The organism is Celeribacter sp. PS-C1, from assembly GCF_019429625.1.
In the GTDB taxonomy this organism is placed as follows: Bacteria; Pseudomonadota; Alphaproteobacteria; order Rhodobacterales; family Rhodobacteraceae; genus Celeribacter.
In genome coordinates this window covers 165156-278126 of record NZ_JAHXRW010000002.1, presented here as the reverse complement: position 1 = coordinate 278126, position 112971 = coordinate 165156, and the positions used below count along the sequence as shown (strand labels likewise).

Below are 112971 nucleotides of genomic sequence, written 5' to 3'. Positions count from 1 at the left end.
TGGTGCTGATCCTTCTGACGATGGGTCGCTGAACCTAAACGACGATCCCGAGGGGCAGCGCAAAGACGCCTCTGCCCCTTGGACAATCCCCTCTTTTGCACCTATCTCTGAGGCAAAGCTCACGCAAAGGAGGCCCGGCCATGACATCCCCCAAAAATGACACGGTAGATGTATTGGTCTCTGGCGGCGGCATCGCTGGCCTGATTGCGGCGGCGGCATTTGGCGCCTCCGGTTTTAAAACCCTCATGATCGACCCGTCGCAGCCCGTCATCACTGGCGATGAGGCCAGTTCCGACCTGCGCTCCACCGCATTCCTGCGCCCTGCGCGCGACCTGTTCAAACGCATCGGCATCTGGGACACGCTGGCCCCCCATGCGACGCCGCTCGAGGCACTGCGCATCGTTGACACGCTTCCTGGTGAAGTCGGCACCCCTGCCGTGATCCGCACGGAACGGCAGTTCGAAGGCCGAGAAAGTGGCGACGAGCCCTTTGGCTGGAATTTTCTGAACTGGGTGATCCGCCGCGAGTTGGCCCGTGCGGTACCCGATATCCCGAACGTCGAGCTGCGCTACGGCGTGGGGTTCAAAAGCCTCTTCACCCGCACCAGCGAGGCCCGCGTCACCCTGACCGATGGCACAACCGTGCGCGCCAAACTGGTGGTCGCAGCCGATGGCCGCAATTCCCCTGTGCGTGAGGCGGCTGGGATCGGCGTCAAAACCACGCGCTACGGTCAGAAATCGCTGGCCTTCACCGCCACCCATGAGCTGCCGCATCACAATGTCTCGACAGAGATCTACCGCGAAGGCGGGCCGTTCACCATGGTGCCCTTGGCCGACATCGACGGCAAACATGCCTCCGCCATCGTCTGGATGAACAAAGGCCCCTATGCCACTGAGCTGTTGAACATGGACGTCGGCGCCTTCAACGACACGATGACGACGCGCTCCGCAGGGCTGTTTGGCAAGCTGGAACTGGCCTCTGGCCGGGGCATTTTCCCGATCATCACCCAGCTCGCCGATCGGCTGTCGAGCGAACGCGTCGCGGTGATCGCCGAGGCCGCGCATGTGCTGCCGCCGATTGGCGCGCAAGGGCTGAACACGTCATTGAACGATCTGGCGGAGCTGTTGGCGCTGGCTGAGAACGATCCGGTCGGCCTTGGCGGTCAGGTCATGCTGGATGCCTATGCCAAGACCCGGCGTCGCGACATCGCCGCGCGGGCCAAAGTGGTCGATCTGTTCAACCGCGTGGTGCGCTCCGAGGATGACATCCTGCGCGCGGTGCGGCTTTTGGGGCTGAAGGCGGTGCATGACCTGCGCCCGGTGCGGCGCAAGGTGATGGAAGCGGGGTTGGGGCCGATCTAAGGCGCCCCTGTTCCTGCCCCTCACCTCTGCTTCATGTTTCTCACGCGTTAAGGTTAATCAGATTAAGGTTAACGCGTGAGAAAGGGTCTAAACGTATCAGCTTGTGTTTCCTTTGCTGCTACAAATACTCAAAACCGATTGGCCGGATGAGTATTTGAGCCAAGAAGAAGACCCTCAGCCCTGCACCGCATCCAGCGCCGCCTCAAGTCGCGTGATCGTGGCATCGACGTCATAGAGTTTGTCCAACCCGAACAGCCCAAGACGGAAGGTCGAGAAGCTGTCGCCCTCATCGCATTGAAGCGGCACGCCCGCCGCGATTTGCACCCCGTGGGCGGCAAAGGCCGCGCCGGTTTTGATGGACGGATCGTCCGTGTAGCAAACCACGACACCCGGCGCCTCGACCCCCTCGGCGGCGACGGATTTGAACCCGCGCTCGGCCAGAAGATGTCGTACACGTCGGCCCAATTCCCATTGCGCCTCGGAGAGTTTGTGAAAGCCGTAGTCCTTGGTCTCCAGCATGGCGTCCCGGAAGGCACGGAGCGCATCCGTCGGCATGGTGGCGTGATAGGCGTGGCCTCCGCCCATATAGGCCTCCATGATCGTCAGCCATTTTCCGAGATCTATCGCGAAAGACGAGCTTTGGCGGGATTTCACGGCCTCGATACCGCGTTCAGAGAGCATCACCAGACCGGCGGAAGGCTGGGCAGACCAGCCCTTTTGCGGCGCGGAGATCAGCACATCGACGCCGGTCGCTTTCATATCAACCCAAGCACAGCCGGAAGCGATGCAATCGAGCACCATAAGCCCGCCATGAGCATGCACAGCCTCGGCGAGCGCGCGAATATAGGCGTCGGGCAGGATCATTCCGGAGGCGGTTTCGACATGCGGCGCGAAGACGGCGGCGGGTTTGAGCTCGTGGATTTTGGCGACAGCCTCTTCCAAAGGCGCAGGCAAAAAGGCGGAGGTCGGCTCATTGCCGACACGGCGCGCTTTCAACACGGTCTGTGAGGCCGGGATGTCGCCCGCTTCGAAGATTTGTGACCAGCGGAAAGAAAAGAAACCGTTGCGGATCACCATGACGTCTTCGCCACCGGCGATTTGGCGCGCGACCGCCTCCATCGCATAGGTGCCGCCGCCGGGGACAACCACGGCCGTGTCGGCGTGATAGACCTCGCAGAGCGTGTCGTGAATGTCAGTCATCACGGCCTGGAAGACTTTCGACATGTGGTTGAGCGAACGGTCGGTGAAAACGACCGAAAATTCGAGCAAGCCATCGGGGTCGATTTCGGGGCGCAAAGCGGTCATGGGGTCCTCCTCGGGGCAAAGCCAGATCTTCATCAAAGCATAGGTTGCGCGTGTTCGGTGGCACAAAGGCCACGGATACAGCACGCCGAATGAGACGGGGCTAGACACAAAGCCCTTCTGCCCGTCATAGTCCATTGCAAGACGCTATGCCGTGTATCGGGCCAAAAGAGCACCGGACAGGCAAAAGAACAAGGCGTTATCCTAAGGCATAAATAAAAGACCACATCCGCAAAAAAACGAGATGCGGCACACAGAGGCAGAGTGTTCGGCAAAGACCGGACAGAACATACAGGCAGAGAGCAGTCATGCCGACCGAAGAATGCATCGTGATGGGCCTGCCCATCCTGCGTAGGACCTATGGCCCGCCCCGTGAGACTCGCGGCGGCCTGTCTCTGCGCGCGTGTATCTTCCGCACCTCTCGCCCCTTCAGAGGGAGCGCGTGCGATGCCGACTGAAGAAATCCTCGTGATGGGGGGCTCGCTTCTCGATGATGTCTCCGTTGGCACGAACCACGGCGGCGGCAACGGCGGGCATGTGATGATCCACAACGGCTCTATGCCCTTTGAAGAGGACGACGTCATCGTCATCACGGTGGAGAATGTCACCGATGGCGAGGTGTCCGGGTCGAGCCAGATTATCTCAATCGTCGTCTATGACAGCCCCGCAGATTACCTGAACGGCAATGTGCTCTACACCTATGAACCGATATCCTCCGGCCTGACCGCGACGATCCAGAGCGATCTGTCGGGTCTTGGCGACACCTATCTTCGGTTCGATGCCAGCGTGCTTGTATCCTCGGACGGCGGGCCAAGCCTCAGCAACGTGTTGATCGCGCCGGGGCAAGACTTGAGCGAATTGCGCCCGATCCTCCAGATCGACCACGAGACCGATATGGATTATGACGGCGACGGTGAGATCGACAATGAAGGCGATGGCAATTTCAACATCGACAACAACATCTTCGCCGAAGAGATTATCAATAACGCCATCGATGATGAGGTGATTTGCCTCGCCCGAGGCACATTGATCGACACGCCCGAAGGCCCCCGGTTTATCGAGACACTTCAAGAGGGCGACCTGGTCAACACGTTGGATCAGGGACCACAACCCATTCGTTGGATAGGCTCGCGCAAGGTGCCCGCCAAGGGGGCACTTGCGCCTGTGCTGATCCGCATGGGCGCGCTTGGCAACCTGCGCGACATGTGGGTGAGCCAAAACCACCGCATGTTGGTGCGTGGCCCACAGGCCGAGGTGTTGTTTGGCGAACGCGACGTCTTGGTCGCGGCCAAGCATCTGGTCAACGATCACAGCATCCGCATCGTCGAAGACGGCAGAGGCACGGGCATGGTCGAGTATTTCCACATGCTTTTTGACGCACATCAGATCATTTTTGCCGAAGCCTGCCCAACCGAAAGCCTCTACCCCGGGAAAGAAGCGCTCAAAGCCGTCTCGGATGAAGCGCGTTCAGAAATCCTGACCCTCTTCCCGCAATTCGAAGACCACGCGGCCCACCACGAACTGTCTCGCTATGAGCTGAAATCCTGGGAAGCCAAAGCCCTCAAAACGCTTAAACCTTTGCCCATCAGAAGATTGCCAGTCAGAAAGGCGAGCTGAGCGCAGCTTTCACATCCTCGGCCAAATCGCCATCTACAGACACCGGTCGCGGCAAAGGCACCGGCGAGCTTTTCAACATCGGGCGACAAAACGGCTGCGCGGAGAGCCAGCGGCGCATGTCCTCGCGTTTGTTGCTGGAGTGAAACGGCCCCCAATCGGCGGCGACACCGCGCATACCTTGACTAACCACCCGGTCACGCGCCACGGTTTTGTTCATGATCCTGACCGCACAGGCCAAATTCATCTCGCCATCCTTGAGCGCCTCGCCCGTGCCGGCCCGACAATTGTAGTGCCGTGCGGTGGGCGGTGCGATCTGCACCAGACCGAACCACTGCCCGCCACCTCCGACCGCCGTCTCGCGCCAGGTGCTTTCGTGATAGGAGAGCGTCGAGAGAAGCCCGGCCCAGAACGCCGCACGCCCGCTTTCGTCTTGGGTGGCATAGCCCGGGCACCAATTGTGAATGTCCCCCGGCACGGTTTTGATCAGCCCCTGCCCATGACTGGCCACCGCCCGCATCGCCGCACGGGTCCAGGCGGGCCCTCGCGCTTGGTTTTTCCAACGCAGCTTGGGCATGCGGATTTCATAGGGACGCGGGATGGGCACAGGGCTGGCCGACATGGGCAAAACCGGCGCCGACATGGTTGAAGTGGTGTCAGAGGCCCAAACGGGAGTGACCGCAGTCACTAAAAGTGCGCAGGCAGCCCCAACGATCCTTTTCGACACCCCTGTCACACCACATCACCTTTTATCAGCAAGTCCTCTATATATGCCCGGGAACACCCTCTTTGCAAAGCCTGAGCTCCCGCCCCCTCTTGCCCATGGGCTTGAGACCGCCTAGAACGCCAGAAAAGCTCGATCAGATCAGGGACACGCCCATGCTTGACCATCTCGAATATGCCGCACCGAAAGTGAAAACCATCGCAGGTGCGAAAGAGGATTGGGAACTCGTCATCGGGATGGAGATTCACGCGCAGGTGGCCTCAGAGGCCAAGCTGTTCTCCGGCGCCTCCACGCAATTCGGCAATGAGCCGAACTCGAACGTGTCATTCGTGGACGCGGCGATGCCGGGCATGTTGCCGGTGATCAACGAATATTGCGTCGAGCAAGCCGTGCGTACGGGGTTGGGTCTCAAGGCCGACATCAACCTGTTCTCGGCCTTTGACCGTAAGAACTATTTCTACCCTGACCTTCCGCAGGGTTACCAGATTTCCCAGCTTTACCATCCGATTGTTGGCGAAGGCGAAGTGATCGTCGATATGGAGCCGGGTGTCGCCCGCAAGGTGCGGATCGAACGTATTCACCTCGAACAAGACGCCGGCAAGTCGATCCACGACATGGACCCGACCATGTCTTTTGTAGACCTGAACCGGACCGGCGTGGCGCTGATGGAAATCGTTTCGCGCCCCGACATTCGTGGTCCCGAAGAGGCCGCCGCTTACGTGCTGAAACTGCGTCAGATTCTGCGCTACCTGGGCACCTGCGATGGCAACATGCAGAACGGAAACCTGCGCGCCGACGTGAACGTGTCGGTCTGTCGTCCTGGTCAGTATGAGAAATACCAAGAGACGCAGGATTTCTCGCATCTGGGCACCCGTTGCGAGATCAAGAACATGAACTCCACGCGCTTCATTCAGGCCGCCATTGACTATGAGGCCCGTCGCCAGATCGCCATTCTCGAAGACGGCGGCACGGTCGATCAGGAAACCCGTCTTTACGACGCGGCCAAGAACGAAACCCGCTCGATGCGCTCGAAAGAGGAAGCACACGATTATCGCTACTTCCCCTGCCCTGACCTCCTGCCCTTGGAGATCGAACAAGCGTGGGTGGACGACATCGCGAAAAGCCTGCCGGAACTGCCGGACGAGAAAAAGGCGCGTTTCGTCAAGGACTTCGGCCTGTCTGAATATGACGCTGGCGTCTTGACCGCCGACACGGTGAACGCCGATTTCTTTGAGAAAGTCGTCGCCGTCGGCGAAGATGGCAAGCTGTCGGCCAACTGGGTGATCAACGAGCTGTTCGGCCGTCTGAAAAAGGACGACACCGACATCGCGGAAAGCCCGGTTAGCCCGGAGCAACTCGGCGAAATCGTCAAGCTGATCAAAGTGGACACGATCTCCGGCAAGATCGCCAAAGACCTCTTCGAGATCGTCTACACCGAGGGCGGCAACCCCGCCGAAATCGTCGAAGCGCGCGGCATGAAACAAGTGACCGACACCGGCGCCATCGAGGCCGCCGTGGATGAGATCATCGCCGCCAACCCGGCGCAGGTCGAAAAGGCCCAAGCCAACCCGAAACTCGCGGGCTGGTTCGTCGGTCAGGTGATGAAAGCCACCGGCGGCAAGGCCAACCCGAAAGCGGTGGACGAGTTGGTCAAGACCAAACTCGGTCTCTGAGCCGATCCCAAACTGAGAAAGCCGTCCTTTTGGGGCGGCTTTCTCATGTAAGGAGCCCCAATGACGCTGCCCACTCCGCATATCTCCACGCTGATCGACGTCCGCCCCGAATGGGTCGATTACAACGGTCACATCAACATGGCCTATTACGCAGTGATCATGGATTTGGGCGGCGATCAGATGTACCCGCTGATCGGGCTTGGGGAGACCTACGCCAAGACCAAGGGCCACACGAGCTACACCGCCGAAGTGCATATCTGTTACAAACGCGAACTGAAACTCGGCGACCGGGTGCGGGTGCAGACGCAGCTTTTGGACTTCGATGCAAAACGCATGGTGTTGTTCCATGAGATTCACCACGAAGATGACTGGATCGCAGCGACCGCCGAAGAGTTGCTGCTGCATATCGACATGTCTGGCCCGCGCGTCGTGCCCTTCCCGCCGCAGATCGCGAAAAATCTCGCGGCGCTGAAGCAGGCTCATAGCACCCTGCCACGTCCGGCACAGGCGGGGCGTGCGATTTCTCTGGCGAACAAGGCCGCCTGACCGGGACTGCCGCGTCTATCCTCCGTTAAATCCTCTCGCGCAAGGCTATCTCTGAAGGGAGATCGCCATGTCGCATTACGAATATATCGCCATTCCCGCGCCCCATGAGGGCGAAGCCAGCTCTGCTGCGCAGACGCCGCAGGCGCGGCTTGCCGATGACGTTACCGTGCGGCTGAACGCCATGGCCGGCGGCGGCTGGACCTATCTGCGCTCAGATGAATTCACCCTGAGCGGCGTGGAGGGCAAACAAGCCGTGCCGATTTTCCGCCGCGAAAGCGACTTCGGCATCTTTGCTACCGACAAACCGGAATTCGGCACCTTCCCCAAACCCTGATCGGGGCAAAAGCGGTTCAACGCGCATGTGATATGCGCGCACTTGACCCCTTCCGGGGATCGGCTACACCGGGGGCAACAAGGAGACGCCCGATGCCCCGTTACGAATACCTGACCCTGCCCGCCCCGCGCAAAGGCGAGAAATCCAAAGCGGCAAAAACGCCCGAAGCGCGGATCGCGCAAGCGATGCAGAGCCTGCTGAACGAAAAAGGCCGCGACGGCTGGGAGTATCTGCGTGCAGATCTGGTGCCGATGGAAGAGCGCGCGGGGATCACGTCCAAAACCGTGAACTATCACACTGTCTTGGTGTTTCGCCGCGCGTTGAGTGAAGCGGCAAGTCTGGGTGCCACGCTGAGCTCGGAAGAGACGCTGCAACAAGACGAGACGATGAAACCGCGCAAATCTCTCGCCGCAGATCGCGACACGCCGCCGCCCTCCGTGCCCTTCCCCGCGAAAGCCGAGAAAGGCGCCGGAGCCGAGGCACGCAAAGTCGCCCCCGATGTGGCCGACGAGATCGCCGAAGACCGCGAGTCCTGATCTCAGCGGTTAAACATCAAGATCAAGCGCCAGCGCATGAATGCGCGGCACCAAATCCCCCAGCGCTTTGTGCACCATACGGTGACGGGCCACGCGGGACTGGCCCTCAAAGGCGCTTGATCTGATCCGCACGTTGAAATGGGTCTCCCCGTCTCCGCCCGGATTTCCGGCATGGCCCGCATGAGACGCGCTGTCATCCACGACCAGCAACTCACTGGGCGCAAAAGCATTTTGCAAACGTTCACGCATTTGATCGGCAATTGTCATCATCGGCCCCTTTTCCATTTTCCCGTTCTCATCTAAAGTCTTGCGTCCGAGTCGAAAAGGTTGAGGCAGATGGATAAAAAAGATCCCTTCGGTTTTGATATGTCGGTATCTTCCGCGAAAAAGAACAAACGCGGTGGCCGCAGAGGTATGTCCGGCGCATTCGAGACCTCCAAACGCAAATGCGAATGGGAGGGCTGCGAGGAAGCGGGCCAATACCGTGCACCGCGGTCCCCGGACCACCTCGACGAGTACAAATGGTTCTGCAAGGAACACGTGCGCGAATACAATCTGCAGTGGAATTTCTTCACCAATGCGACCGAGGCCGAGATGGATGCGGCCTATAAATCGTCCCAAACCGGCGACCGCCCGACCAAGCCCTTTGGCAAGAAATCGGTCGAGCAACGCGCTTGGGAACGCCTTGGCATCGACGATGCTCATGAGGTGCTGGGCGACAACGCCACGCGCAACCCCGGAAAGTCGGACCCTTCCGCGCCGACTCGCAAATTGCCGCCGGTGGAGCGTCAGGCGATCGAGATTTTGGAAGCCAAGGACCATTGGACCAAGGCCGAGATCAAGAAACAGTATCGCGCCCTGATCAAGGTGCTGCACCCCGACGTGAACGGCGGCGACCGCTCGCAAGAGGAGCAGTTGCAACAGGTGGTCTGGGCCTGGGACCAGCTCAAGGAAAGCCGCTGGTTCAAGTAAATCATTAAAGCATCAAAAAAGCCCCGCAAGTTTGCGGGGCTTTTTCGTAGGACGAGAATGACTTTAATGAGCGGCGCTTTTTTTGCCCGTGACCGCGCGGATCAGCGGGTTGATGATCTTGGCCACGATGGGGATCAGGATCAGCCCGTAGATCAGGCCGAAAATGCCATCAAAAAACGCTGTGACAAACCAGTTGACGAAATCCGCCGCGCCTTCGACCGCATGGGCGGCCACCTCGGCGATATGGTGGATGTCTTCATAGGGGCGATGAAGGCCCAGTTCGTGCATCCCATGGATCACGATTGAGCCGCCGACCCAGATCATCGCCGCCGTGCCGACGATCATCAGAAGCTTCATCAACAGCGGCATGAATTTCACGATGCCACGCCCCAGAGCGCGGGTGGCGGAGAGCCGCCCGACACGCGCGAGCCAGAGCCCGAAATCATCGGCTTTGACGATCAACGCCACGCTGCCGTAGACCACCACAGTGATCAAAATGCCCGCCAGCGCCAGAGCGCCCGCCTCGAACCAGACGGACAGGCCCGGATCCAATGCAGACAGAATGATCGTCATGATCTCGGCGGAGAGAATGAAATCGGTCTTCACCGCGCCCGCGACCTTTTGCTCTTCGAGATGGGCGGGATCGCCCTTGGCGGGCTGGCCATCAGCATGGGGCGCGTGGGGTTTGAACAGGTGATAGACCTTCTCGGCGCCCTCAAAACACAGATAGGACCCGCCAAGCATCAGCAGTGGCATGATCAGCCACGGCGCGAAACTCGACAGCAAAAGCGCAAGAGGCAGAAGGATCAGCAATTTGTTGCGGATCGAGCCCAGAGCAATCTTGCCGACGATGGGCAATTCGCGGGCGGGGGCGAACCCGTGGACATATTTCGGCGTCACAGCGGCGTCGTCGATCACGGCACCGGCGGCCTTGGCGGAGGCTTTCGCCGCCTGCGTTGCGACATCGTCCACATTGGCCGCCGCCACTTTCGCGATCCCCGCGACATCGTCCAAAAGCGCCAGAAGGCCACTCATCTTATTGTCCCCACAGAAAAACTACACTGGCCCGTATGTAGGCATGAAGCGCCCGAAAGGCCAACCCGCAGCTCATAAAAAAGCGGGATGCGCATAATACGCACCCCGCTCCCGCATGAACCCCGAAGGGATTACATGGCCGGCAAAAGCACCTTGTCGACCACATGGATGACGCCGTTCGATTGATCCACATCGGCGATGGTCACGGTGGCAGCACCGCCTTGCTCATCCTCGATCATCACCATGCCGTCCGTCACCATGGCCTTGAGCGTACAGCCTCCTACTGTGGCGATCTCATAGGTGCCGCCCGCGTCATTGATCATGCCGACAAGCGCCTCGGACATCACGTCAGCGGCAACCACGTGGCAGGTCAGGATTTTGGTGAGTTGATCTTTGTTTTCCGGCTGAAGCAAGGTCTCGACCGTGCCCTCGGGAAGCGCCGCAAAGGCGTCATTGGTCGGTGCGAAGACAGTGAACGGGCCTTCGCCTGACAGCGTCTCGACAAAACCCGCGGTCTGAACGGCAGCGACAAGCGTGGAGTGGTCGGCGGAATTCACGGCATTCTCAACGATCGTCTTGTCGGAGAACATCTCCGCGCCGCCTACCATCGGGTTCTTGGCCATGTGGTTGTCCGCAAATGCGGTGGTGGCCAAAAGCGTCGCGGTGGCGGCGGCAATGAATGTGCGTTTCATGTAATCTCTCCCTATTCTCCCTCAACCCAATGTCAAGGTTATGGGGGCTACGGGGCGGATCTCTTCGCGGATCACCGGTACCTTTTCACGGTGGATCACACCGCCGTGAGGCTTTGCACAGGGCCATGGCGGAGAATGCGTGCATCTGCGGCGCACTGCCCCTTGCACCTGACGCCTCGACAGGGCAAGAAGTCAGGTGAGTGAAAAAGCAAAACGGGCAAGATCATGGACGCGAGCGCAAAACCGACCGAAACCATTTCCGTGCGCGATGTTTTCGGCATCGACACCGACATGACGGTGAAAGGCTTTGCTGAGGCCACAGACCGCGTGCCCGCACTGGACCCGACCTATAAATTCGACCCCGACACCACAATGGCGATCCTTGCGGGCTTTAGCCACAATCGCCGCGTGATGGTTCAGGGCTATCACGGCACCGGCAAATCCACCCACATCGAACAGGTGGCGGCGCGCCTCAACTGGCCGTCGGTGCGTGTGAACCTCGACAGCCACATCAGCCGGATCGACCTGATCGGGAAAGACGCGATCAAACTCGTGGACGGCAAGCAGATCACCGTGTTTCAGGAAGGCATCCTGCCCTGGGCGCTGCGCAACCCCTGCGCCATCGTCTTCGACGAATATGATGCGGGCCGCGCCGATGTGATGTTCGTGATCCAGCGCGTGTTGGAGGCGGACGGCAAGCTGACGCTTCTCGACCAGAACGAAGTTATCACGCCGAACCCGTATTTCCGCCTCTTTGCCACGGCAAACACCGTGGGGCTGGGCGACACGACAGGCCTGTACCACGGCACGCAGCAGATCAACCAAGCGCAAATGGACCGCTGGAGCCTTGTGGCAACGCTCAACTATCTGAGCCATGATGCGGAAGCGAACATCGTTTTGTCGAAAGCCCCGCATTACAATACGGAAAAAGGCCGCAAGACGATCAGCCAGATGGTGACCGTCGCCGATCTCACCCGCACCGCGTTTATGAACGGCGATTTGTCGACCGTGATGAGCCCGCGGACTGTGATCACATGGGCGCAGAACGCAGAGATTTTCCGCGATGTGGGCTATGCCTTCCGCCTGACCTTCCTCAACAAATGCGACGAGCTTGAGCGCCAGACTGTGGCCGAGTTCTATCAGCGCTGCTTTGACGAGGAACTGCCCGAGTCGGCGGCCTCAGTGGCCGGCTAACCCCCGCAAAATGCGAGATCAAAAGCGGGCCTTCGGGTCCGCTTTTTCTTTTAGATCAACGACTTCACAGAGCGCGCATCGCTATTAAGGCAAGCGAAAGCAATTTCTGCTATACTGATTGAATGCGATGGCTATCCAGCATAACCGCCGCAATGATCAATTGGTTCATCGCGGCCCTGCCCGCCCCGGCCCTTCCGGTTGGGGACAGCATCACCTCGGCCCCTCTGTTGCGCGAATTTGCCTATTGCGCGGGGCGGTTTTCGGCGGAGCTGGAATTCAGCTGGATGTTTTCAGGAATCGACAGCGACCAGATCGCGCGCGAGCGCCTGGCGATGATTTCTCTTCTTGAGGCCGTCACCCCACCCGAAAAGGGGCCCGAGGTGCTGCACCTGCGGCTGGTCGCCAAAGTCGCTCATGCCGAACTTTTGACGCGGATGTGGTTTGGGACAGGCCCTGACGAGGCGGCAATCGCACAGCAAAGGGCGGAGGTCGAAATCGCGCACTGTCGCGCCATGATTTTGAGCTAAGAAAAAAGGTATAGCAAAAGTATATACAAAATACTTGCCAGAATAGCGAATCCCGCCTAGCCTCATTGTAACATTTCCACGACAGACAAAGGCCATGGCACGACACGCACGCACAGACTCCCTCTCTCTCTCCCGGCCCCGCACAAGGGACTGGATCGGAAAATCTGCTGCCGTCTTTTGTCTCACACTTTCAATCATTTCGCCGCTGCGAGCAGCGCCCTTGCCTGCAGACGATCCTCTGGCGCGTGAATTTGCCTATTGTGCAGGGCGCCTGTCGGCGGAAGCGCAACATCACGAGGATCGCGAACTTCACGCCTTAAAGAAGGCGATGCAGGAGCTTTTGGCGGCCCTCATCACTCCGGAGGCCGAACCCGCCTATGAGGAATTGCGCATCGCTGGCCATGTAGCGCAGAGCGAATTGCTGGCGGTCTCGCGATTTTCCTTTGATCCACGCGAAGCGGAACGCGCCAAGGTATTGGCGGCGGAGAACATGCGGCAGTGTCGCGGAATGTTGCTCGGCGGCTGAGCACAAGAGCTGCACTGTTGGAAAAAAGGCCCGCCGAGACGACGGGCCTTTTCCCTAATTTTTCTAGAGATCAAAGAAACTCAGAATTTACGCAGCTTTTTCCATGCTTCCTTCTGCACGGGCCGCTTTCGTCGCATGCGTCCACCAGGTCAGATCGCCCAGCATGGCTTCGACGGAGGGCAGAATGCCTGCTTCGATTTCCGACATCTCGGCATTGGCGCCCAGCGGGGACACTTTGAAGAAGTCGGAGCCGGAGATGTAAACAGCGGAGCGCACCGGCACCATCTGAAGGTTGATCGCGACCGCACGCAGGTGCTCGACCGCACGCGCGCCACCGACGGCACCGTAACCGAAGACGGCGGCGGGTTTGCGTACCCACTCCTTACCAGCCTGATCCAGCGCGTTTTTCAACGAAGCCGGGATCGAGGAGTTATACTCCGGGGTCACGAAGATATAGCCGTCATATTCGGCCATTTTTTCCTGCCATGCGATGGCTTTCGCGTCGGTGGACGGCATCCATAGGTTCGACGCCATTTCGTTGAACATCGGCAGGTCGTAGTCTTTCAGATCGACGAGATCAAAATCCAGATCAGAGCTGAGGTCTTTAACTTTCGCGAACAGCCAATTCGCCGGTTTGTCGGCGAAACGTGCATCACGGGTGGAGCCAATAACGATGGCAATTTTCGGGTTGGACATAGGGATTTCCTTTTGCATCTGCACATCAAGGGAGAGGAGGAGGAGGTGATGTGTCTTGCCACCTAAATAAATGCGCACAAACAAAGGCTTCAACCCACCATTGTGTGCGTAAGAACTACAAAGCATGTGCACCCCTGCGAATGCCGCCTTTTTCGTCGCATCCCCAGCCGCATCCCTACACGTCTCTTTCGCTTGCCCGGCCTCAAAACGCGTGATTTAACGAGCCTATGACCAAGCCCTCTGACAACCCGGCCGATCCGTTCAAAAAAGCCCTCGCGGAAGCGACGAAAGTCCTCGCCGACGATAGCGATTTGACTGTCACCTATTCGATGGACCCCTCGGGGATTTCAGGCGACACCGTGCGCCTGCCGCAAGTCTCGCGCCGGATGTCGAAAGACGAGGTGCTGATCGCGCGCGGCACGGCAGACGCCTTGGCGCTGCGCCACAAGTTCCACGATCAGGCGACATTCCAACGCTACGCGCCTCCGGGCCAGATGGCCTATGACATCTATAACGCATTGGAAACCGCGCGTTGTGAGGCAGCTGGCGCGCGCTTCATGCCCGGCACCGGCAAGAACATCGACGCCAAGATCGGCCACGATGCGATGCGCCGGGGCTATGACGGCATCACCAAACGCGAAGACGCGCCGCTGGCACAGGCGATGGGCTATTACCTGCGCGAAAAAGCCACCGGACGGACGATGCCCGCAGGTGCTGACAATGTGCTCGGTCTCTGGCGCGACTTCATCGACGGCCAGACCACGGACACCTTCGAGGATCTCGACAGCTTGCTCGAAGATCAAAAGGGCTTTGCCCGCCTCGCCCGCCGCGTGATCGAAGAGCTGGGCTACGGCGATCAGTTGGGAGAAGACCCGGATCAGACCGACCCGGAAGAAGAGCAAAGCGCCGAGACCGAGGAACAGCAAGAAGAGCCGGACAGCCAGGGCGAAGAGCAGGAACAGGACGACGAGAACGAAGCCAGCTCCGAAGACACGCAAGAGCAACAACAGGACATGCAGGAGGCCTCCGTATCCTCCGATGACATGGCCGATGATGAGTTCTCCGAGGAAGTCGAGCTGCCGCAAGACGAGAGCGACGTCGAGCCGCCGCAGCCCGCGCCCATCTCTGACGCCGACCCGAATTATCAGGTCTTCACCTCTGAGCATGACGAAGAAATCATGGCCGAAGAGCTTGCAGAACCCGCCGAGCTTGACCGCCTGCGCGCCTATCTCGACCAGCAGCTTGAGCCTTTGAAAGGCGCCGTGTCCCGTCTGGCAAACAAATTGCAGCGCCGTCTTCAGGCGCAACAGAACCGCTCGTGGGAGTTCGATCTCGAAGAGGGGATTCTCGACGCCGGACGTCTGGCGCGTGTGGTGGCGAACCCGACGACGCCCTTGTCGTTCAAGGTCGAAAAAGACACCGAATTCCGCGACACGGTGGTGACGCTTTTGCTGGATAACTCCGGCTCGATGCGCGGGCGTCCGATCTCGATTGCCGCGATCTGTGCCGATGTTCTGGCCCGCACGCTGGAGCGGTGCAACGTCAAGGTCGAGGTACTGGGCTTTACCACGCGGGCGTGGAAAGGTGGGCTGTCGCGCGAGGAATGGCTGAGCCAAGGCCGTCCGCAACAGCCGGGCCGCCTCAATGATCTGCGCCACATCATCTACAAATCCGCCGATGCGCCAATGCGCCGGACGCGGGCCAATCTGGGCCTGATGATGAAAGAGGGTTTGCTAAAGGAAAACATCGACGGCGAGGCGCTGGAATGGGCGCATCGTCGGATCAGTGCGCGGCCCGAGGCGCGCAAGATCCTTATGGTGATCTCCGATGGTGCCCCGGTCGACGACAGCACGCTGTCCGTGAACCCAGCGAATTATTTGGAAAAACACCTGCGCGATGTGATCGCCATGGTCGAAAAGCGCCGTCAGGTAGAGCTTTTGGCCATCGGCATTGGTCACGACGTGACCCGCTATTACGACCGCGCCGTGACCATCACCGACGCCGAACAACTGGCGGGTGCGATGACGGAGCAACTTGCCTCGCTGTTCGACAGCGACCCGCGTGCCCGCGCGCGTGTGATGGGCATGCGCCGCGCCTCCTGAGCGCTACATGAGTATTTTAACTGCAATGAAGGACCATTGAAAAATGTTCCAAAGCTTTGACGTGACCTCCCGCCCCGAACAGGCCGCCCCGCGCGTGACCGCGCTGCGCCAAGAGATGCAGGACAAGGGCTTGGACGCCTTTCTCGTGCCGCGCGCCGATGCGCATCAGGGCGAATATGTCGCCCCTTGTGATGAACGGCTCGCGTGGCTCACGGGCTTTACCGGATCGGCAGGCTTCGCCGTAGTGCTGAAGGGACGCGCTGCCGTGTTCACCGATGGGCGCTACACGGTGCAGGTCCGCGCGCAATGCGATCCGAAGATCTTCGATTACGTGGGTTGGCCGGGCACGTCTTTGGGCGGCTGGCTTTTGGGGGAGTCGTCGGAAAAGATCGGCTTTGACCCGTGGCTGCACACAATCCGCGAGGTGGAAGGTCTGCGCCAGATGCTTGCAACCCGCGACAAGGAGCTGATCGCGACGAGCAATCTTGTGAACAAGATTTGGACCGACCGCCCGGCGCGGCCCTCTGAGCCAGTTACAGCACAGCCGTTTGAATTGACGGGCAAAACCTCCGAAGAAAAATTCGCCGAAATCGGCGAGGCGGTGGCGGCACAGGGCGCCGAGGCGGTGGTGCTCACCCTGCCCGATAGCCTGTCGTGGCTGCTGAACATTCGCGGCTCTGATATCGCGCACAACCCCGTAGTGCAGGCCTTTGGCATCCTGACCGTGACCGGGCGGCTGATGCTGTTTGACGATGCCTCGAAATACGCCCATCTCGGGCCAGACCCGCGCATTTCCATTCTGCCGCGTGCCGCGTTCGGCGCCGCTTTGGAAGAACTGACGGGCCGCGTTCTAGTCGACCCCGGCAGCGCGCCTTTCGCCGTCAAAACCATGCTGAAGAACGCCGAAATCGTCGAAGGCGTTGATCCTTGTATCCTGCCGAAAGCCTGCAAGACACCGGAAGAAATAGCAGGGTCGCGCGAGGCGCATCTCAGAGACGGGGCAGCGATGGTCGAGTTCCTGAGCTGGCTGTCCGAACAAATGCCCGAAGATCTGACCGAGATCGAAGTGGTCAAACAGCTCGAGTCCTTCCGCGCGGACACCGGGCAGCTCAAGGAAATATCCTTTGACACGATCTGCGGCTCAGGTCCCAACGGCGCCATCGTGCATTACCGCGTGACCGACGACACGAACCGTGCGCTCAGAGAAGGCGAACTTTTGCTGATCGACAGCGGCGCACAATATCAGGACGGCACCACCGACATTACGCGCACCATTGCCTTAGGCGATCCCGGTGCCGAAGAACGCGCCGCTTTCACCGCCGTGTTGCAGGGCATGATCGCAATCTCAACCGCGCGCTTTCCGCGTGGTTTGGCTGGCGGTCACCTAGATGCTCTGGCGCGCGCGCCCTTATGGCGGATGGGCCGCGATTACGATCATGGCACGGGGCATGGCGTTGGCGCCTTTCTGTCGGTCCATGAAGGCCCGCAACGGATTTCGCGCCTCTCGATGTTGCCGCTCGAAGAGGGCATGATCCTGTCCAATGAGCCGGGATATTACCGCGAGGGCGCTTACGGTATCCGCATCGAAAACCTGATCGTGGCGCAAGAGGCGCCTGAACTCAAAGGCGCAGATCCCCGCGACATGCTCAGTTTCGAGACGCTCACTTGGGTGCCGATCGACCGCACGCTGATCCTCGCGGATGAACTGGCGCCTTGGGAGCAGGATTGGATCAACACCTATCACGAAGAGGTCTGGGACAAGCTCAAGGATCGAGTGTCTGAACCCGCCAAAGCCTGGCTGCGGCAAGCGGTTGCACCCGTCTGACATATACCTGACACGCAAAGCCTGTTAGAACCTTTTCGAAACCGAAAAAGGCGCGTTTTAACGACCCCGCATGAGACGTTTTGACGGGACGCTTTAGGCTCTGTTTGGCTTCCTGTGGGGGGCAAAAGGGTCTAAGGTTCGCGCAATACATATAAAAAGGACGACGACATGGGAGATCACATCAAAATTCGCCCGGCAGCAGGCAAATGGGTGGTGCGCGCGGGCGGGGCCGTTTTGGGCGAAACCGCCAATGCTTTGGAGTTGACCGAGGGCGACTACCCGCCGGTGATCTACTTCCCGCGAGAAGACCTTGCCATGGCGTTTTTGGAAGAGACCGATACGGTCGCGGCCTGCCCGTTCAAAGGCACGGCCAAGCATTTCGACATCCACACCAAATCCGTGGTGATCGAAAACGCCGCCTGGAGCTATGAAGAGCCCAACGACGTGGCCGCCGAGGTCAAAGGTTACATCGCCTTTTACCCGCAGAAGGCCGCAGTCGAGCAGCTCTGAGCTTTTTCTGTTCCTACACACTGATGAGAACGCGGACCAAAAGGTCCGCGTTTTTTGCATTCAAGAATGCTCTTCCGCCGCGGTTTCGGCCAGCTTGCGCGAGAACACCCGCAGCGCATCGACCTGAAACAGTGCGCCATGCAGTTCCGGTCCGGTTTCCTCGTGCAGCGTCACGACAGGAATGAAGATCAGATTGTTCTTCTCGAACATCGGCATGGCTTTTTCCAGCGTCGCATTGGGCGAAAGGTAAATCCCCTGCCCGATCAACTCGCGACAGGCCTCCTCAGACGCCGCGCGCGGCGCATCGGGCTTACGGTAGCATTGATGCACCCGGACGGTGGCCAAGAGATAGGCCTGCGGGCCCGCCGCCAGATGCACGTTGCGGCGCTCGAGAAGCGTGAGGAAGAAAGAGCGATCCACCAGACGCGAGGCCAACGCGGTGGACAAGGACACTGTGACCATAACGGCCAACCCCGTCTGCCAGTCGCCCGTGAGTTCGAAGACGATCAAGGTGGTGGAAATCGGCGCGCCCAAAACAGCGGCAGCCACCGCGCCCATCCCGGCCAGCGCGTAGAGCGTTGCGGTGCCGGACACGGTCGGAAAAATCGCCGTCGCCACGAGGCCAAAGGAAAGCCCTGTCAAAGCCCCAACCATCAACGCAGGGGAAAACACGCCCCCGCCCATACGCCCCGCCATGGTGATGGACACGGCGATGACCTTGATCACCGTGTAGATCACCGCCTGCCACAACAGCAATTGTCCGGTGAGCGCATAAGAGGTCGTCTCATAGCCGACCCCGATGATATGCGGAAACTGTATGGCGATGAGGCCCAGCAAAAGCCCGGCAAATGCAGGCCGCAGAACCGGCGGCAGGTGCAGCTTTTCCTGCACCCAGGAGCCGAAATCATCCGCCATGAAAATCGTGCGCATCATCAGGACGGCGACCAGACCGCAGAGGAGCCCGAGCAGCAAAAAGGCCGGCAATTCGACGTAGAATGTCAGTGCGCCCTCGGCGGCCAGCGTGAACTCCGTGACATCGCCGAATTCCATACGGTTGATCACGGTCCCCGCGGCAGAGGCAATGACGATGGGGGCAAAGGCGTGGACGGCGAAATGACGTAGCACCACTTCGAGCGCGAACAAAGCGCCTGCGATGGGCGCGTTGAACGAGGCCGAAACAGCGGCGGCCACCGCACAGCCCAAGAGATCCCGCCCGGTGATCCCATCGGCATGGAGCCGGTTCGACACCCAAGTGGAAATCACGCCCGCCATGTGCACCACGGGGCCTTCGCGCCCCGAGGACCCACCCGTGGAAAGCGTTATGAGTGAGGCCACAGCGGAGGCAATCCCCGCACGTTTCTCCACCCGCCCCTCGTTCATCGCCGCGCCTTCGATCACGTCAGCGACCGAGCGCACCCGCCCATCCGGCGTGAACCAGTTCAACACAATGCCCACCAAGAGCCCGCCAAACACAGGCAGAAGCATCACCCAGTACCAAGGCAGATCGCTTGCAAAAGTATGAAGATGACGGAGGTCATGGGTGCCATAGAACAGGCCCTGAAGATAATCGATCGCCTTGCGAAACGACAGCGCGGCAAAGCCCGAGGCGATCCCGATCAGAAGCGCGATGAACCAAAACTGAATCTGGCTCGGGCCGCGACGACGCATCAGATCGAGCGCCTCGATCAGACCCTCGCGAATATCCCGAAACGCCTTCGCCGGATACGCCGTTTTGTCTTCGGCCATCTGCCCGCTGCCCCCTCGTCTCTCTCGTCTGTCGCGTCTCTCTGGCGCCTCTGTGGCGTTCGTCGCAGAGACAGTCGCACAGAGCAAATCCCCATGCGCATCCGCTTTCCCTGCCTGCCCGCCTCCTTTATGGTCGCCGGGCCTAAACAGACAAGTGAGTCCCCATGATTGACACAGCCTATGCCGCGCTTTCCAATGTTCTAGAGGGTCGGCTCACACGATCCAAGTCCGAACTCGACCAGCACGGCCTGTCTGAGACCTGGTTCCCGCTGACACCGCCCGATGCTGTGGCCTATCCGGAAACCACCACTGAAGTCTCCGAGATCATGAAAATCTGCCACGCCCATGGTGTGCCCGTCACCGCCTTCGGCGCTGGCACCTCTTTGGAGGGCCAGACGCTGGCGATTTCCGGCGGTCTGGTGGTTGATTTCAGCCGCATGAACCGCGTGCTGCGGGTCAATGACGCCGATATGGACGCCGTGGTTCAGCCCGGCATCACACGCGAGGCGCTGAATGTCGAGTTGCGGAGCACCGGGTTGATGTTCCCGGTCGATCCCGGCGCCAATGCCTCTCTCGGTGGCATGGCGATGACGCGGGCATCGGGCACGACCGCCGTGCGATACGGCACGATGAAAGAGAATGTCATCGGGCTTGAAGTCGTTCTGGCCGACGGGACCATCATTCACACCGGAAGCCGCGCGCGGAAATCCTCGGCAGGCTATGACCTGACCTCACTTTTCGTGGGTTCCGAGGGCACGCTTGGGTTGATCACCGAAATGACCGTGCGGCTCCATGGTCAACCGGAGGCGATCTCCGCCGCCGTCTGCGCCTTTGACGAGATCACACCCGCCGTCGAGGCCGTGATCGCGACGATCCAAATGGGCCTGCCGATGGCTCGGATCGAGTTTCTCGATGCCGAAAGTGTCGATGCTGTGAACAAATACTCCGGCGCGGATTTCCCGTTGAAACCGCATCTTTTCGTAGAATTCCACGGCTCTGACGCGACAGTTGCCGAACAGGTCGAAACCTTTGGCGAGATCGTTCATGATTTCGGCGGATCGGATTTCGAATGGGCCGCCAAACCCGAAGATCGCACAGCGCTCTGGACCATGCGCCATCACGCCTATTGGGCCTGTCTGGCGCTTCGCAAAGGCGCAAAGGCCGTGGTCACCGACATCTGTGTGCCAATCTCGAAACTGGCCGAAGCGGTCGAACAGACCCGTGCCGACATCGCCGCCTCACCGCTTCAGGGGCCCATTTTGGGCCATGTCGGCGACGGCAATTTCCACGCGATCCTGCTGGTCAACCCCAACGACGAGGCGGAGATCAAAGAGGGCAAACGTCTGGCGCATCTAATGGCCGAACGCGCGCTGAAACTGGGCGGGACCATCACCGGCGAGCACGGCATCGGCATAGGAAAAAAGGGCCTGATGCCCGAGGAACACGGCGCGGCTTGGGGAATCATGGGGCAGCTTAAAGCCGCCATGGACCCGACCAACATCCTGAACCCCGGCAAGATGGTGCCCTAAAAAGCAAACGGGCGCGGAGCACTCCGCGCCCAAAACTCGCTACCCTTCACGGGCAGAGTATAAAAGAGATCTGCTACAGATTGATTAAAGCACTTAAGTCGCTGATTTAGCCCGCCAAAAGCGACCTTGCCGCCTCTCGCGCCGCGTCAGAGATGGTATCACCGGACAGCATCCGCGCCAGCTCATCGACTCGCGCGCCTGCGTCCAGCGGCGTCACCTCAGAGAGCGTCACACCGTCCTCGACCCGTTTAGACACGCGCCAATGATGGCCGCCAAGCGCCGCCACCTGAGGGCTATGGGTCACAACAAGCACCTGTCCTTCGTCAGAGAGTGCCTTCAGCCGTCGCCCCACTGCATCCGCGGTGGCGCCGCCGACACCGCGGTCGATCTCGTCGAAAATCATCGTCACGCCGGTCTGGTCGCGGGTCAGACAGACCTTGAGCGCGAGGAGAAACCGCGACAGCTCGCCGCCGGAGGCGATCTTGCCCAAAGGCCCCGCCGGAGCGCCCGGGTTGGTGGCAACAGTGAAGGACACCTCGTCACGGCCCTCAGCCCCCGCCTCACCGTGGGTGATCTCGGTCGCAAACACCGCGCGTTCCATTTTCAGGGGCGCCAATTCTCGTGCCATGAGCGTGTCGAGTTCTGACGCCGCTTTATGGCGCGCCTCTGTCAGAGCCGAAGCTGCGGCGTCATAGGCGGCCTCCGCCTGTGTCACCGACTTGGCCAGCGCCGCCAGATCGCCCGCACCGCTGTCGAGGGCGGAAAGCTTGCTGCGGAATTCCTCGCCCAAAGCCGGAAGGTCATCAGCCAGAACATTGTGTTTGCGTGCCAAACCCCGGATCGCGAAAAGGCGTTCTTCGAGGGTCTCAAGCTCATGCGGATTGAAGCGCAAGGACTCGATGCACTCTTCGACATCGGATTGTGCCTCTGCCAGTTCATTGAGCGCCCGGCCAAGCGCCTCGATGGCGCTATCAAGCCGCCCATCGGCCTTTTCCGCCGCCCCTTCGAGCCATTTGAGAGCATCCGAGAGCATCCCCTCCCCGCCATCGTAGGAGATTGCCTGATGCGCCTTCGCGACATCTGCGGCGATCTTTTCCGCCGATTGCATGAGGCGCCGCTCGGCGTCCAATTTGGCCTCTTCGCCCGGCTCTGGCGCCAGCACGTCGAACTCGCCCACGGCGTGGCGCAGGAAGTCCTCTTCCTCTTTCAACGCCGCCTGTTCAGCCTCTGCCGCTGCCAGCGCCTTACGCGCAGATGCCAGCGTTTTCCACGCACTCCGGGTCGCAGCCAACAGCGAATCCACACCGCCGAAAGTGTCGAGCAGCACGCGATGCCCGCGCGGGTTCAACAGGCCGCGGTCGTCATGCTGGCCATGCAGCTCAACCAGAACCTCCGACAGACGCCGCAGCACTTCACCCGACACGCGCCGGTCGTTGACCCAGGCGGTCTTGCGCCCGTCGGCCGTATTCACCCGCCGCAGGATCAATTCGCCATCGTCAGTGTCCATGCCCAGCTCGGTCAGCACCTCTTCGGCATCGTGACCTTTGGGTAGGTCAAAGACGGCCGTCACCTCGCCCTGCGCCGCGCCCGCGCGCACCAGATCGGCCCGCCCGCGCCAGCCCAGAACAAAGCCAAGACTGTCTAGAAGGATGGATTTGCCTGCTCCTGTCTCACCGGTCAAAACGTTGAGACCCGGCTGGAAATCAAGCTCCAGCCGGTCGATGATCAACATGTCCCGGATGTCGAGACTTCTTAGCATTTTGGTGTGAGCCTCAGAGCCATTCGCCGCGGATCATCTGACGATAGATCGCGCCAAGCCAGTTGTTTTCAAAGGCTTTCGGCTCAAGCCCCTGCCCCGTCAGCAATTTGTAGCTGTCCTGATACCATTCGGTCGACTGGTAGTTGTGACCGAGGATCGCACCAGCGGTCTGTGCCTCTTCCACAAGCCCCAGTGCCAGATAGCTTTCCACCAGACGATGCAGAGCCTCTGGCGTGTGCTGCGTGGTCTGGAATTGCTCCACCACGACGCGGAAGCGGTTGGAGGCGGCCGCGTAATGCTTGCGCTTCAGGTAATAGCGCCCGATCTCCATCTCCTTGCCAGCAAGGTGATCGAAGGCGAGATCAAATTTCAGAATCGCCGAGCGCGCGTATTGGGTGTCGGGATAGCGCTCGATCACAGCGCGAAGCGCCTGCAACGCCTGGAATGTCAGGCCCTGATCGCGGCCCACATCATCGATCTGGTCGTAATAGGACAGCGCAAGAAGATACTGCGCATAGGCGGCATCTTCGTCAGCTGGGTAGAAATCGAGGAAGCGCTGCGCGGAGACGCGGGCGCTCTCGTAATCCTTATCGCGGTGATAGGAGAAGGCCTGCATGATCAGCGCGCGTTTGGCCCAGTCGGAATAGGGGTAGAGGCGCTCGACCTCGCCGAAATATTGCGCGGCGTCACCGTAATCCTTTTGCGTGATCTCATATTCCGCACGCGCATAAATCTCTTCGGCTGGGTAGCCTTCCAAATCGCGCGTCGGAGCGTTGTCTCCACAAGCTGTCAAAAAAGCCATGGAAAATCCGAGCACTATTGCAAAATGACCTGTTTTTCGTGCCGTCATGAAAGGCCCTACCCTCACCGTTCCACACGCCTCTTACTGGGGCGTGCCCACACTCCTAGCACAGAAAAATCCGAGGCAAAACGCCTTTAGACGGGAAAAGTCGTCACGTGATCGTCACGCCCGGAATTCCGAAGGAAAGTGGAGTTATATCGCCGCTCTTGAACGCCGGAAATCAGGCGCAAAAGGCCAGATCGGCCCGGCTGACACCGGCGCCCGGCAAACGGCTTGCGGTTTTCGCATCCACCGTGACAAAGGCCCAAGCGCCCGGCGTGGCGAAAAGTTTGCGCAACAGAGCATTGGTTACCGCATGGCCGGATTTCTCACCGACGTAGCGACCCAGAATCGGCGCACCGGCCAGATAAAGATCCCCGAGCGCATCAAGCATCTTGTGACGCACCGGCTCGTCCGCATGACGCAGACCGGAGGGGCCACCATTCACCTTGTCATCATCGAAGACGACGGCATTCTCACCGGCCACACCACCCAGAGCCAAACCATTGGCCTGCATCATATCGACCTCGGCCTGACGGCAAAACGTCCGACAGTTCGAAAGTTCGCGCACAAAGGCCCCATTGGCCATGACCAGATGCTTGTCCTGCACACCAATCGCGCGATCCGCGAAGTCGATGTGAAATTCGATCTCCATCGTGTCGGACGGCTCAAGACGGGCGATTGCCGTTTCGGTTTCAACCTGAACAGGTTTCAGAATTTTCAGAGCGCGTGCTGGACCGTCCTGACGCACCAGACCCGCGGCGAGGATGCCATCAACAAAAGGCGCGGCAGAGCCATCAAGGATCGGTACTTCTGGCCCGTCGACGGAGACGATGACGTTGGTCACGCCACAGCCCGCAAGTGCAGCCATGATGTGTTCGATGGTCGAAAGTTCGACCCCGTCTTCGTTGCGGATGAGGGTGCAAAGTTGAGACGGCACGACGGCGTCCCAACGGGCGGGAATACGTGCGGCACGCGTCTCTGTCTTGTCACCCGCGATGTCGGAGCGGACGAAAACAATGCCATGACCAGACGGCGCAGGCGACAGTTCAAGGCAAACAGGCGCACCAGAGTGGAGCCCCACCCCGTCAAACCGAATTTCTTTTGCGACTGTGCTCTGCACGTTGTGCCTCATTCTTTTCTCATAGCACCGAAGACAATTCGGGCTTGGTTTACAGAGACATAACCAGTCAGCCTGCCCGACCTCAACTCAATCTTTGTAACGGATTGAAACATCTCTCTCATGAGGAAAGCAAAAAACCGCGCAGTATTTTGCCGCATCGCGGCAAGGCACTGTTTCCTAAAAGAAAAGACCGCCCAAGGGCGGCCTTTTAGGGTCTGTGATTTCCGTGATTGTGACCTAGGGTCACTTAGGGTCAAAAGCCCTCGTTCACGGGTTTATGTCAGTTTGCCTGACGGCGCAGGAAGGCCGGAATTTCGATCTTATCGTTCTCCGGGTTCGGATCCTGATCTTCGTCATAAGCCTGATGCACCTGCGGACGCACCTGCGGCTGGGCACCGAAACGGGCCTGCTGCGGTTGCGGGGCGGGCGCCGCCGGACGGGCTTCTTCTTCTGCGCCATGTCCGGTCATACGACCGATCAGAGAATTGATGCCGAAACGCGCCGGTTTGGCTTCCGCGGCGGGCTGGGCCGCCGGTTGTGCGTAGCGCGGTTGCTGTTGCTCGTGACGCACGTCAGCACGCGGCTGTTTGGAGACAGCGGCCTGAAGACGAGCCATGGCTTCCGGCGACGGCGTGCCCGGAGCGGGTGCGCGCGGCGCGACAAAGGCGTCAGCCTGCGGTTCATGCATGGCCGGTTGCTGTGCTGGCTGCGGACGCGGCTGATAGGCCGGCGGCGGCAGATCGTCATCCAGCGCGCGGAAGGTGTCTTCCGGTGCAGAAGCGCGAGCCTGAGTGGCCTGCGGATCGAACACGTCAAGGGTCGGTTGGGCCGGCTCTTCGATCGCCGCAGCTTCGACAGCGGCAGCAGCAGCCACAGCAGCAGGGGCAGCTTGCTCAAGCTTTTCCTCGACAACAGTCGGCTCTTGCAGCGGCTCTGCTAGACGGCGACGCGGCACCGGCACTTCGGCGACCACGGTGGCGTCGATGCCGGTGGCGACGACGGAGACACGCATTGCGCCGTCCATGTCGTTGTCCAACGTGGAACCGACGATGATGTTGGCTTCCGGGTCGACTTCTTCGCGAATGCGGTTGGCAGCTTCGTCCAGTTCGAACAGCGTCAGGTCGTGCCCGCCGGTGATGTTGATCAGAACGCCTTTCGCACCTTTCAGAGAGATCTCATCCAGAAGCGGGTTGGCAATGGCTTTCTCAGCGGCCTGCACGGCGCGGTCTTCGCCGGTTGCTTCGCCGGTGCCCATCATGGCCTTGCCCATTTCGTCCATCACGGAACGCACGTCGGCAAAGTCGAGGTTGATGAGGCCCGGACGGACCATCAGGTCAGAGATACCTTTAACGCCCTGATACAGAACGTCATCGGCCATGGAGAAGGCCTCGGTAAAGGTGGTTTTCTCGTTGGCGAGACGGAACAGGTTCTGGTTCGGGATCACGATGAGCGTGTCCACCATTTTCTGAAGCTGCTCGACGCCCTCGTCCGCCTGACGCATACGTTTCGCGCCTTCGAACTGAAAGGGTTTGGTCACAACGCCGACGGTCAAAACGCCCAGCTCACGCGCGGCCTGCGCGATGATCGGCGCGGCCCCCGTACCGGTGCCGCCGCCCATACCAGCGGTGATGAAGCACATATGCGCGCCAGCCAGTTGATCGACGATGGCCTCGATGCTTTCCTCGGCGGCGGCTGCGCCCACGGAGGGACGCGCGCCTGCGCCGAGACCCTCGGTCACTTTGAGCCCCATCTGGATACGGGCCTGTGCCTTGGCGTGTTGAAGCGCCTGTGCGTCGGTGTTCGCCACGACGAATTCGACGCCCTCAAGCGCCTTTTCGATCATGTTGTTGACAGCATTGCCGCCCGCGCCGCCAACGCCGAAGACCGTGATCTTGGGTTTCAACTCGTCCCGCTCGGGCATCGTCAGATTCAAAGCCATGAGTGTACCGCCTGCTTTCTCTCGTGCCGGGGCGATTGCACATTCTGCCCAAACCGCCCGATGTCCCCGCCCCTGAATCGGGGCAAACTTTACCTATTCACCCTAAATATTATGGGGTTTCGTCTACGGCGTCATCCCAAAAACACGGGAATGCCACAAAATATAGGGTATGAAGCCGCTATTTTCGGCGGGATTTTGCGCATAGCGCCAGATTTAGCGGTTAAGCAAGATGACATGCGAAGAGACGCGACCCGCGCCACCCTCACCTGAGGGGACGTAAAACGCCGCGCAGCGTCTTTGCATGTCTGGGGCACTGCTCTCGTGCCTTATGTCTGTTTTATATATGCGACCCGTTTGCCGAGCCTTCTGCCTATATCTTGTGTTTATCACAGCCCCCGCAGGGGCTGCAACCGCTTACCAATTGTCTTTAAACCAGCGCACGGCGCGTTTCAGCGAGCGCGCAGGATAGCGTTCCGCCGGGATCTCGAAGTCCCACCACTCGTCTTGCGGATTGGCCGCAAAGAGGCAAAGGCCAACCGCCGAAGCAAAGGCCGCCCCTGTTGCGGCCTGCGGCAGCCCCTGCACGCGCAAAGGCCGTCCGATGCGGACATTCTGGCCGAGGATTTTCGGCGCAAGGCTATCGAGCCCCGGAATTTGCGAGGCCCCGCCCGTCAGGACGATCTGCTGGCTGGGCATATGTTCAAACCCTGCGGCATCCAGGCGCTCGCGCACGCCTTCGAGAATTTCCTCGACACGCGGCCGGATGATGCCGATCAATTCGGCGCGCGACACCGTGCGACGGTCTTTCTCCCAATCGCCACAATCGCTGCCGACCTCGATCATCTCGCGGTCGTCCATGCCGGTGGCAACGATGCCGCCGTAAAAGGTCTTGATCCGCTCGGCGGTGGCGAGCGGGATTTGCAGCCCCATGGCGATGTCAGAGGTCACGTGATCGCCACCCATACGCACGCTATCGGCATAGATCATGTGTTTCTTCATGAAGATCGACACATCGGTCGCGCCGCCGCCCATGTCGATACAGGCCGCACCCAGCTCTTGTTCATCTTCCACGAGAGCCGAAATGCCGGACACATAAGCCCCAGAGGCCAGCCCCGCGACTTCGAGGTCACAGCGCTTGATACAATAGAGAAGGTTCTGGATCGACGCGGTGTCGACGGTGAGCATATGCATATCAACGGCGAGGTTCTGACCGATCTGACCGCGCGGGTCCTTGAGCCCAGAGCGGTGATCGAGCTGGAAGTTCACCGGCTGGGCGTGCAGCACATCGCGATGATTGCCGTAGTCCGGCACATCTGAGGAAGCGAGCACGCGGGCAACGTCCTGTTCCGACACGGTGTCATATTCAACCTCGACCTGCCCAGCGATGCCGTAAGAGCGCGGGCTACCACCAGAGAAACAGGCGATGACGTGATCCACGCGGGTCTGGGCCATTTTCTGCGCGGCCTGCACGGCGGTGCGAATGGCACGTTCGGTTTCGGCCATGGCTTCGATCTCGCCGAAACGCACACCCCGCGAACGGGTGGTGGCGGCACCAATGACGCGGAAAGACGATTGACCAGCCAGCGCGCCGACCCCATCGCCCCCCATGAAACGCTCGCCATCAAAGCGCAGCACGAGACAGGCAATCTTCGAGCTGCCCACGTCGAGAATGGCAATCACACCGCGTTGCAGGGCGGCTTTGCGCATGTTCCGCATCGCCCGTTGGGCTTCGTACAAATCGGTCATCGATAAGACACTCCAAGTTCGACGCCCCGCAGGCGTTTCAATTCGTCTTGTGCAGCTTCGGTCAGTCGCACGGTCGGTCGGGTCGGACGGCGCATGTCAACAGTGGCCACATCACGTCCCAAAAGGTCTTTGGCCTGATCCAACGCCACCACCTGCGCCAGCGCGCCCAGCGGTTTAATTTCAGGCAGGAGGATTTCCTGATCGCGGTCCAGAACGATGTTCCAGCGCCGCTCGCCCACACGCACCAGCCCGCGCAGACGCGGGGTCAGAGGGCCAGCGTTTGCGAGGATCGCCAGAGCTTCCTCGACGGCACGATCCGCGCCCTCGCCCGCAATCAGCGGCAGGTCGGGACGATCAAGACGGCTTTCAAGCGCGGCGACGCGGTGCCCCTCGGCATCAAGCATCTCAAGCCCAAGATCGGAGCGCCAAACCACTGCGGGCGTGCGTTCGACGATATCGACCTGCAAAATCCCGCCCGCGCGCACATGAATGCCCGCGCTTTCAACTGCATCAAGGCTTTCAACCTGCGCCAACAACCCCGGCAAATCGAGATCGAAGGAGGAGACCGGGAAATCCTGAGCCATGACTTCGCGAATGTCTTCGGACAACTCGCCCGAGGCGCCGTCAATGGCCATCAGCTTGACCATGAACTCAGGCCGGTTTTGCACCTCGGCTTTGATCGCCATCACCTGCCCCATAAAGGCCTCTCGGTTGTCTTGCGGCGCGAACCACAACCCGATGCAGGCCGCCACGGCGGCGACCGGCGCGATGCGGCGCAGGAAAAAGCGGAACGATGGCGTCAACCAAAGGCGGTTCATCCGGTAGGCCGCGCGAGATGGTGCCGGGTCCCGCGGACGCTGCGGCGCGCTCTCGGCATCTCCGCGACGGGCGCGAAGGGCGCGGGCCACGGCCTCCGACACGCGGGCGGAGCCCCCTGCGGTCGGACCCTTGGCAAATTCGGTCGGATCTATCGGTCGCATGACGCGTCCTCCACCATCCATTTGCAGAACTGACCAAACGTGATGCCGCATTTCTGCGCCTGTTCAGGCGACAGCGACGTCGGCGTCATCCCCGGCTGGGTGTTGGTTTCCAACAGCACAAGCCCGTCGAGCCCTTTCGCCTCATCCCAACGGAAATCCGTCCGCGACACACCGCGACAGCCCAGCACCTGATGCGCCTTGAGCGCATAGTCCTGACAGGCTTGGGCGATCTCTTCGGGGATTTCGGCAGGACAGACATGGCGCGAGCCGCCCGTGGCGTATTTCGCCTCGTAGTCATACCAGCCGTCGGTGAGAATATCGGTGACGCAGAGCGCTTTGTCGCCCATCACCGAACAGGTCAACTCGCGGCCCGGCGCATATTGTTCAACCATGACCACCGGCGGCATCTCTTCCGACAAACGCGGCGCGTTGGAGCCCTCGCGCACGATGTAGACGCCTACCGAGGAGCCTTCGTTATAGGGCTTCACCACATAGGGAGGGTCCATCACATGACCGGCTTCGACCTCAAGGCGCGACGCCAGTTTTGAGGGTACGATGGGAAGTCCAGCGGCGCGGTAGACCTCCTTGGTCTTCTCCTTGTCCATAGCGAGCGCAGAGGACAGGACACCGGAGTGGGTGTAGGGAATGCGCATCCATTCGAGCAAACCTTGGACACAGCCGTCTTCGCCGAACCGACCATGCAGCGCGTTGAACACAACATCGGGCGCGACCGCCGTCAGCTGCGCGCACAGGTCTTCGCCTGCGTCGATCTCAACCACTTCGAATCCTTCACCCCGAAGCGCCTCAGCGCATTCGCGACCTGAAGACAGTGACACCTCGCGCTCAGCCGAGGGACCGCCTTTGAGAACCGCAACTTTCGGGGACTGCCTGCTCGACATGTCCACTCGCCTCACTCTGGGATCGTCTTTGTGCGATCCTTTAAAAAAATCGCCCCGTTTCGGGGTCTGATTTACTCCCTTTCGGGAAAAATACGCCCTGCTCAGAGCGTTAAGGCACTTATGCCTCGGAAATTTGTGCTTCGGCAAGGCCATCCGGGATCGGATTGCCAGAAAATTCGCCGATGCGCTTAATTTCCCACTCTAACGCGAGACCGGCGTTTTGAAATACTTTTTTTCGCACCGTCTCACCCAAAAGTTCGAGAGCATGCGCGGTGGCCTCACCGGTGTTGATCATAAAGTTGGAATGCATCTCGCTCATCTGCGCGCCGCCGATGGAAAAGCCCCGAAGCCCTGCGTCATCAATGACTTTCCAGGCCTTCAGATCATGGACATCGTCGGCCTTGCCCGTCGAACTGAACCCAGCCGGATTACGGAATGTCGACCCCGCACTGCGCTCTTTCGTCGGCTGCGAGGCATCGCGGCGGGCAAGTTGATCGACCATTCTGGCCTCAAGGTCTGCGGGATCGCCCCGCTCGGCCTCAAACGTCGCCTCGACGATCACATAGCCCTCTGTCAGATCGGTCTGGCGGTATTGGAAATTCAGGTCTTCGGCGGTGAGCGTCACCAACTCGCCGGACCGCGTCACGGCCTTTGCAGAAACGAAATGATCGGCCACATAAGAGCCATAGCATCCTGCATTCATCCGCACCGCGCCCCCGATAGCGCCCGGAATGGTGCGCAGGAATGTCAGGTCCAAGCCCGCCTCTGCCGCTTTGCGCGCCACATGCGCGTCCAACATGGCGACACCGGCGGTCACCCGGTTGCCCTCGATCTCGATGCCGTTAAAGCCCCGCCCCATGCGGATCACCACGGCACGAATGCCCCCATCGCGCACGATCAGGTTGGAGCCGACGCCCATCGGGAAGACGTCGACGGTCGGGTCGAGATCCGCAAGAAAGCTCTGCAAATCCTCAAGGTCCGCCGGCTGAAACAACGCATCCGCAGGGCCGCCCACACGCAGCCACGTGAGATCGGCGAGCGCACGGTTCTCGGTCAGTTTGCCACGGGGCGTGGGATAGGTCATTCTGCGGGGCCTCGCGCCAAGGTTCTTCTGATCCACCGACCCAAATACACCACAGGCCAGCGCAGGATCGACACGCCTGCCGCCAAGACGACCAGCCCGATCCATGGGCCGTTCTCATAGGTGACAAATCCCAAAAGAGGAACCCCCAGCGCGATCAACACGTAGGCCGCAGGCCAATGGTGGCGGCGCGAAGGGAACATCGCGATCACATTGGCGAGCACGGCCCAGAAACAGGCCAGAGTGAGGGACAGGGTCATGGCGGCCACTTCCTATTTGATCCCGCGCACAAGACGCCTCCACAGCACCTTGAGCGGCTTTCGAAACAAAGACACGGCAGCAGCTAAACCGATGAGCACCGGCCAGACCCCATAGGTCAATCCGGTCCAGATGAGCAACACGGGCAGCACGAGCAACAGCACTGATCCGGGGAGAATCTGGTAGCGCAAAGGTAACGGAGCAAGCGCCATAGTGGCAAGCGCCCATAATGCGAGCGCTATCAGCGGATTGTCGACGAAGGAAACAAGGTCGCTCATGACGCAGCTCCGAAGGCAAAGGCCATCAGCGCCAGAAGCGCGAAGATCAGACCAACGACGGGCACCCAATTTGCAACACGGAACGGCGCTTTGGGGCTTTGGCGTTTGAGCAAGATGAGCGCGCCGTTGACCAGCGTGAAAACCACCAGCAGGATCGTCGACGTCACCCCCGCCAGATCAGAGACCGGCAGCACAAGTGCCGCGCCAATCACCACCGCGCCGATGAGAACGGTGGCGAGAACCGGTGTGCCGAAGCGCGGATGGGCGTGACGAAAGAGCCCCAAGAGGCCGCCGCGCTTGCCAAGACCATAGAGCACCCGCGCGGCCATCACGACCTGCGCCAGCACCCCATTTAAAGCGGCGGTCACAGCAATGGCGGAGAGCACGACGACCGCTCCGCCTCCCGCCTCATAGACCAGTGCCAATGGGCGCTCGGAGGCGGCGAGGTCTTCGAGCGGGACGGCGCGCACGGCGGAAAGGGTGACGATGACATAGAGCAACGTGGTGATGAGTAGCGATGCGATAATGGCGATCGGCAGGCTGCGCTCGGGGCGTTTGACCTCTTCGGCCATATTGACGATGTCCTCGAAGCCGATGAAGGCGAAGAACGCGAGCGTTGCAGCGACACCGATGCCGGAAAAATACGGTGCTGCCGGGGCGGTGAAATCCGGCGACACGGGCGCCTGCCACCCGGCCCAGACGACGAGCATTAGGCCTATGACTTCGATCACGGTAAAGGCGGCGGCCATGGCGAGGCTTTCCAAGACGCCGACGATGGCGACGGCCAGAAGCATGAGGCCCAGCCCAATGACAGAAATATTAAAAGGAATATCAACAAATCCGGTGAGATAGCCTGCGCCGCCTCTGAGTACGGCGGCGGCGGACACCGTTCCGCCGGCAACGATGGCAAGGCCCACGATGAGGCCCAGAGCCCGCGACCCCGTGCCCGCCTCGACATAGGCCGCCTCGCCCGCCGCTTCGGGGATGCGGGTGGACAATTCGGCGTAGGAGAGTGCTGAGGGCGCGGCGATCAGGCCCGCGAGCAAAAAGGCCAGAGGCGCGTAAATTCCGGCCTGTGCGGCCACCGTGCCGACAAGAACATAAATCCCCGCACCGACCATGACGCCCACGCCATATGCGGTGAGCAGTCCAGGGCCGATGCGGCGTTTGAGATGACCAGTTTTGCCTTGTGCAGACATGAGTTCTCCACAGATCGTCCGCCTCTGAGCCTATCTCAGACCCGCGCCCCTGTCTCTGCGTTAGAACAAAGCTGCGATCAGCCTTTTGAAAGCCGCTCCGGCAGGTTATGCGCCCAAGCGGAAATCGTTCCTGCCCCGAGGCACACAACCATATCACCCTCGCGCGTCTGTTCACGCACCAGACGGACCAGATCGTCCTCAGACGTCACAGCGCGCGCATGGCGGTGGCCGTGGCGAATGAGACCGGCGACGAGATCATCGCGCGACGCGCCTTCGATCGGCTCCTCGCCTGCGGCGTAGACCTCTGCGATGCCGACCACATCGGCCTCGTTGAAACAGGTGCAGAAATCGTCGAACAGGCTATGCAGACGCGAATAGCGGTGCGGCTGATGCACGGCGATGACACGCCCCTCGGAGGCCTGACGCGCGGCTTTAAGCACGGCAGCGATTTCGACCGGGTGGTGGCCGTAGTCGTCAATGATCGTGACCCCATTGATCTCGCCAACCTTGGTGAAGCGACGGTTGACGCCCCCAAACGCGGCCAAGGCCTGTTTGATCTCTTCGGCCTTCATGCCGAGATGGCGCGAGACGGCGACGGCCGCCAGCGCATTGGACACGTTGTGATCGCCCGGCATCGGCAGCGTACAGCCCTCGATCACCATATCCTCGGCTGCCAGCACGATGTCGAAATGCGCCACGCCTTTTTTGTAGGTCAGATTGACGGCGCGGACATCGGCCTGCGCATTGAAGCCATAGGTCACAACGCGGCGGTCGGTGATCTTGCCGACGAGGCTCTGGACCTCCGGGTGATCGGTGCAACAGACGGCGAGGCCGTAAAACGGAATACCGGAGACGAAATCGTAGAAGCCCTGACGCAGGTTTTCGATCGAGCCCCAATGCTCCATATGCTCCGGGTCGATATTGGTGACGATGGCGATGGTGGCGGGCAGACGGTTGAATGTCCCGTCACTCTCATCGGCCTCGACAACCATCCAGTCGCCCTGCCCCATCCGGGCGTTCGAACCATAGGCGTGGATGATGCCGCCATTGATCACGGTCGGATCGATACCACCCGCAACCAAAAGCTCGGCCACAAGCGTGGTGGTCGTGGTCTTGCCGTGCGTGCCCGCGACGGCAACGTTGGATTTCAGACGCATGAGCTCGGCAAGCATCTCCGCGCGGCGCACCACCGGCAGACCTTTGAGACGGGCGGCGTCCAGTTCCGGATTGCCGGGTTTGATGGCGCTAGAGATCACCACAACCTCGGCGTCTTCGAGATTTTCTTCGCGCTGGCCTTCGTAGATCACAGCGCCCAATTCTTTCAGACGATCCGTGATTTTCGAGGCTTTCAAATCCGACCCCTGCACCCGATAGCCATGGTTCAACAGCACCTCGGCAATGCCGGACATGCCAATGCCGCCGATGCCGACAAAGTGGATCGGGCCCATTTCGGTGGGGAGTTTGGTTACGCTCGCGTTCATCTTATCGTCTCACTCGTCTGTCGCGCCTTAAATCGGCACCGTTATTTTGCTTGAAAGGCCAGATCTTCGACCAGTGACGCCAATTCCTCGGCCGCCTGCGGTTTCGACACCGACAGCGCCGCCTGCGACATCATCAAAGCGCCCTCAGGATGGCTCAGTACGTTTTCGATCTGCTCGGCGAGGCTCTCGGGCGTCAGCTTACTTTCGGGGATCATGATCGCCGCGTTCGCCTCTACGAGCCCGCGGGCATTCGCGGTCTGATGATCGGCGGTGGCCGCCGCAAAAGGGATAAAAATCGCAGGCCGCCCGATCACCGACACATCCGCCGCCGACGAGGCCCCCGAGCGGGTGATCACCAACTGGCTTTCACTCATGCGCTTCGGCACGTCATGGATGAAGGTCTGAACATCGGCCTTGATGCCATGCAGCTGGTAGAACTCGGTCACGCGGTCAAGGTCCTCGGCGCGGGCCTGTTGGCTGATGCGCAGGTTGGAAAGCATCCGCTCCGGTAGGCGCGCAATGGCCTCGGGCACGACGTCGGAGAGAATGCGCGCGCCCTGAGAGCCGCCCATCACCAGAATTTCCATCGGATAATCGCCGGGCGCAATGTAAGGTGCTGCGTATTTTTCCAAAATGGCGCCCCGCACCGGATTGCCGGTATAGACGCCCTCGACACCCTCGGGCAGCGTGGTCGGCCAAGTGCCGCAAGCGACTTTGTCGACGCGTTTGGCAAAGACCTGATTGACCCGACCCAGAATGCCGTTCTGTTCGTGGATCATTCGGGGCAATTTCATCAGAGTCGCTGCCGCCACCGCCGGGATCGCCGGATAGCCGCCAAAGCCCACCACCACGGCGGGTTTATCGCGCATGAAATTCGACATGGCCTTGAACACGCCGCCCATGATGCGTGGCAGCACCATCGCTTTGGCGGCAATGCCACCGCGCGCGAAGGTGGCCGAGGGCATAACCTCGATCTCCACCGCTTGCGGGAAAGCGCCGGTGTAGCGCGCGCCACGGGCATCGGTCGAAAGCTTGACCCGCCAGCCCCGCGCCAGCATCACCTCGGCCAGAGACTGCGCCGGGAACATATGTCCGCCGGTGCCGCCGGCGGCGATGACAAGAAGGGGGGCTTGGGTCATTTGGAACCTCTTTTATTTATCTGCGAAAGCTCAGCGGCCGCGACGGATCAGGATGTCACCGATCTCGCCCTGCGGACGGGTGCGGGTAAAGGCCAGCAGTGCACCAAGCGCAATGCCAGACGCGATCAAGGACGAGCCGCCATAGGACACAAACGGCAAGGTCATGCCTTTGGCGGGCAAAAGCCGCACAGCAACACCCATGTTGATAAAGGCCTGAATGCCGAAAGCGCAGGCGAGCCCCGTGCCCGCAAGGCGGATGAAGGGATCGCGTTCTTTCAGCAAACGCCACAAAGAGCGCACGGTGATGGTCGCGTAAAGCGCGATGATCACGAGCACAAGGATCAGCCCGTATTCTTCGGCAGCCACTGCAATGATGAAATCGGTATGCGCGTCGGGCAGCGACCATTTCACGGTCCCCTCACCCACCCCGACACCAAAGAATCCGCCCTCGCGGATGGCGTTGGTGGCGTAGCCGATCTGGGTCGTGGGGTCGATCGTCGGGTTCAGGAACCCGTCGATACGGCGCGCGAAGTGTTCGGAGTTGTTGTAGGCGAAGGTGCCGCCCAGAACGACGAGACCTGCGATGCCGACAAGCAATGTGAGCGGCGCACCCGCAACGAAATACATCACCCCCCAAGCGAAGAGGATCAACGAAGCTTGCCCGAAATCCGGTTGCAGCGCCAAGAGGATCACGACGAGCGAGGTGATCAGGAAAGAATACATCCGCCCCGGAGGTCCACCGATTTCAAGCCCTGCTGCCATGAGCCAGGCGGAAGTGATGACGAAGGCGGGCTTCAGGAATTCGGACGGCTGGACAGAGGCGAACCCAAGCGAGAACCACCGCGTCGCGCCCTTGCCGAAATCCGTGCCAAAAGCGGGCAGAAGAAATAGCGAAAAGAGCGCCAAAACAAAGCCCACAACAGCAAAACGGCGCACCCGCGCCGGGTCCATCATAGTGATGCCGATCATCACCATCAGCCCGACAGAGCCAAAAAACGCCTGACGTTTGACGTAGTGGAACAGATCCGTGAAGCCGTTCTTTTCGGCCAGAGGCGGCGATGCCGCGAGCCCGAGCAAGAGCCCAATACCAAAAAGGATAAAGACGCAGGACAGCGTCCATTTGTCGATTGTCCGCCACCAACGCGGCAAGATCGGCTCTCCCACGCGCATCGGCGCCGAGCCATACACCATCTCTGTCATGATACCGCCTACTGCCTCGTTATCATCATACGCCCGGTTTTCCGGGTCTGATTTGGAGAGGATAGCGGGTTTTCCGAATTTGCGCCACTACAGATTGTGGTCTCAACACCCCCAAACGCCACAAAGGCAGGGTTTTGCCGACATATCGCCCGAGATATGCCAAAACACGAATTGATCCCCTTCATTGTTCGTTGTCATTGATCGGTAAGGGGAATCCCCGCAGTCTGGCGCTAACTCACCCTCCCCCTCCTCCAACCACGGAGTTTGCCTATGAAAATCGGGATCGTCGGTGCGGGCATGGTCGGCTCAGCCGCAGGCTATGCCATCGCCTTGAAAGGCACCGCGAGCAAAATCGTTTTCGTCGATTACAACGCAAACCTCGCCCATGCGCAGGCCGAGGACATTGCGCATGCCGTGCCCTTTGCCTCTTCCACCGTGGTGACATCTGGGGACTACGCGGATCTCAAGGGCGCGGGCGTGGTGATCCTCGCCGCCGGTGTGGGGCAAAAACCGGGCGAAAGCCGGTTGGAGCTTTTGACCCGCAACGCCGAAGTGTTTCGCCAGATCATCGGCAAGGTACTGGACGCCGCCCCAGACGCGATCCTCTTGGTCGCCACCAACCCCGTCGACATCATGACACAAATCGCCACGCGGCTCTCCGGCCTGCCGCCGTCGCGGGTGATCGGCTCGGGCACCATCCTCGACACCGCACGGTTTCGGCATCTGATCGGCGAACATCTGGGCGTGGCGCCGCGCTCTGTGCATGCCTATGTGCTGGGCGAACATGGCGACAGCGAAGTGCTGTGTTGGTCGTCGGCGCGCGCAGGCGCGCTGTCGGTGAAAGACTTCGCCGCCCAGATGCGTGTGCCCCTGACCGAAGGTGTGAAAGCGCGCATTGATGATGGGGTGCGCAACGCCGCCTATACGATCATCAATGGCAAGGGCGCGACATGGTACGGCATTGGCGCAGGGCTTGAGCGCCTCGTGCGGGCGATTGCGCAGGACGAACAAACCGTACTGTCGGTCTCGATCGTGACGCCTAAGGTCGAGGGGGTGCAGGACGTTGCGCTCTCAATCCCTCGCATCGTTGGCGCGCAGGGCGTGGTGTCCGATCTGTTCCCGGAACTGGATGACGCGGAACATGAGGCGCTTGGGGCTTCTGCGCGATTGTTGAAAGAGACGCTGGATGCGTTGGAGTATTGAAGAGTAAGCTCTGACGCCAAAGGCCATTCAACCAAGGATATTTAAGTGATCAGAACGTTTAAACAAAATATTCAGTGGGCACTGCGCGAAAGACCTAAGCAAGTCCGATCTTTCACCGCATTATGTTTGAGTTTGGAAGCGTTTGCGCTCTATTTGCTAATTTTTCGCCCCGACTGGTGGGTCGAGTCGCGGCGCTATTCAGCTCTTTCAACTTGGCTCCCTTGTTTCATGTTTCCGGTCGGCTACGTCTGGGGTCTGGCTTCTATGAAAAACCATCAAAAGTAACCGCTTCACCGAAACGCCGAGGGCGGCGCGCCCAAATCGCGTTTGAAAGCGGCGATAAAGGCCGAGGGGCTGGAATAGCCCAGATGCGCCGCCAGATCGGTGCTGCTTTCGCCCTGCTCCAGCCGCTCGAGTGCGAACAAAATCCGACGCCGCGCGCGCCAGTCGCGAAAGGTCTTGCCGGTTTCCGTCACAAAAAGCCGAGCCAAGGTCCGTTCCGAGGTCCCCACCTCATGGGCAATCTCTGAAAGCCCCCGTCGCTCTTCCGGATGGCGCAAGAATATCCCCATCGCTGCCACCAGACGTGGATCGCGCCCACCCGGCAGGTGCATCGCTGCGGGCCTCAACCTACCAATCTCGTCCAGAGCCACCCAGGCCAGTCGCCGCACCTCCGCCCGCGTCAATCCGCCCTCAACCATCCGCTCCACCACGCCCCGCAACAGAGGCGAGGTGCGCAGCACAGTCATCTCTTGCGGCAGCCCGGCGCGGGTCACATAAGACGGCGCGACGTAGAGGTGATGGGTCAGAACGGCAGATTGCGTGCTGAGCTGATGTTCGACATCGGGCGGAATCCAGATCGCGTGTTTATGCGGGATGATCCAGACATCTTCGCCCGCCTGCAACCGCATTACGCCGTTGTAACACATGGCCAATTGCGCGCGCGGATGGCTGTGCGGCTCCACGGCATAGCCACCGTGAAACTCTTCACGCCGAGCGATCACCGGACGCCCCGGCGTGAGGTCAAACCCAATCCCTGTGGGCGGCGCGTCTGGATTTGGCAGATATTCGACATGTTTTGGCATAATGTCGATCTACCGCCTATCCGACATTTTTTCTACATTTTTTCAATAACCGCGCCCGCCGACGCCAGCGCGCCATTCATAAGCGCAGGAATGCCCATGACCTATTTCAGAGAAGCCGTCCTTGCGGTCATCACTCTCATCGCGCTGGCGATCGCCATTTTTATTCCCGCCATCTTCGCCGCGAACCAAGCCCTGATCTTCGCCATCGTGCTGGTCACTTTAGGCCTTTGGGCGACGGGCCTCGTGCCCGGCTACCTCGCCTCCTTGTTCTTTTTCACAACACTCCTGCTGCCCGGTCTGGCCGCCCCCGATGTGGTGTTTTCCGGCTTCACCTCCACCGCGATGTGGTTGATCATCGCGGGCTTTGTCATCGGGGCCGCGATCACGCATTCTGGCCTTGGCGCCAAGATCGGGGAAATCGCCCGCCCGCATTTGTCGAAAAGCTACCCAATGCTCATTGGTGGGTTGATGGTGATTGGCATGGCCTTGGGCTTTGTCATGCCCTCATCCTTGGGCCGCTCCGCCGTTCTGGTGCCGGTAGGCATGGCGCTGTCGGATATGCTGGGGCTTGAGAAAGGCTCTAAAGGCCGGATAGGTGTCGCGGTCATCATCGCCTTTGGCACCAATATGCCCAGCTTCGCGATCTTGCCGTCGAACATTCCGAACATCATTCTCTCGGGCATGGCCGACAAGGTCTTCGGTCTGGAGTTTTCCTATGCCGATTACCTCTTGCTGCACTACCCGGTGCTGGGTGTGGTCAAATCCATCGCTCTGGTGCTGTTGACGCTCTATTTCTTCCCGGCCAGGGTCGCACCCGTTCAAATCGAAGTTGCCAAAGACACTCCGCACGCGTCGCGTAAGCAGCTCCTGTTGATGGCGATCCTTCTGGTCACCGTGGGGTTCTGGGCCACCGACCAGTTGCACCACATCAACGCCGCATGGATCGGCCTCGCGACAACACTCGTCTTGTTGGTGCCACGTCTGGGCCTCGTGCCGCCGCACGTGTTCAAAGGTGCGGTCGATTTCGGCATGCTGCTCTTTGTCTCCGGTGCCTTGGCTCTTGGCGCGGTGGTCAACAGTTCGGGCCTCGGGACGATCATTGCCCATCAGGTGGTCGGCCTCCTGCCTCTCTCAGAGGGCCGTGATTTCCTGAACTTCGTTTCGCTCTCCACCTTGGGCGCGCTGACCTCCGTCTTCACCACCATGCCGGGCGTCCCCGCCGTTTTGACTCCTCTGGCCGAGGAGCTGTCACAAGCCACAGGGTTCTCTCTGGAAGCCGTCTTGATGACACAGGTCATTGGGTTTTCGACCGTGATCTTCCCCTACCAAGTCGGACCTCTGATTGTCGCCATGGGGCTTGCGGGCGAAAGCAGCCGCCACCTGATGAAGATGACACTCTCGATGGCAGCGCTCACGTTCCTCGTCTTCATCCCGCTCGACTACCTGTGGTGGCTGGCTTTGGGCTGGATCTAACCCAGCTTTTCGACCTCTGCCGCAAAGGACTCGCCGCGTTTCTCGAAATTCGGGAACTGGTCAAAGGACGCGGCGGCAGGGGCCAAAAGCACGGTCTCGCCCTCCTCGGCCTCAGCCGCGGCTTTGGCGACGGCGAGTTCCATGGTTTCGCAAATCTCATAGGGCGTGTCACCGATCTGAAGCGCGAAATCGCGGGCCGAAAAGCCGATGAGATATGCTTTCGACACCGCGCCGAGGAAGGGTTTCAAATCCTCAATCCCACCATCCTTGCCAAGCCCGCCTGCGATCCAACGGATGCGGGGAAAGGCCTGAAGCGCCTTCGCGGCGGCGTCCACATTGGTGGCTTTCGAGTCATTCACATAGCGCACACCGTTCAACTCACGCACGAGCTGAGAACGGTGCGGGAGGCCTTTGAAGCTGCGCAAAGCGGCTTCGATGCTCTTCGGCGAGAGGTTCAGCGCGCGGGCGGCGGCATAGGCGGCGCAGGCATTTTGGTGGTTGTGTGCACCAGGCAGCCCATCCATCTCGCGCAAGTCGATCGAAGCGGTCTGCTTGCCCTTGCGATACTCCGACAGGAAACCTTTGCGCGCGAAGATGTTCCACCCCGGTCCAGCGAGTTTCTGTCCCGAGGACACGCGGATAAGCCGCAGATCCTCAGGGCATTCGACCAATTGGTTCGCCAGATAGCGTCCCTCTTTCTCGTCCACACCGATCACGGCACGGTCCGGCCCGCCCTCGGCAAACAGCCGCCGCTTGGCCGCGAAATAGCCGCCCATGCCGCCGTGACGGTCCAGATGATCGGGCGAGAGATTGGTGAACACCGCCACATCGGGCGTCAAAGCGCGGGCCAGATCGGTCTGATAGGAGGACAGCTCCAGCACGATCACCTCGCCCTCCTCAGGTGGCTCGATGTCCAACACCCCACGCCCGATATTGCCCGCCAACTGACACGGCGTGCCGTTCTCTTCAAAGATGTGATGGATCAGCGCCGAAGTGGTGGATTTGCCGTTCGACCCGGTCACTGTGATCACGCGCGGCGGCGTGTCATGCTCCATCCAATCGCCTTGACCCAAAGAGCGAAAGAACAGCCCGATGTCATTGTCGACCGGCACGCCTGCGTCCCAAGCGAGCGCGATCACCTTGTTCGGCTCAGGGTAGAGATGCGGAATGCCGGGCGAGACGACGAGACAGGCCACGCCCTCGAAGGCGCCCGCTTTGTGCAGATCGTGAATGGTGAACCCCTCAGCCGCAGCCCGGTCCCGCGCCTCGACAGAGTCGTCCCAGCACAAAGCCTCGGCCCCACCGGCCTCCAAGGCTTTCGCCGTTGCGAGACCGGAGCGCCCAAGGCCCAGAACCGCCACTTTTTGACCTTCGTATCCGAGCACAGGGATCATCGCGCTCGCTCCTTTGCTGTCCAAATACTCAAAAAAGGGGGCCATGGCCCCCTCTCATTTTAGCGCAGTTTCAGCGTCGCCAGACCAATCAAAGCCAGTACCAGAGAGATGATCCAGAACCGGATCACGATGGTCGGCTCGGACCAGCCTTTTTTCTCGTAATGGTGATGGATCGGCGCCATGAGGAAGACGCGTTTGCCGGTGCGTTTGAAGTACAGCACCTGAATGATGACGGACAGGGCCTCGACGACAAACAAACCGCCCACGATGGCCAGAACGATCTCGTGTTTCGTCGCCACTGCAATCGCCCCCAAGGAGCCGCCCAAGGCCAAAGACCCGGTGTCGCCCATAAAGACGGCCGCGGGCGGCGCGTTGAACCACAGGAACCCGAGGCCACCGCCGATCAAAGCAGCCGTAAAGACAAGGATTTCGCCGGTGCCGGGCACATAGTGCAGGCCCAGATAGTCGGTGAAGTCGACACGGCCGACGACATAGGCAATCGCGCCCAAAGTTCCGGCGGCGATCATCACCGGCATGATCGCCAAACCATCGAGACCATCGGTAAGGTTCACTGCATTGGCGGCCCCCACGATGACGATCATCGCGAAGGGAATGAAGAACCACCAGAGATTGATGAGCAAATCCTTGAACACCGGCAGGGCCAGTTGGAATTGCAGCTCTTCCGGGTGCACCATGGTGGACCAGACGGAGGCGATCAAAGCGATCACAAAACCCAGCAAAAGCCGCACCTTGCTCGACACGCCTTTGGTGTTGGATTTCGACACTTTGGCGTAGTCGTCGGCAAAGCCGATCAGCCCGTAGCCAAAGGTCACGAACATCACGATCCAGACGTAAGGGTTATCAAGCCGCGCCCAGAGCAGCGTCGAGACCAGCAAAGCGGTCAGGATCAGCAAGCCGCCCATCGTGGGCGTGCCAGCTTTCGCGAAATGGGTTTCGGGGCCGTCATCGCGGATCGGCTGGCCCTTGCCCTGACGACGGCGCAACAGGTCGATCAGCGGGCGGCCAAAGAACATCGCGAAGATCAAAGCCGTGAAAAACGCCCCGCCCGAACGCATGGTGATGTAGCGAAACAGGTTGAAAAAGTCCCCACCGTCGGAGAGGCCCGAAATCCAATACAACATGCGCTCAATTTACCTTTCATCCGTGTGCTGCGGCACTTATTCGTCAGAGTGCTGTGGCACTTGTCCCAATTCCCGCAGCGCGTCAACCAGAAGGCTGACTTTCGATCCTTTGGAGCCTTTCACAAGCACGACATCGCCCGGCCCGATCAGCGCCGACAGTGCCGGAACCGCTTCTTTGGCCGTGTCGAACCACTCCCCGCGGCGTCCCTCGGGCAAGACGTCGTAAAGCGACCGCATCAAGGGTCCGACACAATGCACCGCATCGACGGTGGCGAACCACGGCAGGGCCGCAAGCCCCTCATGGATCGCGTTTTCCTTTTCGCCCAGCTCCAACATATCGCCGAGAATAGCGATCCGGCGACCGGTGTCATGGGGTTGTGCCTTGGCCAACACCTCAAGAGCGGCGGCCATGGAGGTCGGGTTTGCGTTAAAGGCATCGTCAATCAACTCGACCGGCGCGCCAACGGGCAAAGATACGGTTTCGCGCGCGCCACGCCCCTCGGGCGGCGCCCAGAGCGTGAGATCTCGGGCGGCCTTCGCGACATCCGCACCCAGAGCATAGGCGACCGCGAGACAGCCCACTGCATTGGCCGCGAAATGCCGCCCGGCGGTGGAAAGCGTGAAATCGACATGATCCGTGTCGATCACCGCCACGCCCCGCGTCGAGCCGTCTTCCAGCTCTACGGACATGAGCCGCGCGGCACAGGTTTCGTCTTCGCCAAATCGGATGGTGTCCCCGTCCCAACCCCCAGCCAGAATATCATTCACATCGAGATCACCGTTGAAGACCGCCACCCCCCCCGGCACAAGTCCTTTGAAAATATCGGCTTTTTCACGCGCAATGCCTTCGAGGCTTTCAAAGGCCGCCATATGCGCGGGCGCGACCGTGGTGATCATCGCCACATCCGGGCGCGCAAGTTCGGCCAAAGGCGCGATCTCGCCGGGGTGGTTCATGCCGATCTCGATCACGGCGAAATCTGTGTCTTTGGGCATGCGGGCGAGCGTCAAAGGCACGCCCCAATGGTTGTTGTAGCTGGCCTCTGCGGCATGGGTCTTGCCCTGCTCGGAAAGGATCGCGCGCAGCATTTCCTTGGTCGAGGTTTTGCCGACCGATCCGGTAACGCCGATGACCTTGCCCTCAACGCGCGCCCGCGCGGCGGCGCCGAGGCGTTCCAAAGCGGGCAGCACATCGTCCACAATCAACAGCGGCGCATCTTCTGCCACGCCCTCGGGAATGCGCGACACCAAAGCCGCCGCCGCACCTTTTTCCAAAGCCTGCCCGACGAAGTCGTGACCGTCGCGGATGTCTTTCAACGCAACGAACAAATCACCCGGCTGGATCGTGCGCGTGTCAATGGACACGCCCGTGATCTCAAACGCTTGCGTCACACGTCCACCGGTCGCCTGCGCGGCTTCATCAGATGTCCAAAGCCTCATAGCGCGCCATCCAATGCGGAAACCGCCATCGAGGCCTGTTCCACATCGTCGAACGGGAACACATCGTCGCCGATCACCTGTCCGCTCTCATGCCCCTTGCCGCAGATCAGCAAAGCATCGCCCGGTTGCAGCGCATCGACGCCGCGCAAGATGGCTTCGGCCCGATCACCCACTTCGATCGCCTCGGGGGCACCCGCCAGAACCTCGGCCCGGATCGAGGCCGGGTCTTCAGAACGCGGATTGTCATCTGTCACGATCACCAGATCGGCGTTTTCCGCCGCGGCCTGCCCCATCAGCGGGCGCTTCGTCTTGTCACGATCCCCACCCGCGCCGACAATGGCGATGATGCGGCCCATGACATGCGGACGCAGCGCCTTGATCGCGGTGGCAACGGCATCAGGCGTGTGGGCATAGTCAACAAACACAGCCGCGCCATTGTCGCGCGTCGCGGCATGCTCCATCCGCCCGCGCACGCCGGTCAGTTCCGGCAGACAGGAAAACACCTCTTCGGGATCGGCGCCTGAAGCCATGACAAGACCCGCGGCGGCCATGACGTTTTCGGCCTGAAACCCGCCAATGAGATCGAGGCGGATCTGGTAGATATTGCCGACGAAATCAATGCGCAGGTCTTGGCCAGTCGCGTCGAACCGCTGGCCGACGATCCGCAGATCTGACGCCTCCGAACGCCCCACGCGCATCACGTCGATGCCACGTTCGGCGCAAAGCCCCTCGAGCTCCATTCCCTTGGCGTCGTCGATGTTGATGACGGCCACGCCATCTTCGGGCAACACGCGAGTGAAAAGCCCAGCCTTGGCGGCAAAATAGGCTTCGAAGGTGGCGTGATAGTCGAGGTGGTCTTGGGTGAAATTGGTAAAGGCGGCAGCGGTCAGTTCGACCCCGTCTAGACGCCGTTGTGCCAACCCATGTGAGCTGGCCTCCATAGCGCCGTGAGACACGCCCGCGCGCGCGGCCTCGGACAACATGCCATGCAACGTGATCGGTTCCGGCGTGGTGTGCGGGCTTGGCGCCTGCCAATCGCCCTCGACGCCGGTGGTGCCGATGTTGATCGCCTGAACGCCCAGAAGTTGCCAAATCTGGCGGGTGAAGGTCGCAACCGAGGTTTTGCCATTGGTGCCGGTGACGGCGACCATGACATCAGGTTGCGCGCCGTAAAACAGCGCGGCGGCATAGGCCAAAGCCTGACGCGGGTCTTCGACCACCACAACGGACGGGCGATGTTCGGCAATTGCCTCGGCGGCCATGCGCGCACCTTCGGGGTCGGTCAGGATGGCTTTCGCCCCCATAGTGAGCGCCATCGGCACGAAGGAGGCGCCGTGGGCATGCGCACCGGGGAGGGCTGCAAACAAATGGCCGGGCTCAACCCGGCGGCTGTCGACGGAGAGCCCAGTGATCTGGGTCTCACCGCCGCTTTGCGCGGTCAATCCCAGCTCCGATAGAGATTTCATCATGACCGCGCCTCTTTCGTATGTCCGTTCACTGTGTCGCGGTCAGTGTTACCGCAGCTTGGGAGGGGGATTCAATCTCGGGCCGCAATCCCAAGAGCGGTGCTGTGCGGCGGATCACCTCGCCAGCCACCGGAACGGCGGTCCAACCGGCCGTGCGGCGCGGTTTCGGCCCGGAGGTCTCGACCGCCTCATCCATGGTCAGGATCAGCACATATTTCGGGTTGTCCGCCGGAAAGACCGAGGCAAAGGTGTTGATCGTCTTGTCCGGATAATAGCCGCCTTGAGGGCGCGGTTTGTCTGCCGTGCCGGTTTTGCCGCCAACCTGATAGCCGGGCACCTCGGCGAAAGACGCAGTGCCTTCGGGGCTCGACACCACCTCACGCAGCATGGCGCGGGACGCTCTCGAGACCTCTTCGCGCACGACACGCGGGCCTTTCGGCACAAAACCATCGCGTTTGATCAGCGTCGGCGTGACCTGCGTGCCGCCATTCAACAGCGAGGCGTAAGCGGTCGCCAGATGCAGCGGCGAGGCCGAAAGTCCGTGACCATAGCCGATGGTCAAAGTCGACAGCTCAGACCATTTCGGCGGCAAAAGCGGTTTGCCGGAAGGCGCCTCGGACAGCTCCACCGGCACGGGCTCAAAAAAGCCCAAGGATTTCAAGAAGGCCTGCTGGCGCTCGACGCCGATTTGCTGGGCAATATGAGCGGTGGCGACGTTGGAGGATTTAACGATCATCCCCGTCAGGCTGAGGTTCGGGCCGTAGTTGTGACCTTCGAATTCGCCAATAGAGAACTTTCCCCAACGAAACGGCGGCGTGGCAGGGATCAGGGTGTCGGGACCGGCCAGACCCAACTCCATCGCCTGAGCAGCGGCGAAAATCTTGAAGGTCGAGCCAAGTTCATAGACGCCCTGCACCGCGCGGTTGAAACGCGGGTTGTTGCTCGGGTCCTTGCCCTCGAAAAACTCGGGGCGCGAGTTCGGGTCGAAATCCGGCAGCGACACGAGAGAGATGATCTCACCCGTGTTCACATCCATCATGACGGCGGCGGCGCCTTTGGCGTTCAACATCCGCATCCCGCCCCACAGGACTTCGCGAATGGTGGTCTGAACCGTCATGTCGATCGACAGTTGCAGCGGTTTGTCGCCATTGGCCGGGTCGCGCAGATAGGTGTCCATCTGTTTCTCAATGCCGGACTGGCCGACAATCTCGGCGCTCATCACACCTTCGCGACCAAACTTGGTCCCGCCCAAAACATGGGCAGCCAGCATACCGTTCGGATAGAGACGCTCTTCGCGCGGGCCAAACAACAGGCCCGGCTCACCGATGTCATGCACGGCCTGCTGCTGCTCAGGGGCGATCTTTTTCTTGATCCAGAGGAATTTACGCTTGCCGGTGAAGTCGCGGATCAGGCGTTCGCGGTCGAGATCGGGGAAAATCCTCACCAATTCTTCGGCGGCGTGGATCGGATCGATCATTTCCTGCGGCTGTGCGTAGAGCGAATTGGTCACGCGGTTGGTCGCCAGAATGCGCCCGTTGCGGTCCACGATGTCGGCGCGTTGTGCAAGGATCGGCGTGCCAGAAGCGGCGGCCTGCGGCTCCTCGGGGACGGTGGCAGAGACCTGCCCCATGCGGGCGCCGACGACAACAAAGGCCGAGACAAAACACAGCCCCAAGACCAAAAGCCGCCCCTCGGCCCGAAGGCGGGAGCGGTCGCGCATTTCCTCGTGACGCAGGCGCAGGTTTTCGCGCTCGATGGCGTCCGGGTTTTCGCCCTTTTGCCGGGCTTGCAACACGCGGGCGAGCGGGCGGAGTGGTGTGCGGATCGTCATTCTTCACCTTCTCCGGCGTCAATCGCCTCCAGCGAGCCAACCACATCATAGGTCTCGGACAACTCGAGGATCAGATCTTCCTCTTGCGGGAAGGCCACCTGATCGACGCGTCCGAATTGTTCGGGCTGAAACGGCAAAAGACCCAGACGGTCAAAGTTGATCTCCGCCAGATCGCGCAGACGATCCGGGCGGTTGAGATAGGCCCATTCGGCCTTCAAAACAGCCAGTTCTTCGCGCTGATGACCGATCTCGCGCTGAAGTTGGCTGACTTTTTTCAGCACGCGCTGGGTGGCGTAGTTTTCCTGGTAGGCCCAAAAGCCCAACCCCATAACCACCAGACTTGCCACAATAATATAGAACCCACGCATCGTTAATCTCGCCTCAGGACTGGTTTCGGCAACCCCATCGCCGCCCGGTCCACCGCCTCAAAAGGAGCAGCGGTCCGCCGACCGACCCGCAAACGCGCAGACCGCGCGCGCGGGTTCAATTCTAGCTCGTCCGCATCGGGACCGATGGCTTTGGAGAGCTGCTCGAAACCGGGTGTTTTCACCTCTTGTTCAGGAGCATAGCGCGACCCGCCACCTCCCGTCGAGGCCCTTGCTTGGAAAAAGCGTTTGACCACGCGGTCTTCAAGCGAATGAAAGCTCACCACCGCCAGTTGCCCGCCCGGTTTGAGCGCGCGTTCAGCCGCCTCGAGCCCTTCGATAAGTTGCCCGAATTCGTCGTTCACAGCGATGCGGATGGCCTGAAAAGTGCGGGTCGCCGGGTGGCTTTGACCCGGCTTTTTACGCGGCAACAGGCGTTCGATCAGATTGGCGAGCTGCAAGGTCGTGGTGAACGGCGCCTTTTCGACGCGATCCTTGACGATGGCGCGCGCGATTTTGCGCGATTGTTTTTCCTCACCGTAGTGAAATAGCACCTCGGCGATCTCCGCCTCATCCGCCGTATTGACGAAATCCGCCGCCGACAGGCCGTCCTGCGACATGCGCATATCCAGAGGCCCGTCTTTCATAAAGGAAAAGCCACGCTCAGCCTGATCGAGCTGCATCGAAGACACGCCAAGGTCAAGCACTACGCCGTCGAGACCGGAAGCATATTGATCCATCTCACCGAAGGTGCCGAGCACGAGGTCGATCTTGCCTTTATAAGGGGGCTCGTTGATCCAAGTGGCGGCCATGTCATGTGCAAGAGGATCGCGATCGACGCCAGTGACGTGATCGGCCCCCTCTGCAATCAGACCCTTGGTATAACCGCCAGCCCCGAAAGTGCCATCGAGCCAGCGGCCCGTGATCGGCGCACATTCCCGCAACAACGGGTTCAGCAGGACCGGAATGTGGGGTTTTGTATCATCTGAGGCCATCTCAGACCTCCAAATCATCCAGCAGGCTCAAAGGATCGAAATCCTCGCCCTGCTCTTCCAGCCATTTGCCGGAAATCGCGGCATCCACCGCCTCGTGGGTCTCCGGCTTCCAAATCTCGAAAGTTTCACCCATGCCGGCAAAATAGGCCACGCCGTCCAGATTGATCTTGTCACGCAGCGGTTGCGGCAAAACCAGACGACCATCATTGTCCACTTCGGTCGGACGCGCGCGGTTGAGGATCATGCGCTCCATGATCTTGCGCTTTTCCGAGCCACGCGGCAGGCGCGCGATGTCGGCGGCCAAGGCCCGGTAGCCCTCGTAAGTGTGGACGATCAGCTGTTTCTGTTTGTCGTGGCCATAAACGATGACCATGCGGGGACGGCCGGTCTCAGCGGCCAGAGGATCACCCAGTTCGAGTTCACGACGAAAATCGGCGGGGATCGACACGCGCCCCTTTCCGTCCACCTTGAAGGTGTGTTCGCCGATAAACATCCCGACCACCGGGGCGCTCCTTTACCTGTCCCTGCCCCGCGAAGTTGCGCAGGGCCTTTTAAGCGAAACGGCGGATGAGCTGCTGCCACTGCTCAATCCGCCGCCCTCGTCCCGATATACGGGTTGTCCGGACTGCACGCGCCACCTGGGGGGATGTCTGCTCGCTCGCGCGCCGGATCTCATTGTTCTGGTGAGAGAGGATGCCTGTATGAACCTGACTTATGGTCTTTTTTTCGCGGTCTTGAATGCGCCGCTCATATCCAACTCACCGGATGAACCCACTATGCTATGGGAATTCATGGTAATCAATGGATTTTTTCTACACAGCCCCAACATCTTGTTCCACAGGGATGTCCAACTCAAGGTGTAGAAGCTCCACCTCACGAAAATGAGAGCACATATAGTAAAAATTTTACACCAATAAACCACATATAGCGCCAATAATTCCCACCCGACATTCCCGAAATTATTCACCGCACAGCCAAAACTCAAAGCAATCCACGGAGTTATCCACAGGCTTATGCGCAGAAGTGATTCGCAACAGACCAGATAGCGCAGAGGAGACCATAAAATCCCAGAATTCCCGTGAAGTTCCATGACACCCTCCCCACTCGGTACCATGGCATCCCGTGACGCAAGTGTCGGGCGCAAAAAAGGGGCCCGAAGGCCCCTTTAACTTAGGATTGCACGAGGACCTCAGCGGGGCTCAGACCGCAGCCCGCGCCATGTGGCATAGCACGCCAGCAAAAGCACGATGGTGAATGGAAAGCCAGTCGAGACCGCCATCGCCTGAAGCGCGCCGAGGCCACCGCCCAGCAGAAGCGCAATGGCAACGAGACCTTCGAAGCTGGCCCAGAACACACGTTGCGGCACAGGCGCGTCGACCTTGCCCCCTGCCGTGATCGTATCAATCACCAGTGAGCCGGAGTCCGAGGAGGTGACAAAGAAAACGATGACCAGAATGATCGCGATGAAGGAGGTGATTTCCTTCAACGGCAACGCTTCGAGCATGGCAAAGAGTTTCAACTCCAGCGCCGCTTCGGTCACTGCCGTGTAGCCATCGTTGACGATCTGGCTGATCGCGGTGCCACCAAAAGCCGTCATCCACAGGACAGAGACCAGCATGGGAACGATCAGCACGGCAATCAGGAACTCGCGCACGGTCCGGCCACGCGACACGCGTGCGATGAACATGCCCACGAACGGGGACCAGGAAATCCACCACGCCCAATAGAAGGCGGTCCAACCTTGGCGGAAGTTATCGTCTGACCGGCCGAACGGGTTGGAGAGCGCTGGAAGATCGACAACATAAGCTTTCAGATTGGCGAAGAACCCGGTGAGGATCGCCATCGTCGGCCCAACAATGATCACAAAGAGCAACAGCAAGGCCGCCAGCCCCATGTTGATCTCGGAGAGACGTTTCACACCGGCATCAAGCCCGGCCACAACGGACAGGAGCGCAAAACAGGTGATGATACCGATCAGGATCACCTTCGATACATCGTTGACGGGAATGCCAAAGAGGTGATTGAGGCCCGCATTGGCCTGTTCCGCACCGAAGCCCAGCGAAGTCGCCAGTCCGAAGAGCGTCGCGAAGACCGCCAGAATGTCGATGATATGACCCGGCCAGCCCCAGATGCGTTCGCCAAAGATCGGGTAGAACACAGAGCGCACTGTCAGGGGCAGCCCCTTATTAAAGGAGAACAGCGCCAAAGAGAGCGCCACCACGGCGTAAATCGCCCAAGGGTGCAACGCCCAGTGGAAAATCGTCGCCGCCATGCCGAGACGGCGCGCAGCCTCCGCATCCCCCGGCGCACCGGCCAGCGGCGCCCAGCTTTCGGGCGTTCCTGCCGTGTCAGCAAAGGAAGAGGAATAATGAGAGATCGGTTCAGAGACGCCATAGAACATCAGCCCGATGCCCATCCCGGCGGCAAAAAGCATCGCGAACCAACCGCGATAACTATAGTCGGGCGTGGCCTCCATGCCCCCGATGCGCACCTTGCCGTAGGGCGAGACGATCAGGAACAGACAGAACAACACGAAAATATTGCCTGCCAAAAGGAAAAACCAGTCAAAGGTCGAGGTCAGCCAATCGCGCAACTGGGTAAAAATCGCGCCCGCCTGTTCCTGCAACGCAAGCGTCAGCAAGACGAAGACCACGATGGACAGACCGGAGATCAGAAAGACCGGATTGTGAACATCAAGCCCAAAGGGCCCGACGGTTGTTGTGATATTGTCCTGACCGATTTCATAATCGGTCTCAATCAAAGCGGCGTCGCCCTCTGGGGCAGGAATGCCGTCATCGCTCATGGAAATACTCCTTGGAATTTGGTGTCACCTTGCGCCACATGCCATGCCTCACCCGCGCGATGCGGAGGCGCGATCAATGATGTGACGTCAGTGCGGCTCAGCCCCGCACGAGAAACACGGAAGCGTCAGTATGGGACGCAAGTTTGCCGCCATGGGACGGCCAGAAATGATCGGCGACATTGGGAACATGGGTGGCCATGACCACCAGATCAGCCCCCGCCTCTTTGACCGCCCTGGCCAGAGATTTGTCGAGATCGACCGCGGGATCGTGACTGACCACCGCACGAGTTTCGACCTCGAAGCCGTGGCGTTTGCCCTGCTCCTGCGCGAATTGCGCCAATCGTTCCGCATATTCTTTTGGATTATGCCCCAGCGAGCCAGGGGTCTCCGCCGTCACACCGACATAGGTGACAGCAGCTTTATAATGCAGTGCAAAATCCGCCGCCGCGTCCAGCGCGCGGCTCAGCTTGTCTGCATGTGCAAGGTCCACAGGGACCAGGATTTTGGTAAACATATCGTCCTTTCCGGATGATTTAGCGGGCTTGCCGGCCCGTCGAGATCCTTTCGGCAAGACGCATCGCGACTGCGACGCGGAGCGTTCTGAAATGCAGTGGCAAAAAACCACTTAGCACCCTCACGATACCGAGAGCGGCCCGGATTTGCAAACAACAGCCCCGAAAACAAAAACGCGCCCCCGACATGCGAGGGCGCGAAAGAGATTGTCTTCACTGTCTTTTTCAAGCTGGGCGTCAGGCGACACCACTCTCCACGAGCCGCTGGGCAAGCGCCATGTAGGGCGCCGCTAGGGGACTGTCGCCTGCTGCCACGGGCGTTCCGTTGTCGCCCGCCAAACGCGCCTCGATCGCAAGCGGCAACTCCGCCAAAAGCGGCACGCCGAGCTTGTCTGCCTCCTGCGCGACACCGCCATGACCGAAGATATGGTCCTCATGGCCGCAATTCGGACAAACATAAGTGGACATGTTCTCAATGAGCCCCAGCACCGGCACTTTCAGCTTTTCGAACATCGAAATGCCACGCCGCGCGTCGATCAGCGCCACGTCTTGCGGCGTTGACACGACGAGAGCGCCGGTGAGCTCGGTCTTCTGGCCCAGAGTGAGCTGAACATCGCCCGTGCCCGGCGGCATGTCGATCAGAAGGACATCCAACTCTCCCCAGGCCACCTGCCCCAGCATCTGCTGCATCGCGCCCATCAGCATCGGCCCGCGCCATACAACCGCCTCGCCATCGGGAATCATGAAGCCGATGGACATGAGCGTGACGCCGTGAGCGTGCAGCGGCTCAATGGTTTGGCCATCCGGTGAAGCCGGGCGCTTGTTCACCCCCATCATGCGCGGCTGCGACGGGCCGTAGATGTCGGCATCCAAAAGACCGACCTTGCGCCCCTGACGGGCCAGCGCCACGGCGAGGTTGGCAGACACGGTGGATTTGCCCACCCCGCCCTTGCCCGAAGCGATGGCGATGATGTGTTTGACGCCCGGCACGCCTTGCTTGCCCTGTTGCGGGGTCGGATGACGCCCAATCTTGAGACTCGGCGGTTCACTTCCGGCGGCAGGCGCCGGTTTCGGCGCCGAAGGACCATGAGCCGTCATGACGATGGAGACTTTCTCGACCCCATCGAGCGCCTCGAGCACCGCTTTCGCCTGCGATTCGACCTGCCCCCAGGCCTGAGCAGTGGCGGCATCCGGCGCTTCGATCACGAAACTGACCGCCCCCTGACGTAGCGTCAATGCACGCACAAGGTCTGCCTCCACCAGATTCGAGCCCCCGGGCAAGGCCACTTTGCGCAGCTCAGCCATGATTTGATCTTGCGTGACGGACATAGGGTCCCCCCTTTCAGTTTTTCGACGATTTCATCGGCTTTGCCCACGAAATAGGGGGTTTACTGACCTATTTCCAGCATTCAATCCAGCACACCCCCTGCCATTTCAGGCCGTTTTTGGGAGCCATGCAAAATAGGTCAGGACTACTCATGCATATTCTGCATAGCGGCAATGCCGATTGGACGGATTGTGCAATCGCAGCAATTCCACAATATTAGGTTCAACAGCAGCCAAGGCATGCACCTTCGACCGCAGCAAGCGGTTCGCTTCGAAAAGACCTCGCTAAAACGACGCGGAGTTGGACCGAAGACCGGCAGAAGCCCGAAGGGAGTAAGCGGCGGCGCATCAAGCGGACCAACGTCCGAACGCATATCTAAGGTTAGAGTCACATGGCTTACGCAAACGACATCAACAGTGCCGCAACGGCTTCCTCCGCTTCTTTCGGCGGTCTGTTCAAAGCACTCGGCGAACGCTTCGCACGTTACCGCGTCTATCGTGAAACGGTGCTTGAGCTGTCCGGCCTGAGCGACCGCGACCTCAACGATCTCGGCATGTCCCGTGCCTCGATCAACGCCGTGGCCTACGAAGCCGCTTACGGCAAATAAGAATACTCATCACGGCCTCCTCCTCCTCCCTGAGGCCCTGATACCTGCGGCGGCGCCTCTCCTCCTCCCTGGCGCTGCCGCACCAGATACCGGAATTCGGGGTCCCTCTCCTCCTCCCTGGGACCTTGAAGACCAGAGCGACGATGCTTCCTCCTCCCTTGCATCGTCGCACCAATACGGGGCCTAGCCCTAGAGATCCGATCTCTCTTCCTCCTCCCTGAGGGATCGTGACTGAAGGCGGCGGTGTCTTCCTCCTCCCTGACACCGCCGCATTTCTTTCTGATACGGACCCACTCCTCCTCCCTCGTGGTCCGATGCAAGAGCACCCGCGTCCTCTCCTCCTCCCTGGACGCGGGTGTTTTTTTGTTCAGGCATGAGGAAACGCGCTGACGATGCAACGTCGCGACCAGAGTTTATCAGTTCGAAAATCAGGGTCGGCGCGTTAGGCCGCAAGCTCCAGAATGCGCTCGAAGGCCGGCAGGCCGCGCAATCCGGGCGCACCGGGATATTTCATCGCGTCCAGATGATAGGGCTGCTGACCTTGCCGCCCCCGCTTCATGAGCATTGCAGGTTTGCGCTCCGGCAGACCGGCCAGACGATGCAGCAACGCCTGCCCTTCGCGCGGCGACAGAAGCGGCCGCGCTGGTTGTTGCGCCTTATGCCCCGCAAAGAGATCCAGAAAACTCTCGATCGACCCGGCCGCGATCCCTCCCGGCGCATAGCCAGCAACGCCCCCCAACACATCACGCGCCACTTGCCCGAGATAAAGACTTTCACAGGCGATCCCGTGACAAGAGACCAACCCGTGATCCTCAAGCAAGAGATGCACATAGGTGATCTCATCGCGTGGCCGCACCCGGACATATTTGCCATCAACAAAGGAAACCGCCGGGACCAAAAGCTGTCGCCCTGCCGGATGCATCCCCTTGGTCGGCAAATCGAGCAAGATGCGGTGTTGCTGGCTCAGGACCACTGGCTCCGGATTGTCAAAACTGCCGGGCGCAAAAATCACCGGCGCATGACGCCCCCATCCGCGCACCTGCCGCGCCGCCACCCAAAGGATCGGCTGCACCCCGTGATCTAGCGTGACCACCGTATCACCCGGCCTCAACTCCCCGACGGCGCGCGGCCCCGAGGGCGTGTCAATCGGCATCGAGGCCTCAAAACACACTGCCTGATAGGTGGTCGCGGCAGATTGATCGGTATTGTAGAACCCCGGCGATTGCCCCGCATCGAAGTTGTCCCAATACCAACTTTCGAGATCGAATTCCGGCGTCCACACGACCTGAACCAGTTCGCCATTGCTGTTGTACCCCTCGAAGACAACGGCGTAGCCTGTGTCGCCATTGACATCGATATAGTCGGAGCGCACCACGGTGGCGTTTTCAATCGTATCACCGCCCTGTCCAGCAAAAGTCAGCGTGTAGGTGTCACCTGGCGAAAAGATATAGGGGCTGTCATCTCCCGGTTGGGATTCGATGATCAACCCACTGGTCGAGGTCGGCGGATAATCGAATTGCGAGGTCCCCGGCCCCGAATTCACATTCGAACCGGTCGCGGTCGCAAACTGGCTGTCGAGGGCTTCGATTGTGATGGGCATCGGGCACATATCTCAGGATTTCAAACTGACCTGAGCCTACCCGAAACTTCTTAATTGCCCGTAAAATGCCACATAACCGACGTCAGAATGGAACGTCGCCCGCTTGATCTGCGGGCATCACAAAGCCTGCTTTGAGCTTTTTCGTGCCCGAGTGATCAAACTCCACCGTCAGGTTTTCACCCTCGATTTCCATGACTTCGCCATAGCCGAACTTCTTGTGGAACACTCGGTCGCCCAGCGTGAAAGAGGCGCTAGCTTTCAGATCGAGGGTGACAGGCGCGCGCGGCGTGCCAGCCCGCATGGTGCGCTCCTGCATCCGTTTCCAGCCCGGAGAATTGTAGACATCGGCTTTGGAGGCACGTTCGTTGAAACGCGTGGCTGAGGTCTGCGCATAATCGTCCAGCGACCGATCTCTGGCCATGCCACCGCCCATATTGCCCTGCGCACCATAAAGGCCGTTGGGCGTCAAAATATCGACATGCTCAGGCGGCAATTCATCAATGAACCGCGAGGCCAACTGCGATTGCCATTGTCCATAGACCCGACGGTTTGCTGCGAAGGAAATCGTGCAAAGCTCCTCGGCGCGGGTGATGCCGACGTAGGCCAGACGGCGCTCTTCCTCGAGGCCCTTGGTGCCGTTTTCATCCATAGAGCGCTGCGACGGGAACAACCCCTCTTCCCAGCCGGGCAGGAATACGACCGGGAACTCAAGCCCCTTGGCGCCGTGCAGTGTCATGATCGTGACCTTCTCGCCGTCTTCACCGCTGTCATTGTCCATGATCAGTGCGACGTGTTCGAGGAACCCGGCGAGGTTGTCGAATTGCTCCAGGGCCTTGACGAGTTCCTTAAGGTTCTCAAGCCGCCCCGGCGCCTCCGGCGTCTTGTCGTTCTGCCACATGGTGGTGTAGCCGCTCTCGTCGAGAATTTTCTCCGCCAATTCGATATGGCCGATCTCGGCGGGGTCATAAGCGACGTCTTCCACCAGTGCGTCTTCGTCCTCGACGCCATAGCGAATCTGTTGGACGTTGAGCGACGACCACCGCGCGATGTCAGCGACCAGTTGCGCGACACCCGACTTGGCCTTGCCCTTCAAAAGCCCCTCTTCCACGGCAATCCCCGCCGCCTCCAAAAGCGGCACGCCATGGCGGCGGGCGCACATTTGGATCTCTTGCAGCGCCTTGTCGCCCACCCCGCGTTTCGGTGTGTTGATGATGCGTTCAAAGGCCAGATCGTCCTCCGGCTGGGTGACGATGCGGAAATAGGCCATGGCATCGCGGATCTCCATCCGCTCGTAAAATCGAGGCCCGCCGATCACGCGATACGGCAGTCCGATGGAGAGGAACCGATCCTCGAAAGCGCGCATTTGATGCGAGGCGCGGACCAGTATGGCCATGTCATCGAGGGAGTACTTGCGCAGGCGCGACCGTGTGCCGCCATGCAGCGCCTCGATCTCTTCGCCGACCCAACGCGCCTCTTCCTCGCCATCCCAATGGCCGATGAGACGCACCAATTCGCCCTCGGTCTCCGAGGTCCAAAGCTCCTTGCCGAGACGATCCCGGTTGCCCGCAATCACCGACGAGGCGGCGGCGAGGATGTGGGGCGTGGAGCGGTAATTCTGTTCAAGGCGCACGACTTTGGCGCCGGGAAAATCCTTTTCGAACCGCAGGATGTTGCCCACTTCAGCGCCGCGCCAGCCGTAGATCGACTGGTCATCATCGCCAACGCAACAGATGTTCTTATGCCCGCCGGCCAAGAGCCTGAGCCAGAGATATTGCGCGACGTTCGTGTCCTGATACTCGTCCACGAGGATGTATTTGAACCAGCGCTGATACTGCTCCAAGAGGTCCGGGTGTTTCTGAAAAATCACCACCATATGCAGCAGAAGATCACCGAAATCGACGGCGTTCAGCGTTGTCAGGCGCTCTTGATATTGTGCATAAAGTTTGACGCCCATACCATTGAATTCACTGCCTTCTCCGCCAGACACGGCAGAGGGTGTGAGGGCGCGATTCTTCCAATTGTCGATCATGCCGGAGAGCTGGCGCGCGGGCCAGCGCTTCTCATCAATGCCCGCCGCTGAGATCAGCTGTTTGAGCAATCGGATCGAGTCATCCGTGTCCAGAATGGTGAAGTTCGACTTGAGCCCGACAAGCTCGGCGTGGCGACGCAAAAGCTTGACGCAGACCGAGTGGAAGGTGCCGAGCCAGGGCATGCCCTCAAGCTCCATCCCCATCAGCCCGGCGACACGGCTCTTCATCTCCCGCGCGGCCTTGTTGGTGAAGGTCACGGCGAGGATTTCGCGCGGCTGCGCGCGGCCAGTGTTCAAGAGATGCGCGATACGGGCCGTCAGCGCCTTGGTCTTCCCCGTCCCCGCCCCCGCGAGCATCAGGACAGGCCCATCGAGGGTCTCCACCGCCTCGCGCTGCGCGTCGTTCAGCGTGTCGAGATACGACGTGTCGGGCGCGCCAAAGGCGGCCTCGCGCGCGCCTTGCATCGCGAGCTGGGAGAGGGAAGGACGTTGGGGCTGTACCGCCGCCTCGAAGGCGTCGTCTTCATTGAAACTGCTCATGAGGGCAGGATACATAAGAGCCGCGCCGAGGAAAAGTGCGTTCTTCTATTGTTCTCACACGCATTGCGCAGAAAAATGCCAAATCAAGGTTTCTCAGAAGGCTCAGAGACAGCCTCAACCAGCCCCGACACATAGCGCGCGAAGAGCCGCGAGAAGTCGGAGATGTCGTCACCCGACCAGCCCGCGAAGACCTGCGCCATGATGCGCCATTTCGACAGGGTGAATTCGCCCAAAAGGGTTTTCGATTTCGGCGTCATGACCAGAACCGATTTGCGCGCGTCTTCCTGCACTGCTTGTCGAGCCAGATAGCCGCGCGAGACCAGTTCGGAGACGATGCGCGAGGCACGCGACGGATCGACGGCCATGACCTCGGCCACCATGCCGATGGTCGGCGGCTCTGGGCGGTCGCGCCCGAGACCAGCGGAGATTTGCGCGACGGACAAGAGCCCCTGCAACAGCGCGGGTTCCAGCGCCTCGGACATGCCCGCGATCACCTTGCCCTTGAATTCGCCCTTTTCCGCCATGCGCCGCCATTGAAACAGCGACAGGTCGAGATCGAGAAGCGCCATGACGGCGGGATCGGAAAAACCTTCCCCACTCAAGAACTCTGGCACACCGGCGTGCACGCGCGGGTCAGCAGGGCGTTTTGCCGGGGCATCGTCAGGGTGGGGCATCGTATCTGGAGCGTGATCTTGGGTCATGGCGATGGGGTCGCATGAATGTGTGCCAATGTCAATTATGTGACAGTAACATTTATGTGCCGTTGACACATATATGTATTTAGCGCTATCTGTCCGCCAAAACGCCCAGCCCGAGGCGCGCCCGACGTACCGGAGTACGGACGGGCAAAAAGGAGTTCTTATGACACAAACGCACACATCCCCCCGGCCCGATGAGGCCACATCCGAACGCCCCAAAGAGCATACCTCCGTCGGGCTGGTGATCGGCTCCGTCGCCGTCCTCATGTTGTTGGCCGCGCTCGATCAGACCATCGTCTCCACGGCACTGCCGACCATCGTCGCCGATCTCGGCGGTTTGGAGCATCTGTCTTGGGTGGTCACCGCCTATATCCTCGCCTCCACCGTTGTCGCGCCGCTTTATGGCAAGCTCGGCGACCTTTACGGGCGGCGAAATGTGGTGATCTTTTCCGTGACACTGTTCCTGTCCGGCTCTGTTCTGTGTGGTCTGGCGAACTCAATGGGCTTTCTCATCGCCGCCCGCGCGCTTCAGGGCCTCGGCGGTGGCGGCCTATTCGTTCTGGCGCTATCGATCATCGGTGACGTGATCCCGCCCAAGGAACGGGGCCGCATCCAAGGCGTCTTTGCTGGCGTCTTCGGCGTCTCCTCTGTCGCTGGGCCTCTTTTGGGCGGCTGGTTCGTCGACACCCTGTCTTGGCACTGGATTTTCTACATCAACCTGCCCTTCGGCGCGCTGGCTCTCGCAGGCTTTGTCTTTGGCTTCAAGCCTTTGGGTTGTCGGGTGCAGCACAAGGTCGATTACGCAGGCGCCCTGGCACTCACACTGTCGCTCTCGTCCATCGTGCTGTTGACCGCTCTGGGCGGCAAGGAATTCGGCCTCACTTCCCCCATTGGCCTGTCGCTGATGGCGCTGTTTCTCATCTCAACCCTTGGCTTCATCGCAATCGAGCAAAAGGCGTCGGAGCCGATCCTCCCGATCAGCCTGTTCAAGATGAATGTCTTCACCATCACCTCGGCGATCTCTTTTGTCTCCGGTGCGCTGATGTTCGGGGCGCTGACCTTTATCCCCGTGTTCCTGCAAATGGCGAAGGGCGCGAGTGCCACGCAATCGGGATTGCAGCTGATCCCGATGACCTTTGGCATTCTCACCGCCTCGACCATCTCAGGCCAATATATGAGCCGCACCGGGCGCTATCGCCTCCTGCCGGTGATCGGACTCAGCATCGCCGTGGTGGCGCTAGTCTCGCTGACGCGGTTGTCGCCGGAGATGCACTCCTGGTCGCTCTGGCTGTCGCTGGCGGGGCTTGGCATGGGCATGGGCTGTATCTTCCCGGTGGTGACCACCGCCGTGCAAAACGCCGTGCCGCGTGAACAGATTGGCACCGCCACCGCTGCGGGGCTGATGTTCCGCCAGGTCGGCGGATCCATCGCCGTCGCGCTATTCGGTGCGCTTTTTGCCAGCCGCATGGCGACCATGATGGCCGAGGCGAATGTCGAAGCCACGGTCGATGGCCCCGCAGGCGGCCTCGCAAATGTCGCAGAGCTTGGTCCGCAGATATTGGCGCAGCTGCCGGAGGCCACCCGCGATCTGATCGGCCAGACGATTTCCGCGGCCCTTCATCCGATCTACTGGATCGCCGCCGCCCTCGCATTGGTCGGGTTGATCATGGCGGTGTTCTTGCGGGAAATCCCGCTTCGGTCGCGGGAAGGCTGACGAGCCAGACGCATGATTCCTCTCGAAATGCTTTGCAAAGGCCCGATCCTCACAGGTCGGGCCTTTGCTAATCCCCCATTTTTTTCTGCAAAAATTGCAAACCCGGCCATTTCCCGCCCCTCGCACATCAAAAATCGCGGCTAGGCGTCGCAAATCTTCTGCCATGCTCAAATCCGGCAGGGTAAGGGGATTTACTGCAGTGCAGAAATCACTAACCTGATGTGAAAAACAGCAAGAGGGGAAGCTTGCCATGGCCGATTTCAAAAAAGTGCTCATCGCGAACCGGGGAGAAATTGCGATCCGCGTGATGCGTGCTGCGAATGAAATGGGGAAACGCACCGTCGCCATTTACGCCGAAGAGGACAAGCTCTCTTTGCACCGCTTCAAAGCGGACGAAGCCTATAAGATCGGCGAAGGCATGGGGCCCGTCGCGGCCTATCTGTCGATCGAAGAGATCATTCGCGTCGCCAAACTCTCGGGCGCCGATGCGATCCACCCGGGCTACGGCCTTTTGTCCGAGAACCCCGATTTCGTCGACGCCTGCACCGCGGCCGGCATCACCTTTATCGGCCCGAAGGCCAAGACCATGCGCCAGCTGGGTGACAAGGCCTCGGCGCGCAAAGTGGCGATTGAGGCCGACGTGCCGGTGATCCCGGCCACAGAGGTCTTGGGGGACGACTTCGACGCGATCCGCAAGGAAGCCACCGAGATCGGCTTTCCGCTGATGCTCAAGGCCTCTTGGGGCGGCGGCGGGCGCGGCATGCGTCCGATCAACAATGTCGAAGAGCTTGAAGAAAAGGTCAAAGAAGGCCGCCGCGAAGCCGAAGCCGCCTTTGGCAATGGCGAGGGCTACCTCGAGAAGATGATCATCAAGGCGCGTCACGTCGAGGTGCAAATCCTTGGTGACCAGCATGGCAACATCTACCACCTCTACGAACGCGATTGCTCGGTGCAGCGCCGCAACCAGAAAGTCGTGGAACGCGCCCCTGCCCCCTTCCTCTCACCCGCGCAGCGCGAAGAGCTCTGCACGCTCGGCAAGCGCATCTGTGAGCATGTGAATTACGAATGCGCCGGCACCGTCGAATTCCTGATGGATATGGAAAGCGGCAAATTCTATTTCATTGAGGTAAACCCCCGCGTGCAGGTGGAGCACACCGTCACCGAGGAGGTCACCGGCATCGACATCGTGCGCGCTCAGATCCTGATCGCCGAAGGCAAGAGCCTGACCGAGGCCACCGGAGTGGCCAGCCAATATGACGTGAAACTCGACGGCCATGCGCTTCAAACCCGTGTGACGACCGAGGACCCGACGAACAACTTCATTCCCGACTATGGCCGCATCACCACCTATCGTTCGGCGACCGGCATGGGCATCCGTCTCGATGGTGGCACCGCCTATTCGGGCGCGGTGATTACGCGCTACTATGACAGCTTGCTGACGAAAGTGACCGCTTGGGCCCGCACGCCCGAGGCCGCGATTGCACGGATGGACCGGGCGCTGCGCGAATTCCGCATCCGCGGCGTTCAAACCAACATCGCCTTTGTCGAAAACCTGCTGAAACACCCGACCTTCCTGTCGAATGAATACACCACGAAGTTCATCGACACGACGCCGGAGCTGTTCGATTTCAAACCGCGCCGCGACCGTGCGACGAAAATCCTGACCTATTTGGCCGACATCACGGTGAACGGCCACCCGGAGACAATCGGACGCGCGAAACCCGCCGCCGATGCGCGCAAACCTGTGGTGCCGAAGCTCAAGGTGGAAACCGCACCCGCTGGCACGCGCCAGTTGCTTGAGAACGAAGGCGCGCAGGCGGTGGCCGATTGGATGCTGGCACAGAAACAGCTTTTGATCACCGACACCACGATGCGCGACGGTCACCAGTCCCTGCTTGCGACGCGCATGCGGTCCATCGACATGATCAACGCGGCGCCGGCCTATGCGGCCAACCTGTCGAGCCTGTTCTCGGTGGAATGCTGGGGTGGCGCGACCTTTGACGTGGCTTACCGCTTCTTGCAGGAATGCCCGTGGCAGCGACTGCGCGACATTCGCGAGCGCATGCCCAACATCATGACGCAGATGCTTCTGCGCGCCTCGAACGGCGTCGGCTACACCAACTACCCGGACAACGTGGTGCAGGAATTCGTGCGTCAGGCCGCCGAGACCGGTGTCGATGTGTTCCGTGTCTTCGACAGCCTCAACTGGGTCGAGAACATGCGCGTTGCGATGGACGCGGTGATCGAGAGCGGCAAGGTCTGTGAAGGCACGATCTGCTACACTGGTGACCTGTTCGATCCGGCACGCTCGAAATACGACCTGAAGTACTACGTCAAAATGGGTCAGGACCTGAAAGCCGCCGGCGCGCATGTGCTTGGGCTCAAGGACATGGCGGGCCTGTTGAAACCTGCGCAGGCGCGTCAGTTGGTCAAGGCGCTGAAAGAAGAGGTCGGCTTGCCGATCCACTTCCACACCCATGACACCTCTGGCGCCGCTGCCGCCACCATCCTCGCCGCCGCTGACGCGGGCGTGGATGCGGTGGATGCGGCAATGGACGCTTTCTCTGGCGGCACGTCTCAGGCGTGCTTGGGCTCCATTGTTGAGGCCACGCGTTTCACCGAGCGCGATACCGGCCTCGACATCGCGGCGATCCGCGAGATGTCGAACTACTGGGAAGCCGTGCGCGGTCAGTACAAAGCCTTCGAGAGCGGCCTCGCGGCCCCTGCTTCCGAGGTTTACCTGCACGAGATGCCCGGCGGTCAGTTCACCAACCTCAAGGCGCAGGCCCGCTCTCTGGGCCTCGAAGAGCGCTGGCATGAGGTGGCGCAGTCTTATGCCGATGTGAACATGATGTTCGGCGACATCGTAAAAGTGACGCCCTCCTCGAAAGTGGTCGGCGACATGGCTCTGATGATGGTCTCCCAAGGCCTCACCCGCGATCAGGTCGAGGACCCGAAACACGATGTGGCCTTCCCGGACAGCGTTGTCGATATGATGCGCGGCAACCTCGGCCAGCCGCCGGGAGGTTTCCCCGATGCGATCATCAAAAAGGTGCTGGGCAAGGAAAAACCCAACACCGAACGCCCCGGCAAACACCTGCCGCCCGCTGATTTTGCGGCGCTGCGCGCTGAGCTTGCTGAGAAATTCCCGGATGAAGAGTTCGACGACGAGGATTTCAACGGCTACCTGATGTATCCGAAGGTCTTCACCGATTACGTCACCCGCCACGAGCAATACGGGCCGGTGCGCACACTTCCGACCCGGAACTTCTTCTACGGGATGGAAACCGGTGAGGAAATCTCTGCATCGATCGATCCGGGTGTGACGCTTGAAATCCGCTGTCAGGCGGTGTCGGAGCCCAACGAGATGGGCGAGGTCAAAGTCTTCTTCGAGCTGAACGGTCAGCCGCGCACCGTGCGCGTCAAAGACCGCTCCGCCGCCTCTTCGGTGGTGGCGAACGCCAAGGCCGAGCTGGGCAATCCAAAACACGTCGGTGCGCCGATGCCGGGCGTCGTCGCCACGGTCGCCGTGGTCGCGGGCCAGTCGGTTAAAAAGGGCGATGTGCTTTTGACCATTGAGGCGATGAAGATGGAAACTTCGATCACCGCCGATCAAGACGGCACGATCAAAGCGGCACACGTCACCCCCGGCGCTCAGATCGACGCCAAGGATTTGCTGGTCGAATTCGAATAACCCAAACTGAGAAAGGCGCCCCACCCGGGCGCCTTTCGACTTAAGGCCGATGCCCGTAGCTGTGCTGCCCCCGACACAGATCGCGCGCCCTCCATGCATCGGAACACGATGCACACTCTGTACGGTTCAGCGTGCACGATCACTTTGGAGGTTTTCTTAGGACCCGTTAGCGGGGCGCCCGGCGACGCCCTTTTTCACTGGTGTTACCCAAAAGACTCATCACCAGCGCTACCCGGAACACCACTCACAAATTCTTGATGACTGATCTGCGAGCAAAGATTAACGTAACGTTAATCAACATGGGGATGGTGATACAATGACTCTCAAACTTAAATCCAATGCACTTCTGATCGCAGCTGGCCTGCTCTCGGCTCAAACGGCTTTTGCTGGCTCCTTGGCACCGGCCATCGAGGACTCCGCCGTCGAAGTCGTGACGCCCAGCGCGGTCGACTGGTCCGGTTTCTATGCCGGCGCAACGGCAGGCTATCTGTCCGGATCTTCGCTGTTCTGCCAAGAGGGCGCATCCGAAACCTGCGAAGGAAATCCACAGGACTTTGACCTGCCCGAGCCGGAGCCCGAGGGAAATGTCTTCGGTCTGACTGGCGGCTACAACTGGCAAAACGGGCCTCTGGTATACGGTGTGGAGGCAGATATTTCGAAAGCGAACGCGGATGGCTCCGCTCCTGATTCCTCGGGGTATGGCTGTGGCGGCAACTGTCAGACCGACATTCTAGCCATAGCAACGCTTCGGGGACGCGTCGGCTACGCGTTGGACAAATGGCTTCCCTACGCCACCGCAGGCGTCGGCGCGATGCAGGTCGAGGTCGGTTTCCCGGATTACGACCCGGCAACGTTGAACAAAGACATCATCGTCACCCCGGTGATTGGTCTAGGTGTGGAATATATGGCATCAGAGAAAATTTCTCTCAAACTCGAAGCCCTGCATTTCTTTGAGAAAGAGGAACTTGTCCCGGCCGACAACGACCCCTGTGGCGCACCCTGCGGCCCGACCGATATCGAGGCCAGCGTTCTGCGTTTCGGCGTGAACTATCACTTCTGAGCCGTCACTCAGGTCTTTGAGAGGGGCGCCTTCTGGCGCCCTTTTTCATGCTTTGCGTGTGAGTGCCAAAGAGGTCAGCCCGCCAAACACCAGCGCCCAAAGCGGCGCACCAATGCCAAAGAAGCTGATCCCCGACACTGTGGTCATAAAGGTCACAAGCCCCGCCTCACGCTGCGCCGGATCCTTGAGCGCGCCTGTAAGGCTCGCCGCGATGGTGTTCAAAAGCGCCAGCCCCGCAACCGTCACCACCAGAGCTTTTGGCGCGATCACGAAGAGACTGATCACCGCAGCACCCAAAAGTCCGACGATGGAATAGAGCACAGCCGCGACGACGACCGCCTTGTAGCGAGTCGCAGGATTTTCGTCGGCCTCTGGCCCCGCACAGATCGCCGCCGTGATCGCGGCAAGGTTAAAGGCGTAGCCTCCGAAGGGCGCGAGGATCAGCGAGGTGAGGCCCGTGACGGTGATCGCAGAGGAGACGGGCGGCTCATATCCCGCAGCCTTGAGGGTGACGACACCGGGGACGTTTTGAGAGGTCATGGTGACAATATAAAGCGGCAGACCGATGCCGATCAGCGTGGCAAGAGTGAATTCGGGCATGACAAAGACTGGCTTAGCGATCTCGAAATTCACATGCTGGGTGGTGTCAAAGGCGCCTGTGAGGGCGCAAAACACGATACCGACGAGCAGGACCATGGGGATTGAGAAGCGGGCAAAGAACCGACGCCCGGCCAGATAGGTCGCACACATCAGAGCCACGAGGACGAGATTGTCCTCCATCGAGGTGAAAATCTCCAAGCCGAAGCGAAACAGAATCCCCGCCAGCATCGCATTTCCCAGCGCGTCAGGGATCAGATGCGACAGCTTCTCGAACCAGCCGGTGAGGCCGGTGAGGGTCAAAAGCACGGCACAGAAGACAAAGGCCCCGATTGCCTGCCCCATCGGCACGCCGTCGAGACTGATGACCAAAAGCGCCGCGCCGGGTGTCGACCAAGCGGTGAGGATCGGCATTTTGTAGCGCAGCGACAGGATGAGCCCGCTGAGCCCCATACCGAGGCCCAGCGCCAGCATCCAACTGTTCGCCTGCGCCTGTGTCGCGCCCAGGACGTCGATGGCCTGAAAGATGATCGCAACGCTGCTGGTGTAGCCCAGAAGAACGGCGACGGCGCCCGCAACGAGATGGGAGAGTTTCAGACCGAACATTATGGGGCCTCTCTGAAAGGAAAGATTTGAACCGGTCGAAATGTGCGCTATAACGGCCATGACCGCTATAACGCACGGGCGCTATAGCGCACAAGAGTGGAATTGAGGACAGGTGATGCAAACCGAGACGGCGCAGATGCCCAAGATCGCCCTCAAGGCTATTCGCACCGAGGCCGGTCTAAGTCTGGCCCAAGCTGCCGAGATCACTGGCGTCAGCAAAGCCATGCTGGGCCAGATCGAACGCGGTGAATCCTCCCCCACCTTGGTGACGCTTTGGAAGCTGGCGAAGGGCTTTCACCTGCCGCTGACCGCCTTTCTCGAGGGGGCTGCGACAACACCCCCGGCGGTCAACTTCCCCGAAAGCATCCGCTTTCGCACGCTCTTTGCCTTTGATGCCACATTGGGCTCAGAGAGCTTCCTGATCACACTCTCCCCCGGTCAAACCCATATCTCGCATCCCCATGACGCGGGCGTGGTCGAGGATATTTTCGTCACCGAAGGCTCACTTGAACTGCAACTGGGCGACACACAGAACAGCACATGGACGCGCTATAGCGCGGGTGCCGCGGTGCGTTTTGCGGCAGATCAGCCGCACAGCTACCGCAATCCGACCGATACGCCGACTCGGTTCCACAACACGATGCATTATCCGCGCGTCTGAAGCGTGTCAGGCATCCCGACGCGGCGTCAGGTCGCATCGGATCAAATGCGCATGGTGTGTGCGGCATCAAACAATGATTTTTGAATATGTTTCTTTTAGAACCGGTGCGCGATCCGCACGCCTTCCCCAACAAAAGACTCACATCATGACCCTGACATTGACTGCCTTTTACGCGGGCCTTGCTGGCCTCCTATACCTTTACCTCTCGATCTATGTGATCAAACAACGCCTTCACATCGGCCAAGGCCTCGGCGACGGCGGCGACGACACACTCAACCGCCGGATTCGCGCGCATGGCAATTTCAACGAATACGCGCCGCTGACCCTCGTGCTGATCGCGGGGTTCGAGGCCCAAGGCGCGCCAACGCTCTTGGTGCACCTCGCCGGAATCACGCTGATCGTCTCACGCGGGCTGCACGCCTACGGCATGCAGGGCGGCGACAAAGAATGGGGCCGTAAATATGGCATCCTCTCCACTTTCGCTTTGCTGCTGGTCCTGTCTCTCGCCGATATCGGCATGGCGCTCTTTTAAACTTAGGGGAGGAGCACCCCCTCCCCCTCACCTTTGGCGTCAGCTTTTGGCCTCTGGCCAGCGCCTTCGAAGAAAAAATTGCGACAAATCCATTTTTCCTCTTGCAGCCCGGAGCGGGATTTCATATCTCACGCCTCACCCAAGGAAGCGGGCGTAGCTCAGGGGTAGAGCATAACCTTGCCAAGGTTAGGGTCGGGCGTTCGAATCGCCTCGCCCGCTCCAAATATCCTCCCGGTCACGCGAGACATCGCATGGCCATCCCCAAGGAGGATTTAGGGTTGAGACGGCACACCCAGCCGCCTCACGTAACCGAGCCGACGCACAGGCTGGACGCGAGCGGGCGTAGCTCAGGGGTAGAGCATAACCTTGCCAAGGTTAGGGTCGGGCGTTCGAATCGCCTCGCCCGCTCCAATTTCTCTCAGGAAATGTTCTGAATGACTTGTTTCCGCCGCATCATGCGGCCGAAACCAGTCGTTGCCCCCGGGATCGCACAAACTGCGCAGCCCCTATTGGTCAGAACGTTTCGAGACAAAGACAGGACCTGTCTCTCCAAAAGACGCAACACGTCTGTCCGCAAAGGATGGCTCCTGCGCAATCTGCTCCACATCAGCCCTCGCACGCGCTTCGGACTCGACCTGGGCGCAATCCGTCAGAAAATCGCACCCGATACAGACCTCCTTCGTCTTGCGTGCCAATTCATAGCAATTCTTGCCGCTCTCAGTGATGAAGGCCTCGGCAATTGCGACCATATCATCTGCGGGCGTCTCACTTCCCATCACATAGCGCAGCGTCGAGAGGCGAGAGAATAGCGTTTCGGCATGAAAACTCTTGTCCATCGCGGACCCGCTTGGACCAGCCACGAGGATCGAAGTGATCTCCGGCTGATGGAATTCCGCAGTCAACGCAACGGCGAGGCCGCTGCCCCCATCCACGAGCAGATCGAAAATCAGCAGTTCAAAGCGCAGGTCCCGCAGGTAAGTCATCGCTACCTCAGCTTTGAAGGCGCGATGCACCTCATGCCCGCGCGCCGCGAAAGCCTCAGTCCAACGCGCGACGGCCTTCCGATCATCATGGAACATGAGCATCCGCAAGGCCGATCTCCTCTTCAGGGTATGGTAAACAGAGTCTCAAAAAATCCTTAACAAAGCCTAAACGCGCCTCTGAAAGCTCCAAGCCTGCTTGATTTTCGCGCACGCCGCGCCTTCCAACCCTGCAATTTTGTTAATAACTTTTCGCATTACCTTGACCACGCGCTTGACCCTCGGGCACCCATGCAGAAAACTGCGCCGCATAACGATGCCCCGCATTTTAAACACCAACAGTTTCACCACTTTAGAGAACAGGTTTCCCCAGAATGGCCATCAAAACCGTTATGTCGCCGAATGCGGCACAGCTCTATCCTATTCGCGTCAAGGAGGTACTGACCACGATCGGCGCGATGGTCGAGGCGGAGACACGGGTCCTTGTGGCGGAAACAGCCACAGGCAAGCGCATCGGCATCAAAGCGGGCGAAACCGGGCGCGTGATCCAGATCCCGCCGGTCGATACCATTCTCGAACGACGCCAGATGCTTTTGGTAATTGAGACCTTCGAGGACGCAAAGGCCACCGCGAGCGCCGCAGGCGCGGCTTCAGGTGCGGACGCGGCCTCCGGTTCGAAAGCCGATGAAGGCGCAGCCAAACCGAAAGCAAAGGCAAACCCGAAGCCCAAACCTCAGCAGCAGGCAGAGCCGCAGACCGAGCCGGAAACGAAGCAAAAGCGGAAACGCAAAAAGACCGCACCGGCCACAGACGCAGCCCCCCAAACAACCTCAAAGACAAACGGCTGGACCATGAAGGACCGCTTCCTCGCGCTGAGCATGATCGGCATGATCGCCACCGGCGCCTATGTCTGGATCGCGGATTTCGACCCTAGAGGCCGCAATTTCCCTGCCTCCTCCGATCTGGCCTGGCTCAACACGCCCGAACGGCGCGCCGAGACCGCCATCACCTTCACCCCCTTCGAGGGTGTCCGCTTCACCAGCCTCGACACCACAGGGCACGGCAATGTGTTCTTCGCAGGGATCGATGACGAGAACCATGGCTTTGTCACCCGTTTTGACACCACCGCCAACAGCTACAGCACGCCTGCGCGCACGGAGACCACGGTCAAAAGTGCCCATGTGCTGATGGATGCGATGGGGAGCGGCGTATCATACGCTGCTTTCGCCGCCGTTGAGGAGATGGGCCTTTTTCCCTATGTCTACTACGTCAATAAAGACGGTGAAATGAAGGACCGTGTCGACATCAATGAGGACCGATTCATCCTCGCCACAGCCCGCTCAGGCGCCGCCGTCGCATGGCTCGCGTCGGGCGAAATGACATATTTCGGCACCACGGAAGAGAAAGAAGTCGTGATGTTCGACGGGATTTCCGGGTATTGGAGCGGCTACACGTTTGACGACACCCCCGAGGGCCAGCCGAGGCGCGAGCTTTCGACCCTCTCGCTGCGCCTCGACCCCGACTGGAGCCTGACTATGATGGCCGGAGGGATGCAGGACGGCGGCGGCACGATCACGGATCCCGTCAGCCACTGGGTCAAAGAGACCTATGACCGCGCAGACGGCGGCTATGACTACCGTGAGGGCTGGACGGAATGGCGTGACGCGCTATCACTCATGGATGACGCCTCGGCGGAAGACTACGATCAGGCAGACCGAGAGAAACGCGGCATGATCACCTCCGCCTTCGCACTTGGCGAGGACGACACCCATCTGGTGGCGGGCTCTCTGGCGGGCCTCAAGGGCCAGCGTCAGACCGACGGCAGCTATTCCGGCGATGCCTTTTACACCTGGACCCGCGGCAGGGCAGACGACAGTCAGCAACGCGAACGCACGGTCTTTCTGGCACGCGACGACATCGACGCCTCTGATGGTGCCCAAGTCACGGAGGCCGTCCTGACCACAGGCGACCGCTTTGCGCTTTTGATCCGGAACTGGGGCAACTCCAGCCGCTATAGCGCCATCGCCTTTGTCGATTCGGAAGGGCTGCCCTACGCCCATGTCACCTTCGACGGTGTGGAAATTAGCGACATCGTCTTTGCCGATGACGAAAAGCTCCATGTGGCCGGCACGAAACGCAACACATCAGGGGCGCTCTATCCCGTCTATTACAACTTCCTGCCGTGAGGCTGCGTGATATGGGGCGCGACTGCTTTCTCGACAAATCCCCGCCCCCGCGCCTATAAGGGCGCAGCACCCAGAACCAAGAGGCCTCCATGCGCAAGGCGAGCATCACCCGCGTGACCGCGGAAACCGAGATCACGGTCGAGATCAACCTCGACGGGACCGGCAAATACGACAACCAGACGGGCGTGGGCTTTTTCGACCACATGCTCGACCAACTGTCGCGCCATTCCCTCATCGACATGACGATCCGCGCCAAGGGGGATTATCACATCGACGACCACCACACGGTCGAGGACACCGGCATCGCCATCGGTCAGGCTCTGGTCAAGGCGGTGGGCGACAAGAAAGGCATCTACCGCTACGGCCACTTCGCACTCGCCATGGACGACACGCAGGTGGCCTGCGCGCTCGATCTCTCGGCGCGGCCGTTTCTCGTGTGGAATGTCGACTTCCCGACCGACAAGATCGGCGCGTTTGACACTGAGTTGGTGCGCGAATTCTTTCAGGCGCTTTCGACGCACGGCGGCATCACGCTGCACATCGACAAGGTGCATGGGATAAATTCCCACCACATCGCCGAGGCCGCGTTCAAATCCGTCGCCCGCGCGCTGCGTATGGCGCTTGAGATCGACCCGCGCATGGCCGACAGCCTGCCGTCGACCAAGGGCGCGCTTTAAAGGCTTTGAAGAGAGACTGACATGCTGACAGCACTCGTCGATTACGACAGCGGAAACCTGCACTCCGCCCATAAAGCGTTTGAGCGTATGGCGCGCGAGAACGGCTCCGGCACCATCGTGGTGACCTCGGAACCCGATGTCGTGGCCAAAGCCGACCGCATCGTATTGCCGGGCGACGGCGCCTTTCCAGCCTGCAAGAAGCAGCTGTTCGACTACACTGGCCTGTTCGAGGCGATCTCTGAGGCCGTCACGGAAAAGGGCCGTCCGTTCATGGGCATTTGCATCGGCATGCAGATGCTGGCGACCCGTGGCCTTGAGTATGAAGAAACTGAGGGCTTCGACTGGATCGGCGGTGAAGTCGTAAAGATCGCACCCTCGGATCCGGCCCTGAAAGTGCCTCACATGGGTTGGAACGACTTGCACATATCGAACACACACCCGGTTTTGGATGGCATTTCGAGTGGCGATCATGCCTATTTCGTACATTCCTACCATTTCAAGGTCGCAAACCCGGCGCACCGTCTCGCGCATGTGGATTACGGCGAGGACGTCACCGCCATCGTTGCGCGCGACAATATGATCGGTATGCAATTCCACCCGGAGAAAAGCCAGCGCGCGGGGCTGCGCATCGTGTCGAACTTCCTCGGCTGGGCACCGTAGGATTTGAGTATTTTTGCCACGAAGAAGACGTGAAAAAGGGGCCCGTTTGAGGCCCCTTTTATTTTGATGGAAACGGAAAGTGCTTACTGCACCCGGCTCCATGTCTGACCTTTGCAGATCGGACCGACGCAGCCGGAGACCTTGAGCGTGTTGCCGGAGAGCGCCATTTTCGAGTTGTAAACCTTTCCCGTTGAGGGCTGCCAGATCTTGCCGCTCTTATAGCCGCCGCCGCCCTGCGCGACCATGTCCCAGACGATTGGCTTGCCCTTGTTGGCGGAGTTATACTCGCCGCTGTCGTTGAAGGTCCGGCTGATCGTGCCGCAAATCTTGTCGCCACAGGGGGCGATGGTGATATGCGCATAGGCGCCGTCATCGACCTGAGTCTGCCAGATGCCTTCGACCGGGTCAGCAAACGCGGGCGCGGCGAGACCCAGCGCGGCAATCGCCGCGAACATCACATGTTTCATTCTATATCCTCCCAAAATATGGCCCTACCCTGAGCGGGATCGGCGCTTTGAGGCAAGATTAACGCAGCGGCACATCCTCCTCAAAGCGGGTTTTGCAATTCCCGCGCAATCATGCCAAAGGGATCGCAACGATTTCACGACAGGAGCCCCGCGCCATGATCCTCTATCCCGCCATCGACCTCAAAGACGGCAACGCCGTGCGGCTTTACAAAGGCGAGATGGAGAAAGCGACCGTGTTCAACGAGAACCCGGCCGCGCAGGCTTTGGAGTTTGTCGAAGCGGGCTGCGAGTGGCTGCATCTTGTTGATCTGAACGGCGCTTTTGCCGGCGAACCGGTGAACGCAGCGCCTGTGGAAGAGATTCTCAAGCAATGCAAAGTGCCCGCGCAGTTGGGTGGCGGCATTCGCGACATGGCGACGATCGAGATGTGGCTGTCCAAAGGCCTAGAACGTGTGATTCTCGGCACCGTGGCCGTCGAAAACCCCGATCTGGTGCGTGAAGCGGCGCGTGCCTTCCCCGGTCACGTCGCCGTCGGCATCGACGCGCGCAAAGGCATGGTGGCAACCAAGGGCTGGGCCGAAGAAACCAACGTGAACGCCACGGACCTCGCCAAATCTTTCGAGGACGCAGGCGTCTCAGCGATCATCTACACCGACATCAACCGCGACGGCGCCATGCAAGGCCCGAACATCGAGGAAACCGCAGCGCTGGCCAATGCCGTGTCGATCCCCGTGATTGCGAGCGGCGGCGTGTCCTCAATTGCCGATCTCGAAAACCTCAAGGCTTGTGGCGCTCCGCTCAATGGAGCCATCTCCGGCCGTGCGCTCTACGATGGGGCGATTGATTTGAAAGAGGCGCTTAAGGTGATGAAGGCCTGAGGCCCCCTCCCCCTGCGTCAAGCTGTCCCTTTCCTAACGCCATGGTTCGCCGTTAAGTGAACACGTTTAACATGGCGTAAAGGGTTCCAATGTCACAGGTTCAGCATGCTCCCCTCCCCTCCACTTCGCGGCTCTGGGCGAAGGTCCGAAGCGGCGACTTCATCGACGGCTACGCGGTCAACAGTGCGCTGTCCCCAAGAGATGCGGCGAACATCGGCCTAACCATGCCCGGCTGGGCCGACGCACTTCTGAACCTGCGCAACCGGATCGTGAAACCCCTCGGCCTGAAAACGGAAACCGCCGCCAGCGGTGACGGCGCGATTTTTCCGGTGGAATACGAAGGCGCGGATGAGTTGATCATCGGCACCGACGACACCCATCTGAATTTCCGCATTTGCATCCGTCAGGACGCAGGCCGCATCCATATGGCGACATGGGTGCATCGCAACAACGCTCTGGGGCGAGCGTATCTGATGATCGTCAAACCCTTTCACGTGCTGATCGTGAGGGACGCCATGCGCCGGATCGCTCGTGGAAATGCGCATGGAAATCACGGCGCCTGACGTTGCATCCGGCCCCCTCGCACTTTAAAGACTCGGGCGAGAGACAAAAAGGCGCGCCCCATGCTCAAGACCCGCATCATCCCCTGCCTCGACGTGGCCGATGGCCGTGTGGTGAAAGGCGTGAACTTCGTGGACCTCATTGACGCGGGCGATCCGGTCGAGAGCGCACGGGCCTATGATGCGGCGGGTGCGGATGAGCTGTGTTTCTTGGATATCCACGCAACCCATGAGAACCGCGGCACAATGTACGATCTCGCTACCCGCACTGCCGAGCAATGCTTCATGCCATTGACCATCGGTGGTGGCGTGCGCACCACCGAAGATGTGCGCAACCTGTTGCTGGCGGGCGCCGACAAAGTGTCCTTCAACTCCGCCGCCGTGGCCGACCCGGATGTCATCGCACGCGCCGCAGATCGATTTGGCAGCCAATGCATCGTCTGCGCCATCGACGCCAAGACCATCGAATGGGATGCCGAGGGCAACCCGATCAAATGGGCGATTTTCACCCATGGCGGGCGCAAAGCCGCGCTTGATGCGGACGGCCACCCGATTGATGCGGTGGAATTCGCCAAGCTGATTGAGAGCAAAGGCGCGGGCGAGATCCTCTTGACCTCGATGGACCGCGACGGCACCCGTGCAGGCTTTAACATCGGCATGACCCGCACCATCGCCGATGCCGTGAACATCCCGGTCATCGCCTCTGGCGGGGTTGGCAATCTTGACCACCTCGTCGAAGGTGTAACCGAAGGCCATGCCAGCGCCGTTCTGGCCGCCTCCATCTTCCATTTCGGGGATTACACGATCCAGGAAGCCAAAGAGTACATGGCCGCCAAGGGCATCCCCATGCGTTTGAATTAAGGAGCTGGTCATGTCTGTTTTGCACGAGCTTGAAACCGTCATCGCCTCCCGCAAAGGGGCTGACCCCGAGACCTCTTGGACCGCGAAACTCCTCACCAAAGGCCCGGAGAAATGCGCCGAGAAATTCGGCGAAGAGGCGGTCGAGGCGATCATTGCCGCGGTGAAGAACGACCGTGAGAACCTCACCTATGAAGCCGCCGATGTGCTCTATCACATGCTGGTCATGCTGGCCGCGCGCGATGTGGCGCTGGACGATGTATTGAAGGAGCTGGCCCGCCGTCAGGGGCTGTCTGGGATCGCGGAGAAAGCCAGCCGGTGACGGCTTAGAGAACCGCGACCTCAGCTGTTTGGCGCGTTCTCAAGGGCATCGATCCCGCAGCTGACAAGATCCGAAAACTCTCTGGCCTGTTCCTTCTTGAAATAGTCCATAAGATTGTCGCCCGCCCAAAAGACGATCTGCTTGCCGTCCGACATACGCCCTTTTCCACGCCCTGTGCCGGTCTTCTTGTCGTAGTAGAAAAACGTCGCGCGACCGCTACGGCCATCGGTGCAAGTGGTGCGAACCTTAGCAGTCCCAATTTGGGTGCGCCGGAACGTGCCGGAACAGGTGGCGCCGGCGCTGGATACGGCTTCAAACAGGCCCGTCTCCACACCGTAAACCTCGCCGATAAAAAGTTCATTCTGCGCGCCGAGAATACAGCCGACCACGCGCGTGCATTGATTGTTGCGATCAGAACAATCTGCGGCCTCCGCCGTCATCGGCCAGAACGCCATCACTGCGCCCACAGCCATCGAAAATCGTTTCATCAAATAAATCCGTCACAAGACTTCGCGAATTCCGGTTTTATATCGGCAGAATCGTCCCGCGGCTAGCGCGAGCCAGTGGGCTCTCCCGACCTCACAACCCCAGTCGCGGAATCTCAATCGCCGGACAGCGATCCATCACCACCTCGGCGCCTTGCGCACGGGCAAGCGCAGCCGCTTTCTCGTTGACGATGTCGAGCTGCATCCAGATGTATTTCAATCCCTGAAGTTCGTGCAGCGCGTCATCGACCACTTGTCCGGTCACTTCGGGTTTGCGAAAAATATCGACCATATCGACCGGCTCAGAGATGTCGGCCAGTGTCGCGACACAGGTCTGGCCAAACAATTCCTTACCTGCTTGCCCTGGATTGACTGGGATGACTTTGTAGCCTCGCGCCGCCAGAAACTTTCCAACTTGATGCGAGGGGCGTTCTGGTTTGGGAGAGGCTCCCACAAGGGCGATCACTTTCGTGTCTCCGAGAATGCGGGCGATGTCGGCGTCGGTCAGTTGGTCAACATGTTGCATGTGCAAAATGATAGCGCATTTTCAGAAAGAAAAAAGCCCGGGCTCTGAAGAACAGAAGGCCCGGGACAAAGTGTGGAACGAGGGACAGTGAGAGCTACGCGCGTGTTCCAGTGTGCGCGTCTCACCTAAAGAGATAGGGAGTGAATCTCGATATGGAAGAGATTGTAAGAAAAACGTGAACACAGCGTGAATCACGCGCGCCTTGCCCTCTTCCCCATTACCCCTCTTTACCGCTGTGAGGCCGCATAAAGCCCGACGGCGGCGGCGTTCGAGACGTTGAGCGAACCAAAGCCGCGCGCGAAGGGGATTTTCACCAATTTATCGACGGTTTCTTTGGTCTTCTCCCGAAGCCCCGGCCCCTCGGCGCCCATCACAAGTGCGACGGGTCGATCCGAAAGCACCGCCAGAGCTTCGTCGATGGTCTCGTCGGCTTCGCCATCAAGACCCAGACAGGTGAAGCCCAGTTCTTGTAGCTTCACGATAGTCTCCGAGAGGTTGCGCACCCGCAGATAGGGTTGGCGTTCCAATGCACCTGAGGCTGTTTTCGCCAAAGCGCCGGTCTCGGGCGCAGCATGACGCGCGGTCGCGATCACGGCTTCGGCCCCGAACACCTCGGCGGAGCGCAGAATCGCGCCAACGTTGTGCGGGTCCGTTACCTGATCGAGCAGTACGACCAGCGGCAGCCCTTCGCCTTTCGCCAAACAGACCTCCTCAACCGACCCCCAGCTTAGTGGTTTCACCTCCAACAACGCCCCTTGGTGCACCGAGGTCGGGTCCACAGGAATGTCGAACTTGCGCGGATCGTGGAATTTGCGCGGGTCGATCTCTTCGGGAACGATCCCACAGGCGGCGATTTCCGCCTCAAGTTTGGCCATCGCGTTTTTGGTCACCAAAAGCCGCAATTTCTCGCGCGCCGGATTCGCCAGCGCATCGCGCACCGCATGCAGGCCGAACAGCCAGACGGTTTCTTGCGCGGCCTTGCGCTTGGCTTGCTCTTTTTCGACGACCCATTTGGGTTTTTTCATGGCTTTGGTGTCCCGATTTTTGTGGCTGGCCCTTCTTGGCGCAGGCAATCTCTAAGAACAAGCAATTTTCCTGTTGACGCCCCCCGCCCCCAAATGTATCCACCGCCCACACAGACGCAAACGGTCAGTGAGAGATCACAGATCAGCGTGAAAGTGGGCGACGGGCTGCAAGGTGCGGCAGCGGACTGTAACTCCGCCGAGGAGACTCATGCCTGGTTCGATTCCAGGGTCGCCCACCACTTCTCCCCCTCCGGATATGACAAGCTTATCGCGGTGACGCTTAGTCACTGATCGCCCTTTCTGCCCTTGCAACTCCTGTCTGATCCACCGAATTTGAGGCGATCATAAAAGGAGAGTGACATGACCCTGCAACGCGTTGAGATCACTTACGGCGGACCCGAAATCGGCGGGCCCTTCATCGGTGCGCTCTATTGGGATGACGCCCTCACCGGCCCCCGCCCCGGCGTCATGGTCGCCCCCGCTTTTCGTGGTCGCTCGGAGTTTGAAGAAGCCCGCGCGCAGGAGCTGGCCGCTTTGGGGTATGTCGGATTCGCCATCGACTATTACGGGCAAGGCTGGACCACCACGGATGCCGCCGAGGCCCATGCCGCCAAGGATAAACTGGACGCGGACCGCGCCACATTGGCCGCGCGCATGGTGGCCGCGTTCGAGGCGCTGAAAGCACAGGAGCTGGTGGATGCGGAACGCACCGCCGCCATGGGCTATTGCTTTGGCGGCAAGGCCGTGCTCGATCTGGCCCGCGAGGGTGTCGAGATCGGCGGCGTCGCGACCTTTCATGGCATTCTTGACCGAGCCGCAAGCGCGCCGGACATGAAAATCGTCTCTGAGGTTTTGGTGATGCACGGTTGGGACGACCCGCTCGCGCATCCCGAAAGCGTTCTGGCATTCGGTCGCGAAATGACAGAACGCGGTGCGAAATGGCAGCTCCACGCCTATGGCAACACCGGACACGCCTTTACCAATCCCGCCGCCAAACCGGGCGCGCAGCCGGGGTTTGGATTCGACGTCAAAGCGACCGCGCGAAGCTGGCGCGCGCTGGTGGATTTCTTGGCGGAGGTGTTGCGGTGAAGCGGAAGGTTTACTGAATCTCGACCGCCTTGCGCTCGTAATGCGCCTGCTCCGCCGTGCCGTCATCAAAGGTCACGTTGAGATCGACCGTCTCGATGGAGCCCGACGGAAAACTGACGAGGATCGCGTCCAAGCTTTCGGCCTTGAGCGCATTGGGTTGCGCTGTGTCGAGATAGCAGGGCTCCATCACGAAAGGCACCATCTCACCACCGTTCACGCCATAGAAAATCTCGGTCAACCCGCAGCGCCAGCTCAGGAGATTGGTGAAATACAACAGGTCCTTACCGTCATAATTGCGCACCGCAATCCATTGCGGCTTCGTCGCCTGTAAGATGGGTTTGACCTCTGCCGCGGTGGTGAAATTCTCTGCCGAAGCGCCCGAGGCCGTGAGGCAGAAAAGTGACGCTAGAGCTGCGCGTGTCATTCCGGATACCATGGAAACAATCCTTTTAACTACAAGGGAATTAACGGCTTTTTATAAACGATGATCCGCCCTATAGTCTGCCGAACCACCCTGCGGTCTCCCGCCTTCCCTATCGAGTTGCCCTTTAGAGTTCTCATGCCCAGTAAGCCTCAAAAAAACGCCCCGTTCAACATTGTCATCATCGGACAGGACGGGCGGTTGATGTATGAGGCGCTGTTGTTCGCTGCCTCGCTGCGCGCGATGGACCCTGATTTCCAAGGCCGGCTGTTCGTCGCCGAACCGCAGCCCGGCGCGCTATGGCCGCACGATCCGCGGATGAAACAGGCCGATGTGTTGAGCGCTCTCAAACGCTTGAATGCGGAGATTTTGCCGTTTGAGAGTCAGCATTTCGGTGAGAGCTATCCCTATGGCAACAAAATCGAAGCACTTCTGGCGCTCCCAGAAGGCGAGCCCTTCGTGTTTTTCGACAGTGACACGCTGATCACCGGACCGCTATCCTCCGTGCCTTTCGATTTCTCCCGGCCCTGTGCCTCTCAGAAAGTCGAGGGAACATGGCCGCAGATCGAGCTTTACGGGCCGGGCTACACCGAGATTTGGAAGTCGCTCTACGACCATTTCGGGCTGGAGTTCGAAAGCACGCTCGATCTTGATCAGCCGGACGAATACTGGAAACGCTATCTCTATTTCAACGCGGGCTTCTTTTTCTATGATTGCCCGCGCAAATTTGGCGAGCGCTTCCTCGAATACGCCCTCGAAATTCGCGACAACCCGCCTGAGGCCGCGAGCCTTCAGGTCTTTGATCCCTGGCTTGACCAGGTCGCACTGCCCTTGGTGATCCACTCCTTCGGAGGCGCGCGGCGGACCATTCCCGAAGACACGCTCGATGGCACAATCTCGTGCCATTACCGCACCTTCCCCTTGTTGTTTGCACGAGAAAGCGACCGCGTCGTCGAGGTGCTGCGCGAGGTCTCAAGCCCCAATTGGATCAAAAAGGCGCTCAAGGACTACGAGCCAATCAAACGCCTCATCTATCAGCCGAAGGGTGACAAAATCCGGGCAATGTTCGACCGCGAACACCTGCCGCGCCGCGAAAAGATGATCCGCAATCAGATTAAGAAGGCCGGTCTCTGGATGCGATAAGCGCATGTTCCGCGCGACGAAAGCGATAGAGCGCAAAGTAAGGACGGCCTCACCGCCTCCCCCTCCGGCAAGGTTCCGCCATAGCGGCTCACATCTGCGGCAAGGCGCTCGGGTTTCCCTTTGCAGGCTCGAAAAGCTGCGTTAGGGTGCTGCGACGACAAGAATTCAGACCAAATAATCGAGCCAGCCTGCGGAAATGAAACCGAATTTTGCCCTCAACCTAAGCCATGACGGCATCGTTCTATTGCACCGCGCTTCGAGCGGCTGGCATCAGATGGGCGAGGTTGCGCTGGACGCGCCCGATATGGCCGCGGAACTCGCCGAGCTGCGTCAACTTGCGACCTCCGTCTCAACCTCGGGACTGGCCACCAAACTGGTGATCCCGAATAGCCAGATCCTCTACCGCAGCCTGCCCGATCCGGGCGAGGCGACGCGCGATGCCGCGATCCGCGCGGCCCTCGATGGCGCCACACCCTATGCATTGGACGATCTCGTCTGGGCTAGCACGGTTGTGGACGGTCAAGTGCAGGTCGCGGTGATCGCCCGTGAAACCCTTGAAGAGGCAGAGAGTTTCGCCACGGAGCACCGTTTCAACCCGATCTCTTTTGTCGCCCTTCCCGACGCAAACACCTACACAGGCGAGCCGTTTTTCGGCCGCGCCAAATCCGCCGACGCGCTGATCGGCGCGGGCACGAAGGTCGAGCCGGACGAGACCGCGATCCAAATTTTACCCACCCGCAAACTGCCTCCGCCACCCGTCGATCCCGTGATCTCGGAGGCAGTTGAAGCCCCTAGTGAGACGATTCAGGAAGACCCCGCCGATTTGCGGGATGAGACCCAAAGCGAAGATCCTGTTTTGGTGCTTGGCCGCGACGAGGACAGGTCTGCCGTAGATGATCCTGAAGCCGAGACCGAAGCCGATGCCGCGGAGGCGCCGGCTGAAGATTTGGAAGACACCTCGGCCTCAAAGGTAGACACGCCTGAAGCTCTGGACGATGCCGCTGAGGCGGAGACAGACGCGGACAATTCAGGAGAGGATAGTGACGAAGCGCCTTTCGAGGACGTCCCTTACGATGAGGACACAGGCGCCGAGGAAGCCAAAGTTGAGCCCCCACAACCTGTCCCCCCCTTGTCCGACATACCCTTGTCAGATGACACTGAGAGCGACGATGTGGAGATCACAGATGTGGAGGAGACGCCAACCGCCTCCGCCTTCCACAGCCGCCGCCTGACAGCAGCCAGCCCGACGACAAGCGAGACACCCGCAGAGACGACGGCCACACCTCGCCTCTCGGCGCGCCCGGCCCGGTTCTCTGCGCTGCCCGAAAGCGGCACGCCTGCGCACAAACCGCTTGGACCCGCCACGCAGGAGGAGAGGACCGAGGACGCGCCAGACATCTCAACACCGGAGATCAATGCCCCCGCGGCGTCGAGACCACAGCAAGAGCACCCGCATGTGGCCGTGACCTCCGGCGATCTGCCGGTTGAGGACCCGGAAGAGACCACGAAACCCAAGGCGCCACGTCCCGGCAAATCCGCGCCCCTGCCAGAACCGCCGCCGATGCCCGCGAGTCCGCGCGCACCAGAGCCGCGCCCCGTAGGCAGCTCGGACAAGAAAGCGCCGAAGGCTGCGGCCAAAGAGGCTGCCAAGGGCGCGCTCAAATCCCTGTCGGGTCTTTCATCAGCGGCCAAAAGCCGCATGGATAAGGCCAAGGACGACAGAGCGAAAAAGGGCGAGGCGCAAAAGGAAGCGGCGAAAACAGAAACCCTCGCACTGCGCACTCAAAGCGCGACGACCACAGGGATCGCCACTGAAATTGCCCCGATGTCAGATCGAGCCGCCGGTCTCGACCGCGCGGAAAACACGATCGACGAGGCCGAGGCCCTGACCGTCTTTGGCGCGCGCCGCAGCAGTCGCACGAGCCGCAAATCTCCGCGCCTCGGTTTGATCCTGACCGGCGTTCTGGTGCTATTGCTGCTGATCGTGGGGCTGATCGCCGGATTTTTACCAGACGACGAAGCCGCGACAGATGCCCCGGCGCAACAAACCAGCGCTCTGGAGCAAAATAGCGATGTGACCGTCGATGATGCGACGGCGGTTCTTTCGCCGGATGAGGCAATGGCACCCGAGACGGTGATCGCAGAGGCCTCGGCTTCGGATGACGTGACCGAAGATGCCGCGCTTGAAGATGAACCAGAGCTGACGCCAGAGCTGCTGGAGCAAGCCGCGTTGCCCGAGCCGCCGGGGGCGCAAAACGAGATGCCGGAACCAGATTTGGAGGCCCTGAACGCGCAATATGCCGCGACAGGCATTTGGCCTCTGGCGCCGGAAAACGGCACGGGCGAGACCGGCGAAGACGATCTGAACGCAGTTTACACTGCCTCGATCGACCCGCGCATTTCCTCACAAGATGCGGGCGCCCTGTCCGATCCGACTCGCAATGCCGCTGAAACCGCCCCGCGCGCAGCGCTGCAACCAGCGCCTCCGGGCACGCGCTACGATTACGACGAGGACGGGTTCATCCGCGCCACGCCGGAAGGCACGGTGACGCCTGAAGGTGCGGTTGTCTATGCCGGACGCCCCGACATCATTACCAAACCCCGCCCCGGCAGCGCGGTGGATGAATCGGTCGAAGCCGCTCTCGATCCGGCCCCTGTCGATGAAAACGATCCGGTGCGCCTCGCTCTTGCAGCGTTTCAACCGAAATTGCGCCCCGAAAGCCTTGTTGAGAATACCGAAAAGGCCAATCTCGGCGGCATGACCCGTGCCGAATTGGGCGGCTTTGCCCCGAAACTGCGCCCGGCGTCTGCACAGGAGTTGGCCGAAGAGGACGCTCGCACCGAGACCCCGGATGAACAGCCCCGCACCGCCCCCGTGGTGACGGTCTCTCTCGTCCCGAAAGCGCGCCCGCAAGATTTGGAAAAACTCGCCGCCGCCGCCCGCGCCGCAGAAGCCGCCGCAGCGGCCGCCGCCGAAGCGGGTACCACGCAGACCTCCGCCGCAGCGCAGGTCACAGCGCGCGTGCCAGCCTCGCCGCTGCCGCAATCCGACCCGGCCAATGTGGCACGTGCCGCGACCGTCAAGAATGCGATCAACCTGCGTCGCCTCAACCTGATGGGCGTCTATGGCTCTAGCTCGGATCGCCGCGCGCTTGTGCGTCTGCCATCTGGCCGGTTCGCGAAAGTGAAAATCGGTGACCGACTGGATGGAGGACGGGTGCAATCCATCGGGTCCGACAACCTGACCTACGTCAAGAACGGGCGCGCCGTCACGCTAGAGATCCAAGGCTAAGGCGGTCGCGTCCACGCCGCTCATGTTTTGGCATTGCTTGCTAAAAATCTCACATGCCCCTTGTCGCCCCGCTTCTTAGGTGTGTCGGGGCTTTACCTCTCTGTAATGACGCGTGAATATGATTGTCACGCCCGTCTCATCCGGACGGCTCACATTCCGAATAAGGACAGCGCCCATGCAAGGCCTTCTGGCCCAAGCCGTTATCTACCTCGCCGCCATTGTCATCGCCGTTCCTCTGGCGCGTCGATTGGGGCTTGGCTCCGTTTTGGGCTATCTTTTGGCCGGTATGATCGTCGGCCCTCTTCTGGGGTTGGTTCAGCATAATGAAAGCGAGGATTTGCTTCATTACGCCGAGTTTGGCGTGGTGATGATGCTCTTCCTGATCGGGCTCGAACTGGACCCGCGCGGCCTATGGGAGATGCGCAACAAGCTTTTGGGCATGGGCGGATTGCAGATCGTTCTGACTGGCGCGGCCATCATGGGCGCCGCAATCTGGGCGGGGCAGACATGGCAGACAGGCCTCGCGCTTGGCATGATCCTGTCACTGTCCTCGACCGCGGTGGTGCTTCAAACGCTGTCAGAGAAGAACCTGATGCACACTGGCGGCGGACGCGCGGCATTTTCCGTTCTGTTGACGCAAGACATCGCGGTGATCCCGATGCTCGCGCTCATGCCGCTTTTGGCCACGGGGACGCTAATGTCGATCAACCCCGATGGCTCGATCAGTCGCGCGAGTGATTTGGAAAAAGCCGCTTCTCACAGCGCCACACTGGTCGAGGGGCTGCCCGGTTGGGGCGTCACACTGGTGACACTTGGCGCCGTGGGCGCAATCATTCTCGCAGGCGTGTTCCTGACCCGTCCGGTGTTTCGCTACATCCATTCCGCCAACCTGCGCGAGATTTACACCGCCGTCGCTCTGTTGATCGTGATCGGCATCGCCTGGCTCATGACTGCGGTGGGCCTTTCGCCGGCTCTGGGCACCTTCCTCGCCGGTGTGGTTCTGGCAAACTCCGAGTTTCGCCACGAATTGGAAAGCTCCATCGAACCTTTCAAAGGTTTGTTGTTGGGGCTGTTTTTCATCGCCGTGGGCGCGGGCATCAATTTCACAATTCTGTTCCATGATCCCTTCACGTTGATCGGGCTGACCTTTGCCCTGATGATCACCAAGGGGGTGATCCTCTATATCATCGGGCGGATTTTCAAACTCCGCCAACGCGGACAATGGCTGTTCACCCTGTCACTGGCACAGGCCGGGGAATTCGGCATGGTGCTCACCACTTTCTCGCTGCAACAGGGGGTGTTGTCGTCCTTCATGGGCGAGCGGGTTCTGTTGATCATCGCGCTGTCGCTCTTGTTCACGCCTTTGTTCTTCATGCTCCAGGACTATCTGCGCGCGAAGCTCGCCGACCGCGCGGAGGAGACGCCTGCGGATGACATCGACGACCAGCAAAAGATCATCATCGCGGGGATCGGGCGTTTTGGGCAGGTGGTGAACCGGCTCGTGCAGGCCTCCGGGTTTCAGACCACCGTGTTGGATCACGATCTGAAAACCATCCAGCTGATGCGCAAATTCGGCTTCAAGGGCTTCTTCGGCGACCCGACCCGACCGGAGCTTCTGCATGCCGCAGGGATCGAGACAGCGCGTATTCTCGTGATCACCTTGGACGACCCGAAAGCCGCCACGCAGCTTGTGAAATATGCCCGCAACCTGCGGCCCGATCTTTTTATCATCGTGCGCGCCCGCGACCGCATCCATGTCTATGAGCTCTACAAGGCTGGCGCCGACAAAATCGTGCGCGAAATGTTCGACAGTTCGCTGCGTGCAGGCCGCTACGTCTTGGAAGAGATGGGCTTTTCCGAATATGACGCCGCCGTCACGGAACAGGCCTATTACCAACACGACCGCGAGGCGATGCGGGCCTTGGCCGAGCTTTGGGATCCGAGCAAACCTGTGTCGGAAAATTCCGCCTATGTCGCGCGATCTCAGGCGCTCGACAAAGAATTTGAGGCCGCTTTGGTCACCGAACTGGAGCGTAAAAGAGAGAAAGGCGATGCAGCCTAAGCGGCATCGCCTCCTCATTTCTCTGTCCGCTTATTTGTCCGACACGCCGGCCTCGGCGAATGTCGCCATGCCTGACAGGCATTCCACTGCGCCCTTGACCAGCGGGATCACAAGCCCCGCGCCCGACCCCTCGCCCAAACGCAGGCCCAAGGCGACCAAAGGCTCTTTGCTGATAGAACTGAGCACAGCCGGATGCGCGGCCTCTGCCGAGACATGGCCTGCGATGCAGTGATCCAAAGCCCCCGGCACCGCGCGCTCAAGCGTTGCCGCCGCCGCACAGCAGATAAATCCATCAAGCACCACAGGAATGCGCAGGTGACGCGCGCGGGCAATCGCTCCCGCCATCGCCGCCACTTCCCGCCCGCCCAATGCGGCCAAAATCGCCAACGGAGATTTCCCGCCATGAAGGGCAACACCGGCGGCGCAGACCTCTTCCTTGATCTTCAGACCGTCGTCATCGACGCCCGTGCCACGCCCGACCCAGTCGGCCGCCTCGCCCCCGAACAAAGCGTTCGCAATCGCCGCCGCAGAGGTGGTGTTGCCGATGCCCATTTCGCCGACGACCAGCAAATCCGACTGCGGATTGACCGCATTCCAGCCGATCAAAAGCGCCTCAACGCATTCGACCTCGGTCATGGCAACGGTTTCAGTAAAATCACCGGTCGGACGGTCCAGCGCAATAGGATGCACTGACATGGCCGCGCCCGCGTTGCGCGCCAGTTGGTTGATCGCCGCCCCGCCGTGCTCGAAATTCGCAACCATCTGCACGGTCACTTCCGCCGGGAAGGCCGAAACCCCGCGCGCTGTCACGCCATGGTTGCCCGCAAAGATCGCGACCTGCGGCTGAGTGATCTTGGGACGGCCCTCACCCCGCCAAGTGGCATACCAGATGCCAATTTCTTCGAGCCGCCCCAGAGAGCCCGCCGGTTTCGTCAGCTGCGCATTGCGCGCCTCAGCTGCCTCTTTTGCCGCCAAATCCGGGCCGGGGGCCTGTTTCAGCAGAAGTTCAAAGCCAGCGAGATCGGAAAAAGCACCGGTGAAAACCATGGGTCGTCCTCATTGTATTTGTCTTGCCGGGGTTTTATCCCGAGAGCACCCACATGGACAGGAGCGATTTCACATGTTCCCCCGTTTCAAACCGCGTTTCCAACCCGCGCCCGGCGACATTGCCACAGCACTGGCCCTTTTGACCCGTATTCCGGTGCGGGCCGGGTTCGGCCGCACGGCGGAGGCGACATGGGCCTTTCCGCTCGCGGGGCTGGCCGTGGGACTGATCGCGGGCGCTATCGCCACAATTGCGGGCTGGCTGACGCTTGGGGCCGGACTGATCGCCGGGTTCACCCTCGCCGCCTCCATCATTGTCACCGGCGCAATGCACGAAGACGGCCTAGCGGATTGCTCCGATGGCTTTTGGGGCGGATTCACGCGCGTGCGGCGTCTTGAGATCATGCGCGACAGTCGCATCGGGGCTTACGGCGTCCTCGCGCTGATCCTGTCGCTGTTGCTGCGCTTCACGGCACTCTCGATGCTTGCGCATCAGGATGTGATCGTCACCACAGTGATCGCCAGCGCCATGCTATCGCGCGCACCCCTGCCCTATCTCATGGCCTTGATGCCACCCGCACGCGAGGACGGGCTTTCGGTCCAAACCGGCCGCCCGCCGCGTGACGCCGCGAGCCTTGGTGCCGTGGTGGCCTTTGTGCTCTGCTGGATCGTCGTTGGTTTTGTGCCCACTGTGCTCGCCGCCTCCGCTGTCACCGCAACCGCCTTTGTCACCGCACGGATCGCCAAGCGTAAAATCGGCGGCCAGACCGGCGATGTGCTCGGCGCGACGCAGAATGTGGCAGAGATCATGGCTCTGACGGTCTTTGCCACGCTCGCCTGACGCGCGCCTCACCCAAACCTTTTCGTCATTGCCCCCCTCATCTGCATACGATTGAGGCACGCCCCGCAGTGAAACCTGCGGTTTCCCCTACCTTTTCAGGGGGAAAAGTCATCTGCTTTTCCCATGCGGTCAAAAAACGCTTTGCCTCCCCAAGACAGCGAGCGATCCTACCAGCACACAGTCAATCGCACCCCTCGGCTCGTCATGAACCAAACTCGCATCCCCCCTCCGGACGATATCCTGTCCGCGATCTATGACGTGGCACTCGCGCCCGAATGTTATGCTCGACTCTTGCCGCATATGGATCGCGAAACAGTGCCGGCCGGTCTGTCGGAAAGCACTCTGCTCAAACATTTTCATCGCGCCGAAGAAATCCTCGCGCGCAGCACTCTACCCTCGAAAGCTGATGAGATCGCCACTCTCATGGAGCGGTTTTCGCAATCCACCGCCATTCTGGTGGATGCCCGATTCTCCGTTCTGGCGGCCAACGGCTCGACTAGGTCGCTTTTCGGGGTCGACGTTGGCGCATCTCTCGGTTGCGCCGCGATGCCCGAGGACACGCGTGCGACCTTGCTGGCGCTGGTCAGAAAGCATCTGAACCAGCGCACTGCAGACAATGAGACCGCAGACACGCTTTTGGAATTGCACAGGGACAACCACGCGCGCCCGACCCTCTTGAAACTGCATGTGGAGATCTTACCACAGGTCGGGCCGGTGGTCCTGATCCTCTCGTCTGAACTGATCTGGCCAGAGGGTTTCGACGCGGTGCTGGCCTCGGCCTTTGCTTTGACGCCCGCCGAGATTGCCGTGATCCAGAGGTTGATCAAATCCGAAAATATTCAGGAAATCGCCGCCGCACGCGGGCGCTCTGTCGATACGATCCGCACGCAGGTCAAGACCATCCTGAGCAAGACCGACACACGTTCGCAAGCCGAATTGATCCGCATCGTTTTGATGATGATGCACATGGCGACGGCACCGGGTGCAACTCGTGCGCAAGCCGTTATGGACGTGGCCAGACCGGCGGTTCAATGGATGAGCATGCGTCTCAGCGACGGACGGCGGATGGACTATCGCGAATTTGGTGCAACTACGGGCAAACCGATCCTTGTCTGGCCAATGGATTATGGGTTCACCCATTGGCCACAGGCGGCAGAGGAACAGGCCCGCGCTTTGGGGCTTCGCGTGATCTTGCCACTACGGGGAGGCTACGGCCCCTCGGACACGCCCCCCGCGACAGGCAGCCTGTCCGAACACTACGCGCGTGACATGGCCGAACTGGTGGCACATCTGAACCTCGGCCCCTGCCCGCATCTGGCGCTTGGGGTCGATGTGATGTTCGTCGCCAAATTCGCAGCCCTTTTCCCGCATCTCATAACCGGCGTTTTCGGGTGCGGCGCGGTCTTCCCGGTAACCGAACCCAATCAGATCGCCTGCATGGACAAATGGCACCGCATGATCCTCGCCACAGCCCGCCATACGCCGCGGCTTTTGCCGTTTTTGATCAAGGCGGGGTTCGCGCTGGCGCAAAAGGCCGGGAAAGACGCCTTCATCCGCAATATCTTCGCCGATGCGCCGGGGGATCTCGCGTTGCTGGACGATCCTGACACCCGCGAGGCCCTGTTAGAGGGCAGCCACTTCACCCTGTCGAAGGACTATAACGCGGCGGATATTTTCACCCGGACCACGATTGAACAGATGACGATGGATTGGTCGCAGGATCTCCGCGCCCTTGCCCGACATGTGCCGGTGCACTTCCTGCATGGCACGGAAGACACAGAAATCCCGCCCGAAATGTTGGCCCAACATGCCGCGCGCTATCCGGAGATCAAGATCGAGACCTGTGACAACGCAGGCCGCTTCGTGTTCTTTCGCGCCTGGGACAAAGCGCTCGCGCATTTGACCCGAATGGCCTGACGGTTTCTACATTCTTACCGTTTTTTTGACGCGCTTACCCCATCTGGGGAATGTGGCTTGCCCCCTATCGGCATAGAAAAAACAGGCCGATTGCACGGCGCAGGAGAAGCATAATGAGTTTTCATGAGTTGGATGTCACCCTCCTGTGCCGTGCCATCAGTGTCGTCGGCCAGCCTCTCGAAATGAAGAGGAGCGGCTTGGCGCACATCTCATTTCGCAGACCTCTCGAACAGTGGCCCTGACCGTTTGAGGGGGTTGCGATCTGACTGGGCTCCTTCGCCGTAAAGTCAGGAGAAGCGCTGTCACCTCGTGGGACAGCGTTTTCTTTTGCGCCATCCACACAGAAAACCGTCATAAAAAAAACCGCCGGAGAGGTCTCCCTCTCGGCGGTTTCCTTTGTGCTTGATACACTCAGAAGATCAGGCGGCGCGGCTCACGAGCACGTCGCTGACTTTCTTCTGCGCATCCGCCTCGTCGGAACCGGACACAGCAGCGACTTCGCGGGTCAGTCGATCCAGAGCCGCTTCATAAAGCTGACGCTCGGAGTAGCTCTGCTCGCGCTGGTCGTCGGTGCGGTGCAGGTCGCGCACCACTTCGGCGATGGCGATCAAATCGCCGGAGTTGATCTTTTGCTCATATTCCTGCGCGCGGCGGGACCACATGGCGCGTTTGACCTTGGCTTTGCCTTTGAGGGTCTTCATCGCGTCCTGAATCAGTTCCGGCGACGACAGCGACCGCAGGCCGGATTCGACGGCTTTGTTGGTCGGAACGCGCAGCGTCATCTTATCTTTCTCAAAGGCGATGACGAAAAGTTCAAGGGACATGCCCGCGATTTCCTGTTCTTCGATCGACATGATCTGACCGACGCCATGGGCCGGATAAACAACGTAATCGTTGGGGCGGAATTCGGATTTCTTGGTCTTGCTCATTTGCAGGTGTTTTCCTCAGACGGGACCGTTGGCACCACCGTCTCGGTCGCATCGCACTTTCGCGTTTTCCGAAACCGCAAAAAGCCGGGCACACACAAAAGCCCGAAATCAATCTGCAGCGTTCCCGCCAAAAGGCTTTGGAACAAGGAATTAGGCGCGAAAAACTCAATCCCCGTAAAAGCGTGGCTCAGGGGGTTGAGGTCGATATGTCCTAACGTGGTTGAGTTACCATAGCACAAAAAACGCCCCAAAGAAAGCACAGCTCAGCGAGGCGGCAGCAAGAGCCCCCCGTTTTCAGGGGGGTTATCCATGAATCAAGGACTTATAGAGAGCTCTGCATATAAAAAGGGCCCACGCGTCGGGGCCCTTGAAATGCGAATCATCCACATGATTCGAAAAGTCGGATCGACTCAGGAGCCCTCGCCGGGCGCTTCGGAGAAATACTTCTCCAGCTTGCCCTCTTCGCCGTCCTTGTCCTCATAGCCCGGCATCGGGTCTTTCTTCTCAAGGATCACCGGCCAAGCTTCGGCATATTTGCGGTTGAGCTCGACCCATTTCTCCATGTCCGGCTCGGTGTCCGGACGGATCGCATCGGCCGGGCATTCCGGTTCACAGACGCCACAGTCGATACATTCATCGGGATGAATCACCAGCATGTTCTCACCCTCGTAGAAACAATCCACGGGGCAGACTTCGACACAGTCGGTGTATTTACAGGCGATGCAGTTATCAATCACGACATAGGTCATTGCGGCTCATCCAAATCTGATCATTTGCGCCTTAGCTAGCCCCAAGTGCCGGATCAATCAAGCATGTCAGGGCGCGAAAGGTCCGTCATGCGACGATCTTTCTTTGTAGGACGACCTTTTCCCTCGAACCGTGGCACAGACGGAACAGGGTCCTTCGGTGGCGCGGGCGGGCTGAGGTCTTCGTAAAGGGTTTGCGCTTCGGGCGCCGGACCGCGCCGCGTGCCACAGGCGGCAATCTTGATCACCCGGATGTGGCGCGCCTGCGGGAAGGTCAGAACATCGCCTTCGCCCACAGAGGTCGAAGCCTTCGCCACCTTGTTGGAATTCACCCGCACGTGCCCGCCGGTGACGGTCTTGGCCGCCAACCCGCGGGTTTTGAAAAAGCGGGCATACCACAGCCACTTGTCGAGACGAATGGTCTCCCGCTTTTCCATTTACTTCTTGTCCTTAAGCCCCATGAGCGCGGCAGCGAACGGGTTGTCCGGGTCGATCTGCTTTTCCTTGCGCGGCGGTTTGGCGGAGAAGGACTGCGGCTGGTTGCCGCCCTTGCCGCCATCACGACCACCATCACGGCGCGGCTTGCCACCTTTTTTACCCTGCGGCTTGCCGCCACCCTTTTTACCCTGCGGACGATCCCCGCCCTCACGGCGCGGGCCACGGCCAGCGTTGCGGTTGCCACCACGGTTGCCGCCCCAAGTGAAGGTGTAGAACACTTCCATCTCGGTTTCCGACAGACCGGCGTCAGCAGCCACACCTTCGGGCACTTCGGTCTCGGCAAACTCTGCGGCCTCATCCTCGACGGGCGCGGGTTCGGCGATCTCGGCAGAGGGCGCTTCTCCCTCATCCGGGATCTGAGCGGCCACACCGGACAGATCGGCAGGCGTGTCTTCGGCATTTTCAGCAGGCGCGGCTTCGGACTCGATCACTTGATCGACGGCTTTTACCTTCACGCGTTCGCCCTGCTCGGCCTTGTAGCCCATGCCGCCCATCAGGTCAGCGAATTGCTCCAAGGTCATGCCGGTGATCGACAGCATATCCGGGTTGGCTTCAAAGCCGCCACGGCTGTCTTGACTGCGCAGCAGATCGGCTAGGCGTTCCAGCATGTCGATGCGGATCGCGCGCTGACCGGAGAGACGGTAGCCGGACATCGCGTAATAGCCTTCGGGCGCATCCACCACGGCGGGAATGGTCACCAGACCCGGCGGAGGGCTGTCGGGGAAGGTGTCGAATTTCGCGTTCAAAGCCCACAAGAGCAGACGCAAACGCGTCGGCGCGGGTTTGAGCAAAAGCGGCATGAAGATCGTGTATTGACCAAACCGCACGCCGTGTTTGCGCAGCGCGCCACGGGCGTCTTGATCCAGATCTTTCACCTCTTGAGCGATCTGCTCACGCGGGATCACGCCGAGGTTTTCCACCAAACGGAAGGCAAAGCCGCGCGCCAGACCGGTGAGAGTCTCGTCGCGGGACATGTTCAAAAGCGGCTCAAAGAGGGTCGCGATCTTGCGGTCGATGAAATGCTGCAAACGGCGCTGGACCTTGTCCGCTACGTCTTGGGCAACACCGTCGTCGACAAAGGCCACGGCACGCGGTTTGAGCGCATCGTCGCCGGCAACGAGTTTGCCCACGGCGTGCTCACCCCACATCAGACCACCCTGTTCGGTGAAATCCATCTCCGTGTCGGGCGCGTTGTAGAACCGGTCAGCGCGCAGGCTGAACTCCGGCGCCAATGCCGCCATCGCGGCCTGGGCCAGCGTCTTGGCTTCATCGGGCGTTGCCGCCTTGTCCTGCTGAAAGCGGAACCCTTCCAGACGGCCGACGAATTCGCCTTCAACCGTCACTTCACCTTTATCGTTCACGTCGGCCACAAGGCCCTCCTTTTGCTTGAGCCGCCGAAGGAGCACGCTCGTCCGCCGGTCCACAAATCTTTGCGTCAGTGCGCCATGCAACGCATCCGACAATCGGTCTTCTACAGCGCGGGTCGCGCCGCGCCAATGGCTTTCGTCATCGACCCAGTTTTCGCGCTGCGCAACATAGGTCCAAGTGCGAATATAGGCGAGTCTTTTAGACAGAGTGTCGATATTGCCCTCTGTCCGGTCAATGCGTTTGATCTGTTGGGCCATCCAATCGTCGGGAACACGCCCATATTCGTGCAAAAATTCGAAAATCCGCTCCAAAAGCGACGTGTGTTCGCCGTGACTGATTCCCCGAAAATCCGGAATGCGGCACACATCCCACAAAAGCCGCACGTCTTTCGAGCCACGCAGACGCGGGCGCACGGTTTTCAGATCCGACAGAGTTTTCAGCGCCTGTAGATCATCCGCCTCGCGCGCCTTCACCAAAGACGGATCATCAGGCGCCATCTCCAAAGAGCCGATCAACCGGTCGACCGTGCCGAATTCCAACCGCGAATTGCGCCAGTTGAGCTTTTTCTGAGGCGTAAACCGGTGCTCCTCGATGGCCTCGATCACCTCTTCGTCAAAGGGCGAGGCCTCCCCCGTCACGCCAAAGGTCCCGTCGGTCTGATAGCGCCCGGCCCGACCCGCGATCTGGGCCAGCTCGTTGGGCATCAAGGGCCGCATGCGCCGCCCGTCGAACTTCACGGTCGAGGAAAACGCCACATGGGTCACGTCGAGATTGAGCCCCATGCCGATCGCATCCGTGGCGACGAGGTAATCGACATCGCCGTTTTGATACATCTCGACCTGCGCGTTGCGGGTGCGCGGGGAAAGCGCCCCCATGACGACCGCAGCCCCGCCCTTTTGACGGCGCAAGAGCTCTGCGATGGCATAGACATCTTCAACAGAAAACCCAACAATCGCGGCCCTTGGCGGCATTCGACTTATCTTTTTCGAACCTGCGTAGGTCAGGCGCGAATATCGGTCGCGCTGCATGAATTGCGCCTTGGGCACCAGTTGCGCAATCACCGAGCGCATCGAATCCGAGCCCATGAACAGGGTCTCATGGGTGCCGCGGGCATGGAGCAAACGGTCGGTGAACACGTGACCACGCTCGGGATCAGCGCACAGCTGAATCTCATCGACGGCGAGAAAATCCGAGCCCATGCCGGTGGGCATCGCCTCGACCGTGCAGACCCAGTATTGCGTGCGCGGCGGCACGATACGCTCCTCGCCCGTGACCAACGCCACGACCGACGGCCCACGCGCCGCGACGATGCGGTCGTAGACCTCACGCGCCAAAAGCCGCAAAGGCAGGCCGATAACGCCCGTGCGATAGGACAGCATCCGCTCAATCGCGTAATGGGTTTTGCCTGTATTCGTGGGGCCGAGCACTGCCGTGATCCGACCGGTCATGCCCGTCATCGCATTCGCCTTCTTCGTCCGAGTCAGATGAGGTTTTAGAGCGCCGTGCCCTCGAGCACCAGTTCCAGACGCGCGATCCGATCCGACAGACCTTGCATTTGCGGGTGAATCTCTTGGATTTGCAAGAGAACCTCCAAGGCGCGGGGGTTATCCCCGATTTCTTCGAGGATCAAAGCCAGCCCCGACAAGGCGCCAAAATGCCGTGGTTCGCGGTCCAGGACCTGGCCGATGTCGGCAATAGACGGCCCGTAAAGGCCGGCCATGAAATATGCCGTAGCACGCGCGTTGTAGGCTTCGGTAAATTCGGGTGCATGATCGACAAGCGCAGTCAGATGACCTATGGCGCCGGTGATGTCGCCCACTTCCATCGCCGCACGCCCCCGCTCCAAAAGCAAATCCATCGCGTCAGAGCCCGAGCGCGACAATTCCATCGCGATTTCCTGTTCGATCTGCGCCGCGCCGAACGGATCGGCATCCGACAATTGCGCAAAAAGCTCGTCGAGCCGCGCCTGATCCGCCGCAAACCCCGGCTGTCCGGCAAAAAAAAGCCAGAACACAGCCGGAAACGTAACGGCACATTTGAGTAATTGTCGCAATGCTTTCATAACACTTCAGATAGTAGCTTTCTGACGCGGATGTTCAAAGTCACAAATGAGTGCCTATATGCTCCGCGAAGACCAACCAAAGGAAAACCCATGAGCGATCTCATCACCAAAGCCGTCGCAGCCCTGAACGAAAAGATGGAGGGCGGTTTTGACGCCGGTGTCGCGAAATTCGTGATTGAGGGCGAAGGTGCCATCGTGGTCGACAGCGACGGCGCACGCGCCTCTGACGACGACGCCGATGTGACCCTGACCGCCGATCTCGAGACCTTCCAAGGCATGATCGAGGGCGATGTGAACCCGACCGCCGCCTTCATGCAGGGCAAGCTGTCGGTCGACGGCGACATGGGCCTCGCGATGCAACTGGGCTCCGTGCTGGCCTGAGTGCAGATGACCGAAACCGCACCTTATTTTGCTGATCTGGCCCAAGGGCCGGAGGGCGGCGAAGCCTATTGGCTGACCACCTCGGACGGGGTGCGAATTCGTGTCGGGCTCTGGCCACAAAACAGCGACCAGGAACGCGCGAAGGGCACGGTGTTCATCCTGCCCGGGCGCACCGAATGTGTCGAAAAATACGGCCGAGGGGCGGCGGATCTTGCCGCCCGCGGCTTTGCCTCGCTGGCCATCGATTGGCGTGGACAAGGCTTGGCAGATCGCCCTTTGAAAGATCGGCGTATCGGCCATGTGGCGGCGTTTCAGGACTACCAAATGGACCTCGACGCGGTGATGGCCTTGGCCGAAGAGAAAGCCATGCCGAAGCCGTGGTTCCTGATCGGGCATTCCATGGGCGGTGCGATCGGTATCCGGGCATTGATTGAGGGCAAACCCTTTCAGGCTGCCGGATTTTCCGCGCCGATGTGGGGCATTGGCCTGACGCCGATCCAGCGACTTCTGGTGCGATTTGCCTCTCCGGTGCTAGACGCGCTCGGACTGCAAAACATGCGCGCGCCGGGCACGAAGCTTGAGACCTATATGATCTGGAACGGGTTTAAGAATAATCTTTTGACCTCCGATCGCGAGATGTTCGATTACATGACCGATCAAGTCGTGGCCAAGCCCGATCTCGGCCTTGGTGGGCCGTCCTCGCATTGGGTCATGGAGGCGATCCGGGAAAACGACTGGGCCGCAGAGCATCCTTTGCCGGACGTTCCGGTGCTGTGTTTCTTGGGTGGCGACGAGAAGATCGTGAACACACAAGCTGTGAAAGACCTTGCGACCCGCTGGCCGTCTTGTGAGTTGGTCATCGTGCCGGGCGCACGCCACGAGGTGCCGATGGAGACGCCAGCCACGCGCAAACAGTTCTACGACCGGCTGGCCGCGCTTTTTGAGCAAAGCGCACCCTAAACCACCCTATCCCCTTTGCATCCCCCGCTTTGAGGCCCTATCTCTTAGACAACATTGAGATAGGAGTGATGCGATGCGGTTCACCATGACGCAGCGAGAGCGGCAAGACAGAGTTTTCGATGCAAGTGCCGAGGGCGGTGCGAAGAAATTCGGAGACCTGCCGGACTGGGATCTGACCGATCTTTACCCCGCCACCGACGCACCCGAAGTGAAACGCGATCTTGACTGGCTCGAAGAACATTGCGCCAGTTTTGCCGAAGAATACGAAGGCAAGCTCGCCGATCTTGACGGCGCGGGCATGTATGAATGCATCCTGCGCGACGAGCGGATTTCGCAGGTCGCCGGGCGTTTGGGCTCTTTTGCCGGCCTGCTTTATTACCAGAACACGGTCGACGGCGAGCGCGCCAAGTTCTTTTCTGACATTCAGGATAAGATCACGACGTACACCGCGCCGCTGGTGTTCTTCTCCCTCGAAGTGAACCGCATTCCCGAGGAAACGCTCGAAGAGATGCTCAAACACGAGGGCCTGTCGCGGTACCGTCCGATCTTTGAACGGATGCGCAAAATGCGGCCCTATCAGCTTTCCGACGAGTTGGAGCGCTACGAGCATGACATGTCCGTCGTGGGCGCGTCGGCGTGGAACAAGCTGTTCGACGAAACCGTCGCCGATCTCAAATTCGAGGTGAATGGCGAGACCTTGGGCCTTGAGGCGACGACGACGCTGATGTCCGACCCCGACCGCGCGGTACGCGAGGCGGCGGCGAAAGAAGTCGCCAAAGTTCTCGGCAACAACATCAAGATTTTCACCCGTGTTCACAACACCTTGGCCAAGATGGGCGACATCGAGGACAAATGGCGTGGCATGCCGACGCCGCAGACGGGCCGTCACCTGTCGAATGACGTCGAGCCCGAGGTCGTCGAGGCGCTGCGCGACGCTGTGGTCGCGGCCTATCCGAAACTGTCGCATCGCTATTACGAGCTGAAACGCGGCTGGCTAGGCCTCGATAAGCTGCAAATCTGGGACCGCAACGCGCCGCTTCCGCTGGAAGAAACCCGCACAATCGGCTGGGACGAGGCGCAGAAAACGGTGATGGAGGCCTACGCAGGCTTTGCGCCGAAAATGGCCGAGATCGCCAAGCCGTTCTTCACCGATGGCTGGATTGATGCGGGCGTGAAACCGGGCAAGGCGCCGGGCGCTTTTGCCCATCCGACCGTCACCGACGCGCACCCCTATGTGATGCTGAACTACCTTGGCAAACAGCGTGATGTCATGACCCTCGCCCACGAATTGGGCCATGGCGTCCATCAGGTTCTGGCCGCAGGTCAGGGCGAGCTTTTGGCCAACACGCCTTTGACGCTCGCCGAAACCGCCTCGGTCTTTGGCGAAATGCTGACCTTCCAGAAGCTGTTGAAAGACGCGAAAACGCCCGCCGAGCGCAAGGTTTTGCTCGCAGGCAAGGTCGAGGACATGCTCAACACGGTCGTGCGCCAGATCGCGTTCTACGACTTCGAATGCAAACTCCACGCCGCCCGCAAGGGTGGTGAGTTGACCTCCGACGAGATCAACAAATTGTGGATGTCGGTGCAGGGTGAAAGCCTCGGCCCGGCCTTCGAATTCATGGATGGCTACGAGGTCTACTGGTCCTACGTGCCGCATTTCGTGCATTCACCGTTCTACGTCTACGCCTATGCCTTTGGCGACGGCTTGGTGAACGCACTTTACGCAGCCTATCAAGAACAGCCCGAAGGCTTCCAAGAGAAGTATTTCGACATGCTCAAAGCGGGCGGCTCAAAACACCACAAGGAGCTTTTGGCGCCCTTTGGATTGGATGCCTCAGACCCGAAATTCTGGGACAAGGGCCTGTCGATGATCTCCGGCTTTATTGATGAGTTGGAAGCGATGGAGTGAGCTCCGGCCTCACGATAAATCCCCTGCCCCGCAGCGCGTTGCACCGTGTTGCGGGGTTTTCCTTGCCGCCGGAGCAAGCGCAGTTTTCCGACCTGCCCGCCGAGACCATGGGCCGCGCGCCCGAGGATCGTGACGGTCATGTGATCGAGGAAAGTGGCGCGCCCGTCGGCTTTTTCGCCATTGATCGAAGCTATGCCGAGACGCATGAGTTCTCAGAGCCGGGCGCACTTGGGCTTAGGATGTTTCTGATTGATCACAAGGCACAGGGGCGCGGGGTTGCCTCCGGGGCCTGCGCGATGCTCAAAGTCTATCTGGCTAAGACTTACTCGGAGCGTAGCCTCTGCTACCTCACGGTAAATTGCCGCAATCCGCATGCTCGCAAGGCTTACCTGAACGGCGGGTTCACCGACACCGGCGCGCTCTATCATGGCGGAGGATTGGGGCCGCAGCACATTCTGCGGCTTGATCTCAGGTGATCACTTCAACTGACTGTCTTTCGACCCACGCCGGTTGATGCCACCGCGGGCCTTGTAGGCCCCGTCACGTTCCTGCTGGCAGTCGATGCAAAGCTTCACACCCGGAATGGCCTTGCGCCGCGCCTCTGGGATGTCCTCGCCGCATTCGGCACACTCATGAAAGCTTTCGCCCACCGGTGCGCGGGTCTGTTTCATCCGTGCCAATTCGTCCGAGATCGAGGCCTCGATCTGTTCGCTCACCGCGCCGTCTTTTGCCCAGCCGCCTGCCATCTCAGTCGAGCTCCGTCCAAGGCCAAGGCTTCACCTCGCTGTCACCTGTGATGTAACGCGTCGCCTTGGCGAACCAGATGCCAATATCGGTGCCTGCATCCGCCACACGGTCATTGGGCTTTTTGCCGTTCATCAGCATGATGATCGCCTGCAACACCGCCAAAACGCCGATAATGGTCGAGGCAAAGCTCATCATCACCCAGATGATGATCGAATGCAGGATACGCGCGCCGATGTTCTCGGAGATTTCCTCGGGCCGCACAGGCTTTTTGCCACCCATTTCGGGCATCACGTGATCGAATTCATGCGGGTCGGCCATGGATGATTCCTTTCCTCTGTTTCAGCAGTTTAACGCGAAGACCCCGCGACCAAAATCACCATGATCATAGGACAATGATCCGCGATGACGCGAGGTTTCATTTGGGCGATTTTCAGACTGCGCCTAGGGTCACGTGCAATACGGGAGGATTTTCAATGATCAAATGGATTGGACGTGGCCTTGGGCTGGTGATCGTCGCAGGCGCAGCGTTTTTCTTTGGCGTCTTGCCCGGCATCGTAGAGAAAGGCCAGAACGGCATGGTCGAGCACGCGCCCTACCCGGTCTCCGCCGAGGCACAGGCGCTGCACGACAGGATCGTGATCGGCGATTTGCATGCCGACAGCCTGCTGTGGAACCGCGACCTATTGAAACGCGGTGATCGCGGCCACGTCGATTTCCCGCGCCTGCGCGAGGGCAATGTCGCGGTTCAGGTTTTTACTGCCGTGACCAAAAGCCCAGCTGGACAAAATTACGACCACAATTCAGCTGATGCGCGGGACAACATCACGCTTTTGGCCATCGGGGAACTTTGGCCGGTGAAGAGCTGGAAAGACCTGACCGAGCGCGGGCTCTATATGGCGAAACGCATGCAGGGCTATGAGGCGGAAGCCCCCGATCAGGTGCGGATCATTCGTGCGAAATCCGACCTCGACGCGGTGCTGACAGCGCGGGCCGAAGGCCACCCCCTGACCGGCGCGCTCCTGGGCGCAGAGGGCGGGCATATTCTCGAGGGCGATCTCGCCAATCTGGACCGGATTTATGACGCGGGCTATCGCCTGATGGGGCTCACGCATTTCTTCGACAATGCGTTGGGGGGCTCTCTGCATGGTGAGGACGACACTGGGCTGACCGACTTTGGCCGTGCTGTGGTGCAGGAGTTGATCGGCAAACAGATGGTGATCGATCTCGCGCACGCCTCGCCAAAGATGGCACATGAAGTGATTGAGATGACCGACCAGCCGCTTGTGCTATCGCACACCGGCATCCATTCGCATTGCCCGGTGAAACGCAATTTCGAAGACGATCTGATGCAGCAGATCGCGGCAACAGGCGGCGTCATCGGCATAGGCTACTGGGCGGATGTGACCTGTGACGCCTCTCCCGCGGGGGTCGCCAAGACGATCAAGGCGGCGGTCGATCTTGTCGGCGCCGATCATGTCGCACTCGGATCAGACTACGATGGCTCGGTGACGGTAGAATTCGACACCTCGGAATTGGCGGCGCTGACGCAGGCGCTTATGGATCAGGGCCTCACGGAAGATCAGATCGCCGGTGTCATGGGGGGCAATATGATGCGGGTTCTGGGGGCGGTTCTGCCAGAGTAATCTCTACTCAACCGCCTCCACACCCAACTCCCACAACCGGCTGAGCGCCGCGCCTGCGCTCAGGTCCGGCTCGAACGCGCCGGTGTCGAGAAAGTGCAAGGTCTGAACGATGACGCGTGGGTTTTGCATCATGAAGGTGTGCGTCACCGGCAGGGTCAGATGCGCGGCCATGCCCGCGACCTTGGTGCTTTCGATGGACACCTTGCCATCGTCCTCGCCTTCGATCACTGCCGAGAGGATCGGGTTGAACGACTGGTTCCCGGCGATCACCCCGGTCTCAAACGGCACGGGCGGCAGGCTGTCGGGCAGGCTCTCTGTGCCAAGCTGCAACCCCGCCGGGCCGTTGGCACTCTCGAAGGCGGCATACTCCCCGAAGGTGTCGATGATCTCGGAGCCATGGTTGGGCGGACCAAGCATTACGACACGGCCCCAGTCCAACTCTGGGTGGTCGGCGGCAAAGCTGCGCAACAGGATCGCGCCCATGGAGTGGGTCACCACATCTGGCGCCGCATCCTCACCACAGTTCGCGCGTGCTCCACGCAACGCCGGATCGGCCAAAAGCGCCACAGGCGCCTCGCGCGACGGGTAGTCCTGATTGACGACCTGATAGCCCGCCGCCTCCAAGGTGTGTTCCATAACCAACATGGAAGCATCGGTGCGCGCGAGACCGTGTAAAAGGATCACGCAGTGGGGGGCCGACACAGCCGAAGAATCCACCGCCATAGGCAGAAACAATCCACTCAGACAAAGTGCGTAAAACAAACTCTTCATAGGAAAGCATATGGCCGCACGCTCTGGTCAAAACAAGTCAGGCAAAGCGGACCAAACAAACAAGGGCGCCCAATGGGCGCCCACACATTTACCTCCCTGAGGACTTCTCAGTCTACAACTGCCACCATATACACACGGCCCGGTTTGGCAGGTTCGTCATCACAGGTGTCGGCCCTTTGAGCGAGGGGGCACACGCTCCTCCGTCTCGCTTCATCCGGGGTCACAAGCCTCAATCGGCGGCACCCGTGCGGCGAACCCTCCAACCTCTGCCTTCAGCCCTGCGGTCGACTTCCCTCCACGGTTTCGAACCACTTGAGCCGGAGGCACCGGTTATTGCGGCGGATCCTCCATGTTGTTCTGGCCAGTCATGCGAGACATTCTCATGTCATCCTCCTTTGCCGTTCCAACATATATAGAATAGCGCGAGTCGCGCGCGTCAGCCTTGATCCGCATCAAATACGCTATCGATCATTGCCTGTGTGCCGCGCGCATTCTCCAAGCTCCAAGGATACTCCGCCCCGTCCCGCACAGAGCGGACAAAGTTTTCGACCTGACAGACATATTGGCGCACACGGGGGAAACGTTCGAGTTTCAGCCCACATTGGGTATCGCGTATCTCGATCTCCGCCTGTCCCGCGACTGCGGCGTTGAACGGAGTTTTGACGATGATGACGCCCTTGCGACCATGGAAGCGCACCTCCTGGAAGGGCGCCATGCGCATCGAGACATAGCCGTGGTAGGCAAAGCTCGGGAAACGCGCGGAAAATTCGGAACTGACATCGACGCCGTTCTCGCGGGTGATCTCGGCGTAGGTGATCTCGACGGGCTCCTCCCCGGTCGCAAACCGCGTACAGCCCATGGCATAGACGCCAATGTCGCCTAAGGCCCCACCGCCGGTCTCCGGGCGGTTGCGGATGTTGTCTATGTCAGGATTGTCAAAGGAAAACGCAACATCGACCCGGATCAAATCGCCGATCTCACCTTCGGCCAAAAGGGAACGCACCCGCTGCCATTGCGGGTGATGTACAATCATATAGGCCTCTGCACAGAGCAACCCTGTCTCGTCGCGCTTGGCAATCAGGGCGTCGATCTCGCCTGCCTTCATCGCGATGGGTTTTTCGCAGAGCACATGTTTACCGGCAGCGAGCGCCTTGAGGCTCCACTCGATATGCAGGTGATTTGGCAACGGAATATAGACCGCGTCGATCTCGTCCGAGGCCAGCATGGCGTCGTAGTCGGTGAAGACTTTGAGATCGGGGGCAAAGGCCTGAAACGGTGCGGCTTTTTCCATGGATGAGGTGGCGAGGGCGGCGAATGTGGCGCCTTCCGCCTCATGGATCGCGCGGGCCATATGTTCGCGGGCAAAATTCGCAGCGCCCAAAACGCCGAAGCGGACAGGTGTCATGTGCCGTTCTCCTTCTATCATGTTACCGCCATCATGCGCCGAACAGGACTAAAGAAAAAGGGGCAGCCGTGCGGCCACCCCTATGAATTCGTTGATCGTCTAAAAGATCAGGCGCCTTCGAGAATGCCCTGTTCCTTCGCCAACTCCTGCATCCTTTTCTGCAACTTCTCAAACGCACGCACCTCGATTTGACGGATGCGTTCGCGGGAGACGTCATATTGGCTCGACAGTTCTTCGAGCGTCACTGGCTGATCCTTGAGGCGGCGCTGCATCAGGATGTCTTTTTCGCGCTCATTGAGCACATCCATCGCCTGCACCAAAAGCTGGCGGCGAGTGTCCATCTCGTCGCGGGCCTCGTAATCGGCGGCCTGATCGGCGTTTTCGTCCTCAAGCCAGTCCTGCCACTGGGCGGAACCTTCCTCGTCATTGCCGACGGTGGCATTGAGGGACGCATCACCGCCCGACATCCGCCGGTTCATCGAGATCACCTCGTCCTCGGTCACGCCGAGATCGGTTGCGATCTGTTTGACGTTGTCAGGGTGCAAATCGCCATCTTCAAAGGCACCGATGCGGGCCTTCGCCTTGCGCAGGTTGAAGAACAGTTTCTTTTGCGCCGACGTCGTCCCGAGTTTCACCAGAGACCAGGAGCGCAGGATGTATTCCTGAATGCTCGCGCGAATCCACCACATCGCATAGGTCGAGAGGCGGAAGCCCTTTTCCGGATCAAAGCGTTTCACCGCCTGCATCAGGCCCACATTGGCCTCGGACACAACCTCAGCCTGCGGCAATCCGTAGCCGCGATAGCCCATGGCGATTTTGGCGGCCAAACGCAGGTGCGAGGTCACGAGCTTATGCGCCGCGTTGGCGTCCTCGTGATCCACCCAGCGTTTCGCCAGCATGTATTCTTCCTCGGGTTCCAGCATCGGGAACTTGCGGATTTCCTGCAAATAGCGGTTCAAACCCTGTTCGGGGCTCGGAGCCGGCAAATTGGCGTAGTTACTCATCTCTCACATCTCTCCCGCGTCACGCCTATGTTATAAGGCTTAACATGCCATTTAGGAAGGCCTGTTAGCGCTTTCAAGGGGGCGCATGCGCATTGGTATCCTCTAGGTCTGAACAAACCATGACCGAAGCCACAAAGTTCCCCAAGCGAAACCGTCAAGATTTCACCCGGCTCACGGCCATGTGGTCGCATGTTACAAAAAACGGACGTTTAAAGCGTGTCGAGGAGCATCTGCATGTCCTCTGGCAAAGGTGCCTCGAACCGCATCTCTTCACGGGTCACCGGATGGATAAAGCCCAAAACAGCGGCGTGAAGCGCCTGACGCGGGAAGGCATCAACCGCATCGCGCGCCGCGTCAGACAGCGCTTTATGGTTGAGTTTCCGCCGACCGCCATAGGTCTGATCGCCGACCAATCCATGCCCGGCATGCGCCATATGAACACGGATTTGATGCGTGCGCCCGGTTTCAAGCCAGCATTCCACCAGCGCCAATTGCGGCGGTGTGCCGTAAAGTTCCAGAACCCGCGCGCGGGTGATCGCGTGGCGGCCCTCGGTGAAGGACACGGCTTGCTTTTGACGATCCGTCTTGTGACGGCCAAGCATAGTGGTGATGCGCAGAATGTTCGAGCCCTCGAAACTCACGCCTTTGACACCGCGCAGGCGCGGGTCCATCGGGTCCGGCGCGCCATAGACCAGCGCGAAATATTTGCGCTCGACCGTGTGTTTTTCGAATTGTTTCGCAAGACCTTGGTGCGCCTTGTCGGATTTCGCGACGACCAGAATCCCCGAGGTGTCCTTGTCGATCCGGTGCACGATGCCGGGGCGTTTTTCGCCGCCGATCCCCGACAGGCTCTCGCCGCAATGATGCATCAAGGCGTTGACCAAAGTGCCCGAGGGGCTGCCAGGCGCCGGGTGGACGACCATGCCGACGGGTTTGTTCACCACGATCAGATCGTCATCTTCGTAGATCACGTCGAGTGGGATGTCTTCGGATTTGAGCTCGATCTCGGTGGCCTCTTCGACCGTGATCTCAATTTGGTCGCCCTCTTCTATCTTGCCCTTCTGATCCGTGACCACCACGCCGTTCACCTTCACGGCGCCCTCGGCCAAAAGTTTCACGAGCCGCGAGCGCGACAGCGTGGCTTCTTCTGGCACATCGCGGGCAATCGCCTTATCAAGACGTTTGGGCGGGTGTTCCCCGATGGTAAAGGAGACGGTGACAATCATGGATGATCCGGCAGGTAAGGACTTCGAATTGGACCCGAAAGACGCGGCCGGGCTGACGCTGTTGCGTCGGCTGGTCACCGGGCTTTTGGGGGTGATGATTGTCGGGTTTCTAGTGCTCATCGGCCTGCTTGTCACGCGCTTCCCTGATTTCGAGGACACGGGACCTGCGCTGAGCTGGCCCGAGACACTCGATCTGCCCGAAGGTGTGACGCCCGAGGCGGTGACGCGCGGGCCCGATTGGGTTGCTGTGGTGGCCGGGGATGAGATTCTGATTTTCGATGCCGCGTCCGGCGCGCTGCGCCAGCGGATTGCCGTCGAAACGCCGTCGAACTGACCGCGGCACATCTCTCTTTCTAAAATTCGACCTTCTGAAAACAGAGAACGCGGCGCCCTCCCCTGCGCCGCGTTCCTCCCCCCGAACATGAGGCCCATCACAGGCCAACAGTCGGGAGTGTTCGTTTTTGGTCAAGCTGCCCCGTCTTCTGTTCTGTCCTTGCAGCAATCACAGACTGCAAGTGCGAACAATGCGACCGGAAGCAGGACCAGGGCCGAATAGGCCAATCCTACGACATAAAGGTGCATCATGTCCTCCCTAAGAAGGAGACTAACACGCAATTTTAGAAATTGCTACATTTTGTCGCAGCCGAATGCAATGAGGAAATTTCACCTTGAATTTCGGGTGTTAGCAGACGGATGCGCGCCAATGCCGCGCGCATCGCTTTCCTACAGGGAGAGAGGGGTCGGCAGCATGGCCACGTCACACGTTTGGGCGCTCCCAAGACGGAAAAGACGCTTAGGCGAAGGGTCAAAGAAGATTGCAAACAAGAGATGCGAATGCAGAAATTACTCATGCCAGCGAATTCTATGCGCGGGCATAACAGATCACGCGACATGAAAGACAGCGGATCAAAAACGAGCCGACTGACGCGTAACAACTCATCTACAGAGGGGGGAGAGTGGTACCACCTCCCCGGCTCGAACGGGGGACCTCCTGATCCACAATCAGGCGCTCTAACCAACTGAGCTAAGGCGGCACTGTCGGGGGATTTACTGTCCTGTGATGATGAATGCAAGAGGCAGTTTCGACAAAACGGCGCTTTCACGGGCAGATTTTTCGCAAAACGCTTCTCTGTGCAGAGGGGCAAGGCCGCGCTGGCCCAGAGCCGACTTGCCTCATCTGCCTCAAACGCGTAAACGCCTTTCTCATCCACAAAGGAGCCGTCATGGGTATCAACTCGGAAAAAGACATCGAAGCCAATCTTCAGATCGGGCCGACCACGCTTGGCATGGTGCGCATGTTCATCGAGGCGACAGGTGGCATCGAGATTCCGATGGATTTCGAGCCGGAAGAGGCCGAAGAGATCGCCGAAGAGCTTCGGGCGGCTGCCGCGCAAGCGCGTAAATTGGCGAAGTAAGCCCCTGCCCGAGAGGCCGCACGCCTCCGGCGGGAGTATTTCCCCCACGGAAAAGACTAAGTGTCTTTGAACATCCCGGCGACGCCCGGATCGCGGTAGCTCTGGAGCCGCGCGGCGGCGGTGCGGGCGAAGATCATATGGATTTTCTTGCGCCGGGCGGGCGGCAGTTTGTCTTCATCGGGCATTCGCACAATCTCGGCGCCATAGCCATCCGCAAAGATGAGGCCCGCGCCTTCTGGCAGGATTTCGACCGGAAAATCGGCATCGACCGCGAAGAAATAGCGGTCGCACCAGTCCAGATAGCCCTGCCATTTGCTGTCCGATATGAAATCCGCGCGGCTGGATTTGCATTCGATCACCCAGACCTCGCCCTTTGGCCCCAGCGCCATGACGTCGACGCGCAGGCCACGGGCGGGCACCAGTTCCTCGACGCAGGTGAAGTCATGGCTACGCATGTGGCGAGAGACTCCACGGGCCAGAAGTTGGCCGGGTTGGTAGGTGGTGAAGTCGCTTGGATCGGGCATGTGCAATTATCTGGGGCAAGCTGCGGAGAATTTCAACGTCCCGCCCCTTGTCCTTATCCACGGTTCGCCCTATCTCGGGCTCAGGCGGGATCTGCTCGTTTCGTACACATGGGCGCAAGTCTCCGGAGGCCTTACGCAACCGAATGGGAGCTGGCTCTGTCAAGACCCTGGTTTTGTTACCTGGCGCCCACCTGATATATCAGGCATCGGGAGCAAAGCGTCGCTACGGATGCTGTGGTCCCCCGCCGCCTTACAAAAAACGCGCCTCTCGGGGCGCGTTTTTTATTTTTTATTCAATATCTTATCGACGATGATTCCCGACCTCGACCAAAACCGGTTCAAGCGCCGTGAGCGGGATGTCATCGCGTTTGCCGCCTTGATCATCATCCTCGCTCTCGGCCATGCGCATAATCGAAATGGCGAATTGCACGCCAGAGAACACTATGCCATTGGCGAACCAGAGCACAATCACCGCAATGAGGCCGACATCGTTGTGCGTCACAAGATGCCAGAGGTTGGCAACATTGAAATACAACAGCACCGCGACGAAAGCAGCGGCGATGGCAAAGCCGATCAGCACCTGAGTGATGTAGAGTTTGACCAGTTTGGGCATGGCAGCGCTCCCGTCATGTTACTCTGAAACTATAGCACAGTAATTATATCAAATCCTGCATGTGACAACAGGTGACAGGATGTAGCGGCTTTCCTCGCACGATGCCCGCATCGAAAGACCCCGATCCAGCCTCAAAATCTCCATGATTGATCTGTTCTCTGAAGCCAATGCGACGCGCGCCCCGCGACAGGCCGAACACGAGGACGATATGACGCTCCATGCCATCACCCATTTTCGCGCGCTGGCGATTGTGTTCGTTGTGGCATCGCACACTATCTTACTCGCGCATTACGACACGCCGGCGCTGGCGCAAGGCACGGTCATCAATCTGCTGACCGGCGCGACCGTGTTCTTTGTGCTGATCTCCGGCATTCTGTTTCAGCATGTTTTCGTGCCGCGCTACACGTTTCGGCGTTTCATGCGCTCGAAGCTCCGAAATGTCGCCCTGCCCTATCTCGTGCTGGCGCTGCCACTCACCGTGTTCGTGGTGCTGCACGAGACTTCGGGCGAGATCGGCGCGCGTTTCTTTTATGGCGCGCATCTCTTGATCAGCGGCAACACCGTGATCGCCTATTGGTATGTGCCCGCCATTTTAGTGATGTTCCTGATGTCGCCCCTGCACATGGCCTATCAGCGCCTCTCACTCGAACATCAGCTCAGCCTTTTGGCAGTGCTGTATCTTTTATCCAACATTGTTCAGCGCTCGGTCGAGGACATCCTGATCCCGCAATCGGTGATCTATTTTACACCCGTCTATCTGACCGGCATGACCTATGTGCAGCACCGTGAGGCCGTCCTGCCCTGGCTCAAACGGCTGACGTTTCCCCTGTTCGTGAGCGCCATTCTTTTGGCGATGGCAGCCGCAGAGACGGGGCATTACGGCAATTATCACACAGATTTCAGCCTGCGCTGGAGTGAGATCGACCTGATGATGCCGCAAAAACTCGCGCTGTCTTTTGCGTTTCTGGGGCTGTTGGAGCGCTACGGCGACCGGCCCATTGCGTGGAGCCAAAACCTCGCGGATGCGAGTTTCGGGGTCTTCTTTTTGCACGCGCCGATGATTTACCTGTTGCTTGAGGCAGGCTACCAGCCGCTGTTCGCCGCGCCGCTGGCCAATATCGCCGTCATGACCGGCGTGCTCTTTGCCCTGTGCCTAAGCTCGATAGCGCTTCTGCGCCGGGTCTTCCCCAATCACAGCCGGCAGCTTGTGGGTGCGTAAAAGAAAACCGGACGCTTTGAGGGCGCCCGGTTTCAAAATTTCAGAACGGCTTTGCTCGTTCTCCCTACGGCCTTAAAAGGCCTCCGGTCGAGCCTCGCGGGCCATATGATCGAGCACCGCGTTGACGAATTTCGGTTCGCGGCCATCGGGGTAAAACGCTTTGGCAACGTCCACGAATTCGACGATCACCACCTTGGGCGGCGTGCGATTGGACATAAGCTCGGCCCCCGCAGCACGGAACAATGCACGCAGCGTCGAGTCGATCCGCGCGATCGGCCATTTCGCCACCAGAGCCCGGTCGGTCATCTGGTCGATCTTGGCCTGATCGTTCACCGCGATCTCGGTGATCTCGTGAAACAGGTCGCTGTCGCCGTCGATGAAAGTGCCTTCCTCCTCGGTCTCAAGACCGAAGAAATGGTCGTAAAACTGGCGGCGCACCTTATCGACAGTCATATCCGCCGCTTCCATTTGAAACAGCGCCTGAACGGCATAAAGCCGCGCGGCTGATTTCATCTCGCGCTTCGAGGGCGGTTTCAGATGGGTGTTTTCTTCGGTCATGATTTGGGTCCGTCAGGTCAGCTTTCAGGCAGGCTTTGTGTCACCGGCAAGCTTGATCGCGTCAGCATGGAATCCCACACCCTTGCTCGGAGCGGCCCATTTGCGCGAAAGCGCGATCAGATGCAAGGCCGCAGCCGCAGCCCCGCCACCTTTATTTTGACCTTTGCTCTCGGCGCGCACCACGGCTTGCTCGCGATTTTCCACGGTCAGGATGCCGTTGCCGATGCAAATGCCCTGAAGGCCCATCAACTGAAGCGCGCGGGAGCTGTCGTTGCAAACGGTCTCGTAATGCGTGGTTTCGCCGCGGATCACGCAGCCCAGCGCAACGTAGCCGTCGAAGTTCGACAGCTTGTCCGCGATGGAGATCGCGGTGGGGACTTCCAATGCACCGGGCACTTCCACAAGTTCCCACGTGCCGCCAGCCTCCTCGACGGTGGATTTGGCGCCCGCGACAAGCTCGTCGGCGATGTCCTTGTAATAAGGCGCAACGACGATCAGAATTTTCACCGGCTCTTCGAACTTCGGCAGATCGAGAATATGATGTTGTTCAGCAGCGGCCATGACTCATGCCCCTTCCGTGATTTTGCGGGTGCCGACGATTTCGAGACCAAAGGCTTCAAGCCCCGGCACTTTCGGCTTCGGACTATCCGTCACGAGGATCAGCTCATGCAGGCCCAGAGCGGCCAAGATTTCGGCGCCGAGGCCATAGCGGCGCAGGGTTTGCGGCGAGGCTTCGTCCTCTTCCGCCATTTTCATCCGCGTGTCGCGCAAAAGGACGACCACACCGCGGCCCTCTTCGGCGATCAGTTCCATCGCGCCTTCCATCTCGCGCGAGGTCTTGCCAATGCCCAACACGTCTTCGAGCGGGTTGAGGTTGTGCACCCGGACCAAGGCCGGTTTGCCATCCGTGACATCGCCCTTGGAGAGCACGATATGTTCGGCGCCGTGCAGATCGTCGGTGTAAATCTGCATATTCCAATCGCCACCGAATTCGGACCGCACCTGACGCTCCTCCGTCTTGGTCACGAGGTTGTCGTGGCGGCGGCGATAAGCGATCAGGTCAGAGATCGTGCCGATCTTAAGATTGTGTAGCTGCGCAAAGCCCACCAGATCCGGCAGGCGCGACATGGTGCCGTCCTCGTTCATGATCTCGCAGATCACGGAGCTGGGCATCAGGCCCGCAAGACGCGCGACGTCGACACCGGCCTCGGTGTGACCCGCACGAACGAGGACGCCACCGTCACGGGCACGCAGCGGAAAAATATGCCCGGGCGTCGCGATGTCCTCGGCGGTTTTCGACGGATCGATGGCCACAGCAACGGTGCGTGCGCGGTCGTGCGCAGAAATACCGGTCGACACGCCCTCTTTCGCCTCGATGGAGACGGTAAAGGCGGTTTCGTGACGCGACGAGTTGCTCGAGGCCATCATTGGCAGTCCCAGCGCGTCGATACGCTCGCCGGTCAACGTCACACAGATCAGCCCGCGCCCATAGGTGGCCATAAAGTTGATCGCCTCAGGCGTCGCCATCTGGGACGGGATCACCAGATCGCCTTCGTTCTCGCGATCCTCATGATCCACAAGGATAAACATCCGGCCATTTCGGGCGTCTTCGATGATTTCCTCGATGGGGGAAATGGCGGAGTGATAGGTTTCGCTATCGGTATTGAGTGTCTCAGTCATGGGCGTTTCCGGCATGGTCGTTTCGGCGGCTTTCAGGGGCTTCAGTCACCTTTCCGTAAAGGTTTGTGCGCCCAAACGCCAGCCTCATCGCACGCACAAGCCCCGGCAGTTTCGCGCACCCTGCCCTAAAAGACAGCTATGGGCTGGAAATGTTTCGTTGAAACCCTGAATTCCCAAAGACGACAGTCAGCTCACGCCTGCCATTCCTGAAGCCGCGCCACGTAGCGTGCCAGCGTGTCGATCTCAAGATTGACCTTATCGCCCACGTTCACGGTGCCCCACGTCGTCACCTCTTGAGTGTGCGGGATGACGTTGATTCCAAAGGTGGTGCCCTCGACCTCATTGACGGTCAAAGACGTGCCGTTCAGAGCCACCGACCCTTTAGGCGCGATGAATTTCGCCAGAGCCTCCGGTGCTTTGAAGCTGATCCGGGTGCTGTCGCCCTCGTTCACCATGGCGATGATCTCCGCCACGCCGTCGACATGGCCCGACACGATGTGCCCGCCCAACTCGTCGCCCAGCTTCAAGGCCCGTTCCAGATTGAGCTTCTTGCCGACAGACCAAGCCGAAATATTGGTCTTCGACACGCTCTCGGCGGAGATTTCCACATCGAACCAGTTTTGCGGGTCTGTTCCGAGCGCAATCACGGTCAGGCACACGCCATCACAGGCAATCGACGCGCCGATCTCAATCCCGTCGACATCATAGGCGCACCCGATCCGCGCCCGCAGGTCGCCGCGCTTTTCCAGTTCCAGAACGGTGCCGATGTCCGTGACGATCCCTGTGAACATGTCTTCTCCTGTCGGGCTTTGAACTTTGCTTGCGCCCAGAGGTAGCGCCCCGCGCGCGACGCTGCAAGCGGTGGTGACCTAAAGCGGCTCAGGGAATATTCACCTTTTTCGGATATGAGAGGTCATCTCTCTCTCGGAACGAGGCTTTGCGATGCTCCTCACTGAGCACGCAAGTTTGCGTCTATGCAGCCACAAATCCGCCAAATTGGGAAATCAAACATAACATTCCCCATGACAAGCCCGCCAGAGATGCCCCAAATGACCGACATGAAAGTCCCCGAGGTCAAAACGCCCGCAGAGGCGCGTGTGTTCCTGATGTTGCAGGGGCCGCACGGGCCGTTTTTCTGGTCT

Annotated in this window: 106 protein-coding genes and 4 tRNA genes (2 of these 110 running past the window's edge); 48 read left to right on the top strand and 62 right to left on the bottom strand. The window is 60.0% G+C overall.

What is annotated here, in order from left to right:
• On the top strand, window positions 1-32 hold the 3' end of the coding sequence (locus J5Y17_RS03955) for a hypothetical protein (RefSeq protein ID WP_219783903.1). The gene continues 199 nt to the left of window position 1, outside the view; only the last 32 of its 231 coding nucleotides appear in the window; its start codon lies beyond the left edge, outside the window; it ends in the stop codon at window positions 30-32.
• Window positions 33-140: 108 nt separating this feature from the next.
• On the top strand, window positions 141-1361 hold the full coding sequence (locus tag J5Y17_RS03950; protein WP_219783902.1) for an FAD-dependent monooxygenase: 1221 nt from the start codon (window positions 141-143) through the stop codon (window positions 1359-1361).
• A 174-nt stretch (window positions 1362-1535) separates the two neighbouring features.
• On the opposite strand, the gene J5Y17_RS03945 is transcribed toward J5Y17_RS03950, so the two are convergent.
• Window positions 1536-2666: an aminotransferase class V-fold PLP-dependent enzyme gene (locus J5Y17_RS03945; protein ID WP_219783901.1), complete on the bottom strand. Its 1131-nt coding sequence runs from the start codon at window positions 2664-2666 to the stop codon at window positions 1536-1538.
• 444 nt (window positions 2667-3110) lie between these two features.
• On the opposite strand from J5Y17_RS03945, the gene J5Y17_RS19135 reads away from it, so the two are divergent.
• The gene (locus tag J5Y17_RS19135; RefSeq protein ID WP_255571842.1) at window positions 3111-4280 is read left to right on the top strand and encodes a Hint domain-containing protein; all 1170 of its coding nucleotides are present in this window, start codon (window positions 3111-3113) and stop codon (window positions 4278-4280) included.
• Here J5Y17_RS19135 and J5Y17_RS03935 read toward each other — a convergent pair.
• Window positions 4264-4899 (bottom strand): transglycosylase SLT domain-containing protein, encoded by a 636-nt coding sequence (locus J5Y17_RS03935; RefSeq protein WP_255571841.1) that lies wholly within the window; start codon window positions 4897-4899, stop codon window positions 4264-4266. The two genes, J5Y17_RS19135 and J5Y17_RS03935, sit on opposite strands and share 17 nt — an antisense overlap.
• 257 nt (window positions 4900-5156) lie before the next feature.
• Here J5Y17_RS03935 and gatB point away from each other — a divergent pair, with 257 nt between their 5' ends.
• From gatB to J5Y17_RS03915, 4 genes are all read left to right on the top strand, one after another.
• The gene (gene gatB, locus J5Y17_RS03930) at window positions 5157-6674 is read left to right on the top strand and encodes an Asp-tRNA(Asn)/Glu-tRNA(Gln) amidotransferase subunit GatB (protein WP_219783900.1); all 1518 of its coding nucleotides are present in this window, start codon (window positions 5157-5159) and stop codon (window positions 6672-6674) included.
• A gap of 60 nt (window positions 6675-6734) precedes the next feature.
• On the top strand, window positions 6735-7220 hold the full coding sequence (locus J5Y17_RS03925) for a thioesterase family protein (protein WP_219783899.1): 486 nt from the start codon (window positions 6735-6737) through the stop codon (window positions 7218-7220).
• Between the two features lie 67 nt (window positions 7221-7287).
• Window positions 7288-7554, top strand: coding sequence for a hypothetical protein (locus J5Y17_RS03920; RefSeq protein ID WP_219783898.1), 267 nt, complete (start codon window positions 7288-7290; stop codon window positions 7552-7554).
• A 92-nt stretch (window positions 7555-7646) separates the two neighbouring features.
• Window positions 7647-8090 (top strand): DUF4177 domain-containing protein, encoded by a 444-nt coding sequence (locus tag J5Y17_RS03915; protein WP_219783897.1) that lies wholly within the window; start codon window positions 7647-7649, stop codon window positions 8088-8090.
• A gap of 9 nt (window positions 8091-8099) precedes the next feature.
• Here the strand turns inward: J5Y17_RS03915 and J5Y17_RS03910 are convergent, their stop codons facing one another.
• Complete coding sequence (locus J5Y17_RS03910; RefSeq protein ID WP_219783896.1) at window positions 8100-8357, bottom strand: BolA family transcriptional regulator; 258 nt, start codon at window positions 8355-8357, stop codon at window positions 8100-8102.
• A gap of 69 nt (window positions 8358-8426) precedes the next feature.
• Here J5Y17_RS03910 and J5Y17_RS03905 point away from each other — a divergent pair, with 69 nt between their 5' ends.
• Window positions 8427-9062 (top strand): J domain-containing protein, encoded by a 636-nt coding sequence (locus J5Y17_RS03905; protein ID WP_219783895.1) that lies wholly within the window; start codon window positions 8427-8429, stop codon window positions 9060-9062.
• A gap of 63 nt (window positions 9063-9125) precedes the next feature.
• Here the strand turns inward: J5Y17_RS03905 and J5Y17_RS03900 are convergent, their stop codons facing one another.
• Together J5Y17_RS03900 and J5Y17_RS03895 are read right to left on the bottom strand one after the other, a co-directional pair.
• Window positions 9126-10097, bottom strand: a complete 972-nt coding sequence (locus tag J5Y17_RS03900; RefSeq protein WP_219783894.1) for a DUF808 domain-containing protein — start codon at window positions 10095-10097, stop codon at window positions 9126-9128.
• 131 nt (window positions 10098-10228) lie between these two features.
• A complete protein-coding gene (locus J5Y17_RS03895) occupies window positions 10229-10789 on the bottom strand; it encodes a fasciclin domain-containing protein (protein ID WP_219783893.1) in 561 nt (186 codons plus the stop codon).
• 225 nt (window positions 10790-11014) lie between these two features.
• Here J5Y17_RS03895 and cobS (J5Y17_RS03890) point away from each other — a divergent pair, with 225 nt between their 5' ends.
• The 3 genes from cobS (J5Y17_RS03890) (at window position 11015) to J5Y17_RS03880 (ending at window position 13036) form a co-directional block, all read left to right on the top strand.
• Complete coding sequence (gene cobS / locus J5Y17_RS03890) at window positions 11015-11983, top strand: cobaltochelatase subunit CobS (RefSeq protein WP_219783892.1); 969 nt, start codon at window positions 11015-11017, stop codon at window positions 11981-11983.
• A gap of 152 nt (window positions 11984-12135) precedes the next feature.
• On the top strand, window positions 12136-12510 hold the full coding sequence (locus tag J5Y17_RS03885; protein WP_219783891.1) for a hypothetical protein: 375 nt from the start codon (window positions 12136-12138) through the stop codon (window positions 12508-12510).
• A gap of 220 nt (window positions 12511-12730) precedes the next feature.
• Window positions 12731-13036, top strand: a complete 306-nt coding sequence (locus tag J5Y17_RS03880) for a hypothetical protein (RefSeq protein ID WP_219783890.1) — start codon at window positions 12731-12733, stop codon at window positions 13034-13036.
• 87 nt (window positions 13037-13123) lie between these two features.
• Here J5Y17_RS03880 and J5Y17_RS03875 read toward each other — a convergent pair whose 3' ends face one another.
• Window positions 13124-13732: an NADPH-dependent FMN reductase gene (locus J5Y17_RS03875; RefSeq protein ID WP_219783889.1), complete on the bottom strand. Its 609-nt coding sequence runs from the start codon at window positions 13730-13732 to the stop codon at window positions 13124-13126.
• A 227-nt stretch (window positions 13733-13959) separates the two neighbouring features.
• On the opposite strand from J5Y17_RS03875, the gene cobT (J5Y17_RS03870) reads away from it, so the two are divergent.
• The 3 genes from cobT (J5Y17_RS03870) to J5Y17_RS03860 all read left to right on the top strand — a co-directional run bounded on the left by cobT (J5Y17_RS03870) (window position 13960) and on the right by J5Y17_RS03860 (window position 18169).
• A complete protein-coding gene (gene cobT / locus J5Y17_RS03870) occupies window positions 13960-15834 on the top strand; it encodes a cobaltochelatase subunit CobT (RefSeq protein ID WP_219783888.1) in 1875 nt (624 codons plus the stop codon).
• Window positions 15835-15877: 43 nt separating this feature from the next.
• Entirely contained in the window at window positions 15878-17659 is a 1782-nt protein-coding gene (locus J5Y17_RS03865) for an aminopeptidase P family protein (protein ID WP_219783887.1), read from the top strand.
• Window positions 17660-17827: 168 nt separating this feature from the next.
• A complete protein-coding gene (locus J5Y17_RS03860) occupies window positions 17828-18169 on the top strand; it encodes a DUF427 domain-containing protein (protein ID WP_219783886.1) in 342 nt (113 codons plus the stop codon).
• 60 nt (window positions 18170-18229) lie between these two features.
• Here the strand turns inward: J5Y17_RS03860 and J5Y17_RS03855 are convergent, their stop codons facing one another.
• Window positions 18230-19915: a chloride channel protein gene (locus J5Y17_RS03855; RefSeq protein WP_219783885.1), complete on the bottom strand. Its 1686-nt coding sequence runs from the start codon at window positions 19913-19915 to the stop codon at window positions 18230-18232.
• Between the two features lie 164 nt (window positions 19916-20079).
• Here J5Y17_RS03855 and J5Y17_RS03850 point away from each other — a divergent pair, with 164 nt between their 5' ends.
• Window positions 20080-21444 carry an FAD-binding oxidoreductase gene (locus J5Y17_RS03850; RefSeq protein WP_219783884.1) on the top strand — a complete coding sequence of 455 codons (1365 nt, stop codon included), beginning with the start codon at window positions 20080-20082 and terminating at the stop codon, window positions 21442-21444.
• Window positions 21445-21550: 106 nt separating this feature from the next.
• Here J5Y17_RS03850 and recN read toward each other — a convergent pair whose 3' ends face one another.
• The 14 genes from recN to ftsW all read right to left on the bottom strand — a co-directional run bounded on the left by recN (window position 21551) and on the right by ftsW (window position 37367).
• Window positions 21551-23203, bottom strand: coding sequence for a DNA repair protein RecN (gene recN / locus J5Y17_RS03845; protein ID WP_219783883.1), 1653 nt, complete (start codon window positions 23201-23203; stop codon window positions 21551-21553).
• Between the two features lie 13 nt (window positions 23204-23216).
• Complete coding sequence (locus tag J5Y17_RS03840) at window positions 23217-24053, bottom strand: outer membrane protein assembly factor BamD (protein WP_219783882.1); 837 nt, start codon at window positions 24051-24053, stop codon at window positions 23217-23219.
• Between the two features lie 172 nt (window positions 24054-24225).
• Entirely contained in the window at window positions 24226-25167 is a 942-nt protein-coding gene (lpxC, locus tag J5Y17_RS03835) for a UDP-3-O-acyl-N-acetylglucosamine deacetylase (protein WP_370628850.1), read from the bottom strand.
• A 280-nt stretch (window positions 25168-25447) separates the two neighbouring features.
• On the bottom strand, window positions 25448-27106 hold the full coding sequence (ftsZ, locus tag J5Y17_RS03830; protein WP_219783880.1) for a cell division protein FtsZ: 1659 nt from the start codon (window positions 27104-27106) through the stop codon (window positions 25448-25450).
• A 414-nt stretch (window positions 27107-27520) separates the two neighbouring features.
• Window positions 27521-28852, bottom strand: a complete 1332-nt coding sequence (ftsA, locus tag J5Y17_RS03825; RefSeq protein ID WP_219783879.1) for a cell division protein FtsA — start codon at window positions 28850-28852, stop codon at window positions 27521-27523.
• Window positions 28849-29832, bottom strand: a complete 984-nt coding sequence (locus J5Y17_RS03820; RefSeq protein ID WP_219783878.1) for a cell division protein FtsQ/DivIB — start codon at window positions 29830-29832, stop codon at window positions 28849-28851. Before J5Y17_RS03820 ends, ftsA begins: the two co-directional genes overlap by 4 nt.
• Complete coding sequence (locus tag J5Y17_RS03815) at window positions 29820-30731, bottom strand: D-alanine--D-alanine ligase (protein WP_219783877.1); 912 nt, start codon at window positions 30729-30731, stop codon at window positions 29820-29822. Before J5Y17_RS03815 ends, J5Y17_RS03820 begins: the two co-directional genes overlap by 13 nt.
• A 118-nt stretch (window positions 30732-30849) precedes the next feature.
• Window positions 30850-31815, bottom strand: coding sequence for a UDP-N-acetylmuramate dehydrogenase (gene murB / locus J5Y17_RS03810; protein WP_219783876.1), 966 nt, complete (start codon window positions 31813-31815; stop codon window positions 30850-30852).
• Entirely contained in the window at window positions 31812-32072 is a 261-nt protein-coding gene (locus J5Y17_RS03805; protein WP_219783875.1) for a DUF2484 family protein, read from the bottom strand. Before J5Y17_RS03805 ends, murB begins: the two co-directional genes overlap by 4 nt.
• 12 nt (window positions 32073-32084) lie before the next feature.
• Complete coding sequence (locus J5Y17_RS03800) at window positions 32085-32348, bottom strand: DUF2484 family protein (RefSeq protein ID WP_219783874.1); 264 nt, start codon at window positions 32346-32348, stop codon at window positions 32085-32087.
• Window positions 32345-33547, bottom strand: coding sequence for an APC family permease (locus tag J5Y17_RS03795; protein WP_219783873.1), 1203 nt, complete (start codon window positions 33545-33547; stop codon window positions 32345-32347). The genes J5Y17_RS03800 and J5Y17_RS03795 overlap by 4 nt, the downstream gene beginning before the upstream one ends.
• A 77-nt stretch (window positions 33548-33624) precedes the next feature.
• Window positions 33625-35028: a UDP-N-acetylmuramate--L-alanine ligase gene (gene murC / locus J5Y17_RS03790; RefSeq protein WP_219783872.1), complete on the bottom strand. Its 1404-nt coding sequence runs from the start codon at window positions 35026-35028 to the stop codon at window positions 33625-33627.
• Window positions 35029-35069: 41 nt separating this feature from the next.
• Window positions 35070-36167, bottom strand: coding sequence for an undecaprenyldiphospho-muramoylpentapeptide beta-N-acetylglucosaminyltransferase (gene murG / locus J5Y17_RS03785; protein WP_219783871.1), 1098 nt, complete (start codon window positions 36165-36167; stop codon window positions 35070-35072).
• Between the two features lie 30 nt (window positions 36168-36197).
• Window positions 36198-37367: a putative lipid II flippase FtsW gene (gene ftsW, locus J5Y17_RS03780; RefSeq protein ID WP_219783870.1), complete on the bottom strand. Its 1170-nt coding sequence runs from the start codon at window positions 37365-37367 to the stop codon at window positions 36198-36200.
• 270 nt (window positions 37368-37637) lie between these two features.
• On the opposite strand from ftsW, the gene J5Y17_RS03775 reads away from it, so the two are divergent.
• On the top strand, window positions 37638-38570 hold the full coding sequence (locus tag J5Y17_RS03775; protein WP_219783869.1) for an L-lactate dehydrogenase: 933 nt from the start codon (window positions 37638-37640) through the stop codon (window positions 38568-38570).
• A 290-nt stretch (window positions 38571-38860) separates the two neighbouring features.
• Here the strand turns inward: J5Y17_RS03775 and J5Y17_RS03770 are convergent, their stop codons facing one another.
• Window positions 38861-39655, bottom strand: a complete 795-nt coding sequence (locus J5Y17_RS03770) for a helix-turn-helix transcriptional regulator (protein ID WP_219783868.1) — start codon at window positions 39653-39655, stop codon at window positions 38861-38863.
• A 96-nt stretch (window positions 39656-39751) separates the two neighbouring features.
• On the opposite strand from J5Y17_RS03770, the gene J5Y17_RS03765 reads away from it, so the two are divergent.
• Window positions 39752-41128, top strand: a complete 1377-nt coding sequence (locus J5Y17_RS03765; RefSeq protein WP_219783867.1) for an SLC13 family permease — start codon at window positions 39752-39754, stop codon at window positions 41126-41128.
• Here the strand turns inward: J5Y17_RS03765 and murD are convergent.
• From murD to J5Y17_RS03710, 11 genes are all read right to left on the bottom strand, one after another.
• Window positions 41125-42522 (bottom strand): UDP-N-acetylmuramoyl-L-alanine--D-glutamate ligase, encoded by a 1398-nt coding sequence (gene murD / locus J5Y17_RS03760; RefSeq protein WP_219783866.1) that lies wholly within the window; start codon window positions 42520-42522, stop codon window positions 41125-41127. The two genes, J5Y17_RS03765 and murD, sit on opposite strands and share 4 nt — an antisense overlap.
• Window positions 42523-42581: 59 nt before the next feature.
• The gene (gene mraY, locus J5Y17_RS03755; RefSeq protein ID WP_219783865.1) at window positions 42582-43664 is read right to left on the bottom strand and encodes a phospho-N-acetylmuramoyl-pentapeptide-transferase; all 1083 of its coding nucleotides are present in this window, start codon (window positions 43662-43664) and stop codon (window positions 42582-42584) included.
• 36 nt (window positions 43665-43700) lie between these two features.
• Window positions 43701-45101 carry a UDP-N-acetylmuramoyl-tripeptide--D-alanyl-D-alanine ligase gene (murF, locus tag J5Y17_RS03750; RefSeq protein ID WP_219783864.1) on the bottom strand — a complete coding sequence of 467 codons (1401 nt, stop codon included), beginning with the start codon at window positions 45099-45101 and terminating at the stop codon, window positions 43701-43703.
• Window positions 45098-46570, bottom strand: coding sequence for a UDP-N-acetylmuramoyl-L-alanyl-D-glutamate--2,6-diaminopimelate ligase (locus tag J5Y17_RS03745; RefSeq protein WP_219783863.1), 1473 nt, complete (start codon window positions 46568-46570; stop codon window positions 45098-45100). The genes murF and J5Y17_RS03745 overlap by 4 nt, the downstream gene beginning before the upstream one ends.
• Before the next feature lie 25 nt (window positions 46571-46595).
• Window positions 46596-48398, bottom strand: coding sequence for a penicillin-binding protein 2 (locus J5Y17_RS03740; RefSeq protein WP_219783862.1), 1803 nt, complete (start codon window positions 48396-48398; stop codon window positions 46596-46598).
• The gene (locus tag J5Y17_RS03735; RefSeq protein ID WP_219783861.1) at window positions 48395-48766 is read right to left on the bottom strand and encodes a cell division protein FtsL; all 372 of its coding nucleotides are present in this window, start codon (window positions 48764-48766) and stop codon (window positions 48395-48397) included. Before J5Y17_RS03735 ends, J5Y17_RS03740 begins: the two co-directional genes overlap by 4 nt.
• A gap of 2 nt (window positions 48767-48768) precedes the next feature.
• The gene (rsmH, locus tag J5Y17_RS03730; protein ID WP_219783860.1) at window positions 48769-49758 is read right to left on the bottom strand and encodes a 16S rRNA (cytosine(1402)-N(4))-methyltransferase RsmH; all 990 of its coding nucleotides are present in this window, start codon (window positions 49756-49758) and stop codon (window positions 48769-48771) included.
• A 1-nt stretch (window position 49759) separates the two neighbouring features.
• On the bottom strand, window positions 49760-50251 hold the full coding sequence (gene mraZ, locus J5Y17_RS03725; protein ID WP_255571865.1) for a division/cell wall cluster transcriptional repressor MraZ: 492 nt from the start codon (window positions 50249-50251) through the stop codon (window positions 49760-49762).
• 696 nt (window positions 50252-50947) lie between these two features.
• Window positions 50948-52561 carry a BCCT family transporter gene (locus J5Y17_RS03720; protein ID WP_219783858.1) on the bottom strand — a complete coding sequence of 538 codons (1614 nt, stop codon included), beginning with the start codon at window positions 52559-52561 and terminating at the stop codon, window positions 50948-50950.
• Between the two features lie 97 nt (window positions 52562-52658).
• Window positions 52659-53075 (bottom strand): universal stress protein, encoded by a 417-nt coding sequence (locus tag J5Y17_RS03715; protein WP_219783857.1) that lies wholly within the window; start codon window positions 53073-53075, stop codon window positions 52659-52661.
• A 235-nt stretch (window positions 53076-53310) separates the two neighbouring features.
• A complete protein-coding gene (locus J5Y17_RS03710) occupies window positions 53311-54402 on the bottom strand; it encodes an Mrp/NBP35 family ATP-binding protein (RefSeq protein WP_219783856.1) in 1092 nt (363 codons plus the stop codon).
• Window positions 54403-54791: 389 nt separating this feature from the next.
• Here J5Y17_RS03710 and J5Y17_RS03705 point away from each other — a divergent pair, with 389 nt between their 5' ends.
• Entirely contained in the window at window positions 54792-55007 is a 216-nt protein-coding gene (locus tag J5Y17_RS03705; protein ID WP_219783855.1) for a DUF1127 domain-containing protein, read from the top strand.
• Window positions 55008-55449: 442 nt separating this feature from the next.
• Here the strand turns inward: J5Y17_RS03705 and J5Y17_RS03700 are convergent, their stop codons facing one another.
• The 3 genes from J5Y17_RS03700 to J5Y17_RS03690 all read right to left on the bottom strand — a co-directional run bounded on the left by J5Y17_RS03700 (window position 55450) and on the right by J5Y17_RS03690 (window position 59877).
• Window positions 55450-56607: a Hint domain-containing protein gene (locus J5Y17_RS03700; protein ID WP_219783854.1), complete on the bottom strand. Its 1158-nt coding sequence runs from the start codon at window positions 56605-56607 to the stop codon at window positions 55450-55452.
• Between the two features lie 82 nt (window positions 56608-56689).
• Window positions 56690-59176: an ATP-dependent helicase gene (locus tag J5Y17_RS03695; protein ID WP_219783853.1), complete on the bottom strand. Its 2487-nt coding sequence runs from the start codon at window positions 59174-59176 to the stop codon at window positions 56690-56692.
• An 83-nt stretch (window positions 59177-59259) separates the two neighbouring features.
• The gene (locus tag J5Y17_RS03690) at window positions 59260-59877 is read right to left on the bottom strand and encodes a MarR family winged helix-turn-helix transcriptional regulator (protein WP_219783852.1); all 618 of its coding nucleotides are present in this window, start codon (window positions 59875-59877) and stop codon (window positions 59260-59262) included.
• Window positions 59878-60037: 160 nt separating this feature from the next.
• Here J5Y17_RS03690 and J5Y17_RS03685 point away from each other — a divergent pair, with 160 nt between their 5' ends.
• The 3 genes from J5Y17_RS03685 to J5Y17_RS03675 all read left to right on the top strand — a co-directional run bounded on the left by J5Y17_RS03685 (window position 60038) and on the right by J5Y17_RS03675 (window position 66342).
• Complete coding sequence (locus J5Y17_RS03685) at window positions 60038-61588, top strand: MDR family MFS transporter (RefSeq protein ID WP_219783851.1); 1551 nt, start codon at window positions 60038-60040, stop codon at window positions 61586-61588.
• A gap of 250 nt (window positions 61589-61838) precedes the next feature.
• Window positions 61839-65282 (top strand): pyruvate carboxylase, encoded by a 3444-nt coding sequence (locus J5Y17_RS03680; protein WP_219783850.1) that lies wholly within the window; start codon window positions 61839-61841, stop codon window positions 65280-65282.
• Window positions 65283-65598: 316 nt separating this feature from the next.
• Window positions 65599-66342 (top strand): outer membrane protein, encoded by a 744-nt coding sequence (locus J5Y17_RS03675; RefSeq protein WP_219783849.1) that lies wholly within the window; start codon window positions 65599-65601, stop codon window positions 66340-66342.
• Window positions 66343-66387: 45 nt separating this feature from the next.
• Here the strand turns inward: J5Y17_RS03675 and J5Y17_RS03670 are convergent, their stop codons facing one another.
• Window positions 66388-67548, bottom strand: coding sequence for a benzoate/H(+) symporter BenE family transporter (locus J5Y17_RS03670; protein ID WP_219784088.1), 1161 nt, complete (start codon window positions 67546-67548; stop codon window positions 66388-66390).
• Window positions 67549-67660: 112 nt separating this feature from the next.
• Between J5Y17_RS03670 and J5Y17_RS03665 the strand changes: the two genes are divergently transcribed.
• The 4 genes from J5Y17_RS03665 to J5Y17_RS03650 all read left to right on the top strand — a co-directional run bounded on the left by J5Y17_RS03665 (window position 67661) and on the right by J5Y17_RS03650 (window position 69149).
• Window positions 67661-68206 (top strand): helix-turn-helix domain-containing protein, encoded by a 546-nt coding sequence (locus J5Y17_RS03665; RefSeq protein ID WP_255571838.1) that lies wholly within the window; start codon window positions 67661-67663, stop codon window positions 68204-68206.
• A 145-nt stretch (window positions 68207-68351) separates the two neighbouring features.
• Complete coding sequence (locus tag J5Y17_RS03660) at window positions 68352-68738, top strand: MAPEG family protein (protein ID WP_219783848.1); 387 nt, start codon at window positions 68352-68354, stop codon at window positions 68736-68738.
• A 147-nt stretch (window positions 68739-68885) separates the two neighbouring features.
• Window positions 68886-68960: transfer RNA gene (locus tag J5Y17_RS03655), tRNA-Gly, on the top strand.
• A gap of 114 nt (window positions 68961-69074) precedes the next feature.
• Window positions 69075-69149 (top strand) — tRNA-Gly (locus J5Y17_RS03650).
• 95 nt (window positions 69150-69244) lie between these two features.
• On the opposite strand, the gene J5Y17_RS03645 is transcribed toward J5Y17_RS03650, so the two are convergent.
• On the bottom strand, window positions 69245-69829 hold the full coding sequence (locus tag J5Y17_RS03645) for a hypothetical protein (protein WP_219783847.1): 585 nt from the start codon (window positions 69827-69829) through the stop codon (window positions 69245-69247).
• 263 nt (window positions 69830-70092) lie between these two features.
• Here J5Y17_RS03645 and J5Y17_RS03640 point away from each other — a divergent pair, with 263 nt between their 5' ends.
• The 3 genes from J5Y17_RS03640 (at window position 70093) to hisH (ending at window position 73241) form a co-directional block, all read left to right on the top strand.
• Window positions 70093-71904, top strand: a complete 1812-nt coding sequence (locus J5Y17_RS03640) for a hypothetical protein (protein ID WP_219783846.1) — start codon at window positions 70093-70095, stop codon at window positions 71902-71904.
• A gap of 89 nt (window positions 71905-71993) precedes the next feature.
• On the top strand, window positions 71994-72581 hold the full coding sequence (gene hisB / locus J5Y17_RS03635) for an imidazoleglycerol-phosphate dehydratase HisB (RefSeq protein ID WP_219783845.1): 588 nt from the start codon (window positions 71994-71996) through the stop codon (window positions 72579-72581).
• Window positions 72582-72602: 21 nt separating this feature from the next.
• Window positions 72603-73241, top strand: coding sequence for an imidazole glycerol phosphate synthase subunit HisH (hisH, locus tag J5Y17_RS03630; RefSeq protein WP_219783844.1), 639 nt, complete (start codon window positions 72603-72605; stop codon window positions 73239-73241).
• A gap of 83 nt (window positions 73242-73324) precedes the next feature.
• Here hisH and J5Y17_RS03625 read toward each other — a convergent pair whose 3' ends face one another.
• On the bottom strand, window positions 73325-73708 hold the full coding sequence (locus J5Y17_RS03625; protein WP_219783843.1) for a DUF2147 domain-containing protein: 384 nt from the start codon (window positions 73706-73708) through the stop codon (window positions 73325-73327).
• A gap of 155 nt (window positions 73709-73863) precedes the next feature.
• Between J5Y17_RS03625 and hisA the strand changes: the two genes are divergently transcribed.
• The 4 genes from hisA (at window position 73864) to J5Y17_RS03605 (ending at window position 76326) form a co-directional block, all read left to right on the top strand.
• Complete coding sequence (hisA, locus tag J5Y17_RS03620) at window positions 73864-74586, top strand: 1-(5-phosphoribosyl)-5-[(5-phosphoribosylamino)methylideneamino]imidazole-4-carboxamide isomerase (protein ID WP_219783842.1); 723 nt, start codon at window positions 73864-73866, stop codon at window positions 74584-74586.
• Window positions 74587-74675: 89 nt separating this feature from the next.
• Window positions 74676-75149: a DUF2867 domain-containing protein gene (locus J5Y17_RS03615; protein WP_219783841.1), complete on the top strand. Its 474-nt coding sequence runs from the start codon at window positions 74676-74678 to the stop codon at window positions 75147-75149.
• A gap of 60 nt (window positions 75150-75209) precedes the next feature.
• Window positions 75210-76007: an imidazole glycerol phosphate synthase subunit HisF gene (gene hisF, locus J5Y17_RS03610; RefSeq protein WP_219783840.1), complete on the top strand. Its 798-nt coding sequence runs from the start codon at window positions 75210-75212 to the stop codon at window positions 76005-76007.
• A 10-nt stretch (window positions 76008-76017) separates the two neighbouring features.
• Window positions 76018-76326 carry a phosphoribosyl-ATP diphosphatase gene (locus tag J5Y17_RS03605; protein WP_219783839.1) on the top strand — a complete coding sequence of 103 codons (309 nt, stop codon included), beginning with the start codon at window positions 76018-76020 and terminating at the stop codon, window positions 76324-76326.
• A gap of 20 nt (window positions 76327-76346) precedes the next feature.
• Here the strand turns inward: J5Y17_RS03605 and J5Y17_RS03600 are convergent, their stop codons facing one another.
• From J5Y17_RS03600 to rlmB, 3 genes are all read right to left on the bottom strand, one after another.
• Window positions 76347-76814: a hypothetical protein gene (locus J5Y17_RS03600; protein WP_219783838.1), complete on the bottom strand. Its 468-nt coding sequence runs from the start codon at window positions 76812-76814 to the stop codon at window positions 76347-76349.
• A 91-nt stretch (window positions 76815-76905) separates the two neighbouring features.
• Window positions 76906-77337 carry a CoA-binding protein gene (locus J5Y17_RS03595; RefSeq protein ID WP_219783837.1) on the bottom strand — a complete coding sequence of 144 codons (432 nt, stop codon included), beginning with the start codon at window positions 77335-77337 and terminating at the stop codon, window positions 76906-76908.
• Window positions 77338-77564: 227 nt separating this feature from the next.
• Window positions 77565-78362 carry a 23S rRNA (guanosine(2251)-2'-O)-methyltransferase RlmB gene (gene rlmB, locus J5Y17_RS03590; protein ID WP_219783836.1) on the bottom strand — a complete coding sequence of 266 codons (798 nt, stop codon included), beginning with the start codon at window positions 78360-78362 and terminating at the stop codon, window positions 77565-77567.
• A 155-nt stretch (window positions 78363-78517) separates the two neighbouring features.
• On the opposite strand from rlmB, the gene J5Y17_RS03585 reads away from it, so the two are divergent.
• Both J5Y17_RS03585 and J5Y17_RS03580 read left to right on the top strand, forming a co-directional pair.
• Window positions 78518-78601 (top strand) — tRNA-Tyr (locus J5Y17_RS03585).
• 121 nt (window positions 78602-78722) lie between these two features.
• Window positions 78723-79451: a dienelactone hydrolase family protein gene (locus tag J5Y17_RS03580; RefSeq protein ID WP_219783835.1), complete on the top strand. Its 729-nt coding sequence runs from the start codon at window positions 78723-78725 to the stop codon at window positions 79449-79451.
• 10 nt (window positions 79452-79461) lie between these two features.
• On the opposite strand, the gene J5Y17_RS03575 is transcribed toward J5Y17_RS03580, so the two are convergent.
• The gene (locus tag J5Y17_RS03575; RefSeq protein WP_255571837.1) at window positions 79462-79887 is read right to left on the bottom strand and encodes a hypothetical protein; all 426 of its coding nucleotides are present in this window, start codon (window positions 79885-79887) and stop codon (window positions 79462-79464) included.
• 123 nt (window positions 79888-80010) lie between these two features.
• Here J5Y17_RS03575 and J5Y17_RS03570 point away from each other — a divergent pair, with 123 nt between their 5' ends.
• The 3 genes from J5Y17_RS03570 (at window position 80011) to J5Y17_RS03560 (ending at window position 86369) form a co-directional block, all read left to right on the top strand.
• On the top strand, window positions 80011-81015 hold the full coding sequence (locus tag J5Y17_RS03570; protein ID WP_219783834.1) for a hypothetical protein: 1005 nt from the start codon (window positions 80011-80013) through the stop codon (window positions 81013-81015).
• 196 nt (window positions 81016-81211) lie between these two features.
• A complete protein-coding gene (locus J5Y17_RS03565; protein WP_219783833.1) occupies window positions 81212-84307 on the top strand; it encodes a hypothetical protein in 3096 nt (1031 codons plus the stop codon).
• A 175-nt stretch (window positions 84308-84482) separates the two neighbouring features.
• A complete protein-coding gene (locus J5Y17_RS03560; RefSeq protein ID WP_219783832.1) occupies window positions 84483-86369 on the top strand; it encodes a monovalent cation:proton antiporter-2 (CPA2) family protein in 1887 nt (628 codons plus the stop codon).
• A 30-nt stretch (window positions 86370-86399) separates the two neighbouring features.
• On the opposite strand, the gene cobT (J5Y17_RS03555) is transcribed toward J5Y17_RS03560, so the two are convergent.
• Window positions 86400-87416, bottom strand: coding sequence for a nicotinate-nucleotide--dimethylbenzimidazole phosphoribosyltransferase (cobT, locus tag J5Y17_RS03555; RefSeq protein WP_219783831.1), 1017 nt, complete (start codon window positions 87414-87416; stop codon window positions 86400-86402).
• A gap of 73 nt (window positions 87417-87489) precedes the next feature.
• Here cobT (J5Y17_RS03555) and cobS (J5Y17_RS03550) point away from each other — a divergent pair, with 73 nt between their 5' ends.
• Window positions 87490-88254 carry an adenosylcobinamide-GDP ribazoletransferase gene (gene cobS, locus J5Y17_RS03550; RefSeq protein ID WP_219783830.1) on the top strand — a complete coding sequence of 255 codons (765 nt, stop codon included), beginning with the start codon at window positions 87490-87492 and terminating at the stop codon, window positions 88252-88254.
• A gap of 204 nt (window positions 88255-88458) precedes the next feature.
• Window positions 88459-90171: an alpha/beta hydrolase gene (locus tag J5Y17_RS03545; RefSeq protein WP_219783829.1), complete on the top strand. Its 1713-nt coding sequence runs from the start codon at window positions 88459-88461 to the stop codon at window positions 90169-90171.
• Between the two features lie 419 nt (window positions 90172-90590).
• Here J5Y17_RS03545 and J5Y17_RS03540 read toward each other — a convergent pair whose 3' ends face one another.
• From J5Y17_RS03540 to J5Y17_RS03520, 5 genes are all read right to left on the bottom strand, one after another.
• Window positions 90591-91100, bottom strand: a complete 510-nt coding sequence (locus tag J5Y17_RS03540) for a CarD family transcriptional regulator (RefSeq protein ID WP_167600034.1) — start codon at window positions 91098-91100, stop codon at window positions 90591-90593.
• A 410-nt stretch (window positions 91101-91510) separates the two neighbouring features.
• The gene (gene fdxA / locus J5Y17_RS03535; protein WP_167600033.1) at window positions 91511-91849 is read right to left on the bottom strand and encodes a ferredoxin FdxA; all 339 of its coding nucleotides are present in this window, start codon (window positions 91847-91849) and stop codon (window positions 91511-91513) included.
• A 53-nt stretch (window positions 91850-91902) separates the two neighbouring features.
• The gene (locus J5Y17_RS03530) at window positions 91903-92283 is read right to left on the bottom strand and encodes an RNA-binding S4 domain-containing protein (protein WP_219783828.1); all 381 of its coding nucleotides are present in this window, start codon (window positions 92281-92283) and stop codon (window positions 91903-91905) included.
• A complete protein-coding gene (locus J5Y17_RS03525) occupies window positions 92284-95169 on the bottom strand; it encodes a helicase-related protein (RefSeq protein ID WP_219783827.1) in 2886 nt (961 codons plus the stop codon).
• A 35-nt stretch (window positions 95170-95204) separates the two neighbouring features.
• On the bottom strand, window positions 95205-95726 hold the full coding sequence (locus tag J5Y17_RS03520) for a tetratricopeptide repeat protein (protein WP_370628846.1): 522 nt from the start codon (window positions 95724-95726) through the stop codon (window positions 95205-95207).
• Window positions 95727-95864: 138 nt separating this feature from the next.
• Here J5Y17_RS03520 and J5Y17_RS03515 point away from each other — a divergent pair, with 138 nt between their 5' ends.
• From J5Y17_RS03515 to J5Y17_RS03500, 4 genes are all read left to right on the top strand, one after another.
• Entirely contained in the window at window positions 95865-96155 is a 291-nt protein-coding gene (locus J5Y17_RS03515; RefSeq protein ID WP_219783825.1) for an SCP2 sterol-binding domain-containing protein, read from the top strand.
• 6 nt (window positions 96156-96161) lie between these two features.
• Window positions 96162-97115 carry an alpha/beta fold hydrolase gene (locus tag J5Y17_RS03510; protein ID WP_219783824.1) on the top strand — a complete coding sequence of 318 codons (954 nt, stop codon included), beginning with the start codon at window positions 96162-96164 and terminating at the stop codon, window positions 97113-97115.
• Window positions 97116-97188: 73 nt separating this feature from the next.
• On the top strand, window positions 97189-99024 hold the full coding sequence (locus J5Y17_RS03505; protein WP_219783823.1) for a M3 family oligoendopeptidase: 1836 nt from the start codon (window positions 97189-97191) through the stop codon (window positions 99022-99024).
• Window positions 99021-99500: a GNAT family N-acetyltransferase gene (locus tag J5Y17_RS03500; protein ID WP_219783822.1), complete on the top strand. Its 480-nt coding sequence runs from the start codon at window positions 99021-99023 to the stop codon at window positions 99498-99500. The genes J5Y17_RS03505 and J5Y17_RS03500 overlap by 4 nt, the downstream gene beginning before the upstream one ends.
• Here J5Y17_RS03500 and J5Y17_RS03495 read toward each other — a convergent pair whose 3' ends face one another.
• Together J5Y17_RS03495 and J5Y17_RS03490 are read right to left on the bottom strand one after the other, a co-directional pair.
• On the bottom strand, window positions 99501-99770 hold the full coding sequence (locus J5Y17_RS03495; protein WP_219783821.1) for a DksA/TraR family C4-type zinc finger protein: 270 nt from the start codon (window positions 99768-99770) through the stop codon (window positions 99501-99503).
• A gap of 1 nt (window position 99771) precedes the next feature.
• On the bottom strand, window positions 99772-100089 hold the full coding sequence (locus tag J5Y17_RS03490; RefSeq protein ID WP_219783820.1) for a DUF4389 domain-containing protein: 318 nt from the start codon (window positions 100087-100089) through the stop codon (window positions 99772-99774).
• Window positions 100090-100244: 155 nt separating this feature from the next.
• Between J5Y17_RS03490 and J5Y17_RS03485 the strand changes: the two genes are divergently transcribed.
• Window positions 100245-101414: a dipeptidase gene (locus J5Y17_RS03485; RefSeq protein WP_219783819.1), complete on the top strand. Its 1170-nt coding sequence runs from the start codon at window positions 100245-100247 to the stop codon at window positions 101412-101414.
• 3 nt (window positions 101415-101417) lie between these two features.
• On the opposite strand, the gene J5Y17_RS03480 is transcribed toward J5Y17_RS03485, so the two are convergent.
• The 4 genes from J5Y17_RS03480 to J5Y17_RS03465 all read right to left on the bottom strand — a co-directional run bounded on the left by J5Y17_RS03480 (window position 101418) and on the right by J5Y17_RS03465 (window position 105820).
• Window positions 101418-102137, bottom strand: a complete 720-nt coding sequence (locus J5Y17_RS03480; RefSeq protein ID WP_219783818.1) for an alpha/beta hydrolase — start codon at window positions 102135-102137, stop codon at window positions 101418-101420.
• Window positions 102138-102621: 484 nt separating this feature from the next.
• The gene (locus J5Y17_RS03475; RefSeq protein ID WP_219783817.1) at window positions 102622-103590 is read right to left on the bottom strand and encodes a Gfo/Idh/MocA family protein; all 969 of its coding nucleotides are present in this window, start codon (window positions 103588-103590) and stop codon (window positions 102622-102624) included.
• A 107-nt stretch (window positions 103591-103697) separates the two neighbouring features.
• Window positions 103698-104594 carry an RNA polymerase sigma factor RpoH gene (gene rpoH / locus J5Y17_RS03470; RefSeq protein ID WP_219783816.1) on the bottom strand — a complete coding sequence of 299 codons (897 nt, stop codon included), beginning with the start codon at window positions 104592-104594 and terminating at the stop codon, window positions 103698-103700.
• A gap of 209 nt (window positions 104595-104803) precedes the next feature.
• On the bottom strand, window positions 104804-105820 hold the full coding sequence (locus J5Y17_RS03465) for an RluA family pseudouridine synthase (protein ID WP_219783815.1): 1017 nt from the start codon (window positions 105818-105820) through the stop codon (window positions 104804-104806).
• On the opposite strand from J5Y17_RS03465, the gene J5Y17_RS03460 reads away from it, so the two are divergent.
• Complete coding sequence (locus J5Y17_RS03460) at window positions 105819-106154, top strand: DUF6476 family protein (protein ID WP_219783814.1); 336 nt, start codon at window positions 105819-105821, stop codon at window positions 106152-106154. The genes J5Y17_RS03465 and J5Y17_RS03460 overlap by 2 nt on opposite strands.
• Before the next feature lie 623 nt (window positions 106155-106777).
• On the opposite strand, the gene J5Y17_RS03455 is transcribed toward J5Y17_RS03460, so the two are convergent.
• Window positions 106778-106854, bottom strand: a tRNA-His gene (locus J5Y17_RS03455).
• 189 nt (window positions 106855-107043) lie between these two features.
• Here J5Y17_RS03455 and J5Y17_RS03450 point away from each other — a divergent pair.
• Window positions 107044-107235 carry a DUF6324 family protein gene (locus tag J5Y17_RS03450; RefSeq protein ID WP_167600017.1) on the top strand — a complete coding sequence of 64 codons (192 nt, stop codon included), beginning with the start codon at window positions 107044-107046 and terminating at the stop codon, window positions 107233-107235.
• Between the two features lie 56 nt (window positions 107236-107291).
• On the opposite strand, the gene J5Y17_RS03445 is transcribed toward J5Y17_RS03450, so the two are convergent.
• The gene (locus J5Y17_RS03445; protein ID WP_219783813.1) at window positions 107292-107759 is read right to left on the bottom strand and encodes an MmcB family DNA repair protein; all 468 of its coding nucleotides are present in this window, start codon (window positions 107757-107759) and stop codon (window positions 107292-107294) included.
• A gap of 301 nt (window positions 107760-108060) precedes the next feature.
• A complete protein-coding gene (locus J5Y17_RS03440; RefSeq protein WP_219783812.1) occupies window positions 108061-108372 on the bottom strand; it encodes a hypothetical protein in 312 nt (103 codons plus the stop codon).
• Between the two features lie 142 nt (window positions 108373-108514).
• Between J5Y17_RS03440 and J5Y17_RS03435 the strand changes: the two genes are divergently transcribed.
• Window positions 108515-109591, top strand: coding sequence for an acyltransferase (locus tag J5Y17_RS03435; protein WP_219783811.1), 1077 nt, complete (start codon window positions 108515-108517; stop codon window positions 109589-109591).
• Window positions 109592-109663: 72 nt separating this feature from the next.
• On the opposite strand, the gene nusB is transcribed toward J5Y17_RS03435, so the two are convergent.
• The 4 genes from nusB to J5Y17_RS03415 all read right to left on the bottom strand — a co-directional run bounded on the left by nusB (window position 109664) and on the right by J5Y17_RS03415 (window position 112620).
• Window positions 109664-110149 (bottom strand): transcription antitermination factor NusB, encoded by a 486-nt coding sequence (gene nusB / locus J5Y17_RS03430; RefSeq protein WP_219783810.1) that lies wholly within the window; start codon window positions 110147-110149, stop codon window positions 109664-109666.
• Window positions 110150-110173: 24 nt separating this feature from the next.
• Window positions 110174-110710: a 6,7-dimethyl-8-ribityllumazine synthase gene (locus J5Y17_RS03425; RefSeq protein WP_219783809.1), complete on the bottom strand. Its 537-nt coding sequence runs from the start codon at window positions 110708-110710 to the stop codon at window positions 110174-110176.
• 3 nt (window positions 110711-110713) lie between these two features.
• A complete protein-coding gene (ribB, locus tag J5Y17_RS03420; protein ID WP_219783808.1) occupies window positions 110714-111829 on the bottom strand; it encodes a 3,4-dihydroxy-2-butanone-4-phosphate synthase in 1116 nt (371 codons plus the stop codon).
• A gap of 191 nt (window positions 111830-112020) precedes the next feature.
• Window positions 112021-112620: a riboflavin synthase gene (locus tag J5Y17_RS03415; protein ID WP_219783807.1), complete on the bottom strand. Its 600-nt coding sequence runs from the start codon at window positions 112618-112620 to the stop codon at window positions 112021-112023.
• A 258-nt stretch (window positions 112621-112878) separates the two neighbouring features.
• On the opposite strand from J5Y17_RS03415, the gene J5Y17_RS03410 reads away from it, so the two are divergent.
• Window positions 112879-112971 carry the start of a capsule biosynthesis protein gene (locus J5Y17_RS03410; RefSeq protein ID WP_255571836.1) on the top strand. The gene runs 1221 nt beyond the window's last position, so only the first 93 of its 1314 coding nucleotides appear in the window; it begins with the start codon at window positions 112879-112881; the stop codon falls past the right edge of the window.

Coding starts and splice junctions, on each gene's coding strand:
- J5Y17_RS03950 (WP_219783902.1), top strand. CDS start 141: ATGACATCCCCCAAAAATGACACGGTAGATGTATTGGTCTCTGGCGGC.
- J5Y17_RS03945 (WP_219783901.1), bottom strand. CDS start 2,666: ATGACCGCTTTGCGCCCCGAAATCGACCCCGATGGCTTGCTCGAATTT.
- J5Y17_RS19135 (WP_255571842.1), top strand. CDS start 3,111: ATGCCGACTGAAGAAATCCTCGTGATGGGGGGCTCGCTTCTCGATGAT.
- J5Y17_RS03935 (WP_255571841.1), bottom strand. CDS start 4,899: ATGTCGGCCAGCCCTGTGCCCATCCCGCGTCCCTATGAAATCCGCATG.
- gatB (WP_219783900.1), top strand. CDS start 5,157: ATGCTTGACCATCTCGAATATGCCGCACCGAAAGTGAAAACCATCGCA.
- J5Y17_RS03925 (WP_219783899.1), top strand. CDS start 6,735: ATGACGCTGCCCACTCCGCATATCTCCACGCTGATCGACGTCCGCCCC.
- J5Y17_RS03920 (WP_219783898.1), top strand. CDS start 7,288: ATGTCGCATTACGAATATATCGCCATTCCCGCGCCCCATGAGGGCGAA.
- J5Y17_RS03915 (WP_219783897.1), top strand. CDS start 7,647: ATGCCCCGTTACGAATACCTGACCCTGCCCGCCCCGCGCAAAGGCGAG.
- J5Y17_RS03910 (WP_219783896.1), bottom strand. CDS start 8,357: ATGACAATTGCCGATCAAATGCGTGAACGTTTGCAAAATGCTTTTGCG.
- J5Y17_RS03905 (WP_219783895.1), top strand. CDS start 8,427: ATGGATAAAAAAGATCCCTTCGGTTTTGATATGTCGGTATCTTCCGCG.
- J5Y17_RS03900 (WP_219783894.1), bottom strand. CDS start 10,097: ATGAGTGGCCTTCTGGCGCTTTTGGACGATGTCGCGGGGATCGCGAAA.
- J5Y17_RS03895 (WP_219783893.1), bottom strand. CDS start 10,789: ATGAAACGCACATTCATTGCCGCCGCCACCGCGACGCTTTTGGCCACC.
- cobS (WP_219783892.1), top strand. CDS start 11,015: ATGGACGCGAGCGCAAAACCGACCGAAACCATTTCCGTGCGCGATGTT.
- J5Y17_RS03885 (WP_219783891.1), top strand. CDS start 12,136: ATGATCAATTGGTTCATCGCGGCCCTGCCCGCCCCGGCCCTTCCGGTT.
- J5Y17_RS03875 (WP_219783889.1), bottom strand. CDS start 13,732: ATGTCCAACCCGAAAATTGCCATCGTTATTGGCTCCACCCGTGATGCA.
- cobT (WP_219783888.1), top strand. CDS start 13,960: ATGACCAAGCCCTCTGACAACCCGGCCGATCCGTTCAAAAAAGCCCTC.
- J5Y17_RS03865 (WP_219783887.1), top strand. CDS start 15,878: ATGTTCCAAAGCTTTGACGTGACCTCCCGCCCCGAACAGGCCGCCCCG.
- J5Y17_RS03860 (WP_219783886.1), top strand. CDS start 17,828: ATGGGAGATCACATCAAAATTCGCCCGGCAGCAGGCAAATGGGTGGTG.
- J5Y17_RS03855 (WP_219783885.1), bottom strand. CDS start 19,915: ATGGCCGAAGACAAAACGGCGTATCCGGCGAAGGCGTTTCGGGATATT.
- J5Y17_RS03850 (WP_219783884.1), top strand. CDS start 20,080: ATGATTGACACAGCCTATGCCGCGCTTTCCAATGTTCTAGAGGGTCGG.
- recN (WP_219783883.1), bottom strand. CDS start 23,203: ATGCTAAGAAGTCTCGACATCCGGGACATGTTGATCATCGACCGGCTG.
- J5Y17_RS03840 (WP_219783882.1), bottom strand. CDS start 24,053: ATGACGGCACGAAAAACAGGTCATTTTGCAATAGTGCTCGGATTTTCC.
- ftsZ (WP_219783880.1), bottom strand. CDS start 27,106: ATGGCTTTGAATCTGACGATGCCCGAGCGGGACGAGTTGAAACCCAAG.
- ftsA (WP_219783879.1), bottom strand. CDS start 28,852: ATGACCGATTTGTACGAAGCCCAACGGGCGATGCGGAACATGCGCAAA.
- J5Y17_RS03820 (WP_219783878.1), bottom strand. CDS start 29,832: ATGCGACCGATAGATCCGACCGAATTTGCCAAGGGTCCGACCGCAGGG.
- J5Y17_RS03815 (WP_219783877.1), bottom strand. CDS start 30,731: ATGTCGAGCAGGCAGTCCCCGAAAGTTGCGGTTCTCAAAGGCGGTCCC.
- murB (WP_219783876.1), bottom strand. CDS start 31,815: ATGACCTATCCCACGCCCCGTGGCAAACTGACCGAGAACCGTGCGCTC.
- J5Y17_RS03805 (WP_219783875.1), bottom strand. CDS start 32,072: ATGACCCTGTCCCTCACTCTGGCCTGTTTCTGGGCCGTGCTCGCCAAT.
- J5Y17_RS03800 (WP_219783874.1), bottom strand. CDS start 32,348: ATGAGCGACCTTGTTTCCTTCGTCGACAATCCGCTGATAGCGCTCGCA.
- J5Y17_RS03795 (WP_219783873.1), bottom strand. CDS start 33,547: ATGTCTGCACAAGGCAAAACTGGTCATCTCAAACGCCGCATCGGCCCT.
- murC (WP_219783872.1), bottom strand. CDS start 35,028: ATGAACGCGAGCGTAACCAAACTCCCCACCGAAATGGGCCCGATCCAC.
- murG (WP_219783871.1), bottom strand. CDS start 36,167: ATGACCCAAGCCCCCCTTCTTGTCATCGCCGCCGGCGGCACCGGCGGA.
- ftsW (WP_219783870.1), bottom strand. CDS start 37,367: ATGACAGAGATGGTGTATGGCTCGGCGCCGATGCGCGTGGGAGAGCCG.
- J5Y17_RS03775 (WP_219783869.1), top strand. CDS start 37,638: ATGAAAATCGGGATCGTCGGTGCGGGCATGGTCGGCTCAGCCGCAGGC.
- J5Y17_RS03770 (WP_219783868.1), bottom strand. CDS start 39,655: ATGCCAAAACATGTCGAATATCTGCCAAATCCAGACGCGCCGCCCACA.
- J5Y17_RS03765 (WP_219783867.1), top strand. CDS start 39,752: ATGACCTATTTCAGAGAAGCCGTCCTTGCGGTCATCACTCTCATCGCG.
- murD (WP_219783866.1), bottom strand. CDS start 42,522: ATGATCCCTGTGCTCGGATACGAAGGTCAAAAAGTGGCGGTTCTGGGC.
- mraY (WP_219783865.1), bottom strand. CDS start 43,664: ATGTTGTATTGGATTTCGGGCCTCTCCGACGGTGGGGACTTTTTCAAC.
- murF (WP_219783864.1), bottom strand. CDS start 45,101: ATGAGGCTTTGGACATCTGATGAAGCCGCGCAGGCGACCGGTGGACGT.
- J5Y17_RS03745 (WP_219783863.1), bottom strand. CDS start 46,570: ATGATGAAATCTCTATCGGAGCTGGGATTGACCGCGCAAAGCGGCGGT.
- J5Y17_RS03740 (WP_219783862.1), bottom strand. CDS start 48,398: ATGACGATCCGCACACCACTCCGCCCGCTCGCCCGCGTGTTGCAAGCC.
- J5Y17_RS03735 (WP_219783861.1), bottom strand. CDS start 48,766: ATGCGTGGGTTCTATATTATTGTGGCAAGTCTGGTGGTTATGGGGTTG.
- rsmH (WP_219783860.1), bottom strand. CDS start 49,758: ATGGCCTCAGATGATACAAAACCCCACATTCCGGTCCTGCTGAACCCG.
- mraZ (WP_255571865.1), bottom strand. CDS start 50,251: ATGTTTATCGGCGAACACACCTTCAAGGTGGACGGAAAGGGGCGCGTG.
- J5Y17_RS03720 (WP_219783858.1), bottom strand. CDS start 52,561: ATGAGCGATGACGGCATTCCTGCCCCAGAGGGCGACGCCGCTTTGATT.
- J5Y17_RS03715 (WP_219783857.1), bottom strand. CDS start 53,075: ATGTTTACCAAAATCCTGGTCCCTGTGGACCTTGCACATGCAGACAAG.
- J5Y17_RS03710 (WP_219783856.1), bottom strand. CDS start 54,402: ATGTCCGTCACGCAAGATCAAATCATGGCTGAGCTGCGCAAAGTGGCC.
- J5Y17_RS03705 (WP_219783855.1), top strand. CDS start 54,792: ATGGCTTACGCAAACGACATCAACAGTGCCGCAACGGCTTCCTCCGCT.
- J5Y17_RS03700 (WP_219783854.1), bottom strand. CDS start 56,607: ATGCCCATCACAATCGAAGCCCTCGACAGCCAGTTTGCGACCGCGACC.
- J5Y17_RS03695 (WP_219783853.1), bottom strand. CDS start 59,176: ATGAGCAGTTTCAATGAAGACGACGCCTTCGAGGCGGCGGTACAGCCC.
- J5Y17_RS03690 (WP_219783852.1), bottom strand. CDS start 59,877: ATGACCCAAGATCACGCTCCAGATACGATGCCCCACCCTGACGATGCC.
- J5Y17_RS03685 (WP_219783851.1), top strand. CDS start 60,038: ATGACACAAACGCACACATCCCCCCGGCCCGATGAGGCCACATCCGAA.
- J5Y17_RS03680 (WP_219783850.1), top strand. CDS start 61,839: ATGGCCGATTTCAAAAAAGTGCTCATCGCGAACCGGGGAGAAATTGCG.
- J5Y17_RS03675 (WP_219783849.1), top strand. CDS start 65,599: ATGACTCTCAAACTTAAATCCAATGCACTTCTGATCGCAGCTGGCCTG.
- J5Y17_RS03665 (WP_255571838.1), top strand. CDS start 67,661: ATGCAAACCGAGACGGCGCAGATGCCCAAGATCGCCCTCAAGGCTATT.
- J5Y17_RS03660 (WP_219783848.1), top strand. CDS start 68,352: ATGACCCTGACATTGACTGCCTTTTACGCGGGCCTTGCTGGCCTCCTA.
- J5Y17_RS03640 (WP_219783846.1), top strand. CDS start 70,093: ATGGCCATCAAAACCGTTATGTCGCCGAATGCGGCACAGCTCTATCCT.
- hisB (WP_219783845.1), top strand. CDS start 71,994: ATGCGCAAGGCGAGCATCACCCGCGTGACCGCGGAAACCGAGATCACG.
- hisH (WP_219783844.1), top strand. CDS start 72,603: ATGCTGACAGCACTCGTCGATTACGACAGCGGAAACCTGCACTCCGCC.
- J5Y17_RS03625 (WP_219783843.1), bottom strand. CDS start 73,708: ATGAAACATGTGATGTTCGCGGCGATTGCCGCGCTGGGTCTCGCCGCG.
- hisA (WP_219783842.1), top strand. CDS start 73,864: ATGATCCTCTATCCCGCCATCGACCTCAAAGACGGCAACGCCGTGCGG.
- J5Y17_RS03615 (WP_219783841.1), top strand. CDS start 74,676: ATGTCACAGGTTCAGCATGCTCCCCTCCCCTCCACTTCGCGGCTCTGG.
- hisF (WP_219783840.1), top strand. CDS start 75,210: ATGCTCAAGACCCGCATCATCCCCTGCCTCGACGTGGCCGATGGCCGT.
- J5Y17_RS03605 (WP_219783839.1), top strand. CDS start 76,018: ATGTCTGTTTTGCACGAGCTTGAAACCGTCATCGCCTCCCGCAAAGGG.
- J5Y17_RS03600 (WP_219783838.1), bottom strand. CDS start 76,814: ATGAAACGATTTTCGATGGCTGTGGGCGCAGTGATGGCGTTCTGGCCG.
- J5Y17_RS03595 (WP_219783837.1), bottom strand. CDS start 77,337: ATGCAACATGTTGACCAACTGACCGACGCCGACATCGCCCGCATTCTC.
- rlmB (WP_219783836.1), bottom strand. CDS start 78,362: ATGAAAAAACCCAAATGGGTCGTCGAAAAAGAGCAAGCCAAGCGCAAG.
- J5Y17_RS03580 (WP_219783835.1), top strand. CDS start 78,723: ATGACCCTGCAACGCGTTGAGATCACTTACGGCGGACCCGAAATCGGC.
- J5Y17_RS03575 (WP_255571837.1), bottom strand. CDS start 79,887: ATGGTATCCGGAATGACACGCGCAGCTCTAGCGTCACTTTTCTGCCTC.
- J5Y17_RS03570 (WP_219783834.1), top strand. CDS start 80,011: ATGCCCAGTAAGCCTCAAAAAAACGCCCCGTTCAACATTGTCATCATC.
- J5Y17_RS03565 (WP_219783833.1), top strand. CDS start 81,212: ATGAAACCGAATTTTGCCCTCAACCTAAGCCATGACGGCATCGTTCTA.
- J5Y17_RS03560 (WP_219783832.1), top strand. CDS start 84,483: ATGCAAGGCCTTCTGGCCCAAGCCGTTATCTACCTCGCCGCCATTGTC.
- cobT (WP_219783831.1), bottom strand. CDS start 87,416: ATGGTTTTCACCGGTGCTTTTTCCGATCTCGCTGGCTTTGAACTTCTG.
- cobS (WP_219783830.1), top strand. CDS start 87,490: ATGTTCCCCCGTTTCAAACCGCGTTTCCAACCCGCGCCCGGCGACATT.
- J5Y17_RS03545 (WP_219783829.1), top strand. CDS start 88,459: ATGAACCAAACTCGCATCCCCCCTCCGGACGATATCCTGTCCGCGATC.
- J5Y17_RS03540 (WP_167600034.1), bottom strand. CDS start 91,100: ATGAGCAAGACCAAGAAATCCGAATTCCGCCCCAACGATTACGTTGTT.
- fdxA (WP_167600033.1), bottom strand. CDS start 91,849: ATGACCTATGTCGTGATTGATAACTGCATCGCCTGTAAATACACCGAC.
- J5Y17_RS03530 (WP_219783828.1), bottom strand. CDS start 92,283: ATGGAAAAGCGGGAGACCATTCGTCTCGACAAGTGGCTGTGGTATGCC.
- J5Y17_RS03525 (WP_219783827.1), bottom strand. CDS start 95,169: ATGACGGGCATGACCGGTCGGATCACGGCAGTGCTCGGCCCCACGAAT.
- J5Y17_RS03515 (WP_219783825.1), top strand. CDS start 95,865: ATGAGCGATCTCATCACCAAAGCCGTCGCAGCCCTGAACGAAAAGATG.
- J5Y17_RS03510 (WP_219783824.1), top strand. CDS start 96,162: ATGACCGAAACCGCACCTTATTTTGCTGATCTGGCCCAAGGGCCGGAG.
- J5Y17_RS03505 (WP_219783823.1), top strand. CDS start 97,189: ATGCGGTTCACCATGACGCAGCGAGAGCGGCAAGACAGAGTTTTCGAT.
- J5Y17_RS03495 (WP_219783821.1), bottom strand. CDS start 99,770: ATGGCAGGCGGCTGGGCAAAAGACGGCGCGGTGAGCGAACAGATCGAG.
- J5Y17_RS03490 (WP_219783820.1), bottom strand. CDS start 100,089: ATGGCCGACCCGCATGAATTCGATCACGTGATGCCCGAAATGGGTGGC.
- J5Y17_RS03485 (WP_219783819.1), top strand. CDS start 100,245: ATGATCAAATGGATTGGACGTGGCCTTGGGCTGGTGATCGTCGCAGGC.
- J5Y17_RS03480 (WP_219783818.1), bottom strand. CDS start 102,137: ATGGCGGTGGATTCTTCGGCTGTGTCGGCCCCCCACTGCGTGATCCTT.
- J5Y17_RS03475 (WP_219783817.1), bottom strand. CDS start 103,590: ATGACACCTGTCCGCTTCGGCGTTTTGGGCGCTGCGAATTTTGCCCGC.
- rpoH (WP_219783816.1), bottom strand. CDS start 104,594: ATGAGTAACTACGCCAATTTGCCGGCTCCGAGCCCCGAACAGGGTTTG.
- J5Y17_RS03460 (WP_219783814.1), top strand. CDS start 105,819: ATGGATGATCCGGCAGGTAAGGACTTCGAATTGGACCCGAAAGACGCG.
- J5Y17_RS03465 (WP_219783815.1), bottom strand. CDS start 105,820: ATGATTGTCACCGTCTCCTTTACCATCGGGGAACACCCGCCCAAACGT.
- J5Y17_RS03450 (WP_167600017.1), top strand. CDS start 107,044: ATGGGTATCAACTCGGAAAAAGACATCGAAGCCAATCTTCAGATCGGG.
- J5Y17_RS03445 (WP_219783813.1), bottom strand. CDS start 107,759: ATGCCCGATCCAAGCGACTTCACCACCTACCAACCCGGCCAACTTCTG.
- J5Y17_RS03440 (WP_219783812.1), bottom strand. CDS start 108,372: ATGCCCAAACTGGTCAAACTCTACATCACTCAGGTGCTGATCGGCTTT.
- J5Y17_RS03435 (WP_219783811.1), top strand. CDS start 108,515: ATGATTGATCTGTTCTCTGAAGCCAATGCGACGCGCGCCCCGCGACAG.
- nusB (WP_219783810.1), bottom strand. CDS start 110,149: ATGACCGAAGAAAACACCCATCTGAAACCGCCCTCGAAGCGCGAGATG.
- J5Y17_RS03425 (WP_219783809.1), bottom strand. CDS start 110,710: ATGGCCGCTGCTGAACAACATCATATTCTCGATCTGCCGAAGTTCGAA.
- ribB (WP_219783808.1), bottom strand. CDS start 111,829: ATGACTGAGACACTCAATACCGATAGCGAAACCTATCACTCCGCCATT.
- J5Y17_RS03415 (WP_219783807.1), bottom strand. CDS start 112,620: ATGTTCACAGGGATCGTCACGGACATCGGCACCGTTCTGGAACTGGAA.